This window comes from Zooshikella sp. RANM57 (assembly GCF_050749885.1).
GTDB lineage: Bacteria > Pseudomonadota > Gammaproteobacteria > Pseudomonadales > Zooshikellaceae > Zooshikella.
This window is the reverse complement of record NZ_JBOIUB010000002.1, coordinates 519,042-618,388: the sequence shown is the minus strand read 5'-3', so window position 1 is coordinate 618,388 and position 99,347 is coordinate 519,042. Positions and strand designations below refer to the sequence as shown.

The window sequence follows — 99,347 nt, the reverse complement described above, 5'->3', positions numbered from 1 at the left end:
TATAAACAAAGCTTAGTGATTGATGAGCGCCTATTTCTAATATTTGTTCTTTACATGAAGGGAACATTTCAGCAGCTTGATGTAAAAAGCTTTCTTGCGGTATTGTGAATGATGGTGTTGCAAGCGATTTAACATCTTCATAGCGGGTGATCACCCAGCATTTTAGTTCCTCATCCCAATAAACCGGTGCTACATTCTGCATCTCTTTATAAGTAGGATAAGGATTTGACACAAAAACTTGTGACTTAAGGTCGAACTTCGGCTGCGCAGTTTTCAATTTTAGGTTCATAACTTTCTTTCCTTGTGTAAAATTGCGAAATTTAACATTGATAGGGCGCAACCGCTTGTGGCTAAAAAAATGGAAAATATTATTATTTAAATAAAATAAGTCATGTTATGTATGTTTTAAGTCTGTTGCTGTCATATTATTGCTTCCGTATAGCCGCAAATACCGCCAGGGAGGCGAGTGCTTGAGAAGCGGGTGAACAGCCAAATGTGTTGAGTGTTATCGTCGCTAATCTGTAGGCACGCTTCTTTGCAGATTCTTGTGCTTTTTGACCCATATCACCGTCCAAAACATCGTCCCTAACCTGAAATATGTACGCAATATCACAAGATAACGATGACAGTTGCTGTGCGGCATATTGGTTATCACTACCTGCAAGTACACCAAGCAGAGCGGCAGCTTCAATCAGAGAGCCCGTTTTCATGTGGATAACTGAATTATCTTTGCCGTATCCCTGAAGATCTTTCATTTGCCCAAGGATCATACCGCTATCTGTCAGTGAGCGAGCCAGAATGGACACAGCCTTACTTGCATTTGGGCCACCTTCTGCAACAAGGCGAAACGATGTACAGATGAGCAAAATTGTGGTGAGAAGCGCTCGTGCCTCTCCGAACTTTACATGCAAAGCGGCACGACCACGACGAGTGTCGCTGTCGTCCATGCAGGGTAAATCGTCAAGAATCAGGGAGCTCAGATGAATTAGCTCGATAGCACAAGCGTAATCTAATGCGTCTACGGCTTTACCTCCCGTAATTTCGCAAGCCATCATTGTTAGAAGAGGGCGAATATATTTACCTTCGTTTTCGATAAGATAATTAACGCAATCCAAAAATTCGGCATCAGAGGCAGTGGCAATTTCGACAAGCCGTGATGTAATAACGCCTTTCCACTTATTGCGATAAGCAATGAATGCAGACGCGTCGAAGTCAAAGGTATCAAGGCTACTTTGGGGCTGCAGGCTTGTGTCACGATTTGAGTTAAGTGTAATAAAGTTGGATATCGCCATCATTCGTTCCCTCGCTGTGGCTTCATCCACACGTGTCTTCAACACGTTTATATAAGAATAGATGATTTGTTAAACACAAATAGGTTATACACAAAAAAAATAATAATTAATACGAAAGTTTTTTGATGGTATTATTGATGTGGTTGGTAACTATCTGTATTAATTCACTATCTTTTTGATTAAATTATTCTAGAGCCTGTTAACACTATTTGAATCACCACTGCCGTAGACTATTTTTTCGCCTAGCAAGATAATCACGGCCCGAAGGGTTATGACGGTAAAAGCACTACTCGTTGTTGCTCATTGTTCATTTAGAACAACTAAACTTCACGCTTCGCGCCTAGATTAGTGCTTTTACCATCATAACAGTGATATTCGAATAGTGTTAACAGGCCCTAGATAACTTTTTGAGTTAAGTTTTTAAATTTCTAGCATGTTTTTGAATATTTATTATCGGCAGAGAGCGTGTAAGATTAGAGGTGAGCGTTTTTATTGTTAATTATTTTGGTTGATAAGCTTTAGGGCTCTTCTCATGTATACAGGTATTGTTGAATATTATTTTACAAATAAATTGATGGCTATGTTGCAATGGCTAGAATGAAACTAAAGCAAGATAACACCAAGGTAATACTTGTCGACGAAAAAGATAATGAGGTTGGCACAATCGATAAGCTTGAAGCTCATGTTCTTGGGCTATTACACCGCTGTTTTTCAATATTTATTGTTAACAGTAAAGGGGATATATTAATTCAAAAAAGATCAGCTTCGAAATACCATTCCCCTGGTATATGGTCAAACACATGTTGCTCACACCCGCTACCAGGTGAAAGTACATTACATGCTGCTCACAGGCGCCTTTATGAAGAAATGGGCGTTGATACATCACTCAAAGAAGTGCTGACATTAATATACAAATTCGAATTACGGTGTGGTTTGATAGAGCATGAGTTTAACCATGTTTTACTAGGCGTAACTGATCGTATGCCACGGGTAAATCCCTCTGAAGTCGACGATTGGAAATGGTGTGATCCAAGAAAGTTGTTAAATGATGCAATCGAAAATTCAGAGAAATATTCCGAATGGATGACGTTAATTTTAAATCGTCTAATAAATGAACAATATTTGCCTATAGCTAAAAATAATCCGAGAAAGGGGTAACGGTCATAAGTTACTACAACAAGGTGTGGGTGTCACATAACTGATTTATCTCCATCAACAGAGTTATCCACCGTTTGTGTGGATAGTTCTGTTGATGATTCTTAGAGGCCTATGATTAGTAGGTTATACGAAGGTTGGTTGATATTTAGTCAGTATGGTTGGGTAGATCATTTTGTGGTCTGATTAAATTTTTTTATGAGATAGCCAAATAGATTCCAGTGAGTGCGATCACGCCACCAGTAAAGCGAGTGGCTTTATGTAAATTTGTTTTCTGCATGAAGATCCCAAAACCTATTCCTGTGACATGAAGCATTGCCGTCGCTAATACAAAACCAACCGTATATAAGACAGCGTTGATCGTGGGTGGAATTTCAGCACCATGAGCATAACCATGAAAAATCGCAAATAAACTGATAATAAGGGCACTATAGTGGAGCGAAAATCGAAATGCCCCGGCAATCAAGACGCCAAGTACCAGGACAGATACTAAAATCCCTTCTTCAATAAAAGGAACTGGTATGCTAAAGAAACCGAAAATGCCACCCATGACCATAACACCCACAAACGTACATGGTACTGCCCACAATGCATACCCACCAATTTGTGCCGCCCAAAGGCCAACAGCCAACATCGCAAGCAGATGGTCAATGCCACTCATTGGGTGGCTCAATCCGTGCAAGAACCCTGATGCTTCTCCAACACCGGTATGAGCCAAAGCTAAACTGGGTAGAACAAAAAACAAAAGCAGGATTTTTATTAACAATTGCTTCACTGACTTACTCCTTGTCAAAATAGGTACGTAAATACTGTAACATCACAGTGTTTTATTCTTTCTTGCAATTTAGTGTCCAGTAATTTTTACAGCTCTGTATTATATTCACTTAAACTTACTATGATATTTCAATATTGGGACATTTAATATGAAAAATGTGTATTACTGTTTCCACCACCTGCTTAGTGAACTCATTTAAGCCCTGCAATCTCAAACGTTGTTATATGCAGGGTTTGGGGAAAAATATAAGGATATCTAGTATCAAATAAAGTTAAACTTAATGAACGACTGTTATTCCCTGTAGTGGTAGAAAATTTATTATAGTGACAAATAAGAATGGTAATACTTTGAATGAAGTGGCTGTTGAATTTAAACAGAAAAAACTAATCGCAAATATGAAATAGGATATTACAATATATTTCAGGGTAGGAAACAGCACAATCAGGTTTTATGGTATAATTATAAGTGTTAACTTTCTTTATCCGGTCATTCATTAATATAGGGTTCTTGAGTTTAATCACGTGAGGGCATATAACGTTTGTGCCAAAGGGGTATAAAAAACTTCACGCTATAGTATAGATATACTTTGTATTGTGTGCAGATATGTCTGTTTATAGATAACTGCTTTTGTGGAAGGATAAAAGGAAAATAAAATACTCGAAATTATAAGTGAAAATAATAATTGGACTTAGTATGGGCAATAAAGTTGCTATAAGACGGAATTGTTATTTTAATTTTGAGGTGTTTTTATGTTAATTGATTCTCCAGTCCATCCTCCTTGTTTTGGCCCTGGATATACAACTGAGATAAAAAAAATAAAAAAATCAGGTTGTTCAGTCGTTGCGGTAGGGTTACAGGGCTCTGAACGTTATTCATTGGTAAACATAGAGAGTTACATTCAATACGTTTTAGATATTTATACTAGTGATGGCGAGTTTTTGCATAAAAGTAATTATACTGATGTTAAACAATGGCAACAAGATGTAGAGGATACTGTGTTACATATTCGGGAGGCTTTTCCATATTCAATTTTTTTTGCGTTGATTGACTTTAATGGCAAACTAATCGGGACTGCACGTGTTACCAAAAAAAATCCATCGTTAATATGTGATCTTGAAGCGACCTCGGATGACGGTCTTCCTATATTCTATTTTTTACCAGATAAATATTCCCAGAAAATAGAGAAAGCAATTAAAAATCCGGAATTATCAAACTTTGTTATATATGAAAGTGGTTCTTTTGCAACAAGTGTACGTTCAATATACCATCGAATAGATGCGTATCGTATTCTTGCTTATCATGTAATGTCTTTTGTTGAGCAATTACATAGGGTAGACCCTAGTCTTGCTGTTATTATTGCTTCATCCGACTGTGCCAAAGCAGGACCAGAAGTATGGAGAAAATTATTAGGTGTCGATATTATACCAATTACTGAAATATGCCACTTTATTGGTTCATCAACTGTTGGCACAGCCTTTGATGTAAATGTACGTCAGAAATTTATTTCAAAGTATCAAGAACCAGATATTAAACCACAGTATCATAAGGTTTTTATGTAGGTCTTACTGTTACATGGGAGAATAAGTCATGGCAGAGGGACGGCCAGATAGAATGCTATGGGACTCACTTTGGATGGAACTCTGTGAAATAAAAAATACATGTAATGGCAGAGAAGCATTTTCAATTCTCGAAAGAGGTTTAAATGCGCTAAAAATAGAACGTTGTTATTGTTCTTGTGTTGCAGGTAGTGGAACCTGTTTTTATCCTACCGCGGAGGTTCACAATTTACTGGGTAATCCTAGTGACATAGAAATTGGCAATAATTCCCATATTCGAGGAGAGCTAATCACTGGTAGAACCGGGGGGGAAATAAAAATTGGAAGTCATTGCTATATTGGTGAACATACACGTATTTGGTGTTTAGAGTCTATTACTTTGGGGAGCTATGTCACAATTAGTTATGGGGTTTCCATTATTGATACGGATGGACATGAACTAGATCCTCAACAAAGGCTTAATAGTCAATGGACTGGACCTGTCCTGCGATGTAGAGACTCGCTTACCCATTCTGACAACATTAAAGTTTCTCCTATCTTATTCGGCAATAATATTTTGGTTTTTCCCAATAGCACTATTTTAAAAGGAGTAACGGTCGGTAGTGGTGCTTTAATCGGTACTGGAAGTATCGTTACTCACGATGTGCCTGCAAACTCCTTGGTGATGGGAAACCCAGCTAAAGTCATAAGAACATTTCATTAACTAAGTAAGCCACTATGACAACTGAACATATCATTCATAGAACGCCTATATTCTCCGATGATTGGTGGTCAGCATTAGAGAATTTTGCTGAACCCAAATTATTCAAGGATAGTTTCAACCCAGCAGACTTTATGTTTAATGATGAGAATTTTCTTGATTTTCTTCGATGCAGAGCGAGTGTAGACCAACATCAGCTTCCTGAACATGATAATTTTTTACGGGTTTTTGTCGATGGAGGATTTCGCTATAAAGAAAAGGCAGAGATACTGAAACATCCACCTGAAAATGGAGAAAAACTTAAACATTATTGTGATAGGATATTTGATGGTAAAGAATACATGATTTTGGCCAATTCAGTTGAACAATTCCTTCCTAATTTGCATAAGAAGCTAATTGCTCTGAATATATATGATAGAGTTTTGCCAAAGCTTCAATTAAAAACGGAACAATCCCTGCATATAAACTGCACTATATTTATGGGAAATTATTCAATGACGCCATTAGGTATTCATCGTGATGATGACTTTTTACGGGGAGGCATTCACTTCCATCTTGGACCAGGGCCTAAAGTAATGCACTTATGGCCTACGGAAGTTTACATCAAAAATACGGGATCAGCTTTCCGTTCATTTGAACTTTCACACAGATTGTTAGCTACCCCTGAGCACAAATGCTTCACTTTAGAAGCGGGAGATTCGTTTTATCTTCCTCAAAATATTTACGCTTCCGGCCCTTATCATGTTGGTTGTCCTCAGGGTTTCTCAATGGCGATGACCTTAGGTTTTTTTTATGAGAATGCTCAAGAGACTTTACAACATGCTCTTTTAAATCTAGTGAGTGATCGTCCAGAATTTGACCAATTAAAAAATGAGGCAATGTGTTTATATTTAGAAATGCTTCGAGAGCACCAAGGCTTTTCTTCGGTTATGTAATGATGTAATGGTTGGATTTTGTATCAATACTTAAGGTAAACAGTCATGGACTACACAAGAAATTGGCCTTATATATCTAAATCTACACAAGATCGTTTAACTCATAAGCGAATTGTGCTATGTGGTGCAGGCCTTGGTAGCATTATTGCTGAAATAGCGGTACGTACAGGATTTAGAAATTTTTTGTTAATTGATGGTGATACTGTAGAAGCCCACAATCTCAATAGACAGAATTATGTTGAAGAGGATATTGGAAAGCCGAAAGTGGAAGCACTAAAAAAAAGGTTGATGGCTATAGATCATGGTTTGAATATAGATTGCCAAAATAAATACGTTACTCGTTATGATGGTAAAAATTTACTTCAAGCGAGCGATATCGTTATCAACTGTTTCGATTTTGATCGTCAAGACTTTTTAAGTTTTGATGATATAGCGAAAAAACTCGGCTTATTGATTATTCATCCATTTAACTTGTGCTGGGCTGGAGGGGCTATTGCTTTAACTCCAGAAAGTGATGACTTTAGTAGTTTACCTAAAAATGAAGATGTTATGCAGAGTCTAGTTAAACATATTTCTATGGCGAGTGGTAATTGCATGCCTTGGCTACAAAAAAAACTAGAATACTTAGCGACGCGACGTGTTGATTATATTGCTCAATTATCAGTAGGTGCTATTTACTCAGCAACGCTTACCATCCAAATTATGGTGCGTTATCTGAGTGAATTGGAAATTAGGACGTATCCTTTTGTTTATATTGCTCCTAATCTTGAGCATATGGTCGATAACTTAACAAGTATAGGTTTTGATTAATGTAAATATTACCTTGGTTATTGTAATTGTAATAACCTATTTTAAATAGCTATCATTAAATGTATCAACCTTTATATAACCAGATCAATGACTACAACTTTATCATGTCAAATCAGTCATTATGAGTATTTGTCACTTCTTCTAGCTTGCAAGTGCCAGTTGGTTAATTAATCCTCATGCGAATGAAAGTATCTTATTTGTCGTTAAATGTATCAAAATAATCTTCTATTAATAATATGGAATAAATATAAATTTTTTTAATTTGCTTATTAATTATTGATATTAGTAATTATGTAATAGTATATTTGTATAATATAATTGGTTTTAATATAAAGGGTGTGGTACGAAGGTGCTGGATGGGTGGTTTTTGATCCGGTATTTTGCTATTAAATCCATAGTTAAACGAGTGATTAAAAGAAGTTTTGGTGTAAAAATGAAAGTTAAAGTATTTTATTTGTTTTTGTTGCTTTCAGTAGTGTTAAATGTATATGCGGGTAACCAATATTATAAAATTATATCTTCAAATAATTTATGTCTTGATGTAGAGGGTAACCAGGTAACCAACTATACGCCTGTTAAGCTTTACCCTTGTCATGGTAGGGATAACCAGCTTTGGTACACAGATAGTCGAGGTAGACTTCATCCAAAGTCTGCTAATAATATGTGTTTAGATGCAGGGTTACCAGGTGCAGGAAATAATACCTATATCAAACACTGTAAAAATCAACATCGTCAAGCTTGGTTTATCATAAACGGTTATATTTATAGCGGGGGCAACACAGACTTTGTTTTAGATTATGGAGCATCGAGTAGAACTGTTTTTTTATCTGAATTTAATGCAAATGTAACTCAGCAATGGCGGAAGGTCTTAGTTCATTCAAACAATAAATCAAATAAATCTTACACGTTTAATAGCGATAAAAATAATAAACAATATTTTTGCTTTAATGATATTTGGGTGAAGATAGGACCTGTATCAGATTTTGAAGTGGTAAATACTTTATGTCCGATTGAGTGTGAAGAAAAAGCTGAACCTGGAAGAAGTACTTATGAGTGGAACGGTAAATGGAAAATTATTTCTGGTTCGGATGGAACACAAACAATCTGTAATTGTCGCACTTGTGTGAAAAAGCACTGACTTTATCATTAAATTTGGAAAACACTGCAGAAAAGCAGGGAGCTTTGTATGAGGTCCTCTTGAGCCAGTACTAAAGTGCGGCAAGGTAAAGTTCTCGAATTTATTAATAGAAGGTTAATATTGGTGGTACCTCAAGGTTTTATGGGTTATAGCCATTTTACCTTCTAAAGAAGTGTATTGTACCGCAGAGGAAGGATATAGTGGCTTAGGCCACGTTTTTAGAGAGTTGTAGAGTAATCACTTTTAACTGAAATACTGATCTTTATCCCATTTAACGGACACCTGTTATTAGGAGTTTACACGCATAGTTGCTCAAACCTAGCCGGTGTTTTATAACCAATAGATGAGTGCAACCTTTGCTGATTATAATAAACTTCAATATACTCAAAAATTATCTTTTTTGCCTGTGCTCGATCACTAAAAGCATAATCATAGATACACTCAACTTTAAGACTATGGAAAAAGCTTTCAGCAAGAGCGTTATCGTAACAGCAGCCTTGGCCACTCATACTACAGATAAGTTTATTGTCCTTAAGTAGTTGTTGGTATTTTTTAGAGCAATATTGACTATCCCTGTTGGAAAATTACGGCGCCATAAGGCCTTTAATAACGCCTCATAGACTAATTCTTTATTGATCAGCTTAGACATCGACCAACCGATGAATTGTCGGCTAAATACGTCAATGAAAATAGCGAGATATAACCAGCCTTGCAGTGTCCAAACATACGTGATATCACCGACCCACTTTTCATTTGGTTTTTTTGCACTAAAATCCTGTTGCAAAAGATTTTCAGCTATCGGTAAACTATGCTCGTTATTCGTTGTGGCCTTGAACTTTTTGGCTTGTTTAGCTCGAAGCCCAAGCGCTACCATCCGTTTAGCAACCCGTTTGTGATTAACACATTGCTTGTTGTCTTTTAAGGCTTTGGTGATACGAGGAGAACCGTAACGGCCTTTATGGTATTCAAATAGCTCGATAATATCGTCACCCAATTGCTGATTACTCTTGATTCTCTGTGTTTCATCTGACTTGCACCATTGATAGTACCCTGACCGAGAAGCATTAAAAACACGGCATTGAAAAGCCACAGGCCAGTCCTGCTTGTTTTGCTTGATAAAGGCATACTTCACAGCTGGTCTTTCGCGAAGTATGCTGCCGCCTTTTTTAACAGGGAATTTTCAGATTTTAGTTTCTTGGTCTCTTCTTCAAGCTCCTTGATCCTCTGGGTTTCTGTTTGTTTTGAGTCTACGTTCATCGTGTGCTCAGCTGTCTGTTGGTTAATCATGCGTAAAGCAAACTAACCCCAATACCTAGCTCTTTTGCAATCGCTATCTTAGGCCTACCTGACTCTAAAGCCAGTCTAACCGCTTCTTGTTTGAACTCGGCTGAATATGTTTTATTTTTCTTTGTATTCATGGGATACCCATAGTTTAGGTGAATATTATCCTAAAGTGGGGTGTCCGTTAAATGGGGGGAAGATCAGCGGTAACAAATTCTCCAGGGAGGAATTTACGGTATATTCGAAGAGTAGTGTTATATAGACTTTGGACAAAGGGACTTGACACCTTATCATTGATGACTGAGCCTCAAGTCACCTATTATAGGTTAAGGTGTTAATGCTTGTTTAAGCTCGTTGGAGTTGGTTGAAATGCTGATATGTTCGATAAACCATTCTCCAAGCTGTTTTTCAAGTTTAATTTTAAGCAACATTCTATTGGCTAAAGTGTCTTCAATAATATAGTCTCTTGAAATAATTATGTTGCCTATTTTTCTTTCCTTACCATGATAAATTTCAAAAACTGAATCGTCTCCAAGCCAATCTACAAACATGGTATCCATTTTAGATAATCTTCTTTTTTTGATTTTAAGATTTTCAACAACAGTGCAATCATTCAAAAGATTTGAGAAACATGATTTATTATTCTTATCTTTAAGGCATTCAAAGAGTTTTTGTTCTCGATTAGCTATTGAGGACTTATCGTTTGAAAAAGCCATGGCAGAAAACATCATAAAAATAACTGCAACTATATAAGTGGTAAATTTCACAGTATATCCTCTCTATGGTATAACGCATGAAATAATTAGTGGAAGATTATATAAAAAAGATTTATTGAATCCAGTGATGCGTTATTGTAGAGCAGATAATCTTCTAAATATGTGAACAATAACTTATAGCAGGCAGAAATTCTAATTACTCAGTTTTGGATGATAAGTGTAACTTGTTGTATTATATAAATCAGCTGTTGTAAGAATTAATAGCCATTCCTGACTTACTTGTTTATATTTTAAGTAATTGATGCTTCCGCAACGCAGGATACGTATACAGGGCGTCACTAAATTGAATGTTATTGGTTCAAAGTTATTTGTTCATGAAACTTTAAACGGAATAAATGCTCATTCGGGTGACCATAAATTGAGCAAGTAATTTAACACAAGCTTGATGCCAGTCAATAACTATGTTGATATTGTGATAACCCGATATATTTAAATCAGCTTTCTGTTGTCTGATAATAAATACCCTTCACGAATCATTTTTAGGGTCTGTTAGCAGGCCCTAGTTGAGGTATGAAGTGAAAATGTTTACCTTGCTATACATTGTAAATGCAACTTTACTTTTATTACATGAGATAGAATCAGCATATGAAAAAGAGTGGGAACTACTCAAACTACCAGGTAAGATCAGTGGATTTTTGCTTTTTCACATCCCAATTATAAGCTTACTACTGTATGGGTTAATTGAAATTGAAAAGGTTACTGCTATTGGATTGATATTGGGTGTTATCTTTGGCGTTGGAGGTGTGATTCCTTTGATAGTGCATAAAGTACTATTTAAGTCATACGATCAGTTTAACCTACCCATATCTAATATTATTATCTATTTGAATAGCTTATCTGGAATTAGCTTGTTCTTGTTATCTGTTAGTCATTGTCTGGTTAAGTAAAGGGGTAAGTCTATTGATTGATATTACTTACCCCATTATAGCTGTAACGAAAGTCAGCTATTTTTTTGGCACGTTGTGGAATCAGAAAGTCAATATGGCTGGTTAGATACCAGCGCTTGATTAGTTATAAATTCTTGGTTAATACTCGTATTTTATAATGCTTATAATCTTTATTTAATATCTTTTTAAATAAGTAGATAGATATTGGTAAAGTTATCAAGTAACCTAATACGACACCTATAATACCACCTAGCTCTGGTTTGCCTAAAATACCCACTATCAGTCCACCAATGGCCCCAATGATTGCCCCGCCTAATAACGATATAAGCATAAATCTCCATACATAGCTCCACCAAACCCTGGTGGCAATAGACCATGTTACTTCGACCATATTGTCATCGACTTGATTAACTAGCTCTGATGATGGATTCTTATAAATATTTGTGTTGCTCATTTTTTATACAGCACCTTACTTGTATTAAGCCCATACTTCAAACAATTAGTGAGCAACATTTTAACGCAAAATATTACACGATTGTAGTCTGCACATTAAATATCATCCCCTGGCCTCTACTGCTCACGGTGCTCCCAGCCCCTGTCATTCAGTAAGGTATGGTTATCGACTATTTTGGGGGAGAATATTACTACTCATCTAAGAACGTGTCTTAAAAATCAAAATTTAAACAATTCTCCTAACTAAAATATGCAGTATGGCTATGTGGGTCATTGTTCACTATTTTCTGCTAAAACTTCATAGTCCTTAGAAATGGAGAGAATAACACAACCATAATTTTTAATATTATATGGGTGTTTTTTAAACTGATAATTAGTTTTAACCTTGGTGTGCGTTAGTTTGCTCAAATCATTTAAAGATTTTCTTTCAGTAAATTTACAAGTATTTAGGCTTTTTTGTTACTGGAATGGTGAAACTTCAAATATTTAATTATCTACTCTTCTAATTAGGTATACACACAAAAGTTTATGAATGATAAAATCGGCTTATCTAAGGAGGCTAATGAAGCATACTTGGTGCAGCGGAGGCAGAATGGATACGCTATTTTACTTAAACCTGCTTTCGTGGAGGCAACAAATGGCCGTCTTTTATATTTCTTATAAACCTCATAATAAAGTAACGGATGATTCTGTGAAAGCTTTTTTATTAGGTGTTGGGGCTATAAAAGTCATGGAAGCTTTATGGGCACTGCAATTACCAATTACTATTGATAACATAATCCGTACGATAAAATCAAAATTTCCAAACCAAGAAGACAAGTTTTTAGTGATTAAAGCTGGAGATGTCAGAACTAAATCTTATTTCGGTCATGCGCCAGGTAATCAACTTCACATTCGAAGGTAACTGAGCAATATCCAATAAACTTCTAGTAAAATCAAAGACTGAGTTGATTGTTTTTGTCTATAATTTGCTAAATGAAGGTTGATTTTGTTAAGGTTTAAAATGAAAGTATACTTAAAAATTATTTTTTTTACTTTTCTGGTGGCGTCTTTTTATGAAAAAGTATTTGCTTCTGAGAAAAGTCTACTAGATGACTCTGAGCTAAATCAAATAGTATCTTTAGTCTTAAATCATCAAAGGATTTTAGCATATTTACATCCAGAAGTACCAGGTAGGGTGCCAGTAGTTATCGCTTTAACAAACCCATATAGTTTTAGACCTATCAAACTGAAGATGTTTGGTAAGCCTATCATAATGGCAACGAATCGAAGTCAACTAGGAACGGCTGTAAAACTTAAAATTGAATGCTCTGTTCAAATATGCAACGTAGGTATACGCTACGATCCTGAGGGAATGTTTGGTAATTTATCACTTTCAAAGAGGGACAATAATTGGTCCGTTAAGAACGTGGAAATTTTTGAATGATTTATTGCGATATTTGTGCCACACAATAGCGCAAATAAATAAACAGCTATTGTATTTCGATTTAGCACAATGACAAACAAAGGCTGGATAACGCACATCGAACTGTTTGCCGCAAGGATACGGCAACCAAGCCTCCAGGGAAGGATTTACGGCGTGTTAGAAGGGCGTTATGTAGGCTTTGGGCAAAGGGATTTCAAAAACTATTTTTAAAAAGGTTTAATTATATGCGATTGCCCTAGCAAGCCTACTTACTCTTTCAAGTTTTTCTCAAGTTTTATTAAAAAAGTGACTTGACTCCTTTTTTTTAGCGAATAGCCATAAAAATCGAAGGCAACGACGCCATTCGTGAAAAAAATTGGTTTCATAAAATCTTATTTTAGGTAAAAAACTCAAAGCATAAAAACCTTTGTCTGCGAATTTATCGAGGTAAACGCCGTCTAAAATATGACATGCTCCAAAGCAAAAAAATACGATCAGGTTGGTTTCTACGATACTATGTGTCATCTTTAAAATTATGCATATTTGAAAGAAATAACGGAGAAAGACTATCCGTTTAAATCCGAAGTGTGATTAATCACTAAAGACAGCTGTTCGGAGCTTGAGTATTTAGCTTCAAAATACTCAACTATCATCGCTACATCTGCTTTCTTGCTCTATAAATATCCTTAGTGTTTATCTTCCAGTACACCAAAACCCTACTCAGATGTTAGTAATTACTAGTCATATAGGTCTTTATTTACGATAGGTTGCAGCACAACTAGGAGTTATAAACTACTATTGGGATGTGCTCTTTTCATTTAGGAGAATAAAGATGGCTAGGCAGTACATGGGGGAGTGGATAGAAAAACAAAAGCCATACTTACTCTTGCTGCTTACTTTTATATTGATGAATGTTTTTGCTTCTAAAGCTTATACAGATGTTGGTGCAACCCGTGTTTACATTGCTGAGTTGTTACATTGGTCGTATGATAATAAAGGCGTAGCCATTGAGTTATTTGATAGTTTTGATCCCTCATTTCGACGCAAGTTTATGCCCATCACTTTGCCTTTAAAGCGGATTATAAATGGTTATCATCGGACTATTGAAAATGATATTGAAGCCTGTTATATCGGTGAGTCAAAAGATAATGTAGAAAAGCTGGGTTTTAATATAAATAGAATTTACTCTAACCCAATTACTGTTACAGATGTCGTTGCATTAACACTTAAGCAAGAGAAGATTATCCGTAATTGGGAAGAGTTACAAGATAAAAATATTGGTATTATCAGAGGCTTGAGCTTAGATATATTTAGTCAACAAAAAATCAAAAACATCACAAAAGTAAATACGTTACAATCTCTTTATGGTATGTTAAAAAATCAACGGTTGGATGTAGTGATATCTTTTTTTCCAGATGCTAAAGAGTTACTGGTTAATACTCACCATGATTTTACTTTTGTTATTAATCGTTACTACGATACATTCCATTGTGAAAACACTGAAGCAGGTCGTTACAACGTTGAACAATTCAATACACAGTTATCCTTGGCAATTAATGATCGTCGTTATGAGGCTATATTAAAAAAGCACTGGAGTGTAACCTCTGAATACTTAATATTAATGAAGGGGCTAAGTGGCAAATGAAAGTAGTTGATCGTCACTCCGATTAAATTTGCCAGAAATAGAAATAATTAGCTGTAAAAGATTGCTTCGTATCAAGTTTTGATGCTTGCTACTACCATTAGTGCTCACCCTTAATATCCAAGCCTTTTTTTAAAATAGCCAGTAACCTCAGCTATTGGCTATTTTAAGGATGGCTGTGGAGTAGTTAATCAATATAAGCAGGTAATGCTCCTATCCGTAACTTAATGCTTTCTGATAAGCGTGACGCTGCCTTATTTTGGTAAGATAGGCCAAAGTATTTTCGCGGCCTTCCAGTAAGCCACTTCTATTTGCAATCTCCAACATAATGGTCATCATAATATCTGCTGCGGTAAACTCATTGCCGGCAAAGTATGTGCGCTGGCTCAACGTAGATTCAATATAAGCAAAATCGACATTAATTTCCTTGGCAATGTAGTTATCCATAGGCTGGTCACCATCGCGCTTCTCTCTCTGCATAAACAGGTGAGTAATAACGGGCAAACCCAAGGAACCCTCAGCAAAGTGGGACCACTCAAGATATTGATAATATTCTGGTGAACCTTGGGTTGGCCTAAAGCGCTTTTGCTCATCTTTATCGAGGATGTATTCCATCACTGCACTGGACTCGCATAAAACCATATCCCCATCAACTACAATCGGAGCCTTACCTAAGGGATGAACCTTTTTTAAGCTAGCTGGAGCCAGATGAGTTGTTTTATCGCGTTGGTGGTCAACACGCTGATAAGGCATGGCAAGCTCTTCCAATAACCATAGTACCCGTGTGGAACGGGATTGATTTAAATGATGTACTGTCAACATAGATAATGTATTCCTAGGGGGCTTTTCAATAAGGGGTTTGTAAATGAGGAACCTTCAAATAATGCCTGCACAACGAACAACGACATTTTCGATAGATTCCTCTACGATGGGGGTTCAGGTGTTTTTATAGTTCGTCTGGGCCGACTTGGATGACCAGCTTGCCAAAGTTTTTGCCATCCAATAATCCAATAAATGACTCGACAGCATTTTCCAAGCCTTTTACAAGATCCTCACGGTAAGTGATTTTTCCTTCTAGCAACCACTGCATCATGTTCTGGCTGAATTCGTTGTAACGATGGCCATAGTCATCAAAGACGATAAAACCCTGCATTTTAATACGCTTCACTAGCAAGGTACCCATCAGCATTGGCATACGATCAGGCCCATTAGGTAACTCTGTTGCGTTGTACTGTGAAATCAGGCCACATAACGGCACGCGTGCACTTGGATTGAGGAGTGGCAGTACTGCATCGAAGACTTTACCACCGACATTTTCGAAATACACATCAATACCTTTGTTACACGCTTTGGCAAGTTGTTCAGCTAAATCCGGGGATTTATGATTGATACAGGCATCAAAACCTAAATCCTCAACAGCCGAGCGACATTTTTCTTCACCACCTGCAATACCAATGACTTTACAGCCTTTCAATTTAGCAATTTGTCCTACCAGACTGCCAACAGCCCCAGTAGCGGCAGCAACAACAACGGTTTCACCTGCCTGTGGCTGCCCAATATCCAGCAACCCCATATAAGCGGTTAAGCCGGGCATTCCCATTACTCCCAAAGCATAAGAGGGTCTAGCGGGGGCTTTACCCAGCTTCAATAGGCCACGGCCATCGGAAATCGAGTAGTCTTGCCAACCAGAGAAGGCAACCACCCACTCACCAACTTCATATTCTGGATGATGAGATACTTCCACACGGCACACTGCACCACCCACCATAACCTCATTGATTCCAACAGGTTCGGCGTATGACTTGGCATCGCTCATACGGCCACGCATGTAGGGGTCCAACGATAAATACACTGTACGTAATAGCACTTCTCCTTGCTTAGGCGTTGGCTTTTCGCTCTCTAAAAAGTTGAAGTTACTTAGTGCTGGTACACCTACAGGTCGAGAGGCTAAAATCCATTGACGGTTGATGGTTCCATTCTGTGGATTGAACGTTGTCATTTTCTGTTTCCCTATCATTACAAGGCGGCAGTTAAAATATTGCGGCTAACTTCAGGTGTGATTGCGCCGTGTTCACCCAATTGCGTCATGCCATGCTGGGTTAGCTGCTCGACGAGAGTGTCAATATTCATTTCAGCGATGTCGATTTGCGATAAACGCACAGGCACTTGCATGACTTCAAAAAACTGCTCTGTTAACTCGATGGCTTTGTTGATGCGGATATCATCATCGCCCTCTGTCAGATTCCATATGCGTTCAGCATACTGCAATAGCTTTTCGCGTTTAGCATCTTTACAGATTTTCATTACAGCGGGTAAAACAATCGACAGGGTTCGCGCATGATCAACGCCATAAGCACCAGTGATTTCATGACCAATCATGTGTGTTGACCAGTCTTGAGGTACACCTGCGCCTATCAAACCATTAAGTGCCATGGTGGCAGCCCACATAATGTTGCCACGGACTTCAAGATCATTTTTGGTTTCCGATGCTAGCGCTTTTGGGCCTTCTTCGATAAGGGTAAGCAATAGTCCCTCAGAAAAACGGTCCTGTACTTTTCCATTTACGTTGTAGGTTAAATATTGTTCCATCGTATGCACAAATGCATCGACGACGCCGTTACTAATTTGGCGGTCGGAAAGTGACAAAGTCACTGATGGATCGAGTACTGCAAATAATGGACGTACTAAGGGGCTGTGGAACGACAGCTTGGCACCGTCACGTGTTATTACTGCGCCAGCATTGGTTTCTGAACCCGTAGCAGGCAAAGTAAGTACACAGCCTATAGGTAGTGCATGTTCAATGGGTTGCCTTTGAGCGACAAAATTCCAGGGATCATCACCTGTATACAAAGCAGCCCCAGCAATGAACTTGGTGCCATCAATAACAGATCCCCCACCAACGGCGAGTAAGAAGTCAATGTTATGCTGACGGATTAAATCCAGTGCCTTCATCAGGGTGTCGTAACTTGGGTTTGGCTCAATACCTGAGAACTCAAACCAGGTATGTTCACTCAGTGCTTCAGCCACCTGCTCATAAACACCGTTTGTTTTGATCGAGCCGCCACCATAAGTAACCAACACTCTTGCTGATGCAGGTATTGCTTGCCCAATAGCTTTAATTTGACCTTCACCAAAATGGATTTGAGTCGTATTTTGAAAACTAAAATTCAACATCACAATTTTTCCTATTTATAAAGCAAGTGCAGTCAGTAATTTATCTGCTACGAATTCCGAACTTGCTGGATTCTGACCGGTAATCAGCAAACCGTCTTGTATGGCAAAGGCATTCCAGTCAGCTACTTTTTGAAAATCGGCACCACGATTGTTTAATTCGTCTTCCAGTAAAAAGGGAACAACCGTCGTCAATTGCACAGCTTCTTCTTCACTATTGGTAAAACCTGTCACCGCTTTGCCTTTAAGTACATAGTTACCTTGAGTATCCTTAACGTTCAAAAGTACGGCAGGTGCATGGCATACGGCAGCGACAGGTTTGTTGGAGGCTAAAAAGCTCTCGATTAAGGCAATGGAATGGCTATCTTCAGTCAAATCCCATAGCGGTCCATGTCCTCCTGGATAAAACACAGCGTCATAGTCTGCTGATTTAACATCGGCCAGTCTTATAGTGTTTGCCAGCAAAGCTTGTGTTTTCGTATCGTCGTTAAAGCGTTGTGTTGAAGCTGTTTGGAAATCTGGTTGTTCACTTTTGGGGTCAATGGGAGGTTGTCCTCCTGCAGGAGATGCAAGGGTTACTTGCACGCCTGCATCAACCAAGGCGTAGTAGGGAGTGGCAAACTCTTCTACCCAGAAGCCTGTTTTTTGGCCAGTATTTCCCAATTCAGAATGGGAAGTTAGCACCATTAATACTTTTTTTATGTTTGAGTCAGTCACGCTTCTTTTCCCTCAATCAACAATTGAGGCTAGTGTATGAGTTCTACCTGTTTCTAACAATATGAAAAAAATAGACTTCATTAGTCAAAAAATTGATACAATAAAACGATGACACTATCTTTCGAACAACTCAAAAGCATGGTGGTTTTTGCTCAAGTTGTTGAGCAGGGCAGCCTGACCGCGGCAGCTAAGCACATCGGTCTATCGCGGGCCGTTGTCAGTTACCACATCAAAAAACTGGAATCTCAGTTGGGGGTGAAGTTACTCAATCGCTCTACCCGCTCTATTGCATTGACTGAAGCGGGCAATGAGTATTATCAGTCCTGTCGAATCATTGCTGAACAGGCGGCTACTGCAAATCAGCAGATCGAGAATTTAAAAAATGAACCTGTTGGTTTATTGAAAATAACCTGTCCAGTGAATGTTGGATTACAGATGATTGTGCCAGCATTGAGTGAATTTCGTCGTCTTTACCCCAAAATTGAACTGGATGTCATGCTGACGGATGAAGTCGTTAATATCATGCAAGAAGGGATCGATCTTGCTATTCGTGGGGCTCCATTGCCTGACTCAGGGCTTCAAGCTAGCAAACTTTCTACGTTAGCGACTTGTTTGTGTGGGTCTCCCGATTACTTAAAAAAACGTGGACGCCCAAGTACACCGGCTGAGCTGGAACAACATGATTGGGTCATCTATAAACTTACTTCTGGTGCAATCAAATTAAGTAAAGGCTGCAGGTCATACAGTATCGCTGTGAAAGGTAGTATTACCACCAATAATGCTGCAGCGCGCACTGCTTTTATTGAAGGTGGCCATGGATTAGGGCGCATTCCTGTTTACGATGCCTGGCCAAAAATCAAGGCAGGCTCGCTAGAACTGGTGCTAGAGGACTATCAACTGAGTGATATTAATGTTTATGGCGTTTTTCCACCTGGCAGCGCCAATTCAAAAAAACTACGACTATTGATTGATTATCTGAAGGATTATTTTGTGAAGGTTGATCGACAGGTTTCGTTTTAGCAAACAAAAACACTTTCTGAAAAGGTTAGTTTAGAAAGTGATGTCGAAAAAATTAAATTAGTACAGATAGCACTATAGAACTTTCCTTTATTGTAACCTTATAAGTATTTTATTTTTGGTTACATGATTTATGGACTGTACGTAGCGCTAAATTTTTCATTTGTTGGGACAAAGTCTCTCATTCGTCATCAGTTAATTCTGTTATGCTAAGTGCATTAATGTACATTGAAAAATTATGGTGTTGTAAGTTATGAAAAAAGTACTGGCTACGGCCTTATTATTGTTTTCAATTCAGGGATTCGCTGGGGGGATAAGCTATGAAGTTAAGTTGCTATCTTTAACTGAAACCAAAAATGCTGAATATACTTTAAAATACAAAAGTATTAAGTCAGGTGAAATTTATACCATATATTTATCTTACAACAAATGGGGCTATATATTTGACTCTATGTTTTCGCAAGATAAATATAATTCAGCAATAAATTTACTCAAAAAACAAATGAAACAAAAAACTCCTGTGAGATTTGGTTGGTGGGGGCCTTGTGTAATAGACAAGAACAAAAATATATACCGCAGTGATGCGCTTGTTATATTCAACGAAGGGGAACCTGATAAAAAATTAGAGGTTGTTTATCCTTTTTGTGAGTACGGCTAACAACCGTGCCCATTATCTTGGAAAGCGCAGTGTGTAGCTACTAATATTCCGCTAATTACATACACTTCCCAAAGATACATGTGGTTGGAACAGACCTATGGGCTTTGAGTTTAAGCAGAGGTGCACAAAAAACAGCAGTATGCAGGGTTATCGGCTATTTTGGTGGAGTCGATATTCCAGAATATAGCTGATTAGATATCTGTTCTTACCTGATTAGCTCTTGATAGGAACAGGTTTACAAGGAGCAATAGTCTTAATATCTGCAGAAAGATTCAGCCATTTATACCTGCCATCCCCCCTTTATCATAGCGATCACCCATAACGCGATCTGCCAGTGCATCCAGGGCTGCCCACTCATCATTTGACAGTTTCACATTGTAGGCACCGAGGTTTGATTGAAGATTTTTCAGTTTAGTCGTACTGGTCAGTGCAAGTACGTGTTCGCCACGGCCAATAACCCACGCTAGTGCAATCTGAGCAGCGGTACATGATTTTTTTACGGCCATGGCTTCGATCTCGTCAACCAGTGCCACATTGGCATTATAGGCCTCACCTTGGTAACGAGGTGTAGTTAAACGCCAATCATCATTACCAAGCGTTTCGGTTTTAAATTTGCCTGTGAGCATTCCTCTACCAAGTGGGGAATATGCGACCAGTGACGCGCCTACTTCTAGACAGGCTGGGATTACATCTGTTTCGATATCACGACTAAAGATAGAATACTCAGATTGCACTGCGGAAATTGGATGAACGTTATTCGCCCGGCGGACAGTGTTACCAGATGCTTCTGACAGGCCTATCGCTCGTACCTTACCTTCTGCTACTAGCTCAGCCATAGCGCCTACCGTTTCTTCTATAGGTACCTTCGGATCTACACGATGAAGGTAGTAAAGATCGATAACTTCGGTCTGGAGTCGTTGCAGGGAGCCTTCAACAGCACGGCGACAGTTTTCAGGTGAACCATCAAGACCTGTGAATTCTCCGGTCTCAAAATTTCTGGTAGGTCCAAATTTTGTTGCAATAAACACTTTATCTCGCCGGTCTGCTATCGCTTTGCCAAGTAAAGACTCGTTGGCGCTGCCTACGCCATACATTTCTGCCGTATCAAAATGTTGAACACCAAGCTCAATTACTTGATGTATTAGCTGTATAGCTGCTTTTTTTTCCATCGGTGCGCCATAAAACTCCGATAGACCCATACAGCCAAAGCCTATAGCAGGTAATTCTCGTTCAGTATTACCTAGTTTTCTTTTTTGCATTAGTGTTACCTCCAACATCATACATTGCAGTGTTTGTGTAAACTTATTTTTAACAATTGACGCGATGTTTATCAGGCTAACTATCAATGAACGTCACTTTAACGTAAAACACATTGATTAATTTTAACTGGCTATCACTATTTGAGCCATTTAATATAAAGAAAATAAATGTATCTCTTTAGAGAAGTAAAGGTTTTTATTGAAGGGATGTTATACGTCATTTTAGGAAAAGTAATGGTTGGCAGTTATTGATGCTACTCGGTCATTTAGCCTTAAAGGCGTCTTTTGAGCAAACCTTGGATGGCTCTTTATCTATTTCTTTATTATTTTTTGATAGTAATTCATAATTTTTTTTATGTTATCACTATTGCATTCTTAGATGGCTTTGTTAAGCGGTATGGATAAGCAAATAACTATAGAAAATCGTGCATATATTATTCGATCAAATGACTCAATAACTCCACTGTATTTTTCATTTTGAAGCATTTTTACCAAAATAATGGTTTTTAGTCGATGGATGACCTGGTTACACAAAGATAAACTGGTTAAAATGCATTCAACTTTACGACGAGATGATTATTAATTAATAGGTAGCCATAAAAAAGGAGTAATGCTATGAGTAAACAGTATGTTTATTCTCCAAATAAGTTGATATTATTATTTTGTGTTATAGCCTGCTCTTTGTTTTTTTGCTTTTTTTTGTATATCAAACGCTAACTAATGAAAATAGTATTCGTATTATGAGCGTTGTTACTTTAGATGTAACGGAAGCCAGATACTTTTTTTTGGCGGCTTTAGCGATTTTATTATGCTTTATTAGTATTTTGACTATTGCGATAATTCGTAGTTTTGGTGAAACTAGATATATAGTTCTATCTGATCAGTATATTAGTTCTCCAAAAAATACTTTTTCATCAAAAAATGAGCATATTTTAGTTAGAAATATATTATCAATTAACTCAAAATTTATAGCTAAAAAAGAAGTACTCTATATCACACATAATAAGGGGGTTATTGTAATTTCAGAGTTGGTTTTTGAAAATGAATTTGAATTTAATGTATTTAAAGCAGATTTATATAAATATGTTTCAAATGCGAAAAATAGTTAACTCAGAAGGCTAGTGTTTGGAGCCTTCCTTAAAGGGGATTACCCTACCACTTTAATAGTTAGTGCCCTTAATGCTCTTCCCTCATCCCAGAATATCAAAATCACCTTCTCAAAAATTTCCAGTAATCATAAGTTATCGGAGGTTTAATTGATTTAAGAATAACATAATATTTAGTTAGAGTAATATGTAATACGACATAACTCGTCAGTATGCTCTTACTCTAAATCTTTAGGTTATTGAATACAGGTGAAGGTGATTGACGGATATAAGCCTGTTGGCGAATCATATGCTGGCAGCATGATTAGCGTCAGAGGTTAAGGATGAGCTTTCGACAAGGGGGAAGTAAATAGTCTTTGCCTTATATGGAAGACATGGTCAATATTCGTCGCCCTACCTACAACATCAGTTTCAAAAGTGGGCAGTGAAAACAATGTTGCTTAAAGAGGATTTACCCAAAGGTAAACTTTCTAAAATACGTTATAAGTAGCATGCTGCTTGACTTGCCAACCTGCTTCCCTGTTGCTTGACTTATACATGATTAATACGTATGTTCAAATCGTTTGAATTTTGGCTATTTCTTGTCTAACAAGTCACGTATAGCGGTGTGCTTAAGAAGGCTGATAGGTCATTTTAGTGTAATAATTTGTAGGTATTTCTCAATTAGGTGAAATACGTGGGGAACGATTTGATTCACTACTGGCCGAAGAGCATAAGGTGTTTGGGACCATCGCTTGTGGTTAAACATCTGTTGTTGGCTACTTTGCTAGGTCATTATTCCCCTGAATTTAATAGTGAGCCCGAAGCACGATTCGTGAAGGGTATAGATGGTATTTAAATCGAATTTATTATGGCGCAATCAGATACGGTAGAGCGAATTCTTGATGCAGCAGAAGCCTTATTTGCTGAAAAAGGTTTTGCAGAAACATCATTACGCACCATCACCAGTAGAGCGGGGGTTAACCTGGCAGCGGTTAACTACCACTTTGGCTCTAAGAAAGTGTTGATTCAGGCGGTTTTTTCTCGTTTTCTGGACCCTTTTAGCAAGCAATTATCTCAAGCGCTGGATAATGTTGAGGCCCAGTGGCATGAAAAAACGCTGAGCTTAGAAGAGTTACTCAAGTTGTTATTTCAACAGATTTTATCGGTCGAGTCTCGTGGTAAAAACGACTTATCGATTTTTATGCGTTTGTTAGGGTTGGCATTCAGCCAGACCCAAGGCCATTTACGTAAGTATCTTGAATCCGTTTATGGGGATACCTTTAGACGTTACATTGAACTTGTCGTACGAGCAGCTCCCGGTTTGCCTAAGGAAGAGTTGTTTTGGCGAATTAATTTTATGCTAGGCTCCGTGGCATTTACTATGTCTGGTTTGGATGCGTTACGTGCCATTGCTGAAGCAGAGTATGGTGAGCATCCTAACATTCCCGTGATATTAGAGAGAATGGTTCCCTTTCTTGCCAGTGGTATGCGGGCAGAAGTACCCACGTTGACATCATCCCATGCAACGGGCGAGCAAACGACATTTGATTCATGATGCCTGCGATGCCACGAATAGAAGTTTGTGTTGGTCATCAGCAGTTGATGTTTTTCAACGCAAGCAATGACATGCCGACGTGTTACTCGATCTCCACCGCTGAAAAAGGGGTAGGTCAACAGCAAAACAGTGGGCAAACGCCGCTGGGCAAACACTATATTAGGGCAAAAATTGGTGACGAATGCCCGATAAATGCCGTGTTTGTCGGGCGTCGTTTTACGGGGGAAATATACTCTCCACAACTGGCTAAACAATATCCCAATCGTGACTGGATTTTATCCCGTATTCTTTGGCTATGTGGTTGTGAGAAAGGGGTTAACCGGTTGGGCAATGTAGATACCATGCGTCGTTATATTTATATCCATGGCACACCAGATACTGAACCCATGGGAGTACCATACTCTCATGGTTGTATTCGGATGCGGAACCAGGATTTAATTGAACTTTTTAATGCGACCCCTGTGGGTACGCCTGTGCTTATTAAGCGTTAGTTGATCAAGGATTCAGTATGCGTTCTGGACCATTAGTGATTGACATTGCCGGTACCCAATTGACCGAAGAAGATGTCCAGTTACTACACGACCCCAGAGTTGGGGGGCTGATTTTATTTAGTCGTAACTATCAGCATCGACAACAGCTTGTTGATTTAATACAGCAGGTGAGGGCATTGCGTCCTGATTTACTGATTATGACAGATCAGGAAGGTGGCCGTGTGCAACGTTTTAAGGCCGAATTTACGCGTATTCCCGCTATGGGACGACTCGTTAAAACGGCACAAAGCGAAAATATTGAAGTGACTACATTGCTCCGTGATGTTGGGTGGTTATTAGCCAGTGAGTTATTAGCCTGTGGTATTGATTTAACGTTAGCACCTGTCGTGGATTTGGATCGCGGTATTAGTGATGTGGTCGGTGACCGAGCCTTTGCTGAAGATCCACAACATGTGATTGAGTATGCGGGTGCTTTTATTCAGGGCTTAACGGCTGCTGGTATGTCTGCTTGTATCAAACACTTTCCTGGTCATGGTGGTGTTGCAGAAGATAGTCATCATCATCAGGTTGTTGATGAGCGTTCCTTTGAAGACATCATGGCAACCGATGGTTTTACTTTTAAAGCTTTTATTGATCAGGGTATTCCTGCAGTAATGGCTTCTCATGTGGTTTTTCCAAAGGTGTCTGCTGAGCCAACAGGTTTTTCACGTTATTGGTTAACCACGGTTTTGCGCGAGAAGCTAGGCTTTAAAGGGGTGATTTTAAGTGATGACTTATCAATGCATGGGGCAAACTGGGTGAATGGCAGTGCTGTTGCCCAAGCTCAAGCCGCACTGGATGCAGGCTGTGATCTGCTGTTAGTGTGCAATCAGCGCGCTAAAGTCTTGCAGTTATTACAGCAGCCAACATTTGCACAGCGAGATTGTGCTAACCAAATAAATGTACTGCGAGCTAATTCGTCTGTTGATTTTGGTCAGTTACAACAAGATGCTCGTTGGGAGGAAACACGGACACGTTTGATGCGGTGGAGTTATGACTGAGGATGTTGATAAGGCGGTAACCAGCTTTTGGCAATACTTTGATTTTATTAAAAGTCAGGATATTTGGGTTTATCAGGTATTTACGGTTGTTTTTTTAACACTGTTGGCCAACTTTATTGCCCGACACATGTTAAATAAACTTGCTGTTCAGTTAGAGAAAACCGTGAATGTTTGGGATGATGCGTTAATTGCGGCTGCTCGTAAGCCTCTAGAAATTTTGATCTGGGTCGTTGGTTTAAGCTGGGCGGCAGAAATTACCCGTAAAGTGTCGCATGCAGTGGTGTTTGATATTATTGAACCAGCACGCCAAGTTATTGTGATTGGCTTAATTACTTGGTTTCTGGTGCGCTTAATTCATAATATTGAGCAAACATTGATTTCTCCACCATCGCATCGCCAGCCAATGGATGCGACAACCGTGTCAGCCATTGGTAAGTTGCTTAGGGCGGCGGTGATTATTACTGCAACACTTGTGGTGCTTCAATCGTTGGGTTACAGCATTTCAGGCGTGTTGGCGTTTGGTGGGATTGGGGGTATTGCTGTTGGTTTTGCGGCAAAAGATTTATTAGCCAACTTTTTTGGTGGGTTAATGATTTATTTAGATCGCCCCTTCAAAGTGGGTGATTGGGTGCGTTCTCCTGATAAAAATATAGAGGGCACGGTAGAGCATATTGGCTGGCGCTTAACCTGTATTCGCACGTTTGATAAGCGGCCTTTATATGTACCGAATTCAACGTTTACCAATATTTCCGTTGAGAACCCTTCACGAATGCTCAATCGGCGGATCTATGAAACCATTGGTCTTCGCTACGATGATGCAAGTAAAGTCCAGCCGATTATTGGTGCTGTAAAACATATGCTGGAAAACCATCCAGATATTGATACCCGGCAAACCTTGATCGTTAATTTTAATGCGTTTGGGCCATCCTCTTTGGACTTCTTTATTTATACCTTTACCAAAACCACAAACTGGGTTGAATACCACAAGATCAAACAGGATATTCTGCTAAAAATTCTGCAAATTATTGCTGATCATGGTGCAGAAGTAGCGTACCCGACACAAACTGTCCATTTACCCGATGCGCTGAATGTTGTATCAGCAAATGGATTACATCATCCAGAAAGTAAAGTTGCATTTGAACACGGAGACTAACGCATGCCGTCGTTGGCTGTTATTGGTGGCACAGGCTTGGCACAGTGGCCAGAGCTGGAACTACGGGATTCGGTGGATCAAGAAACGGTTTATGGTAATCCTTCTGCACCTATCATTATTGCCAAGCTAGGTAATGTAGAGGTTGCTTTCCTAGCCCGGCATGGTTGTCCACATCAGTTTGCACCTCATCGGATTAATTACCGCGCTAATATTGCTGCGTTAAAGCAGCTTGGAGTTAACCAGATTTTTGTCGTGAATGCAGTGGGTAGTATTTGCTCAGAAATACCACCAGAGAGTATTGTGATACCTGATCAGGTAATTGATTACACTTATGGGCGTGAGCATACTTTTTTTCCTGGTGATGATCAGCCCGTGCATCATATTGACTTTACTGAGCCTTTTAGTGCGAGCTTGAGAGATCAGTTACTACAAACAGCTCAGGATATTCAATTACCCATTAAAGACAAAGCAGTGTATGGATGTACTCAGGGTCCCCGCCTAGAAACAGTTGCTGAAATCAATCGCTTAGAGCGTGATGGTGTTGATATTGTGGGTATGACAGCAATGCCTGAAGCGGCTTTAGCGCGAGAGATGGAAATTGACTATGCCAGTATTGCTTTAGTGGTGAACATGGCGGCAGGGCGGAGTTCAGGCATTATCACCATGGATGAAATCGAACTGGCGCTAGCTAAAGGTATGCAAAATGTTAAACGCTTATTGCTGGCGGCGCTCAACCGTTAGTGATGGCTTTAAATAGTGTGTTTTTCCACCAGAGAAGTGGGCTTTGGGGTTTGATGAGAGGCTATTTGAACTGCTTTTAGAAATCAAACTTTTTAAGGAACTGGCTTTTCTGGTATGGGAGAGGGAGAAACAGGGATTAGTTTGATTAATACGCCAATAACAGGACTATCAATGTAGTGTATGGTTTTTGGCGTAAGCACTTCTGTTTGCTGCAAACTGTAATTTGCTTTTAGCTCATAGCGCAGGTCATCAGGACTTGCTGCCGCTAGCCAGCGCTCTTCAGCTGTCATGTCAGCTTCATCCTCAAATTCCACGACATCCCAACGCTGTTTGGTTGCCGTTTGTTTTACTGTGGGTGAGCGGACTTCAAACGTACGAAACCATAAATCAATCTTGAGTTGGTAAACATGCTCTAAAGGTTGAATACGTAAGGTGCCAAGTAGTTCAGGTTGCTCACCGTAATACTGCCCGCCCTCTATTCGAATAGGTTCAGCTTGTTGATAAGGTTGAATCCAGCCCGTATAGGCCAGCACATAAAATGTATGATTACGTTGCAGTTTTTGAACTGTTGCAGACAAGGTATGTTGCTCTTTCTGCAGCACTGGATAGGTGGTATAGGGGGCTAGGGCGTTATCTGCTTCACTTGGCTGTTGGTCAGAAAGGCGGGCATAATGAGAGGGGAGTGGTTGTTTATTCAGTGCTGGCCAGGTTTCCAGTGTGTCTTCATTAAACTCTTGCTGAACGATAATGACTTCTACTTGCAACCATTGTGGTAATGGTTCTGCTGGCGTTTCTGGTGAAGATTTTGCTGGTTGTCCCGTTGTTGCCAGACAGACAACAACGGGAAAGAGCGACCCGATGAGCAGGTGTAATAACGAGCATCCAATGCTTGGCCTTTTCAACTTGATGACTTATCCCTTTTGATCATTACTCCCTAAGCTTAGTCAGGCGCTCACTCTTTTTGCTATCAAGACAGACAAAACTCATGGTTTTTGGATAAAGTCACAAGCTTAACTCGCTAACAGGGTCATGACTTGCTGGGTGGTTTTTAACCGCGCATCAGGTGAAGGCATTTCTTCAAAATATTTAAAGATAGTGGCACCTTCCAGTCGGTAGCGATAAGGATGCGCCTGCACTAACTGTACAATCTTGAGGGGGTCAACTTGTGGTTCGTTGCCAAACTCCAGTCGGCCTGTTTCTGAGCCAGTATCTATTTTATGAATACCCAGTTTTTGGGCTAACAGCTTAAGCTCTGTTTGTCTGAACAAGTATTTCGTAGGCTCAGGTAATAAGCCAAAGCGGTCAATGAGTTCAACCTGAAGTTCTTCTAATGCTTCTGTGTTTGCTGCATTAGCAATGCGTTTGTACATCATTAAGCGGGTATGGACATCAGCAATGTAGTCTTCAGGGAGTAGGGCGGGTACGCGTAAATTAACCTCTGGGCCTTGCTGTAGTGGTTTATCCAAGTCTGGTGTTTCCCCTTTTTTGATAGCAGCAACAGCCCGCTCTAGCATTTCCATATACAAGCTGAAACCCACAGATTGAATCTGTCCACTTTGTTCGTCACCTAACAATTCACCTGCACCCCGTATCTCTAAGTCATGGGTGGCTAAGGTAAAGCCTGCCCCAAGCTCATCCGCAACAGAAATCGCATCCAAGCGTTTTACGGCGTCATCAGTGACTTTCTTCGATTCGGGGGTGAGCAAATAAGCGTAAGCCTGGTGGTGGGAGCGGCCAACCCGACCCCTTAGCTGGTGTAGTTGTGCCAAGCCAAATTTATCTGCACGGTCAATGATAATGGTGTTGGCGCTAGGAATATCGATACCGGTTTCAATGATCGTAGTACAGACCAAAAGATTGCTACGCTTGTGGTAAAAGTCAGACATAACCTGTTCTAGCTCCCGCTCTCGCATTTGCCCATGACCAATGGCAATACGTGCTTCAGGTACCAGTTCCGTGAGTTCTTCAGCGACTTTTTCAATGGTTTTGACTTCATTATGCAAGTAGTAAACCTGTCCACCACGTAACAACTCACGCAAAATAGCTTCTTTGATCAGATGCTTGTCTGAAGGACGGACAAAGGTTTTTACCGATAACCGACGGGCGGGTGGGGTAGCAATGATGGATAAGTCGCGCAGGCTGGCCATTGCCATATTCAACGTTCGGGGAATGGGGGTGGCCGTGAGGGTCAGAATATCAACCTCAGCACGTAATGCTTTTAACTGTTCTTTTTGGCGAACCCCAAATCGGTGCTCTTCATCAATAATAATTAAACCTAAATTGCGGAAAGTCACAGACCCCTGCAACAGCTTATGGGTTCCTATGACAATATCCACTTTACCTTCTGCTAATGCAGAAACGGTTTGATTGACTTCTTTACTGCTGCGAAAGCGGGAAAGGACTTGAATGTTTACAGGTAAATCGGCAAAACGATCTTTAAAACTTTCATAGTGTTGTTGGGCGAGCAGGGTAGTAGGCACAAGTACAGCGACTTGCTTGCCTCCTTGCGCCGCAAGAAACGCAGCACGCATCGCCACTTCGGTTTTACCAAAACCTACATCACCACATACCAGGCGGTCCATGGGCTGAGGTGAGGTCATGTCTTGAATGACGGCTTGAATAGCCGACTGCTGATCAGGGGTCTCCTCAAAAGGAAAACTACTGGCAAATTGTTCGTAGCTAAACTCGGGTGGAGGAAAGGGGAAGCCTTTACGAGCTGCACGACGCGCATATATATCCAGCAGTTCGGCGGCGACATCACGGGCTTTTTCGGCTGCCTTACGTCGCGCTTTACTCCACTGCTCACTGCCTAATTTATGTAAAGGCGCTAACTCATCATCTGCGCCCGTATAGCGAGATATTAAGTGGAGGCTGGAAACGGGTACATAAAGCTTTGCTTCATCACTGTATTCTAACGTTAAAAACTCAGCCGGTTGATCATCTATGGTCAGCGTTTGTAAGCCACGATAACGACCTACGCCATGATCAATATGGACGACAGGTGCCCCTATTTTTAACTCGGTTAAATTTTTGATGATTTGATCACTTTGATCCTGCTGTTTTCGACGGCGTCGGCGTTGTGCAACCCGCTGGCCAAACAGCTCTGACTCTGTAATCAAACACAGGTTGTGATCGGTGAACCATAAGCCTTGATCAATAGGCGCGACGGTAATTCCGAAAGGGGTGTTGGTGTCTTCAACAAAGGCTTGCCAGTGATTAAAAAGCGAAGGGTTAATATTGATCTTTTTAAGGTGTTCTAACAGCGTTTCCCGTCGACCTGCTGATTCGGCACAAAATAAGATACGAGGCTTATGTTCATTAATAAATGCCTGGAGGAGGTGTAGGGGGTGTTCATGGTGGGCATCAGTTGCCAAAGAGGGTAAAGGCAAACTGGGAAGATTTGTTCGTCCAGCCTTTTCTTCAACTGACTCTTTTTCAAGTTGTAACCGGGGTAGCTGACGACAAGCAGAAAAGAATTCGTTACTGGGAACAAAAACCTGATGAGGTGGCAAAATGGGCCGTTGAATGTCATGTCGACGGCTCTCATAACGATTATTCGCTTCTTGCCAAAAGCGCTCAATGGCAGGCTCTACATTACCAAGAAGGATGGCTTGAACCTGATTCGGCAGATAATCAAAAAGTGTGGCACACTCTTCAAAAAAGAGTGGTAAATAATATTCAATACCTGCCGGTGCAATAGCATGAGTGACATCCTGATAGACAGGACATTGTCGAAAGTCTACATCAAATGTTGTACGCCATGTGTGTTTGAAATGATCAATCGCTTTGCTATTGAGTGGAAACTCTTTTGCAGGCAACAGGTGCAGTTCATTAAGCTTTTCTATTGAGCGTTGTGACTCAGGATCAAATAAACGCAGGGTCTCAATGGTGTCATCAAATAGGTCTATACGGACGGGGGTCTCCAAACCCATTGGAAAAATATCCATGATACTGCCTCTTACTGCAAACTCGCCATGTTCAAAGACAGTATCAACGCAGCGATAACCTGCACTTTCCAGCCGTTTACGTTCAGCCTCCAGCTCAAACTGATCACCCACCGTTAATATCAGGCTGTTTGCTTGTAAGTAGTTGCTGGGTGTAATGCGGTGCATCAAGGTAGTGACTGGCACAATAAGAATACCTTGGCGCACTTGGGGAAGTCGGTAAAGGGTCAGTAAACGTTGTGAAATAATATCCTGATGTGGAGAAAAACTATCATAAGGTAGTGTTTCCCAGTCGGGAAAAGATAACACAGGAAGCGTATCTTCTTCTGGTAAAAATAAGCTTAGCTCTCGTTCAATTTGATTGGCACTGGCTGTGTCAGGCGTAATGATCAGACTTAATCCATTAAATTGGTGAGCAGCCGTGGCAACAGTCCAGCTAGTCGCAGCGCCTTGTAAGTTACCAAAAAAACGTCGATCACCACGATGGGTGGGTAATTCCAGAGCAGTATGTTGAACGGTCATTGACTTACCAGTTTGTCCTACAAAATTTCAAATTATCTTTCCAGCTATGCATCATACGCGAGATATGGGATATAGCGCACGCCAAGTATTAAGAATGACCCGTCACTGAGTTGCGTTGCGGGTGACGAGCCTCGATAATATACGCGCTTATAACCTAGAGTGTGTATCGACAAAAAACAATACCGTAGTGTATTGGCTAACTAAAAAGGTAAAAAACGTGAACCAGAAAATACAGCGTGACTATTTCCAGGACTGGAAAAGACGTGAAGCGATGGCTGAGGCCATGATCCCGCTGATTGGCAAGCTGTATCGTGAGCACAACGTAGTGACATCCATTTACAGCCGGCAAATCATCAATCGCTCTGTCATCGATATTATTAAAGCCCACCGCTTTGTCCGTCAAATAGAAGCAGAAGAGCTGGCTATTGAGGACAGTTACCCCATTCTTCAACTGCTTACCGAATTGAACTTAGGACCCGCACACATTGATGTGGGTAAGTTAGCCATTAAGTTTAAAAAGCAACAACAAGAACAGGACCTGGCTACGTTTGTTCGTCAAGAAGTTGCTGATGTCATTGATAAGCATCCAGAGGGGAGTGGCAAGGGACAAGATGTCGTGTTATACGGCTTTGGTCGCATTGGCCGATTAGTCGCACGAATATTAATTGAGCGGGCCGGTAGTGGTGATGGCTTAAACCTTAGAGCCATAGTGGTGCGTAAAGGTGGTGCAACAAATGATTTACTAAAACGGGCCAGCCTGCTGCGTCGTGACTCAATACATGGTTCATTTGGTGGCACTATAACCATTGATGAAACTAACAATGCCATCATTGTTAATGGTAATTTCATCCAGGTGATTTATGCCAACTCACCCGCTGAAGTAGACTACGCTCAGTATGGCATTAACAATGCTATTGTGGTGGACAACACGGGTATTTGGCGTGATCAAGAAAGCTTGTCACAACACTTCAAATGTCCTGGTGTCAGCCGTGTATTGTTAACTGCGCCAGGCAAAGGTGAGTTAAAAAATATCGTACAAGGTGTCAACCATCAGCTCATTACCGCAGATGATAAAATTGTGACAGCCGCATCGTGTACGACCAATGCCATTGTTCCGGTACTGAAAACGGTAAATGATCAGTTTGGTATTGAGCATGGTCATGTAGAAACGGTCCACTCCTATACCAATGATCAGAATCTCATTGATAACTACCATAAGGCTGACCGTCGTGGTCGTAGTGCACCACTAAATATGGTGATTACAGAAACGGGGGCGGCAAAAGCCGTAGCCAAGGCTCTGCCTGAGCTGAAAGGTAAACTGACAGGAAATGCGATACGCGTGCCTACGCCTAATGTTTCTTTAGCTATTCTTAATTTAACGTTAAATAAAGAGACAACAGTAGATGAGCTAAATAACTACTTGCGGGAGATTTCTCTGTACTCTGATCTGCAGAAGCAGATTGATTATGTCAATTCTCCTGAAGTGGTTTCGTCTGATTTCGTTGGTTCTCGTTATGCTGGTATTATTGATGGAGAAGCAACGATTGTAGACAACAATCGTTGTGTACTTTATGTGTGGTATGATAACGAATATGGCTATAGTTTCCAGGTGAATCGTATACTACAAACCCTGGCTAATATTCGTTATCCCATGTTTCCAAAGCCATAAATTTGGATAAAAACCCTGTGGCTATGCCATAGGGTTGTATTAGCTGTTGCTCCGCAGTACCGCAAAATCAGAATAAATACGGCGTTAAATGTGGCATAATTGCGACTGCATCATTATAATGCTGGCGATTTTTCTGTGGGGTAGTCACTCTAATTAGCCTGATGATGCTCATGTGAACCGCATTGCAAGATGTCCCTAGAAATGGGTTTTGACCTGCAAAGCTATGTGATTTTGGTGTGAGCTTTTGAGCTTATAATTAAATCACGCTTCTCAGCGCAACCACTTGACTGAACAATACAACAACAAGCGTCAGTCGCCCGTGATGGGTTAATTAGGGTAACCTTGAACGTTCAACCAGTGATAGGCATTACGTATGATCAACATCAAACGGGGCCTTGATTTACCGATCACAGGATCGCCACAGCAGACCATCGACGCTGCACGTCCAGTTCGCTCAGTAGCGATACTCGGCCGTGATTACGTTGGTATGAAGCCAACTATGGCAGTTGCTGAAGGTGATCGGGTAAAGACAGGACAGGTTATCTTTTCTGATAAAAAAACACCCGGCGTACTTTATACTGCTCCTGCAAGTGGAGTAGTGACCGCGGTCAATCGAGGTGAAAAACGTGTCTTCCAATCGCTTGTGATTGCGATTGATGGAGATGATGCGGAAACATTTGCGAGTTATGCTCCCAAAACCTTTGATCAACTGACTCAAGCACAAGTACAAGAAAACTTGATTCAGTCAGGGTTATGGACTGCTTTTCGTACGAGACCGTTTAGCAAAGTACCCGCGCCGGATACCACACCGCATTCCATTTTTGTAACGGCAATGGATACCCATCCATTAGCTGCTGACCCTGCTATCGTCATTAAAGAATATCAAGATGACTTTATTCAGGGGTTGTCGCTCATTGCTAAGCTCACTTCAGGCAAAGTATATGTTTGCCAAAGTGACAATGCGTCAATCGATGTAGGACAGGCTCCTGTCTCTGTACATCGCTTCTCAGGTCCTCATCCTGCAGGCTTACCAGGCACACATATTCACTTTCTTGATCCTGTGGGCACGAATAAGACCGTTTGGCACATTGGCTATCAGGATGTTATTGCCATTAGCCGACTGTTTACTACCGGTAAGCTTTGGCTGGAACGCGTAGTATCTCTGGCAGGTCCACAAGTCGATAAACCAAGGTTGGTTAAAACACAATTGGGTGCCAACTTGACTGACCTTACTGAAGGTGAAGTGTCAAATAAAGCCAACCGCGTCATTTCTGGTTCCGTGTTTGGTGGTTCAACCGCTAAAAATGAACTGGCGTTTCTGGGGCGTTACCATAATCAGGTGGTGGTGCTTGAGGAAGGCTATAAGCGTGAATTCATGGGGTGGTTAGCGGCAGGACAAGAGAAACACTCCGTCATGAATGTGTTCTTATCCAAACTTTCAGGTAGTAAACGCTTTCCTTTTACTACAACAACCAATGGCAGCGTCAGAGCCATGGTGCCAGTGGGTAATTACGAAAAAATTATGCCACTGGATATTTTGCCAACACAGTTACTTCGGTCGTTGATTGTGGGTGATACCGAAATGGCTCAAAAGTTAGGCTGTTTGGAGCTTGATGAGGAAGATTTGGCACTGTGCAGCTATGTATGTGCAGGCAAATATGAGTACGGGCCAATCCTTCGTGACAACCTGAACCGTATTGAGCAGGAGGGTTGAAGATGAGCTTGCGACAGTTTCTCGACAAAATAGAGCCTAATTTCCATAAAGGGGGGAAGTACGAGAAATGGTATGCGCTGTATGAAGCGGCTGACACCATTTTTTATACCCCAGGCAAAGTGACTGGCTGCACCTCGCATGTCCGTGATGGTATTGACCTGAAGCGGATCATGATTACGGTTTGGTTCTGTACATTTCCTGCCATGTTTTTTGGTATGTACAACGTTGGCTGGCAAGCATTACAAGCGATGCCTGCAGCGGGTGTCACTGAAGTGGATGGCTTGCGTGGTGTATTTATCGGTCTGCTGAGTAGCTATGATGCCAGTAGCTGGTGGGATTGCTTGATATATGGGGCTGCCTACTTTTTACCTGTTTATATTGTAACCTTCATTGTGGGTGGTTTTTGGGAAGTATTATTTGCTTCTACTCGCGGTCATGAAGTTAATGAAGGCTTCTTTGTGACTTCAATCTTATTTGCGTTGATCTTACCGCCTACGGTTCCCTTATGGCAGGTTGCTCTGGGTATTTCGTTTGGGGTGGTCATTGGGAAAGAGGTCTTTGGTGGTACGGGGAAAAACTTCCTTAACCCAGCGCTAACTGGCCGTGCTTTCTTATTCTTCGCATACCCAGCACAAATGTCAGGTGATGCTGTTTGGACAGCCGTTGATAACTTTACTGGTGCAACCGCTTTAGGGGTAGCTGCCTCCCATGGAATGGAAACACTTCAAAATACCTATACTTGGGCTGAGGCCTTTGTAGGAACCATTCCTGGATCTATTGGTGAAACCTCTACTTTGGCTATTATGCTGGGTGGTTTGGTCTTGCTGATCACGGGTATTGCTTCCTGGCGTATCGTTGCTGGTGTGATGGTTGGCATGATTGCCACTGCGTTGTTATTCAATGTCATTGCCTCTGACACAAACCATATGTTTGCTATGCCTTGGTACTGGCACCTGGTATTGGGTGGCTTTGCCTTTGGTATGTTCTTTATGGCCACAGACCCAGTTTCAGCATCAATGACTGATACGGGTAAATGGTATTTCGGTGGCTTGATTGGTGTGATGGCTGTATTGATTCGGGTAATCAACCCGGCATTCCCAGAAGGAATGATGTTAGCCATTCTATTTGCCAATCTGTTTGCACCATTGATTGACCATTTTGTGGTGCAAGCAAATATCAAGCGGCGGGAGGCAAGACTCAATGTCAGCTAGTAATGACTCAATTAAGAAAACGATTACCGTTTCTGTCCTGCTGTGTTTGGTCTGCTCAGTTCTCGTCTCTGGAGCAGCAGTATTGTTGCGGGATACCCAGAAACAAAACAAACAGCTGGATAAACAGCGTAGCATTTTGGAAATTGCAGGGCTAATGCAGCCTGGTAAGCCTATTGCTGAACAGTTTAAGTCGGTTACGCCTAAAATTGTTGATCTACAAACAGGTCAATTTGCTGATAAGGTTAAGGTCAGTAGCTATGACCAGCGCAAAGCCGCAAAAGATCCTAAGCGGTCTGAGATCGTTCCTGCTGATCAGGATGTTGCCAGCATTAAGCGTAAAGCGCATTACGCGACAGTTTATGTGGTAGAAAAAAACAATGCCATTGATACCATTATTTTACCAGTACATGGTTATGGACTTTGGTCCACGATGTATGGTTTTCTGGCGTTGAAGGGTGATACCAAGACAGTTGTAGGATTTGGCTTCTATGATCAGGGGGAAACACCTGGCTTAGGAGGTGAAGTAGACAATCCTAAGTGGAAATCACTGTGGCCTGGCAAAGAAGTTTATGATGACCAGTTTCAAGTGAAGATCAACTTGGTCAAAGGGGGAGCAAACCCAAGTAATCCAAACTTTGATCACCAGGTTGATGGCTTGGCTGGTGCGACCTTAACTACGCGTGGAGTTGAAAACCTACTGCACTTTTGGTTAGGCGAAAATGGCTTTGGACCCTTCTTGGCTAACTTAAGAGCGGGGAAAGCATAATGAGTAATACCAAAGAAATCATCTTATCCCCAATTTTGGATAATAATCCCATTGCGTTGCAAATTTTGGGGATATGTTCTGCTCTGGCGGTAACCAGTAATTTGCAGACGACTGTTGTTATGTGTATTGCACTGACATTGGTGACTGCATTTTCAAATATGTCTGTCTCCTTAATTCGTCACCATATACCCAGCAGTATTCGTATTATTGTGCAAATGACGATTATTGCTTCATTGGTTATTGTGGTGGATCAGGTGCTGAAAGCCTATGCCTATAGCATTAGTAAGCAGCTGTCTGTGTTTGTGGGGCTGATTATTACTAACTGTATTGTCATGGGTCGTGCTGAAGCCTTTGCCATGAAAAACCCTCCTATCCCAAGCTTTATTGATGGTATTGGGAATGGTTTAGGTTATAGCGTTATCCTGCTTACACTCGGTGTTATTCGAGAATTATTGGGTGCAGGAAAACTATTTGGTGTAGAAATTTTGCCACTGGTTAGTGAAGGTGGCTGGTATCAACCCAACGGTTTATTACTGTTACCTCCCTCTGCATTTTTCCTGATTGGTTTGATCATTTGGGGACTTCGTACCTGGAAGAAAAATCAAGTGGAAAAACCTGATTATAAACTGGCAGCCCACAGCAAATATAAGGAGGCTATGTAATCATGATCGAACATTACATCAGCTTATTTATCCGGGCGGTGTTCATTGAGAACATGGCTTTGGCCTTCTTCCTGGGGATGTGTACCTTCCTGGCTATTTCTAAAAAAGTTGAAGCCGCTATTGGTTTGGGGATTGCCGTAGTCGTTGTCCAAGCGGTTACGGTTCCTGTCAATAATCTGCTTTATCAGCACGTTTTGAAAGAAGGTGCTTTGGCCTGGGCAGGCTTGCCAGATGTGGACTTGTCATTCCTTGGTTATTTAAGTTACATCGGTGTTATCGCTGCAATCGTACAGATTTTGGAGATGGTGTTGGATAAGTATGTGCCTGCGCTATATAACGCACTTGGCGTATTCTTACCATTGATTACCGTAAACTGTGCAATTATGGGAGCCTCACTCTTTATGGTGGAGCGTGATTACACCTTTGCAGAAAGTACCGTATACGGTATTGGTGCAGGTATTGGCTGGGCATTAGCCATTGTTGCGCTGGCGGGTATCCGCGAAAAGCTGAAATACAGTGATGTGCCTGAAGGGCTACAAGGTCTGGGTGTAACATTTATCACCGTTGGCTTGATGTCACTTGGTTTTATGTCTTTTTCTGGCGTACAACTTTAAGCCGTTTTATGTACCAACAGCGTGTGAATAATAAGGAAACGATATGTCAGGTATCAGTGTAATCCTGCTCGGGGTTGCCATGTTTACGGTCATCGTCCTTGCATTGGTGGCAGTAATCCTGGTAGCTCGCTCCAAGCTGGTGAGTACTGGCGATGTCACAATCAATATTAATGATGACCCCGAGAAGTCAGTAACAACGGCGGCTGGAGGCAAGCTCCTCCAAACCCTAGCAGATAACAATATTTTCTTGTCATCCGCCTGTGGTGGTGGTGGCTCTTGTGCTCAGTGTAAGTGTAAGGTTTTGGATGGAGGTGGCTCTATCCTTCCTACCGAAGAGTCTCACTTTAACCGCCGTGAAGCGAATGAGGGCTGGCGCTTAGCGTGTCAGGTTCCTGTTAAGCAGAACATGAACATTGAAGTCCCTGAAGAATTTTTTGGGGTGAAAAAGTGGGAATGTACGGTTAAGTCAAACCATAATGTTGCGACCTTCATCAAAGAGCTTGTTTTGGAGCTTCCTGAAGGTGAGGTGGTAAATTTCCGTGCAGGTGGTTATGTTCAGTTGGAAGCACCTCCACATGAAGTTCATTATAAGGACTTTGTGGTTGAAGATGAGTACCGACCAGATTGGGATAAGTTTAACCTGTGGCAGTATGTTTCAAAGGTTGATGAACCTGTGATTCGTGCCTATTCCATGGCCAACTATCCTGAAGAAAAAGGTATTCTGAAGTTTAATATTCGGATTGCTTCACCACCTCCAGGCTCTGATGTGCCTCCTGGCAAGATGTCTTCCTGGGTATTTAACCTTAAACCTGGCGATAAAGTGACGGTATACGGTCCCTTTGGTGAGTTTTTTGCGAAAAAAACGGATGCAGAAATGGTATTCATTGGTGGTGGTGCGGGTATGGCACCAATGCGGGCACATATTTTTGATCAGCTTAAGCGCTTGCAGTCTACACGTAAGATGTCTTTTTGGTATGGTGCGCGTAGTAAACGTGAGATGTTTTATATTGAGGACTATGATCAGCTTGCGGCTGAGAATGAAAACTTTAAGTGGCATGTTGCGCTTTCAGATCCTCAGCCAGAAGATAATTGGAATGGGTACACAGGTTTTATCCATCAGGTGTTGCTTGAAAATTACTTGAAAGATCATCCAGCACCTGAAGACTGTGAATACTACATGTGTGGACCTCCCATGATGAACGCTGCCGTCATCAAAATGCTTGAAGACTTGGGTGTTGAGCCTGAAAATATCCTGCTTGATGATTTTGGTGGTTAATACGGAATTGGTTAAAAGTGAATATTGTGTGTCAGCGAGTGCTGACATGACACAACGCTTTAGATAACTGTAAAAAGGGTTCGGTCAGCATGATTGAACCCTTTTTTGCTTATAGCAAGTGCTAAAGCTGTCGTTGTTTAGTATCAGTGAGTACCGTAGTGAACATACTTGAACAATATGTGTATGCGAAGAGAAATGCTTTTGGGTATGCCATTCAATTGCTGTTTGTTTGTTTGTTAGCAGGTTGTAACCAGCAGACTATTGAACAGGTGAGTGGACCAACGATGGGAACCTCTTATCAGGTTAAGTATATTGCGGTTGATGGTGTCAGTCAGCCAGAGGTAGCTCAGCGTGTTGATGCTGTATTGGCTGATATCAACCAGCGTATGTCAACGTATATTTCCACTTCAGAGTTAATGCAATTTAATCAGGCGCCAACTGAAGAGGTATTTAAGCTTTCGAATGATATTGTAACGCTTGTTGCGCTTAGTCAGGAAATTTCTGAAATGAGTGGTGGACGTTATGATGTTACTGTGGGTCCTTTAGTTAACTTGTGGGGATTTGGCCCTGATAAGCGGCCCACAACAGTTCCCTCTGACCAAGCACTGGCCGAAGCTTTTGCTAAAGTGGGTTACCACTATGTTAAAGCGGATAAGCAAGCCTCTACTTTACTGAAAGAAAAACCTGTTTTTGTTGATTTATCCTCTATAGCCAAAGGCTATGCTGTTGATAAAGTCGCGGATGCACTCGACACAATGGGTATTAGCAGCTATCTGGTAGAAGTGGGAGGAGAGTTAAAAATTAAAGGTGAAAAAGCAGCGGGTGTTCCTTGGCGTATTGGTATTGAAGAACCTGTTTTGGGGCAGCGTAAAGCCAGTGCTGCCATTGAAGCTCCAGGTAAGGGAATAGCCACCTCAGGGGATTATCGCAACTATTATGAAATAGATGGGCAGCGATTCTCACACACTATTAACCCGCTCACTGGTCATCCTATTACGCATAAGCTTGCTTCTGTGACGGTGGTGCATCCTTCAGTTGCTATGGCTGATGGACTGGCAACGATGTTAATGGTTGTTGGCTATCCTGAAGGTATGACACTGGCAAAAGAGCATGACCTGGCAGCATACTTTATTGTCAAAGAGGAAGAAGGGTTTGCCAGTTACGCATCACCAGCATTTCAACCGTATCTTGCAACTGATGCGAGAGAGGAGTAAGGCATGACTATCGTCTTTTTAGTTTTTTTTATGATGTTACTGGTCATTGTAGGTATGGCTGTGGGGGTAATATTTGCACGAAAACCACTCAAAGGTTCGTGTGGAGGATTAAACGCATTAGGTATGAAAACGGCGTGTGAAGTCTGCGGTGGAAATCAGGATAAATGTAAAAAAAATACTCAGTCCACAGTTACCTCAAACAGCGATGTGGATGAGAATGCCACTGAATTCTACGATGCGGCTAAGTAATCACATCCTGAACAATACTGCTTTAGTGGCTTTTTAACATTAAGCTAAGTATTTCTGAGGGAGGATGTCTTTAGAAACAACCCCCTCAAAAAAAGTATATTAAAGTCGTTATTTTTAGCCTAGCAAGAACGTATGAGACTAATGGAGTACCATGGTGGTCGGTGTCACAAATTATGATGTAGTCGTATTGGGATCTGGACCTGCAGGTGAAGGCGCTGCAATCAATGCACGAAAACTGGGAAAACGGGTTGCGTTAATAGAACAACAGCATCAACTCGGTGGTAACTGTACCCATTGGGGAACAATCCCCTCTAAAGCGTTACGCCATGCAGTAAAAGAAATTATCAGTTTTAATACAAAACCGATGTTTCGTGAGATCGGTGAGCCTCGCTGGTTTAGTTTTCACAATGTCCTAAAAAATGCGGAAAAAGTGATTGCAAAGCAGGTTAAATCAAGAACGCAATATTTAGCGCGTAATCGGATTGATATTTTTTTTGGGCGCGCAAGCTTTGTTAATGAACATACTATTGAAGTGCTGGATCGTAATGGAACAATACAGCACTTGGAGACCCAGCAGGTAATCATTGCTACAGGATCTCGTCCTTACCGCCCGGCCGATATTGATTTTAGCCATCCTCGTATTTATGACAGCGATACCATTCTTAGTTTAAAACATACGCCACGTCGTATTGTCATTTATGGGGCTGGGGTTATTGGCTGTGAATATGCCTCAATTTTCAGTGGGCTGGGGGTGAAGGTCGATTTAATCAATACCCGCGATAAACTGCTGTCTTTTCTGGATGAAGAAATTTCTGATGCCTTGAGTTATCACCTGCGTCATATTGGTGTGGTGACTTGGAATAATGAAGAGTACGAGAAGGTGGAAGGTGTTGATGATGGTGTCATCATTTATCTTCGTTCTGGCAAGCGATTTAAGGCAGATGCCTTACTTTGGGCTAATGGCCGTACGGGTAATACCCAAGGGATGGGTCTGGAAAATATTGGTTTAATGCCCAATAGCCGGGGGCAATTGGATGTTAACGAGCAATATCAGACTGTGCTGGAACATATTTATGCGGCCGGTGATGTGATTGGTTGGCCGAGTCTAGCCAGTGCTGCATTTGATCAAGGGCGTTCTGCGGCAGGCAATGCAGCAAGTAATGAGCAGTGGCGGTTTGTAAATGATGTGCCCACAGGTATTTATACTATTCCTGAAATAAGCTCTATTGGTATGACGGAGCAAGAGTTGACTTCTGCCAAAATACCTTATGAGATTGGGCAGGCATATTTTGAATCGATGGCTAGGGCACAAATCAGTAATGAAACCGTGGGTATGCTGAAAATTCTGTTTCACCGTGAAACGCTAGAAATTTTGGGTATTCACTGCTTTGGTGATCAGGCATCAGAGATTGTGCATATAGGTCAGGCTATTATGAGCCAAAAAGGTGAAGCTAATAGCTTGCGTTATTTTGTCAACACGACATTCAACTATCCGACCATGGCAGAGGCCTATCGTGTCGCTGCACTTGATGGTTTAAACCGTTTATTTTAATCACATTGATGACAGCATTAACCTGCTTGTTGCTGTGTTGACGTGTCTAAGTGGAGATAGCGAGTAGGCCAGTCGGTAATAATGCTATCCACTTGGCAGTCACACATCTGCTGTATATCCTTGGCTTCATTTACCGTCCAGGTTGAGACCTCAAGTTGCTTGGCCTTGGCAGCCGCGACCAGTGAAGGATTACAGCGCTTATAATAAAGTACTAATAACTGGCAGTTTAATGCTTGGGCTATACGAATGGGCTGTGGATGGTGCTCTACAACAACGCCAAGACGATAGGGTCGTTTAGAATTCTGTAAATAATCTAAGCAGTGCCAAACGCCTGAGGTGATGACAACATCGCTTCGAAGTACACGGTGCATTAGCCACTGATGGGCTGCTTCAGCAACGGCATAAGCCTCCGCTCGATTATCGGCTTTCAGTTCAAGCTGCAAATGTTCAATTTCGGGACAGGCATCAATCAATGTATTTAATGAGGGAATACGTGCCGGTTGATTCCATCCATTGAGTGCATAGCGTGCATCAAGCATTCTCAATTGATCATAAGTCTGGTTTGCTACTTTTCCTTGTCCGTTTGTCGTTCGGTTTACGGTGCTGTCGTGGATCACCATTAACTGATGATCCTGACTTAACCTCAAATCAAGTTCAAAATGGCGAACGCCATGGGCAATCGCATGCCGAAAACCGACAAGGGTATTTTCAGGTGCTTCATTCCGCGCACCACGATGTCCTATGACCAGCATTACAATGAGCGATTATGGTTTTTGATGAACAACACTATGCAGTACCTGTCGACGATCAAAATACACCGTAAAGCGGTCATAATCCCAACGCGTTATGACAGGCTGGCCCACTGAGTGAGTCGCTTTAGGTTCACCGTACTGATTACGAACCTGCTGCTCAGTTAAGCCATGACGGGGCAAGTCGCCTGCTTCAGTCTGTTGCTTCTGGTCCGCAATATTAACGGTTTCACCCCAGCAGCTAAGGCTCAAAAAGAGTGTAAGACTGGTAATAACTAACGACTTCATGATGAGTACTCCTAGTCAGATTGATCAAGCCTCGCCCGGCGTTGCTGGGCCTGAAATTGAATAACATGTTTCGCTAACAGTTGTCTATCACTGTCACTGATGCATTCAAATGTGATGTGGTTTGTATAGGCTTTATTTTCTTCTTCACAAGATACAACGCGTCCAGATAATAGCATTCCTGCATAAGAAGGAAATAAAACAAGTTTTATGGCAATATACCCTCCCTTTGGTAAAGGTGCTGATGAGCTGAAGGCAATACCACCTTCACTTAAGTTGACTGATTGACGTGGTAGTGACGCAATATCTTCACTGCAGGCAGCAAGGATACGACTGAGCAATTGAATTCGGCGGTCAATATTTTTTAAGTAATTGGCTACTTGACGATCCTGCTCATGAATGGAGCGTAAGATATGTTGTGACTCTGCTTCAATAGTCTGCATTTCAGTAATGAGCTGAAACTGCTCAGAGGTATTACTGAAGGGATAGGCTGTTGCATCTGGCGCAATGAGCTCAGACATGAGCTGGTATTCGATGGCGACCATGTCATCGATGCGGAAATAATTGCGGTGGTCTTGTACATCGTCAGCCATAACTAACCAAACCGTTATTTTTCGTTTTTTGCATTCAAGAATATCTGTTTTAGAGTGTAGCAGCCATTTATTGAGGGCTAAGGCAAAACTGCATGTTTAAACCATTACCACTGTTTATTGGGCTGCGATATACCGCAGCGAAGCGGCGCAATCACTTCATTTCATTTACCTCGTTAATTTCACTTGTTGGCCTGGTATTAGGAGTGATGGTCCTGATCATTGTGTTATCTGTTATGAATGGCTTTGATCGGGAATTAAAGCAGCGCATTTTAGGGATGGTTCCTCACGCCAAAATCACCAAGGTGTATGGCACGATTACGGACTGGGAAAGTTTAATTAAGCAAATGGAACGTTCTCCTAGAGTGATTAGTGCAGCGCCTTTCAATAATACGCAGGGTATGCTGACCTCTAATGGACGGGTGCAACCCGTTGCTATCTATGGCGTGGCTCCAGAATTTGAACGTCGGGTATCAATCGTTAATGAGCATATGCGAGCAGGTAAACTGGCAGATTTAAAGCCTGGTCACTTTGATATTGTGCTGGGGGATATTGTGGCCCGCAGGTTGGGAGCGCAAGTCGGGGATAAGGTTACACTGGTATTACCTGATGCCTCTGTTAATCCTGCAGGCGTTTTTCCTCGAATGAAACGATTTAATGTGGTGGGTATTTTTGAGGTTGGGGCAGAACTGGATAGTTCTTTGTCGATTATTCATTATCAGGATGCCGCAAAACTATTACGTATCAAGGACGGTGTGCAGGGTATTCGCTTAAAAATGGTGGACTTGTTTACTGCCCGAGAGGATATCGGCAAGCTCGCAAACACGTTGCATGAGCGTTATTATTATAGTGATTGGACCCGTACCCATGGCAGTCTATTTCAAGCAATTCAAATGGAAAAAACCATGATTGGCTTGTTGCTTACCCTTATTGTGGCGGTAGCAGCATTTAATATTGTCTCAACATTGGTCATGGTGGTGACAGATAAGCAGTCTGACATTGCTATTTTGCGTACATTTGGTGCCAGCACTAAAACCATCATGGGCATTTTTATTGTACAGGGCTCTGTTATAGGGGTTTCAGGCACGCTACTTGGGGTTATCCTGGGAGTACTTGTGGGTGCTAATGTGCCAGAAATAGTGGATTGGATTGAGAAAACCTTTGAAATACAATTTTTAAGCGGTGATGTGTATTTTATAGATTACCTCCCATCACAGTTGCAGTGGGGCGATGTTGGCATTATTACAGCTGCTGCCTTGTCATTAAGCTTTTTAGCTACGCTCTATCCTGCCTATCGAGCATCCCGTACTCAACCTGCAGAGGCACTGCGTTATGAATAATCAGCATGTATTAGTGTGTCAAAAGTTGGTTAAACGTTATCAGGAAGGTCCTACTGAAGTTGAAGTACTAAAGCGTGTGGACATGCAGCTGAGTGCGGGTGAACGAATCGCAATTGTAGGGAGCTCTGGTTCAGGTAAAACCACGTTATTGAACCTGTTAGGTGGATTAGATACACCAACAGAAGGTGAGGTGCTGCTAGATGGGCAGCAGATCAGTAAAATGGGTGAAAATGAGCGCGGACAGTTACGCAACAGTAAGCTGGGTTTTGTTTATCAGTTTCACCATTTATTACCAGAGTTCACGGCGCTTGAAAATGTTGCTATGCCCTTGTTAATGCGCTCTCAGGTTAAGCTTAATACCGTTAAAGAACAGGCGATAGAGCTGCTGACCCGAGTGGGGTTAAGTCATCGACTTGATCATAAACCAGGAGAGCTATCTGGAGGTGAGCGGCAGCGGGTGGCTATTGCCAGAGCGTTAGTGACAACACCCTGCTGTGTTTTGCTGGATGAACCTACAGGAAATTTAGATCAGCATACGGCGCATACTATTCATGAGCTAATGCAGGAGCTAAGTCAAACCACAAAGACGGCCTTTTTGGTGGTCACGCATGATTTGGCTTTAGCGAATCAAATGGATAGAGTTTTGAAACTGGTTGAGGGTGAGCTGATCGCTGCATAATACTAGCGTTTGAGCAGCAATTGGCTTTGCATCAATAAAAGAAGCAAGCCTCTTATTGAGGTTGCTTCTTACATGAGCTGCTGCTAGTCGTTTTCAGAAGGTGCCTGATATTGGCTAGGATCAATGGTTTTTCCTAGGGATCGTTTGTCAATACGGCGGTTTCCTCCTACCACTTCATAGCGAAATACCACCATATCGCCCACTACAACTTCAAGGGATTGTTCAGCCGATAAATAGTTGTAGTTTTCCCCGTCAACGGTCAGGGTGTGGATATAATATTCAGGCATACCCAACCATTCTTTATGAGGACCGTCAGTGTTAATGGCTTCCAAAATGCCTTTACCCTGACTTTTCTTTTTACCTTTACGGAAACCTTGGTAACCTTTTCTCATAACACTCAACTACATCAAATTGTTGGTTTAAAGAAGCTAATGATTTTGCTGTCGCGTTTTGCGTAGCTTTCGACTGTGCCAACTACGGGTAACATGCCAACGCCAGTAGAGGCGAATAGTTAAGTAGCTCACAGCACCTAAAAATAGTCCTGTAATAATAGAGCCAAAATAAAGTGGCTGCCAAATACGCCCAAGTTCATGTTCAAACCATTCTACCGTCATAGTGAACTCTATATCACTTACGGGTGTGCCTAAAAGGTAGCAGCCGACCTTATAGGTGAAGTAAAAAATGGCAGGCATAGTGATAGGGTTAGTAATCCAGACCAATGCGATAGATATCGGTAGGTTACAGCGTACTAGCATTGCTAAGACGCCCGCTACCAGCATTTGCATTGGAATGGGTAAGAATGCACAGAAAATACCCACAAAAAAAGCGCCAGCAACAGATCGTCGATTTAAATGCCATAGGTTTGGGTCATGAATGCGATCTCCAAGATAACGAAGAGAGCGGTTGTTTTTAATTTTTTCGGGGCTAGGTAAAAATCGACGGATAAGTTTCTTTGGCATGAAAGGGCTCAACTAACCAAATACTGTCAAAAGCTGGAGTATTATGCCTGTAAAGTTTGCGCTATACCAATATGTTACATAAAGTTCTACTGGCTTTTATCGCTGGTTGTGTTGGCATTGGGTGTATCCCAGTACTGCCAAGTACTCTAAGCATAGGCATTTTTGCAGTTGTGGTCTGCCTATTGTGTGTATGTTTACGCCACCAGTTAATACTATGTCTGATCATTTTGGCTGGTTTGTTGGGCGTGTTACGTGGCTATAGTTTTGGTTATTCTGGTTTGGCACAGCAATTACCAAAAAGCGCTGAACAACAAGCGTTGCAACTTGAAGGTGAAATTACTGAAGTCCGACAGCGTGATCATCACCAGCAATTATTAGTTAAAGTCCGCTCATTAATCACACCTCAACAAGAAATTACATCTGCTCCAGAGTTTATTTTACTGAGTGATTATCAAGGCTCCGCTGACTACCAGCCTACGGAAATATGGCATTGGATAGTAAAACTAAAGCGTCCCCATGGTTTTGCGAGTCCTGGTGCGTGGGACTACGAGGGGTATCTATTTAAAAATAAGGTGGGTGCAGTAGGGTATATCCGGCAAACACAACAGCAAATAGCGCCTGCCTGGCATAGTGTAAATTGGTTACGTTGGTTCTGGCCCCAATCATGGCGTGATTATATGCCACCAGTCGTTCATGATGTGCTATGTGCTTTACTCTTGGGTGATAAACAGTACTTACAAGCGAGTACCTGGCAAGCATTTCGTGCTACAGGAACGGCTCATCTATTAGTCGTGTCTGGATTACATATTGGCCTGATGGCTACATTAGGTTGGCTGTTTGTCCATGCTGTTGGACGGTTAGTCAGTTGGCCATGGGCATTTATCTCTCGTCCACGTTGTGCTGCGATAGTTGCTCTGAGTTTGGCTTGTAGCTATGCATTATTAGCGGGATTCTCTCTACCAACACAGCGCGCGTTAATCATGGTCACTGTTGTGTTATTGGGAGTGTTAGTTGGAGTAAGGTTTAAGCCGATTACACTTTGGTTATCAGCACTAGCGGGCGTGGTTGCCTGGGATCCATTGGCGTGGATAAGCAGTGGTTTTTGGTTCTCGTTTATCGCTACAGGCGTCTTGCTTTGGCGTTTTGCTAATCGGCCTGGTAAACCTTCGTGGACGTTTAATCATATTTGGCCGCAATGTGTTGTGATATTGGCTGTATGGCCTTTACTGTATAGCCAAGGGCAGAGTGTGAGTTGGTTAAGTCCTATCATTAATATGCTCGCAATTCCCTATCTTGGTTTTATTTTATTGCCCATGGCTTTGCTGAGCAGTTTGCTAGCCGTTTTATCGTTTCCGCCAGAATGGGCTGTTATGCCTGTATCAATCGCTACGCAAGGCCTGTTGACGGGAATTCACTGGAGTGCTTCGCTGGTAACGCCAACGCTGACAATGCATCTGCAAGGACTGCCTTTGATTATGGCTTGTGTGAGTGCGTTATGGTTGCTATTACCCTCGGGATTTCCTGGACGCTGGTTAGGATGGTGTTGGTGGTTGCCAATTTTTTGTGCCCAACCTGCTTATATCCCAAATGGTGGACTTCATATTGCCATTTTGGATGTAGGACAAGGGTTAGCTGTTGTTATAAAAACTGAGCATCATTTACTGATTTATGATACTGGTAAGGCATTCTCACCTAGTTTTTCTGCGGCAAAAGCCGTTTTAATTCCTTATTTACAACATAAAGGCTGGTTGGCAATAGATACCTTGCTAATTAGTCATGGTGATCAGGACCACAGTGGTGGTGTGCAGGATATTATTTCACAGTTGCCCGTAACACATGTTCTATCAGGTACTCCAGAACAGCTTAAAATTAGTACGTCTGAAGTATCTACTTGCTTGCCTGGACAACTTTGGCAATGGGATCAGGTAACGTTTCGTATGTTAGCGGGTGGCGGGCCACATAAGAACAATAATAATAAGGCTTCATGTGTACTGCATGTGTCAGCTGCAGGGCTAAGCGTACTCCTTCCTGGAGATATTAGTCATACAGAAGAACAGCGTTTGGTTGAACAGTTTGCTGGTCAACTACAGTCTGATGTGTTGATTGCTGCACACCATGGCAGTAAATATTCATCTTCTATGCTATTTCTTAAACATATACAACCGACTTTTGTCGTATTTTCTGCGGGGTATCTTAATCCATTTAAACACCCTGCACCTGCAGTATTGAAAAGAGTTAACCTGTTATCCAGCAAGGAGCTTCAAACCAGCCGAGATGGCACAATAGAGATAAGTTATGACCCTGATTCGGATTTAATTTCTACTTCACTTTATCGACGTGATGTACGGCATTATTGGTCTGAAAAAGTGAACTGGTAGGTATTCGGTCAAGGGATAGTTTGTGTTAGAGTGTGCGCAACGTAAATGAAGGGGAGAAGTCGTGTTCGAGATCATCAAAGCCGGTGGATGGCTAATGTGGCCAATCCTGATTTGTTCGGTGATGGCATTGGCAATTAGCATTGAGCGTATTTGGACGTTGCGTGCTACTAAAATTGCCCCCAAGCATACTCTAGCCTTAGTCTGGAAGTGGATCAAAAACAAGCAGTTAGATTCTAAGAAGCTTAAAGAGTTAAAAAGTAACTCTCCTCTTGGAGAAATTTTGGCCGCAGGTTTAGCCAATTCCAAGCATGGTCGTGAGATCATGAAAGAAAGTATTTCTGAAGCGGCTGCTCGAGTCATTCATGAACTGGAACGTTATCTTAATACGCTGGGAACGATTGCAGCAATTGCACCGTTGTTAGGGTTGTTAGGTACTGTGCTAGGTATGATTGAAGTTTTTAATCAAATTGGGGCCGCCAGTGCGATAGGTAATGTTGATAGTTTAGCAGGTGGTATTTCTAAAGCGCTGATTACTACTGCAGCAGGCTTAACGGTTGCAATTCCCTCGTTAATGTTCCATCGCTTTTTTGTTCGCCGGGTAGATGAGCTGGTGGTAACAATGGAACAAGAGGCAACGAAGTTAGTTGAAGTGGTTCATGGTGATCGTGAAGTGGACTATAGCGAGGTAGGTAAGCAGTGAAATTCCAGCGTCAGTCCAGGGAAGATGTTACCGTCAACTTGACGCCTTTGATAGACGTGGTTTTTTTATTGCTGATTTTCTTTATGGTCACGACTACGTTTACTAAAGAGTCTCACCTGGAAATCGATCTACCTGAAGCCTCAGGCAATCAAGTGGCTGAGCAACCTAAGCAGATTGAAATATTGATCAGCAAGCAAGGGAATTATGCTGTTAACTCCCAGGCGCTCGTCAATAATTCTATAGCCACAATTAAAAATGCTTTGCAAAAGGTCTCTAATGGTGACACCAGTTTACCACTAGTCATTACTGCTGATGCTAATACCCCTTATCAAGCTGTAGTAACCGCAATGGATGCAGCAGGGCAAATGGGGTTTGTTCATTTACGCGTAACCACCAAGCAAAAAGCAGAAGAGTCATCTCCATAATTAAAAGGGCTTTTATAAAGCCCTTTTAATTTTATGCCGAGTTTTTTAATGTCAATAAAACAGCATATAACTCAAGCCTGGTATCAGGGAAGTAAGTGGCTCTGTCTTTTATACCCATTGAGTTATCTATTTAAGTGCATTGCCCGTCAACGTCGAAAGAGCTTCCTATCTAAACCTCCACCTGCCTTGTCTAAACCCGTGATTGTTGTTGGTAATATTGCTGTAGGTGGTACAGGAAAAACCCCTGTGGTTGCGGCTATTGTTCAGAAATTGCAGCAACAGGGGTTACAGGTAGGTATTATTAGTCGGGGATATGGTGGCAGTGGTACTCAGTATCCCTTAGACGTTAATGAGCAAAGCAGTGCTTTAATATGTGGTGATGAGCCACTTATGTTAAGGCAAATGACAAAGGTGCCTGTGATTGTTGATCCCCATCGGTATCAGGCGGCACAGTATCTGATACAACAGTATGCAGTTGATATTATTGTTGCTGATGATGGTTTGCAGCACTATCGTTTGCCACGAGATATTGAGGTAGTGGTTATTGATGGACAGCGTGGTATGGGTAATGGGTATTGTTTACCAATGGGGCCACTTAGAGAACCTGTTGAAAGATTACACTCTGTTGATTTTGTGATTTGTAATGGTGCTTATTTACCTGAAAAAAAACTACCTGTTGTTGCTTGTGAAATGCAATTGCATCCTGTCAGGATTTATAATTTGAAGACAGGTGAGGTCAGTAATATCAGTCAGTGGCAAGGGAAAACTGTTGAAGCTGTTGCTGGAATTGGTAATCCGCATCGTTTTTTTAATACTTTAGCTGGCCTTGGCATTAAGCCTAAAGCGCATGTGTTTGCTGATCATTATCAGTATCAAGTAGAGGATTTAATATTTGATAGTGACCATCCTATTATAATGACTACAAAAGATGCCGTAAAATGTCATGCATTTGCCAGTGAGCGTTTTTGGTGTCTTGCAGTTGAAGCAGAATTACCTGAGGTATTTTGGACATCATTGTTAGCAAAGACTGCAACTATTGTTTAACTAGTTGTCTTGCTCTTGTTATGGGTTACAGCAAGAACGTATAAACAAATGTAACTTGTTGGGTTAGCAAGTAAATGGCGAACTGATAGGGGGTGAGCAGAATGGATAAAAAACTATTTGAAATATTAGCCTGTCCACTTTGTAAAGGTGCATTATATTATGCCCGTGAGCAGCAAGAATTGGTATGTCGCCAGGATGGACTTGCATTTCCCATTCGTGACGATATTCCTGTAATGCTTGAGTCTGAAGCCAGAACACTCTCAACTGAAGAGCGGCTTCAAAAAAAATAATAGAAAAATTAGTTTAATTAACTCCATTAGATTTGATTACACATATGAACTCAACGGACTACACCGTTATTATTCCTGCACGTTATGCATCAAGCCGGTTACCTGCAAAGCCATTGGCCGATATTGCAGGAAAACCAATGATTCAGCGTGTTTATGAGCAAGCTTGTGCAAGCAATGCACAGCGTGTGGTAATTGCAACAGATCATCCTGATATCGTTACGGCTGCCCAAAAGTTTGGTGCTGAAGTCTGTTTGACGGATGCCGATCATCCTTCAGGTACTGATCGACTGCAACAGGCTGCAAGTGCACTTGGGCTGGATGATGATGCTGTTGTGGTGAATGTTCAAGGTGATGAGCCACTTATTCCTCCTGCACTGATTGATCAGGTAGCACATAACTTACGCAATGATCGGGATGCTGTCATGGCGACGCTTTGCCAGCCAATTACTGAGCTGGAAATGATGCAAAACCCGAATGTGGTAAAAGTAGTGACAGATGCCAAACATCATGCGTTGTATTTTTCAAGAGCACCCATACCTTGGCCCAGAGATGAGTTTTCAGCTCAGCAACAAACACTACCTGCAGGTTTACCAGTATCACACCATATTGGTATATATGCTTATCGAGTCAGTTTGTTAAATGACTTTGTTTCCTGGGGAGGCTGCCTGCTCGAACGTACTGAGGCATTGGAGCAATTACGTGTGCTGTGGCATGGTAAGAAAATTCATGTAGCACAAGCGTTGGTAACTCCTCCTCGAGGTGTTGATACGCATGATGATTTGCAGCGAGTTTGTCTGCTGTTAGGGGGATAGAATTGATTAAGGTAATGTTTGTATGCCTGGGCAATATCTGCCGATCACCAACAGCACATGGTGTTTTTCAGCATATGGTAGATAGTAAGGGCTTGGTAGATAGCATAGAAGTCGCATCTGCTGGAACCTCGGCTTACCATATTGGAGAGCAGCCAGATGCCCGGAGTCAGCAGGTTGCTGCTGCTAGAGGCTATGACTTATCAATGATTCGGGCTCAGCAGTTTAATCTGGAAGACTTTTTTTCAACAGACTTTGTTCTCGCCATGGATAAGAGTAATTTAGCTTGTTTACGTGAGTTGTGTCCTCAAGGTCATGAAGAAAAATTACAGTTATTTTTAAACTATGCGGGGGTGAGTCAGCTCGAGGTGCCTGATCCATACTATGGTGGGCCGGATGGGTTTAGTGATGTGCTTGACCTCGTCGAACAAGGGGCAAGAGGATTACTTCAGCATATTTGTCAGCAGTACAGGATTCCATCGTGACAGGTCAGCTAACGTTACAGTCTGCAACCCTTAAGCCATGGCATACCCTGGGTTTTGATGTTAAAGCCAAGGGGGTTGTTGAGGTTTTTAGTGAGGTAGATATTCATCAAATTCTTGCTTTTGCCAAGCAGTATGATTTACCTGTTCTCCCTTTGGGAGAGGGCAGTAACACCATATTTTCAAGTGACTTTGCGGGTATTGTTATGCGTGTCTGCTTAAAAGGGCGACGTGTTGAGCAAGGGAATGATGGACAGTTAGTCGTTTATGGCGCAGCAGGAGAGAACTGGCATAGTTTTGTACGTTGGACAATAGACCAAGGTGCCTCTGGTTTAGAAAATCTATCTTTAATTCCAGGTACAGTTGGTGCCAGCCCTATTCAAAATATTGGGGCTTATGGGGTAGAAGTTAAAGATGTGATTGACTGGGTGCGTTACATTGATATTGCCTCAGGTGAAGTCATCCAGTTGAAGGCGAGTGATTGTGCATTTGCTTATCGTGATAGTATTTTTAAACAGCAACTAAGAGATCAAATAGTGATCACTGAAGTTGCTTTTCGTTTGTCGTCGAATTTTACGCCGAATTTGTCTTATATTGGATTGCAAGACAGTCACGCAAAGACTGCGTTGCAGTTAAGCGACTATATTGTCAAAGTTCGAGAAGCTAAACTGCCAGATCCACAGCATTTGGGTAATGTAGGCAGTTTTTTTAAAAATCCAATTATTTCTGAAGATCACTATCAGGTGTTAAAGGAAAATTTCCCCAACCTGGTTGCTTATTTCGTAGGGGGAGGGTGCTGGAAGCTCGCGGCTGGTTGGCTAATTGATCAGTGTGGCTTTAAAGGAATACGCAAAGGTAAGGTGGGTGTGTATAAACATCAAGCCTTGGTTTTAGTTCACTATGGGGAAGGCCATGTTGAAGATTTGCTGTCTTTAGCATGGGATATTCAGCAACAAGTATGGTTACGTTTTTCGGTAAGAATGGAAATAGAACCTAGGATTTACCCTCAATAACGGGCCAAATAGAAGGCTTTTTTATTTTGTTGGCTTTAGAGTATCAACAACAGAGGACTAACCTCTGTTGTTGATATTTTGTTTAAGGCGCGTTATGCGTCTCGTGATGCTTCCTCAACAGGCTCTGTAGTTGAAGCTTCAGAGGTTTTCTTGGTTTGCGGTTTAACTGTTTGATAATCAGCTACTGGCTCCAAGTTCATAACCGCAGAAGCACTTTTTGGTGGTTCTGTCGGTGTATGTAAAACTTCTGCTAAGTCTGCAGCTAAGTGTGTAGGTTTGGCACTTGGTGCAGATGGCTCACTTTGTAACTGTGTAGGTGTTACCTCTGCTGCTTGTGAGCTTGTAGTGGCTTCACTTGCCGCCTTCTGAGCTTGCTGCTTACGCTTATGACGAGGATCATTCTGCGCTCTACCTCGACGACGTTTTGGTTTGCTACTGGTTTGAGCCGCAGGTTCTTCTGCCTGAGTTGTAACAGGTTTTTGACTAGGCTCTTCAACTGTATCTGTTTTTGCTTCTGCCGCTTTTGTATCAAAAACAGATATAACGTGCTCCTCTGCTGCGGGTTTCGCAGTTTGTGGTGCTGCAGCCTCTTTGCGGCTTTCTACTGCTGGTGTGCTAGTAGTTTCTTGATGTGTTTCTTCTTTTTTGCTTGCTGTAACCTCAGGTTTGCCCTCAACTGTTTGTGAAGACTCATTCAAAGAAGAGGGTTGCTGAGCCGATAATGCCGTTGGTTTGTTATAGGAAGACGGCTCCTGATCAGTTTTTACTTGATTCTCAGAAGGTTTTGAATCCTGTCCTGTATCCTGACAGGTTGTTGACTCGTAAACAGAGGCTGATGACTGTTCGTGAGTAGTATCTCGCTGTGTTGTTTCAGTCTTTAGTGGTTGAGCAAAAAACTCCTGCTCTTTCTGATCCTCATCTTTTTGGCGTTGAGAGGGGCGGTTACTTTTACGTCTTTGTGGTTGGCTACTGCCATTACCTCTGGGTCTACGCTTAGGGTTTGTATTCTCTGTGTAAGAATCTGCAACAGCCTCTCTCTGCTCAGTGTGTGTTGTCGTTTCAACACTTGCCTGGGTTTCTGAACGATCCCGACGTTTAGGTGGGCGCTGTTGAGACTTGCCACGGGTTCTCTCTCCACGAGAGTCTCCAGAAAAGTCTTTACTGCTTGGTTTGGATGAGCGGTCTTGGCTGTCTTGTTGACGCGAAGGACGGCGATTACTCGTACGAGCTTCTCCACGCTTTCCTTGAGTGCTGCGAGTTCGGCCATCTTCTTTTGGCCGGCTTGCCAAAGGCTTTTCAGTAGTAGGAGTTGATTCACTGGTAAACAACCCACTGATAGAGCTCATAAGAGATTTGAAGAGACCTGGCTTGCTAGGAACAGGTGCAGGTTGAACGGGGGCAATGTTTTTGACTGCGGCCTCTTGACGAATGCCTCTTCCCGCACTGAGTTCAATACTTTCTGTCTCTATTTGAGTTTCTTGCTCGTAGTTGAACTCATTTTCACCTTGACTGACTTGGTCTTCACGCAAACGTTGAACTTCAAAGTGAGGCGTTTCAAGGTTTGGATTAGGGATAATGATAACCTGAATAGAATTACGAGATTCAATATCCGCAATGGCAGCACGTTTTTCATTCAGCAAAAAGGTCGCAACCACTACAGGTACTTGGGCGCGTATTTCTGCTGTTCGTTCTTTTAGCGCTTCCTCCTCTAAAACACGAAGGATTGCCAATGATAAAGAACCTACATCACGAATAATTCCTTGACCATTACAGCGAGGGCAGACAACACCACTGGTTTCTCCCAGGGAAGGGCGTAGTCGCTGACGGGACATTTCCATTAAGCCAAAGCGTGAAATACGACCTACTTGAACGCGAGCTCGGTCCATTTGTAAGGAGTCGCGCATCCGAGATTCAACTTCACGTTGATTGCGAAGTGGCCCCATATCAATGAAGTCAATAACGACTAAGCCACCAATATCACGTAGTCGAAGCTGGCGGGCAATTTCGTCTGCCGCTTCAAGGTTTGTTTGCAAGGCTGTTTCTTCAATATCGCCACCGCGCGTTGCACGTGCAGAGTTAATATCGATGGATACCAGTGCTTCAGTAGGGTCTATTACAATAGAACCTCCAGAAGGCAGCTTAACTTCACGTTGGAAGGCTGTTTCTATTTGGCTTTCGATCTGAAAACGATTAAACAATGGAATAGAGTCTTGATAAAGTTTGATGCGATTGCGGTATTGAGGAATGACTTGCTCAACAAAGCGTAAAGCATCGCTATAAACGGCTTCATCATCGACTAATACCTCACCAATATCATGGCGTAAGTAGTCGCGAATGGCTCTGATAATGACATTACTTTCTTGATAGATAAGAAATGGTGCTGGTTTTTTCTGTGCGGCGTCTTTAATAGAGTTCCAGAGGTGGAGAAGGTAGTCTAAGTCCCACTGTAATTCATCACGAGTTCGACCTAAACCTGCCGTACGAACAATAACACCCATTTCAGAAGGAATATTAAGCTGGCTCATTGCTTCGCGTAACTCAGCTCGCTCTTCACCTTCAATGCGACGAGATATCCCTCCTGCACGAGGGTTATTTGGCATTAAAACGAGGTAACGACCTGCTAAGCTTACAAGTGTTGTAAGGGCTGCACCTTTATTCCCACGCTCTTCTTTGTCGACTTGGATGATGACTTCCTGGCCTTCAGATACCACATCACGAATATTGATGCGCCCCTGAATTTCATGTGGCTGTTTCGCAAAGTATTCTCGAGAGATCTCTTTTAAAGGCAAGAAGCCATGACGCTCAGCCCCAAAATCTACAAATGCAGCTTCCAGGCTAGGTTCTATGCGGGTTATACGTCCTTTGTAAATGTTGGCTTTTTTCTGCTCCCTTGCTCCTGACTCAATATCTAAATCATACAAGCGCTGTCCATCAACCAGCGCAACACGCAACTCTTCTCGTTGAGTTGCATTAATTAACATTCTCTTCATATGGTTTGTAGTACCAATAGTTGCAACGCCATGAGCATTACATTGGCACCACCTATCATTATTTTATTGTGAAGGTGCTATTTTAGGCCACGCTCAGAAAATTAATCGTTCTCAATGCTGAAGCGTGGTTAGCAAATTTATTCGGTCTAACGTCCCATTTTGCAGATGCTCTGTGCGGCTTTATTGTATGTTAAAAGCCGCTGCAATTACCTGGCAAAAGGCCAATCTCCCACGTTGGTATGTGATTTATACGATTACATATGTGTTTGCGTCAGGATGATTGGACGTCGCCACCTTTCACATATAAAGGCTGATATGTGGGCACATGTAAACTCAAGGCCCAGTGTTAAACTTAACGTATCAACTGTATTAAAGATACGCCATTAATTGTATGTCTTGATGACTAGTTCAAATGGCATGAACAAACTCTGTGTATTGCCATAAATACGGTCAAGACAAAAAAAATTGCTGCTTTGCACCGTTAAATGTTTGACTTTTGGTGCATTATTCCGATTATAGCAGGTCGCGAACTATATCAGTAATTCGTAAGTGCTTCAATCTGCTTAAAAACTATTACACTATTATTATGAGTAATGATTCAACTCTCCATGCAGTAACTGCTGCAGACTTTAGTCAAGTTCAGCACCTGGTCGTCACGGATGAGTATGCCGGTCAGCGTATTGATAATATGTTAAAAGTCCTCTTGAAAGGGGTTCCGTTAACTCACATCTACCGACTATTACGTAAAGGTGAAATTCGTGTAAACAAATCACGCATTAAAGCGCACTATCGATTAGCCTCTGGCGATAAGCTTCGACTTCCCCCCATTCGTGTTTCTGATGCAAGGGATAAGCAACCAAAGGCTAGGCCGCAGCAATTACAGCAAGTGGAAGATGCCATTATTTATGAGGATGGAGGTTTGCTTGTTATCAATAAACCATCTGGTCTTGCAGTGCATGGAGGAAGTGGTATTAAACTGGGTGTTATTGAAGTGTTAAGACAATTGCGGCCACAGAGTAAAGTGCTTGAGCTTGTGCATCGGTTAGACCGAGATACCTCAGGTTGTTTATTGGTTGCCAAAAAGAAGAGTGTACTACGGCATTTGCACCAACAGCTTAGAGAGGATCAGGTACATAAGGTGTACCATGCTTTGGTTGCGGGTCGTTGGCCTTCACGTAAGAAAATTATCAATGTGCCCTTACAAAAAAATACCCTGCAATCTGGGGAGCGAATGGTAAAAGTGGATAGTTCTGGGAAACCATCTACTACAGAATTTAGGGTGTTAACGAGGTATAAAAATACAACGTTGGTGGAAGCAAAACCTATTACTGGGCGTACCCACCAAATTCGGGTTCACTCACAGTATGCCGGACATCCAATCATCGGCGATGAAAAGTATGGTTTAGCTGAAACTAATGTTGATATGCGTTCTTTGGGGATAAAGCGTCTTTTCCTTCATGCGGCAGCTATCAGCTTTATCTTGCCCGAAACCGGTAAGCCCTTTACCATATCGGCCCCATTACCTGATGATTTACAGAAAGGTTTAAGTCAGTTGCAATGAAGTCCTCGTATCAAGCCATTATTTTTGATTGGGATGGCACGTTGTTGGATTCAACGTTGGCCATTGCTGAAAGTCTGAAAGAGGCTGCCACCGATTTGCAGCTGCCAATACTCTCCAGAAACGAGTATCAAAATATCATTGGATTAGGTTTATCTGAGGCGTTACAGACTTTATATCCTAGTCTGTCTGGTGGGCAGTGGCAGATTGAAATGCGTGAGCGTTATACCTATCACTTTCGTCAGTGGGAGCAGAAACAGCTTGCGTGTTTTGATGGTGTGACTCAGGGGCTGTCACAATTAAGAGAAGCAGGCTTCACCTTGGCCGTTGCTACTGGAAAAAGTCGTCAGGGGTTGAACCGTGCGCTAGCTGCAAAAAGTTGGGATGACCTATTTGAGGTGACACGGTGTGCTGATGAAACTCATTCAAAGCCGCATCCTCAAATGCTGTGGGAAATACTTGAAGTACTTCAGCTTCAGACTCATCAGGCACTTATGGTTGGCGACACTGAGTTTGACATGGCGATGGCTTCAGATATAGGTATGGATTGTGTGGCGGTTAGTTATGGTGCTCATCACCTGGATCGTTTGCAGAAATACCAACCCGTTTTATGTGTCGACCATTTTAGTGAGCTGGTTAAGTGGTTACAAAAAAGCCTAGTGGTTTAATGTTGCAATATAGGGTTTTGACATGACAGACAGTACCGACAGACCTGAGTCCGAAAATAAGCCGTGGCGAGAGGATGATGACGCTTCTGCTGTAATTGAGCCTGGACATAACACATCCACTATGAAAGAAACAACATTAGGACAAAGTCGCAATAATGCTAGTAAGCCTGAGGCTAGCAATAAAGAGTGGCAGCTTATCGAAGGTTTAGTTGGTGGTATTTTGGTCGAAAAGCGTCGTACTCGACGCTGGGGTATCTTCTTTAAGTTGCTGACGTTTATCTATCTTTTTGTATTACTTTATTTGTTTACCTTGGGGGGTATCAGTAAAGATGCAATGGTCAAGTCAGGTGATCATACTGCTCTAGTTGAAATTAGTGGGGTTATTGCCGCTGATGAAGCGGCAAATGCAGATGCGATTGTGACAGGGCTTCGAGCTGCATTTAAAGATAAAAACACGAAAGCGGTTATCTTGCGTATTAATAGTCCTGGTGGTTCCCCTGTGCAGGCGGGTTATGTTTATGATGAAATCAAACGCCAGCGTAGCTTACACCCTGATATTAAAGTCTATGCCGTCATTATGGACTTAGGCGCTTCGGGCGCTTATTACATCGCTGCTGCAGCAGATGAAATATATGCAGATAAAGCCAGTTTGGTTGGCTCAATTGGTGTTGTTGCTTCTGGTTTTGGTTTTGTTGAAGTGATGGATAAAGTCGGCGTCAGTCGCCGGGTATATACAGCAGGCGAGCATAAAGGTTTCTTGGATCCTTTCTTACCGCAGAATGATTCAGAAACAAAGTTCTGGCAGACTGTACTCAATACAACACATAAGCAGTTTATTAGTAGTGTTAAGAAAGGGCGGGGTGATAGGCTTAAGGATGACCCTAAACTCTTTAGTGGACTGGTTTGGTCTGGGGAGCAAGCGCTTTCTTTAGGTCTGATTGATGGGCTTGGTAGTACTAGCTATGTCGCTAGAGAAATAGTCAAAGAAGAAAATATTGTTGACTTTACGCCACAAGAAAATCCCTTGGAACGATTTGTTGAAGGTTTAGGGACAAGCATGGGAAATGCTATTAGTAACAAGCTTGGCTTATCTCAAGAAATGAAATTACGCTAAGACTTACTGCTTGCTTGCAATACCCTTTGATAGATATTGGTATTGCAAGTATCTCCTGTGGTATATGACACTATCAGTGTTGTAATAATGGGTTAATACCAAATTCCTTAAGAAGACTAACTAGTTGAATCAATGGCAGCCCAATTAAGGTATTTGGGTCTTGACTGTTGATGTACTCAAATAGTGCAATACCAAGCCCTTCACATTTAAAACTACCTGCACAGTCTAATGGCTGCTCCTGCTCAATATAGTCGTGTATTTCTTGATCTGTTAGCTCACGGAACTTTACTACTACGGGTTCTACAATGGTTTTATGTTGTTGATGGTTGCTATCAAGAACACATAAGCCCGTAAAAAAAGTCACTTGACGACTTTGGCACTGTTTAAGCTGACTGAAAGCGGTTGCTTTGTTGAGAGGCTTGGTAAGAATCAGCTCATCAAGTGCTGCGACTTGATCGGAACCAATAATCAAGGCCTCAGGGTGCTGCGGAGAGAGTGCATAGGCTTTAGCAGTTGCTAATCGGTAGGCGAGTTGACTAGCACTTTCCCCTTCTTCTGGATGCTCATCAACCTCAGGGGAGCAGGCAGAGAAGGGAATATTCAAGCGTTGTAGGAGCTGCTGCCGATAGCGGGAGGAGGATGCAAGAATTATGGGGGGGAAGGTTGAAGTAGCATTCATAGGTAAAGGAGAGTTATTAATAGAAAAGTAGTCATGAGCAATTTAACTAAAAAAGTTACTCTGTGCATGTTGGTTTCGTTTATGCTGCATAATAACAGTATTTTTAAAGATAGATTAAAGGAGAGTAGTTTATTTCAGTATATAGGTTAAAGCATATAAGACGTTATCCCATTAAAATCTTTTGACAGATACCATCCATATCCCTATCATTGCGCGCTTATGTTAACTGGGCAATTACCATTAAGTATTAATCCTCGCAAACTGGCACATGCTGAAACCCGCATTGCAGGCAGTATTTTAGTCACTGACCTGTCCAGGTTTGCCGAGGCGATATTAGATCCGAGCGGTGAAGTAGCACTTGATCTGCAGTTTTTAGTAGATGAAGAGGGCTTCTATGTCGTTCAGGGCACATTGTCTATAGAGGTAAAGTTGACGTGTCAACGTTGCTTGCAAGTTATGCGCTTACCTTTATCAGTGACGTGTAATTTAGCTATTGTTTGGCATGAGGAAGCGGCAAAAGCGGTTCCTGCACATTATGACCCTGTTATTGTTGCAGAAACTAATGTAGCGCTAACAGACTTGGTAGAAGACGAACTCATATTGGCACTACCAATAGTTGCAAGACATGAGCTAACAGAATGTCACTTTGAGGGCAACGTTGAAGCATCTGATCCAGATGGTGGTAACGCTGAAGCAAATACACCATCTAGAGAAAACCCTTTTCAGGTGTTGGCATCGTTAAAAACTGATACCTAACTTAATTAATCAGGAGCTAAAGCATGGCTGTTCAACAGAACCGTAAAACTCGTTCTAAGCGTGGTATGCGTCGTGCGCATGATGGACTTTCTACTGCTGCATTAAGTCTTGATGCGGCTACTGGTGAGACTCATCGCCGCCACCACGTTTCTCCAGATGGTTTCTACCGTGGTCGTAAAGTTGTATCTAACAACGACGACGAGTAATTCTTGGCTACAATTGCCTTTGATGTGATGGGTGGGGATTATGGTCCCCATGCCTCACTGACAGCAGCTCTCCAATGTCTTTCAATTCATCCTCATCTTAAACTACTGCTAGTGGGTGATGCTGCAGTTATTGGTGAGCTGTTGAGTGGTCAGTCTACTCAGGTGCAACATCGGTTGCAGGTGGTTCATGCACCTGAAGTGATCACAATGACAGATAAACCTGTCCAAGCAATACGCATGAAAAAAAAAGCATCTATGCGTGTTGCGTTAGAGTTAGTGGCAGAGGGGCAGGCTCAGGCCTGTGTCAGTGCTGGTAATACTGGTGCTTTAATGGCACTGGGTAAAGTCATCGTGCGTACGTTGCCAGGTATTGATCGGCCAGCGATTATTACCCGTTTGCCCAGAGAGCAGAGCGTGACGTATTTGCTGGATATTGGTGCCAATGTTGGATGTAGTGCGGATCAGCTCTACCAATTTGCTGTTATGGGCAGTTGTTTAGTCCGTTTGCTACATGATATATCTGAGCCAACAGTAAGCTTATTAAATGTTGGTGTTGAAGAAACAAAAGGTAATGAACCTGTTAGGTTAGCATCACAGTTACTACAGGATAATGATGACATTAATTACTGTGGTTTTGTGGAAGGCGATGATATTTATAAAAATAAAGTAAATGTTGTTGTGTGTGATGGCTTTGTTGGCAATGTTGCATTGAAAGTAAGTGAAGGTTTAGCGGCTTATATAAAAAATACAGTAATCAATGCCTTTCAGCAGGTTTGGTGGGGCAGGTTGCTGGCTTTGCTAGCACAGCCAGTACTGAAAACAATACAACAGCAGTTAGACCCTCGTTATTATAATGGTGCTAGTTTGCTGGGACTGCAGGAGGTGGTCGTGAAAAGCCATGGTGCTGCAGACGCTCTGGCATTACAACAGGCTATTGGTCTAGCGGTTAATGAAGTAGAAAAAAATATTCCTGACCTGTTGTCTAAAGAGCTGGAAAAACTATTAGTCTCATAAAATATGCAGTCCAGTTTTTTAATCGCAATGTGGATAATATTGTGTTTTAGTGCAGAAAGATTGAATTAAAAAGGCTATCAGTTTACATTTTTTTGGTAATTATTCGGTGTATTATTTAAGGCTAAATATTGCAAGATAATAGCTTTGTAATTTACCAGCAACATATTTTTACTATGAGTCTCATTTACCATCGCCTATAATTGGCGCGCATTTATAAACTGAGAAGAATTTCATTGTTATGAGTAAAATTGCGTTTGTTTTTCCAGGGCAAGGTTCACAACAAGTTGGTATGCTTCAACTGTTGGCCGATCAATACCCTGAGATCAATGAAACCCTGACAGAAGCTTCTGATGCGATTAGTTTAGATTTGCGCAGACTCATTTTTGAAGGACCTGCTGATGTGTTGAACCAAACTGAAAACACACAGCCGGCCTTATTAGCTTCCAGTGTAGCTATCTGGCGTGCATGGCAAGCGCTAGGTGGTGCCAAGCCCATATTTATGGCTGGTCATAGTCTGGGAGAATATTCAGCACTGGTATGTGCTAAAAGTATAAGCTTAGTGGATGCTGTTCGCTTAGTTAAGCGTCGTGGGCAGTTGATGCAAGCTGCTGTCCCTGAAGGGCAGGGCGCTATGGCTGCAGTTCTAGGCCTTGATGATAACATGGTGCAACAGGCATGTGATCAGGCTGCAGATGCAGGTCTTGTTTCTCCTGTTAACTTCAATTCACCTGGTCAGGTTGTTATTGCGGGACAAGCGGCGGCAGTGGATAAGGCCATTAGTGAAGCTGAAGCTCTGGGCGCCAAAAAGGTAGTTAAATTACCTGTGAGTGTTCCCTCTCATTGCGCATTAATGAAGCCTGCAGCAGAGCAGTTGGCCGAAATATTATCAGCTATAGAGATTGCTTTACCTGAAACGCCAGTTGTACAGAATGTTTCAGGACAAGTTACAGAAACACCAGAAGTGATTAGAGCACAGTTGATTGAGCAACTCTACAGCCCGGTTCAATGGGTGGCTACAATCAATACGATGCTTGCAGCTGAGGTTGAAACTATTATCGAATGTGGACCTGGCAAAGTATTATCAGGCTTAAATAAACGAATTCAACGTAAATTACAGGTGTCATCTTTAGAAACACCTGATTTGATGAGTAAAGTTCTCTCGTCAACAAGCGTCGCTGTATAAGTGTTTAGAAAAAGGTGAAAAACACATGCAAGGTAAAGTCGCCCTAGTTACTGGAGCAACGCGGGGTATAGGTAAGGCCATTGCGGAGCAGTTGGGGCTTGCAGGTGCAACTGTAATTGGTACTGGTACAACAAGCGGTAGTGCTGATCGTATTTCTGCTGCATTAGCTGAAAAAAATATTGCTGGCCGTGGCTATGCAATGGATGTGACTGATGCAGAACAAGTTGATGCTGTTATTAAGCAAATAACAGATGAATTTGGTGCACCGCTGATTATTGTCAATAATGCAGGGATTACTCGTGATAATTTAATGCTTCGTCTGAAGCTTGAAGATTGGCAGCAAGTTTTGGATACCAATTTAACTGCTGCGTTTCGAATTTCTAAGGCGTGTTTAAAGGCAATGACCAAAGCACGTTGGGGACGAATTATTAATGTGAGTTCTGTCGTAGGTTCAATGGGTAATGCAGGACAAAGCAACTATGCTGCATCTAAAGCAGGTATTGAAGGCTTTACTCGTGCATTAGCTCGTGAAATTGGCGCTCGAGGAATTACAGTTAATGCTGTCGCCCCAGGTTTCATTGATACCGACATGACGCGAGAATTACCAGAAGCTCACCGTGCAAAATTGCTTGAGCAAATTCCTTTAAATCGCTTGGGTGATCCTAATGAGATTGCCTCTGTGGTCGCTTTTCTAGCTGGGGATGCTGCGGCATACATTACGGGTGAGACTGTGCATGTCAATGGTGGTATGTACATGGGTTAACCCTGTGTTGGCTTTAGTTGTTAATACCAATTAAAGCTAACTCATTTGGATTTTTGCGGTTATTTAAGGTCGCAGGTTGCTTATTAAACTTGCACTTTTTTACAGTCGGTTTTATAAACTTACACAGCAGCAAGGCTGCATCTGTTTACATAGGAGCAAAACTAGGTATGAGTACCATTGAAGAGCGCGTCAAAAAAATTGTTTGTGAACAGCTTAGTGTTAAAGAAGAAGAAGTAACTAACAATGCTTCATTCGTTGAAGATCTTGGCGCAGACTCACTGGACACTGTTGAGTTGGTAATGGCCCTTGAGGAAGAATTTGAAACTGAAATTCCTGATGAGGAAGCAGAAAAAATTACTACTGTTCAAGAAGCGATTGATTACATTATCGCTAATCAGTAATTCTTTCTAGTTTTCGATCAAATAAAAGCCGCTTCTGCATTATGTAGAGCGGCTTTTATATTATTTAGTAATGCCTACGCGTATATATATTGAGCTGTTTTATTCTACTTAAGAATACGACATTTGCTATATACATACGATACTAGAAGTATACAGCGGTTCTAAAGGCATTGTTATATTGTAGAGAGGAGAGCGTAGGTGTCTCGTAGAAGAGTGGTGGTCACCGGTCTTGGTTTAATCAGTCCACTCGGCAATGATGTCGAAAGTTGCTGGCAAAATATATTAGCAGGTAAAAGCGGCATTTCTCCAATTGAACATCTTGATGTTCCATCTTTGAATACCCGCTTTGCTGGCGTGGTTAAAAACTTGGATATTGAAGTTTACATGTCAGCAAAAGAGGCTCGAAAAGTCGATGTTTTTATTCAGTATGGTATCGCAGCAGCCTCACAAGCGATTTATGACGCTAAGTTTTCTGTTTCACCTGAAAATGCCCACCGTATAGGGGTGGCAATAGGTTCAGGTATTGGTGGTTTGTCCACCATTGAGCGAAATGCACAAGTTCTAGTTGAGTCGGGGGCTCGACGAATATCCCCTTTCTTTGTACCTGGCTCAATTGTCAATATGGTGAGTGGTCAGGTTTCAATGCGGTTTGGTTTAAAAGGACCAAACTATGCCTTGGCAACGGCCTGTACCACTGGAACCCACTGCTTGGGGATGGCTGCCCGGAATATCATGTATGGTGAAGCCGATATTATGGTTGCGGGTGGTGCAGAGAAGGCATCTTGTGGATTAGGTATGGCTGCTTTTGCTGCTGCTCGTGCACTTTCGACCCAAAATGATAGCCCTCAACAGGCTAGTCGCCCTTGGGATAAAGACCGTGATGGTTTTGTCTTAAGTGACGGTGCGGGTGTTTTAATACTGGAAGAACTGGAGCATGCAAAACGCAGAGGTGCAAAAATTTATGCGGAGTTGACGGGCTTTGGCATGAGTGGTGATGCATTTCATGTTACAGCACCTCCTGAGGAAGGTGAAGGTGCCGCCTATTCTATGAAGAATGCGCTTCAGGATGCGAAACTTAATCACACTGACATTGATTACATTAATGCTCACGGAACATCAACACTTGTGGGGGATGTAGCAGAGACCCGTGCTGTTAAAAGTGTTTTTGCTGATCATGCCTATAAACTTGCCATCAGCTCAACTAAATCAATGACAGGCCATTTACTGGGGGCTGCGGGTGCTGTTGAGGCGTTGTTTACCGCACTGTCCCTAAAACAGCAAATAGCACCACCAACAATTAACCTGGATAATCCCGATGATGAGTGTGATTTAGACTATGTGCCTCATCAAGCAAAGTCCTTGCTAATTCGTCATGCGATGTCAAACTCTTTTGGGTTTGGTGGTACCAATGGTACGTTGATTTTTTCTCGCTATGAACAGGATTAGTTGGTAAAGCTTGTGTAAGGGGTTGTCATGGCAAAGCGGCTGGGATGTTGGTTGAATGGTGAGCCTTGTCAATATATTGCTGTTGGTGATCGAGGCCTGAGTTACGGTGATGGGCTTTTTGAAACGATTAAGGTTGTTAATCAACAGCCTTCACTTTGGCACTTGCATAAAGCCCGTTTGGCCAATGGTATAGCACGGCTGAAAATTCCTTGTGATTTGACGGACATTGAGCGTTGGGTTTTTGAAGTCTGCCAACAGCACCCTTCTGCGAAGGGTGTGGCTAAGCTGATTATCACTCGTGGAGGCGGTGGACGAGGCTATAATCCTCTGGGGAGTGGCCCAGTTACAGTACTTGTTGAGCTTTATCCCTATCCTGACTATCCTGCCGAAAACTGGTCAACAGGCATACAACTTTTTCCTTGTGCAACTCAGCTTGCTCATCAGCCATTGTTAGCGGGTATTAAGCACTTAAACCGGCTGGAGCAGGTGCTTGCTCGACAAGAGTGGCAATCTGCTGAGTATGGAGAAGGGCTGGTACTGGATCAGTCTGGTTATGTGGTTGAAGCAACCATGAGCAATGTATTTTTGGTTTGTGATAACCAACTGATAACTCCAGATCTTAGTCTTTGTGGGGTTGAAGGGACCTGTCGAGCCTTTATTCTTGAACATGCTGAAAAACAAGGAACATCTGTTGAAGTGCTAAACGTCACATTAGCGATGTTATTCACGGCAACTGAAGTGTTTGTGTGTAATAGTGTGCTGGGGATCTGGCCTGTTCGAACTTATCAAGCTCATTGTTGGCCGGAACAAAAATGCTGGCCTATCGGGCACATGACTCAATATTGGCAACAGACCTTAATAGAAGTACTGGGATGAAAAGATTTTTTTTGTGGTCAACTTTATTAATCACATTGGTATTAATGTGTGTAGCTGTTGGCGGTTATTTGTATTTGCAAGGCTTCGGCCAAAAAAAACTACTTAATAATGAGCAGTCTCTTAACATTACTATTAATTCTGGGACTTCTGTCAGGCAGTTGGGGCAGCAGCTTGTTAGCCAAGGACTTGTGAAAGAGCCTTGGTCTTTTGAAGTTTATGTTCGGTATCGTGGTAAAGCCTTACAACTTAAGGCGGGTGAATACGAAGTACCAGCTCATAGTACCGTAGATGAACTGATAGCTTTATTGGTAAGTGGTAAAACACGCCAGTATGCGATTACCTTTGTTGAAGGATGGACGGTTCGCCAAGTATTAGAGGTGCTTGCTCAAGCACCAAAAGTTGAACACACCATGACTCCAGACCAATGGCAAGATTTACCTGAGCTGTTGGGGTTTAAAAGTACCTACAGTCATCCAGAGGGGCTAATTTTTCCTGATACTTATGCTTATACCGCTGGAACAAAAGACATTGCATTGCTAAAACGTGCTTATGAAAAGATGGAGCATACATTGGCAGAGGAGTGGCCAAAGCGTGCTCAAAACTTGCCCTACCAAAATGTCTATGAAGCGTTAATTATGGCTTCCATTGTGGAGAAGGAAACAGGTGTACCAGAAGAGCGGCCAGCCATTGCGGGTGTTTTTGTTCGACGGTTACAAAAAAATATGCGCTTACAGACAGACCCAACGGTTATTTATGGTCTAGGTGAGCAATATGCAGGTAATTTAACGCGTAAGCATTTACAGCAAGATACATTGTATAACACGTATCGTATCATGGGGCTCCCCCCAACACCTATTGCCCTTCCTGGAAAATTAGCCATCCACGCAGCACTGCATCCAGCACCAGGAAATAGCTTGTACTTTGTGGCAAAAGGGGATGGTAGTCATCACTTTTCATCCTCGTTAAGAGAGCATAATCGTGCTGTGCGTAAGTATCAGCTTCGTCGCCGACAGAATTATCGCTCAAACCCTCAAGCTAATTAGCAATACCACTGATGTTGAAAGTAACTCAAATTAGAAAAATTTTATGACTGAGCAGCACAAGCACATAGGTTCGTTTATCACCCTTGAGGGTGGTGAAGGTGTAGGAAAGTCGACTAATTTAGCCTTTATTATTAACGATATAAAAAAGCGTGGCCTTTCTGTGGTTAAAACCCGTGAGCCTGGAGGGACTCCAATAGCAGAGCAAGTTAGAGAGTTATTGCTTCACCATGCTGATGAAGCATTAGATCCAACTGCAGAGTTATTGTTAGTGTTTGCGGCTAGAGCACAACACCTGGCTCAGGTAATTAAACCTTCATTAAATGCAGGAAAGATTGTCGTTAGTGATCGCTTTACGGATGCCAGCTTTGCATATCAGGGAGCCGGTAGAGGCTTGTCAATAATGGTACTTGAGACTTTAGAAGCACTTGTACAGCAGACACTTCAGCCTGATCTGACGCTGCTTTTAGATTTGCCAGTTGCGGTAGGTATGGCCCGAGTGGCTAAAAGAGGGCAAAGTGACCGCTTTGAGCAGCAGCAGCATGATTTTTTTGAACGTGTGCGAGTGGGCTATTTGGCTCGTGCAAAAGCATATCCTGAGCGGTTTCGCATTATTGATGCGGCACAGCCTTTAGCTGATGTTCAGCAACAAATCAGACAGGTGCTTGATGAGTTTTTCAGTAAGTAATGAATTATCTCTACCTTGGCAGGGGCCTTTATGGAATCACTGGTTCCAGCAGCACCAACAAGGGCGAATGGCACATGCTTATTTACTGGAAGGTCATAAAGGGCTAGGTAAGTTTCAGTTTGCACTGCGTGTTGCCTCTGTATTGCTCTGCTCAAATGCTGTCAATGGCTCAGCTTGTGGACTTTGCAAAAGTTGTCAATTATTAAAAGCGAAGACTCACCCCGATCTGTTGGTGGTTTCGCCAGAACAGGAAGGTAAGCCCATTAGGGTCGATCAAGTTAGGGAGTTGCTTGGCTTTGCCAGTAAAACGGCACAGCAAGGTGGCTATCGGATTATTATTATTCGTCCTGCAGATGCAATGAATATCAATGCATCAAATGCATTACTGAAGTGTTTGGAAGAGCCAGGTGATAATACGATAATATTACTTATTACTGATATTAGTAGCGGATTACTCCCAACGATAAAAAGTCGGTGTCAACGGTTACAATTTACGCTGCCTGATCCGCAAATGGGTAGGGAATGGTTGATGAGGCAAGACACTTCTCTTACCGAGGAATCAGCAACACTACTATTAAACCTTGCTAGCCAGGCCCCTTTGCTTGCACATGATTACTATCATAAGGATGCCTTAGCCATTCGCCAGCAGGTGTTGGAGGGGGTAAAAGCGATTACCAAGCGGCAGGTTTCTCCTGTAAGTCTAGCTAAGCAGTGGCAACCTATTGAATTATCACTCGTTTTAACTTGGCTATTAGACTGGTTAAGCGATATGATAAAAATCTCGCAACTAGGTTGTGATAGTTGTTGCAAAAATAAAGACGTAACGCCAATGTTGACCTATATTGCTAATAAGGCAGGTATTCAAGCACTCTATCAATATTATGACTGGTTGCTGATACAGCGCCAGCACCTGTTAAGCCAAGGCAATTTAAATCTTCCGTTATTGATAGAAGGGGTTCTCATACGTTGGCGCGGTCTGACTCAACGCTGAAAAGCAAGGCAGTAACATGAATAAACCTCCTCGACTTGGCCCTCGTAACGGTATTTTGTCACTTACCATTAAGGATAAGGCTGTTCTATACGCAGCTTACATGCCTTTTGTTGCTAATGGTGGGCTTTTTATTCCTACTAATAAGCAATATAAATTGGGCGATGAAGTCTTTATGCTGCTCAATCTGATGGATGAACCCGAAAAAATCCCGGTAGCTGGCAAAGTAATCTGGATTACACCACGACGTGCTCAAGGTAATCGTGCTGCAGGTATCGGTGTGCAGTTTAATGGTCAAGATGATATGGCGCGCAGTAAAATCGAAACCTATCTGGCAGGTGCGCTGCAGTCTGATCGACCTACTCATACCCTCTAGTTCATATCAACACCTCGCAGTTTCACTTTTTTCTTCAGATTATGCTGGCTGAGTATTTATTACGCTCAGCCTTGGGAGCGATGTTTTTATAATGTTAGTGGATTCTCATTGTCACCTTGATCGTTTAAAACTGGATGCTTATGACAACAACCTGGCTACGGCAATGCAAGCAGCAGAGCAGGAAGGGGTTAGTCACTTTCTGGCAATTGCCGTTAGTATGGAGAACAGCCCACAGGTAGTTTCAATTGCCGAGCAGTATCCCAATGTGTTTGCCACTGTAGGAGTACATCCTTTAGAGCAAGAGGGCAAAGAGCCTGATGTAGATGCGCTAGTTGCACTGGCGGATCATCCTAAGGTGGTGGCTATTGGGGAGATGGGGCTAGATTATTACTATGCGAAGGAGACTATTCAGCAACAGCAGCAGCGCTTTGCAAGCCAATTACAGGTAGCACAGCAAGTGAATAAACCGGTGGTTATTCATACTCGGGAAGCAAAAGCGGATACATTGGCATTACTTCGCAGCCATACTATTGAAAAGTTTGGAGGGGTTTTACACTGCTTTACGGAAGATTGGGATATGGCACGCCAAGCGCTGGACTTAGGTATGTATATTTCGATTTCAGGGATTGTTACTTTCCGCCAGGCTGATAATGTGCGAGAGGTTGCTAAGAAAATTCCTCTGGATCGTTTGCTGGTAGAAACAGATGCGCCTTATTTAGCCCCAGTACCATTTCGTGGCAAATCTAACGAGCCAAAGTATGTTAAGGCGGTTGCTTCCTTTTTAGCTGAGCTAAGAGGTGAATCCTTAACGACACTGGCAACACAAACCAGTGCCAATTTCTTTAATCTATTTAAAGATGCAAAAGCCTAAGTAACCAGGCCAATTCTAGTCACAAAGTAGCTCTTCCCGTTGTTTGAAATACTGAAGTGCTTCAGGATTCGCCAGTGAATCAGTGTTTTTCACTGGCCGGTTGTGAATAGTCTCTCGAACGGCTATTTCCACGATTTTGCCACTACGGGTTCGGGGAATATCACTGACTTGCAATACTTTCGCAGGAACATGACGTGGTGTTGTGTTCTGGCGAATCGTTTGCTTAATAATATTTACCAAATCGTCATTGAGTGTTAGTTCAGGTTTCAGTTTAACGAACAGCACGATACGGTTATCTCCTTGCCAGTCCTGGCAAACAGCAATACTTTCCAGTACCTCAGGAATTATCTCAACTTGTCGGTAAATTTCCGCTGTGCCGATGCGTACACCACCTGGGTTTAGAACGGCATCGGCCCGACCATGGATAATGACACCACCGTTTTCAGTGATTTCACCAAAATCCCCATGGCTCCAGTACCCAGGGTGCTGACTAAAGTAAGCTGCTTGGTACTTTTGTTGGTTAGGGTCATTCCAAAAGCCTATAGGCATAGAGGGAAAGTTCTTGCGGCAGACCAGCTCACCTTTTTCACAGACATTGGCTTGATCTCCATTGCTGCGCATGAAGACTACATCCATCCCTAGCCCAAGACACTGTAACTCACCTCGATAGATGGGAAGAATAGGGCAGCCAAGCGCAAAACACGAAATGATATCAGTACCTCCAGAGATCGATGATAGGCAAATGTCTCGTTTGATATCACGATAGACATAATCAAAGCTGTCATCGGCCAGCGGTGAACCCGTTGATAAAATAGTACGCAAGGCTTTGAGCTGAAAGTGCTGAGCAGGTATTACCTGTTGTTTTTGTAGTGCTGATAAATACTTGGCACTGGTGCCAAATACACTGACATCTTCGGTTTCCACGATATCAAAAAGGATAGAGGGGGTTGGATGAAACGGGGAGCCATCATAAAGAACCAGCGTTAAGCCTAAAGCCAGTGCGCTGACTTGCCAGTTCCACATCATCCAACCACAAGTGGTGAAATACAAAAAGACATCATCATCTTTTAAGTCAGTATGCAAACCTAACTCTTTTAAGTGTTGGAGTAATGTGCCACCTACGCTATGCACAATGCATTTAGGTTTACCCGTAGTGCCAGAAGAATAAAGAATGTAAAGCGGAGCATTAAAGGGAACAGGGGTAAAGGTAAGCCTTGGTGGAGGCAAGGAGGTATCCAGCCAGTCTTGCCAGCAGCTGATATTAGGCAATGTAGGTGGTTTGGCTCCAGGGTTGGCAAAGTTGATAACAACTGTTTGCGTTAAGCAATCCAGGTTTTGGACAAGGTGAGAGACTTTGTTATGAAGATCAATATGTTTGCCATTATAGAAATAGCCATCTGCAGTAAACAATACTTTGGGTGTAATCTGACCGAATCGGTCTAAAGCCCCTTGCCAGCCAAAGTCGGGTGAACAACTGCTCCAGACTGCTCCTAAACTGGTTGTTGCGAGCATGGCAATTACGGCTTCAGGGCAGTTCGGTAAGTAGCCTGCAACTCTGTCGCCTTGACGGATACCATAGTGCTTGAGTTTAGCGGCTACCTGAGCAACTTGCTGATGGAGTTCGTGATAACTAATGGTATAACGTTGGCCCTGTTCTCCACGAAAAATAATGGCAGGCTTATGATCACACCGAGAGAGCAAATGTTCTGCATAGTTTAATGTGGCACCCTGGAACCACTCTGCACCAGGCATGCTTTGGTCGTTTGTCAATATGGCTTGAGGGGGGTGATGCCAGCGTATCCCATAAAACTCACTAAGCAATGACCAAAATTCCGGACGATGTTTTATTGACCACTCATGGAGATGAGGATAGTCCACTAATGTCGTTGTATAGTGATGGTTTACCCTGGTCATAAAGGCCGTCATGTTGCTGGCAGCGACGCGGGCCTGGCTTGGTTTCCACAGCAGTTTACTCATAATCATCCCAATGTCGTACATTTAGTTTTTATTGTTACGCGAGCGGGCCATATCATGATTTTTTAGCTGAGCATAGAGTGCACATGCGACCTTGCTTTGGTTGGGGCGATTAAGTTGTTGGCAAATCCAGTGACTGACCGCTGTAAGCTGTGAAAGGTCAATATTGGATTGAATCCCTAATCCATTTAGCAGATACACTACATCCTCAGTAGCGACATTGCCGCTGGCTCCCTGAGCGTAGGGACATCCTCCCAGCCCCGCGATAGCACTATCTACAATGGCAACCCCTTCCTCCAGCATGGCATAAATGTTTGCCAGTGCTTGTCCGTAGGTATCATGAAAATGAACCGCGAGCTGAGAAAGAGGCACATAGTGTGCGACAGCGGCTAACATCCGTTTACAGGACAATGGGTTGCCCACGCCAATCGTATCACCCAGTGAGATTTCATCACAGCCCATTTCATTTAACTGCTGGGCAACCCAGGCGACTTGTTGGGGGGCAATATCGCCCGTGTAAGGACATCCCACTGTACAAGATATATAACCTCTGACCCGTAACTTTTGGGCTTTTGCTTTATCAATCAGAGGGATAAAACGTTCCAGGCTTTCCGCAATAGAGCAGTTAATATTTCGCTCGCTAAACACTTCACTGGCGGCTGCAAATACAGCAACCTCATTGGGCTGGCAGCTCAATGCTCGCTCAAAACCACGAAGGTTAGGGGTTAACACACTGTAAATCACTTCTGCTGAGCGTTGAAGCTGATGCATAACCTGCTCGGTATCAGCCATTTGAGGAACCCATTTTGGTGATACAAAACTGCCTGTCTCTATATGCCTGATACCTGTAGCGACCAGCTGCTCAATGAGCTGGCATTTTAGCAATACAGGTAATGAGTTTGGCTCGTTTTGTAAACCATCCCGAGGGCCAACTTCCACAATACGAACATGACTGGGCAAGCTCATGCTGTTACCTCACTGGCTGAAGACTCAACATCAGCCCACTCAAAATCCAGCAGTTCAAAGCCTGCTGTCACTAATGCACCAGGTTGGCAGTTAAAGCGTGTGACTTTCCCTGCGGCGGGCGCTCTGATGGTGTGCTCCATTTTCATGGCTTCTAAGATCAGTAAGGGGGTGTTTTTAGCCACGCTATCCCCTGGTTTGACCAAGAGTGCAACAACACTGCCAGGCATGGGTGCTGTTAGTTCTGAGCCTGTCTCATTTTCTAGGGTTTGGTGTTGACGCTGTTGATGAAAATGAAACCACTCGCCAGCATATTGCACATCAATTGAAGCATCACCTAATGCTCCCAGTTGATAGTGCGTAATGAGAGTATGTCGGTGTTGGTCCGTGGTCTGTAACGTAATAAGGTTCCCTTTTCGCCAGAAATGGCATGTTTGAGATGCTTCTGCCAAGGCAATTTCCAACGTTTGAGTATCCATTTCACGCATGGCGAGTGTAAAGGCCTGTCGCCCGTGATGCAGCGTTAACGTCAGTAAGTTTGGCTGATTTAAGCGCCAGGCATGGTGACTGCGCCATGGAGAATAAGGGTCTGTTGTTTGGTGGTGAATCGGTGAGCGTGGTGTATCAAGCCACGCTATAGCCGCGCCCATAAGCGCGATATTTCTGTGCTGATCAGGGGGCTGTTGAATGCTTGAAACTACACGCTCAACATACTGGGTATCTGTTTGACCATGACGTACTTCTGGCTGCTGTAATAGTCGATATAGAAATCCTTGGTTGGTGGTAATACCTTGTAGTTGTAGTTTACTGAGCGCCTGTTGAAGGCGCTGGATAGCGGCAGGTCGTGAGGGGGCCCAGCTAATTATTTTGGCTAACAGGGGATCATAGTGAATAGAGACTTCATCACCCTGCTGTACGCCGGTATCTATACGCAGATGATTTATCTCGGGCCATGTTAAGTGGGTAATGGTACCAGTTGAAGGTAAAAAGCCTTGTTGAGGATTTTCAGCATATAAGCGTAATTCTATGGCATGGCCATTGATAGCCAGTTGCTGTTGGCGGCAGGGGAGGTGTTGCCCCTGAGCTATAAGTAATTGCCATTCCACCAGATCTTGCTGTGTAATCATTTCTGTCACAGGGTGTTCAACCTGCAGGCGAGTATTCATCTCCATAAAGTAAAATTGTTCATCTGCACAGACCAGAAACTCAACAGTACCTGCGCCGACGTAGCCAATGGCTTTGGCAGCACGAAGCGCAGCCTCCCCCATTCGTTCACGCAATTTTGCCGATAAACCTGGAGCGGGTGCTTCTTCAACGATTTTTTGGTGACGACGCTGTAGGGAACAGTCTCGTTCGAACAGAGACACGCCATGTCCCTGTTCATCCATAAAAATCTGGACTTCAATATGCCGTGGTTGGCTAAGGTATTTTTCCAGCAGTAACGTATCATCACCAAAGCTCTTTTGGGCTTCGCGCTGTGCAGCGGCCATTTCCGTAGCGAGTTCACTGGGCTGATGAACGATACGCATGCCTTTACCACCACCGCCTGCCGCCGCTTTAAGCAGTATTGGGAATCCTATTTCTTGAGCTGCGTGTTGAAACGCTGCGAGTGATTGATCTTGCCCGTGATAACCGGGTAGTAAAGGCACATCGGCTTGTTGTAGGTGTTGCTTGGCAGCCTGCTTACTACCCATGAGGGTGATGGCCTGAGCGGGAGGGCCGACAAAGGTAAGGCCTGCTTGTTGGCAAGCTGCAGCAAAATCAGCATTTTCGGATAAAAAACCATAGCCTGGGTGAATAGCATTGGCGTTGGCTTGTTTGGCAATTGCTAGAATTTTGTGTGTGTTCAGATAACTTTCTGTGGCTGGCGCTGGGCCAAGGGCATAAGCTTCATCGGCTAGTTGAACATGCAGCGCATGTTGGTCTGCTGATGAGTAAACAGCAACACAATGTATCCCCATTGCCTGTGCAGTGCGGATAATACGACAGGCTATTTCCCCACGGTTGGCTATCAAGAGTGTACGCATTATTCAGACCTCGCCGTGTTCGAGTGATTTTCAGGTTGGCCTTGCGCTGTTTTAGCATGCTCGTTGAGTTGCCATTCAGGAGGTCGTTTGGCGAGAAAGGCTTGCATACCTTCCTGTCCTTCAGCAGAAGTGCGAAGGTCTGCGATCAATTGTTGGGTATATCGTACAAGTTCTGGTGAGATGGGGTGAAAAGCGACATTGGCAATTAACTGTTTAGCAGCCTGTAAAGCATGAGGACCATTATTCAGTAAGCGTTGAATAAAACGTTCAGTGGTGGTGGCAAGCTCATCAGCTTCACAGACTAAGTGAACAAGTCCTAGTTGTTCAGCAGTAACTGCATCAAAGCTTTCGGCGGTGAGAAAATAACGTCGTGCTGCGCGAGGACCAATCGCCTGAATAACATAAGGACTGATGACGGCAGGTACTAGTCCCAGCTTAACTTCACTCAGGCAAAAAGAGGCTTTGGGGGTTGCTACCGCAATATCACAGCAGGACACTAAGCCCACAGCACCACCATAGGCAGCACCATGAACCTGACCAATAACGGGATGTGGAAAGTCATTAACAGTTTGTAGCAGGGTGGCAAGCTGGCCTGCATCGGTCATATTGTCTTGGTGCGTGGCTGACGCCATACGTTGCATCCAGGAAAGGTCTGCACCTGCACTAAAGTGTTTTCCTTCACCATTGATAATTAACAATCTGACCTGGGGGTGTGCAGCCAGTGCCTGCAGTTGTGTAATCAGTTCTGCAATCATTGCATCATCAAAGGCATTGTGTACCTGAGGCCGGTTTAAAGTCAGGGTGGCAACGCCATCTTTACGGCAGGTGATCTGTAAATAGGCAGATGAATAGAGCGCGTCCATGACAACTCCTTACATACGAAAGATGCCAAACTGGCTGGTTGGAATAGGGGCATTCAGACAGGTAGATAAACTCAGCCCGAGTACTGTTCTGGTTTGTGCGGGGTCGATGATGCCATCATCCCATAGCCGGGCACTGGCATAATAGGCACTGGCCTGGTGTTCATACTCTGCGACCAGTTCAGCTCGGTAACTATCACGCTCAGCGTGAGGCCAGGTTTGCTGACGTTTATTAAGGGCGGCCTCTTTAATTTGGACTAAGACATCCGCAGCTTGCTCTCCCCCCATGACTGAGATACGGGCATTGGGCCATAACCAAAGAAAACGAGGATCATAAGCACGACCACACATGCCATAATTGCCCGCACCATAGCTGCCACCAATAATCACTGTGAGTTTAGGTACGTTGGCACAGGCTACGGCATTAACCAGTTTGGCTCCATGTTTAGCAATACCTTCACTTTCATACTGACGACCAACCATAAACCCCGTAATGTTCTGTAAAAACAGCAGTGGAATACCACGTTGACAGCAAAGCTGAATGAAGTGGGCTCCTTTCTGAGCTGACTCAGAAAACAGCACGCCATTGTTGGCCAGAATGCCAATGGGATATCCCCATAGTCGGGCAAAGCCACAGACTAATGTGCTTCCAAATAACCGCTTAAATTCATCAAATACTGAGCCATCGACCAGACGGGCAATAACCTCACGGACATCAAAGGGTTTACGGCTATCATCTGGAATGATGCCGTACAGTTCTTCAGCAGAGTAACGAGGCGGTTCAACCGGCATAACGTCCAGTGCTGTCTTGGCGGGCCTATTGAGTTGAGCAATACATTGCCGAGCTTGTTGTAGAGCATGCTCGTCATTTTCAGCGTAATAGTCCGTGACCCCAGATAGCTTACAGTGGGTATCTGCACCACCTAGTTCTTCTGCGGTAACAGTTTCACCAGTAGCTGCTTTAACCAAAGGCGGGCCTGCTAGAAAAATAGTACCTTGTTGTTTCACAATAATGCTTTCATCGGCCATTGCCGGGACATATGCCCCACCGGCTGTACAGGAGCCCATTACCACAGCAATTTGAGGAATGCCCTGCGCTGACATTCGAGCCTGGTTAAAGAAAATACGACCAAAGTGGTCTCGGTCAGGAAAGACTTCTGCTTGGCGAGGCAGGTTGGCACCACCAGAGTCCACTAAGTAAATGCAAGGTAGATGGTTTTGTGCGGCAATCTCCTGGGCTCGAAGATGCTTTTTCACTGTTAACGGGTAGTAACTTCCTCCTTTAACGGTGGCATCGTTGGCAATAATCATGCATTCAATGCCTGCTACCTGGCCGATACCTACGATGATTCCCGCTGCAGGCACGGCCTCATCATAGACTTCCCAAGCGGCAAACTGGCCAATTTCTAAAAAGGGACTGCGACTATCCAGTAAGTGGTTAATACGTTCTCGTGCTGGGAGTTTGCCTCGAGCCTGGTGGCGTGCCATTGCACTGGGTCCACCACCTTCAGTAATGGAAGCCAGACGGGTTTTTAAGGTCAGTGTGAGTTGCTGATGGTAGTCACTATAGCGTCGGTACGTATCACTTTGAGTATCAAGTTGACTGGTGATAACAGACATAACCTTGGATATCCTTACTGTGGAATTCCATACCACCTGACTCAATGCGTCCTCAAGCCCACTAGTCAGGTATGCACTTCTTTTCTTATTTTTCTTTCGTTGAAGTAGTGACTGGCACTACAGATTAACTCAAGTATTTACTTAGAGTGCTCAAACAGCTCACGACCAATTAACATACGACGAATTTCAGAGGTACCCGCACCAATCTCGTAAAGTTTGGCATCTCTTAGTAGACGTCCAGTAGGGTAGTCATTGATATAACCATTGCCCCCCAGGATTTGTATGGCATCAAGTGCCATCTGGGTTGCTTTCTCTGCACAATAAAGAATGACACCTGCGGCATCGGTTCGGGTTGTCTCACCGCGGTCGCAGGCTTGAGCTACAGTGTAAAGATAAGCACGGCAGGCATTTAGCGTGGTATACATATCCGCTACTTTGCCCTGAATGAGCTGAAACTCACCAATAGCTTGACCAAACTGATGGCGCTGGTGAATGTAAGGTATCACCACATCCAGGCAAGCTTGCATGATGCCCACTGGGCCTGCAGCCAAAACTACCCGTTCATAGTCCAGGCCACTCATCAGCACTTTGACGCCTTCATTTTCGTTGCCAAGAATATTGGCGGCAGGCACCATGCAGTCCTGAAACACCAGTTCACAGGTGTTAGAACCACGCATGCCTAACTTATCCAGTTTCTGCGCCTGGCTGAAGCCTGCAAAACCCCGCTCAACAATAAACGCGGTAATGCCTCGAGGGCCTTTATCCTTATCAGTTTTGGCATAGACCACATAGGTCTGGGCATCTGGGCCATTGGTAATCCACATTTTGTTGCCATTGAGTCGAAAATAATCACCTTCTCGCGCAGCGTTCAGCTTCATACTGACGACGTCAGAACCTGCATTGGGTTCGCTCATGGCTAGCGCCCCCACATGTTCGCCACTAATCAATTTGGGGAGATAGCGCTGTTGCTGTTCTGGTGTGCCATTACGGCGAATCTGGTTAACACAAAGATTGGAGTGTGCACCATAACTCAAGCCTACGGATGCTGAGCCACGACTGATTTCTTCCATCGCAATGGCATGGGCAAGATAGCCCATACCGCTTCCCCCCAGGTTTTCCTCAACGGTAATACCCAGTAAACCGAGATCTCCCAGCTTGGTCCATAACGCTTTTGGGAATGCATTGTCACGGTCAATACTATCCGCTAAGGGGGTGATTTCTTTTTGGGTGAACTGATACACCTGAGAGCGAAGTAAATCCATCGTTTCGCCAAGTGCAAAGTTAAGGCTGGGGTAACGGGTATGCATGGTAAGGTCCTTTATCTTATTTATTATGATGCGTAGATGAAGGGGCGATGATGCCTTGCTGTTTAGCTAATGCCGCCAGACAGCGTGCTTTAGCGGCAGTGAGTTCTTCCTGCATGACTTTGATATCGTCAAGCTGGTGGATGAGTTGTGTCTGACGTCGGTCGATTGCCACTAGAAAATGCTGAAGTTGTTTACGGTTGTCCGTTGTCGGGTCATACATATTGATGAGTTCTAAGCATTCATCCAGGGAGAATCCTAACCGTTTGCCTCGAAGGATAAGCTTTAACGTAACTCTATCCTTATTACTGTAAATGCGCCGATTTCCCTCTCGCTTTGGGTTAAGTAACCCTTTGTCTTCATAAAACCTAATGGTCCGTGGGGTAACACGGTATGCCTTGGCTAACTCAGAAATACTGTAAGTCTCTGACTCTGAATGATTCATTGTTTTTATTGTGGTGGTTTATAGGCGTTTGCAACACGTTGTTCCATATCCATAGGTGTCGTTCCATAGATGCTGATTAAACGAGAACAGAAAGTGTTTCGGTAATTACGTATAACCTTTACGTAAACGTAAACCTTGAGTGTGGATATTGGCAAGCGCATCAAGGTTTATGACAATCGTGCAAAGTGTCAACTATCTGTAACAGCTAAGTAGGTGAGGGCTAGTCAGGGAGGTTAAATAATGCGCTCTACAGCATGGTGTGATTAGCACTAAGCTCCTCACAAATTTTGATAATGCAATCGCGCATCCAACGGCTTGCCGCATCGAGTTCAGTGCTTTCATGCCAGTAGAGGTGAGCTTCCATGATGGGAATATCATTAAAGGGTAAGTTGACACAATGTAAATCAGGATAAGCTCGGGCAAATCGTTCTGGTACCGTCATGGCTAAATTACTTCGCCTGACGACCAAAGGTGCCATTAAATAATGCTGGGCGCTTAAGGCAATGTTACGGTTAATCCCCTGGCGACCCAGCGCTATATCTATCTCATCTATACGGCTATCAAAACGACTGGATATTTGTACATGTTTTAAAGAAAGATACTCTTCATTGTTGATAGACGCTTTAGCCAGGGGGTGATCACGGCGCATCACACAGACATAGTTATCTTCAAATAAAGGCACATGTTTAACTTGAGGGTCTGTATTAAGAGGGGCATCAATCACAAAATCGAGGCGCCCAGAGGCAAGCTCTTTGGTGGTTTCGCGTCGTTGCACGGGCATACTGGTGATATTAATACGAGGTGCTACGTTATCTAGCTTGCCAAATAAACGGGGGAGAATAACTGCTTCAACTAAATCACCCATACTGACACGGTATTGACGCTCAGAGTCAGCAGCCACAAATTGATCAGTTTGCTGGACACTGCGGCGGATAAGCTGGAGTGCCTGGCGTACCGAGCCGATGACATTTTGGGCAACAGGTGTGGGAACCATGCCATGCGCTGTTCTAATGAAAAGCTGGTCATTGAAAATTTCCCGTAACCGTGACAATGCATTACTGACAGCAGGTTGGGTAATTCCAATAATATGACCCGCGCGGGTTAAGTTGGCTTCTGTGTATATCGCATCAAAGACGACAAATAAGTTGAGATCGATTTTACTTAAATTCATGACCGGCCTCTTGCAAAACAACTGCTTTACTTCTGTGCAAGCCCGATGCTGTAAGACAAACGATGTCATCTAACCGCAACACTCCTTATACAAAAAGTAGATGGTTGCGGTATTTTTGCCAACTTTCGTAGGATATTCCTTGTATAAAGGGACACTATATGTTGTTTATTAAGTGTACATACTACAACTGTCATATCATAAGTAAAAACGAAAACAGCTGATGTTTAAACTGCAAAAGCTTAAATGTTAAAGTCGGCAACAACAGGGCAGTGGTCTGAAGGCTTTGACATAGCGCGTGTATCATAGTCAATGTGACATTGAGTGAGTTGTGTGAGTAAAGGTGGGGTTGCCAGTATTAAGTCAATGCGTAATCCTCGTTTAGGTTCTCGTTCAAAGCCTTTACTCCGGTAATCAAACCAACTAAATCGATCATCTGTTTTGGGGTGAAGATGACGATAGCAATCAATGAGTCCCCAGCTTGTTATTTGTTGTAACCATTCGCGTTCTTCAGGAAGAAAGCAGCACTTGCCAGTGCGGAGCCATCGCTTAGCATTATCTGCACCAATTCCAATGTCCAGATCCAGTGGTGCTACGTTCATATCTCCCACGACCACAAGAAACTCTTGAGGTTGGTGTTGCTGCTGGAGCATATGCTGTAAAGCTTGGTAAAAAGCACGTTTATTAGGGAATTTGCAGGGGTGCTCTCGGCTTTCACCCTGCGGAAAGTAACCGTTAATTAAACGTAATGAGTGGTCCGTGGGGGTGTTGAAGCTTGCAGAAATCAGTCGTCGCTCATCATTCGGTGTTTCACTTGTCATGCCTGTAAGCACGGACTCATTAAAGCCATACTGTACATTTTGAGCAGTCAACTTGCTGATGAGTGCAACACCGTAGTGACCTTTTTGACCAAAATAAACAACTTGATAACCTTGTTGCTCAATTTCAGCAATAGGAAATAACTCATCAGCCACTTTAATTTCTTGTAATGCAAGCACATCTGGCTGATAAGTAGTGAGCAATGAGTTTATCTGATGCAGTCGGGCACGTATGCCATTACAGTTAAATGAGATAATTCGCACTTTTAGACCATCCCAACATTAGGTGGATAATTTAATAGGTCAACAACTGTTTTATTAAAAGGCAGGATTTGTAGGGAATAAGGCATATATCCTACAAACTGATCATGCAGTTGTAGCTGTATGACGAAATGATAATAAGTTAGTGTCTAACCCTCAACCTATACTAAATAGATCAATAACAACAAATACCACCAGCACTTATACCTCATGGATGTAGTGGAAGGCTCAGAATTAGGGTGCTGGTAAACAATAATAATCAGGGAAGTAGGGTTTGGTGAGGTGAGTATGTTAACAGCAAGTCAACACGCTGATGAGTTAGCCATTATAGAAGTTGGAGCAGAGACCGAACGAGAGGCTCGTTCTTTGTTATTCCATTCCTATAGTCAAGAACCTGCTTATCAGTATTTACTTAATGCAGAAAAAACGGGCTATGAACAGCGGGTGAGGGCAGTTATCCGTGAAACAGTCAATCTTCACTTTGCGGAGCAACAGCCAGTATTAGCAATGTATAAGGCAAGTAGAGTGATAGGTTTTGCCTTTATCCTAACGCCATCAATGACCGCCGATCTATACAACCATTTTCGTTGGCGTTGGCGAATGATTTTAACTGCAGGGTTTTCTGCCACAGAGCGGTTTTTAGACTATCGTCGACAAGTTGAAGCAATATTACCTAAACAGCGATTACATCGATTGGCCTTTATTGCGATACACCCCCAACATCAGCATCAAGGCTATGGCTTACAGTTTATGAATAGTATTCATGAGTATTGTGCTAAGGACAAAAACTCTGTGGGTGTTGTGCTCGATACTGGAAACCCTAGATATATAGCATTTTTTGAAAGGATAGGTTATCAGAGTCTTGGCTCTGTTCATGTTGGCGATATTATTGAAAATGTATTTTTTCGGCCAATGTCCTAATGAAAACAGCCTGACAGTGAGTTAACGTCAACTGCAGGCTGTTTGGTTGGGGGATTAAGTTAGTGTTGGGCGAGACCGGAAAGTAATCCGTCCAACTGCAAATTAAGCAGTTGATCTACCGGCGACCAGGGGATTTGCTTGATCGTCAGTACATTATTGACGATACCTTGCACACTACACATTAACATATGTCCAACCAGCTCATGGTTATCTTCAGTAAACATGTTTTGCTGACAGCAAGTTTCTACTGCCGTAAACAGTCGCTGAAAGAACCGTGATTCCAAGACAATCCTACTGGCATCTTGGTCCTGGTCAGGCGTGGAGTTCAAGTCTTCAATTGAAAAGATCACCCGAAAACGGTCTGGGTGCTCCAGCCAATAACTGACATACGCTTGAAGGGAGGCCTTTATGATCTCCTTTGGAGACAGGTTGGATGGGATATGTTCGTCAGCATAATCTGCAAGCTGTGCGAAAATATCTACCCAAATAAAGTGAAGAAGAGAGCGCTTATTTTCAAAGTAGTAATAAAGCGTTCTTGGTGTGCATCCCACTTTAGCTGCAATTTTTCTGACAGAGACCTGTTCGAATCCGTCATTCAAAAACAATTCCTTTGCTACATCAATAATCCGATTACGTATAGCAGCCTGCTCTTCAGGGGACTTTGGGGGCCGACCCTGTTTTCGCTTCGCGATATTATTTGCATTATCCACTGCTAAAAACACCTCTTATTGATAGCAGTTAAGCCAGAAAGCCGATCGTTATTATCGTTTTGGATTAAGTTGGGGAAGCGAGTAGGAATATAACAGAAAACCGTGTGAGTATGAGCTATTTCTTAGTAACAATAAGAACAATAAATTTACGGAATCGTAAAGATTGGTTACTTTTTATAATATGTGATGTATTTATTTGGAAAATAATCGGTACTAGTGTAAGTGAAGGGCAACATAAGGCAGAGTTATTATTAAAAGCACTTTAGAAAAGAATAGATAGTGTAGATTATACTTAAAAAAAAACACCCAAGTGCTTGAAACTAAATAGTAAAAGTCAAGCACTTGTTATTTTTGTGATCCAAGAGTTATTTCAGTAATTCCTCCAAGTCAGCCTGGTGGCTCTTACCCGTGCTAACGAGATATTCTTCCATAGAGGGAAAATGCTTGATAATACGGTTAAGGCGTAACATCGCCATGAGTCCCATAGGTTGTCCATCAGCACCAATTAAAATGAGCTTTTTACCTTTTTCCTTTGACTTTTTATAGAAGTGGACCAGGGTTCCGATACCAGTTGAATCTAAGAAGAGCACCGCACTCAGGTCGACCAACATATCCCCTTCGGCACGATCAATTAACTTATCAAAGATAGGGCGGATTTTAGCAGCGGTTTTAGCGTCGAAGTCACGATTGAGTGCAATGACAATACTGTCATGGCATTTATAAAGCTTAAATTCCATACCGATTAATCCCTTTCTCGCGGCACTTTACTTTGAGTTTAGTATAGCTGGTGACATCATCCCTGTGTGGGGAACAATAAAAAAATACGGCAGATAATCTATGTTTATAAGCTGCAGCTGCAAGGGTGCGATCATAGCGGCAATAATAATGATGCACAACATTTCAATTTGGTGAAAATCCTAGTATTTTGCAGTAGCGTATTATAGTGCGTACAACACATATTACATGTTGAGTGTGATTACATAACAGCTGGTGATGCTGGAAAATAGTCATATGCATTTAATAAAAAGGCTTAGTAAATAAGTAGAAGAGAGTGCTATGAAAATAAAAAGTCCATCTGCTTGGTCTACCATCTTTTGTTTAGGCGTATTAAGCATACTGCTTTCAGGTTGTGCCTCTTGGGACGGTAATGGTCAGTACACACCTGATAAAACCTATAAAATAACTTTATTACATACGAATGATCACCATGGTCGTTTTTGGCCAAATAACCATGGTGAATATGGTATGGCTGCACGAAAAACATTGATTGATCAGATTCGCCAGGAAGTAACAGCCGAAGGAGGGCATGTCTTACTGTTATCCGGGGGGGACATTAATACTGGGGTGCCTGAGTCGGACTTGCAGGATGCTGAGCCTGATTTTAAAGGCATGAATCATATTGGTTATGATGCCATGGCGTTAGGTAACCATGAGTTTGATAATCCGCTCACTGTACTTCGCAAGCAAGAAGAATGGGCTAACTTCCCATTGCTGTCAGCCAATATCTATGACAAACAGGGTAATCGCCTGTTTGATGCTTACCATATGTTTAATTTCAATGGCGTTAAAGTAGCGGTAATGGGGTTGACAACAGAAGATACGGCTAAGTTGGGTAACCCAGAATATATTTCTGCTTTTGACTTTAGAAACCCGGTAGAGGAAGCCGGTAAACTAGTCCCCACACTAAGAAAGCAAGCGGATATTGTGATTGCCGCAACGCACATGGGTCATTATCCCAATGCTAAGCATGGTATTAATGCACCAGGGGACGTCACGTTAGCAAGAAAAGTTAATGGCATTGATATCATCGTTGGTGGTCACTCTCAAGATCCTTTATTTGAGCCTGATGTGCAAAATGGCACAGCGATCTTACAGGCTTATGAGTGGGGTAAATATGTGGGACGTGCTGACCTTGAATTTAAAAATGGTCAGTTAAAGCTTATCAAATACCGTCTAATTCCCATTAATTTGAAACAAAAAGATGAGCAAGGCAACCGTGTTTTCATCGAACAAGAAATTAAGCCAAATGAACAATTAAAAGCGTTCCTAACACCTTTCCAGGAAAAAGGCCAAGCTCAGTTAGGCCAAACGATTGCGCAAACCAATGGCAAATTGGAAGGTGATCGTCATGTGGTTCGCTTTAAACCAACCAATCTTGGGGTGTTGATTGCCCGTTCTCAAAAAGAAAAAACACATGCTGATTTAGCAATAATGAACTCTGGGGGGGTGCGTGACAGCATTGAGGCAGGAACCGTCACTTATAAAGATGTGTTGATTGTACAGCCTTTTGGCAACATGGTGGCCTACGTAGACTTAACAGGCAAAGAGTTAATGGATTACCTGCGTGTTATTGCCAGCAAACCAGTAGACTCTGGTGCTTTTGCACAGTTTGATGGCGTTAAGCTACTTATTAAGAAGGGTAAATTGGTTTCTGCAACGATTAAAGGGAAAACCATTGATGCCAGCAAAACCTATCGTTTAGCCATTAACAGCTACATAGCCGCTGGTGGTGATGGTTATCCAAAAATGGATGGACATCCAAACTATGTAAACACAGGCTTTGCGGATGCAGAAGTGTTGAAAGCTTATTTGGAAAGCCGTTCACCTATCAATGTGGCAGATTTTGCACCAGGTGATGCGGTTGTTCGTCAGTAATTGCATTGCAAGAATGTAAAGTAAAGACAAAAAGCGCTCATTTTGAGCGCTTTTTTCTTCATAAACAGGTTAGACCATCCCAGCATTGATTGAATTGCAAGTACCATAAACCGCGTAATAAGACAGTTTTCAATGAAAATCTAATTAAAACAATGGATTAAAAAAGAAGAAAGGACATCTCCTCAAAATAATATCTAATTTAACATAATATACATTATGCGAAGTTGGGTAAATAGCTAAGGAGGGGGTTAATGTCACCAACCTACAAGCACCTGCATTAGTTTAAATTAGCCAAATATCGAGCACCTTTTGGATGAACTGTATCTAACTCAAATAAATGACGAGTGACGCCGAACTTTTCTAACGTGTTATCAACCAGCTTAATAAGGAAATCATGGCAACCATGTGCAGCTTCGGCACAACCATAAATTCGAGCGAAATCTGAAAGCACTTTAATAGGCTTAAAGGAAAGCATTAATAGCTCACTCTCCAGTGCTTCCCAGGAAAAATGTGCTAAGTCCTGATTCTTCAATGATACGATCACAGCATAGTTTGGTTCTTGCATGATGTTTGTCTCCCTACTAAAAATCCTTTGGAATAAATGCTAAGCATAGAACACTTGAAGAACTATTCGTCTCTTAAGCCTAGAAACTTTATGCGATGTATTCTGGTTGTAATAGTTCACCAATGGCTTCGGCGAGCGCACTATCTTTAGCCATCAACTGTTTTAGTCTTTCACCAGGTAGCCACAGCATATTCACTAAGCTCATCGCTTGATAATCCCCTGGGCTGACGCCACTGAGTAAGGATAATGAGCCAACCAGTTCGCCAGGACCAAGGGTTTTTCTAAATTTTTTACCCAAGTGGTATTCGTAAGCTTCAATTGAACCTTTAGCGATGATTCCCAAACCATAAAAGGGTTTACCTTGATGGATGACCCATTCCCCACTGCTGAAAAGTGTGTTTTCGATGATTTTGACGAGCTGCTGTTGTGTTTCTTCAGATAAATTTTTACACCAGCTTAGTTGGCTTAGTAGCTCTTCAGGTGATGTTGGTTTGGCGAATGTGGCTACGCGTTGGAGTCGAGCCATACGTTGTTCAATATATTGTACTAAGCGTTTGGCTTCAGGCTTATCTAATACGGCTTGGTTAAGTAACTGTTTGACCACTGTTCGTTCACGATTAAGTAATGTACGAATAGCTGAGTGGGTTTCAAGGGTGTGTACGAGATCAGGGAAGGTGTTACGTAATTGCTCAAGGTACTCTTGGGTCTTCTGTTTATTTTGGGCGATGAGCTGTTTAACTGCGACAGCTTCTTCTTCATTGGGTGCTAATGAGGGAATGTAGCTTTCTAAGTGATCTTGAGCTTGAATAAAACCCCGTGCTATTTCGTAGCCAAGGGTTATCCTTGAAAAGCTTAATGATACAGCGATTTTTTTGATGCCTCTTATGTTGCGCAATAGATGTAATAAGGGTGGGGTTTGCCAGTACCGATATAAGGTTTCCCGTGGTGCAATCTTAGGCTCACCATCCAGGGCATGCTCAACCGCTTCCACCAGCTTATTCGTGGACTGTTTACCAAGTGTCCCTTGCTCAAACTGTAACCAGTAATGTTGGCGTTCAGTCTCCAGTAAGCGACGACGAAAGGCAATGGTGAGTTCTTGTGAGGATATTTGGGTCGGTTCACTGTCTTTAACTTCTATGGGTCTGAGCAGCCCCGTATTATGTTTGACTTCATCCCAATCTGCGCCCTTTAAAAAACTATTGCCCATCAGTTTTGGGAGTAACTTTAGTAAGTCTTCAGTGATTAACCGTTTGGCTTTGTCAACCGTGGCTTGTTTAGCGGCGGGAAGCTGGTTGAGGTGCAAGCGAGCGAGTACCCAGCTCATGGTAGAGCCATTAATCACAATGCTTAAGACCACAATACCTGCACATAAAAACAGTACCTGGTCCCCTACTTCTTTTGGTAATAAATTTTCCTGAGCGACGATCAGAGCTAAAGCTAATGAAACGGCTCCACGTAAACCTCCCCAGGTTAGGACGATTGCTTTTTCACGGGTTATTCCACCACTGAACTTTTTTAGTAAAGGGATAAGGGTAAAAATAGAGAAGGTACGAATAATTTGAATACCAATATAGAGAATACCTAACGTAACCCATGACTCTGGGTTGTCCCAGTGCACTCGGCTAGCGATAAGGACACCTACAAGTAAAAATATCAGGGTATTGGCCATATGAGCCATCATGCCCCAGAAGTTATGTAAAAACTCCCCTACTTCTGGTGAAATACGTGTGCGCCCTATTCCAGCAAACATAAGTGCCAGGGCAACGACCGCCACGATGCCAGAAACATGAAGGCTTTCCGCTATGTAATAGGTTAGATAAGCCGTAGCAATGGATAAGGTAATCTCAATAAGTGGGTCATTAAAGACTTTGCCAATCCAGAGCATAATTAAACCACCAGCCACCACGCCTACCAGTAACCCTGCGACAACAACCCAGGTAAAATTCGTGGTGAGGTTTAATAAACTGATTTGCTGACTGGCTTGTGTACTGATGACCCAACCGTAAAACAGGGTAAACAATACGATTGCAGTGCCATCATTTAACAGTGACTCACCTTCAAGTAGTGTTTCCAATCGTTTACGGGAGCTGACTTCTTTTAATAGCGCGACTACTGCTACGGGGTCTGTAGCGCTGATCAATGCCCCAAACATTAAACAAAGTGCCCAGCTCCAATCCCAGGGAAATATCCACTTTGCCAAACTGGCTGTCAGAGTGGTGGCAATAATCAATCCAGGTACTGCTAATAGCGCAATTTGGGCAAATATACGGCGAAATAAGTGGACTTCTAATGAAAATGCACTTTCAAATACCAGCGTGGGTAAAAATAAAAATAAGACAAGATGGGGATCAACACCTGCAACGAGGGCCAGCGTATCATCGAGGAGTGGTGTATATTGCTCAATAATGCCAGTACGCTGTAAATACCCAAGGCATAAACCAATGGTCAATAAACAAACGGTATAAGGCAGTTGGATACTTTTTACAAGGCTTCTAACACTTGCTCCAATGATTAGCGCAAGACTGACAAATATTAAAATCAGAACACCAGCTTCACTATGCATGTTTCTGGTTCCTGGGGGTAAAGCGTAAGTGCTAGAGCAATGAGATGTATATAATCAGGCTGTCTCGTCTACAGGTATCAGGTGGCTTGAGGCACTTTTTCCAGACGTCGCCAACCATCTGCTGTCAGGCGAATATGGGTAATGATGCGATCATCTGTCATGTCAAGCTCAACCAAGTTGTCATCTTCGAGTAGAAATAAGTATTTGGTTAACTGCTCACCTTCTTCCAGGCTGTAATGATCAGAGTTGGCAATTTCATTACGTAGAAAGTCGTACTCAACAAAGGGTGCGGGTTGGTCATGAATCAGCTTGAGTAAGCGGTTAATATAATGAAGATCCATTATGCACCTCGTGATGTTTACCTGCTTCATGCCAGGTCAATTTGCTCGACCTGGCATAGGCGATTATTGCATTATTTTTTCAAGTATAAATTATCATAGCAGTAATTTGTCGCTTCGATGTAACCTTCTATGCTGCCGCAGTCAAATCTTTTTCCCTTAAATTTATAGCCTAATACACACCCATTCTTGGCTTGAGATAACAGCGCATCCGTAATTTGTACCTCACCATTTTTACCTGGAGGCGTGTTACGGATAATCTCAAAAATATCGGGTGTTAATATATAGCGGCCAATGATGGCTAAATTGCTCGGAGCACTCTCAGGTTTTGGTTTTTCAACCATGTCAGTGATACGAAACAAATCTTCGCGAATAATATCACCCGCAATGACGCCATATTTATGGGTCTGGTCCTTCGGTACTTCTTGTATTGCCACTATGCTGCAACGGAATTGGTTATACAGCCTAACCATTTGGGCCAGAACACCATCATCAGGGTGAATACACAGGTCATCTGCGAGAACCACCGCAAAAGCCTCGTCACCAATTAATGTTCTCCCTGTTAAAATAGCATGCCCTAGCCCTTTCATTTCGCGTTGGCGGGTGTATGAAAAGGTACAGCTTTCAATGAGGTGACGAATGTCTTTGAGGGTTTCTTCTTTACTTGTGCCCTTTATCTGATGCTCAAGTTCATAGTTGGTATCAAAGTGGTCGGCCAGTGCGCGTTTTCCCCGCCCTGTCACAATACATATTTCATTGAGTCCAGCCTCAAGTGCTTCTTCAACACCGTATTCAATAAGGGGCTTATTGACGATTGGCATCATTTCCTTAGGCATTGACTTGGTTGCAGGCAAAAACCGAGTTCCATACCCAGCCGCGGGAAATAAACATTTTTTAATCATTCGTAAAAAATACCTTAACTTTGTCAGTTGCTTAATAAATAAGCACTTTGCTTTGTGTGTATGAATGACTTATTGCTAATTACTTCGGCCATAAACATCATCAAACCTGACAATATCATCCTCTCCTAAATAACTGCCTGACTGTACTTCGATTAGCTCTAGCGGTATTTTGCCTGGGTTTTCAAGACGATGTTTTTCGCCAAGCGGAATATAAGTCGACTCATTTTCTGTAACAAGAAACGTGTTTTCACCACAGGTTACCTTGGCGGTGCCTTTGACAACGATCCAGTGCTCGGCACGATGAAAGTGCTTTTGTAAAGATAGACTAGCACCTGGCTTAACAGTTATCCGCTTCACTTGAAAACGGTCTTCTTCATCAATGCCTTCATAGCATCCCCAAGGACGATAAACCTGTTTATGAAGTTGATATTCAGTGCGCTCTTGTGCCGCGAGCTGATTAACCAGCTGTTTTACGGATTGCACCTGATCTTTATCAGCAACAAGCACGGCATCTTTGGTTTCCACAATGACCAGGTTGGATACGCCAACGGTGGTGACGAGTCGATGTTCGGCGCGAATGTAACAGTCACGAGTACTTTCCACAAGCACATCACCTCGTTGAACATTACCATGAGCGTCTGGGGGGGTGAGATCGGCGAGTGCTGTCCAGGAACCTACATCACTCCAACCTAAGTCTGCGGGAATAACGACACTTGACTGGGTATGCTCCATTACCGCGTAGTCAATAGAATCTTCAGGGCTGGTAGCAAAGGCTGCGTTGTCTAAACGGACAAAGTCTAGATCTACAACAGCCTGCTCAAAAGCTTGTTGGGTAGCTTGATGAATCAGGGGGGCAAATTGTTTTAGTTCCTGTAAATAACGATCAGCTCTAAACATGAACATACCACTGTTCCAGAAGTGGTGTCCTGACTGGGTGTATTGCTTGGCAGTCTCTGCATTTGGTTTTTCGACGAACTGAGAAATATGACGAACTCCGGCACTGAGTTCTTCACCAGCATCGATATAACCGTAACCTGTTTCAGGGTAGTCAGGGACAATGCCAAATGTGACCAGTTTACCCGCTTGAGCCTGTTTTTGGCCCCGATCGATTATTTGGTGGAAGTTGGTCAAATTGGCAATGGTATGGTCTGCAGGAAGCACCAGCAGGACGGCTTCGGCATCTATGGCCATAGCCTGCCAAGCCGCAATGGCGATAGCGGGTGCAGTATTACGGCCAACGGGTTCCAGCAGAATACGGGTTGCAGGTTTATTGATAGCATGCAGTTGTTCCGCAACCATAAAACGATGAGCTTCATTACATACGACAATAGGCGCCTGTAAATCAGGTGTTGTGGGTAGTCTTAGGACAGTATCCTGCAGGAGACTGGTATCCTGATTGACGAGGTTTAAAAGTTGCTTAGGGTAAAGCTCCCGAGATAACGGCCAAAGTCTTGATCCTGTTCCGCCAGATAAAATTACGGGAATCAGCATGAATATTCCTTACTCAGTAGTTACTTGCAGGTCTGCCTGATGAATAAAAATTGATCATCATGGTTTCATTAAATTTGAGGCTAGTATACAGGGTGATTTGTGCGTTCTTTTTTAAATATCACTGATTTTGGCATTTTTCTTTAGTTTGAAAGCAACACTTTATAGATAATTAATAGAGTTGTGCATGAATCTGATAATTTTTAATAGGGATCAAAAATAACAAAAACTGACGTCTATTTTAAGAAATCATGCTGATATTTTAAGTGAATACATAAAAATTTACCTAAGCTTATGACCCAGCTCAACAGGCTTAAGAACTGGGTATAAGCATTTTAACGCTTTAACATTAAGACTATGGTTTGTTTGAGTGACTTGGTGTGGAAGGTTGCGCTTGAGGTTTGGGAACAGCCTCTACTGGGCGCTGTTTAGGCTTTGCCAGCCACTCATGACCTTTTAATAGCATTTTCCAGTACATAAAGGGCAGACCATGGGTTTTCAACTGCCAATAGCTACGTCTTGGAATCGTTGGGTTGAGTGGTAGCGTGGGCAGTAGTTTTCCATCATAACCGAACTCCGCAAGAATCACTTTTCCGCGCTCAACAGTGAGTGGACAAGCACCATAGCCATCGTAGCAGGCTGTAAGTGAGTGACCTTTTAAAAATGCTAATAGGTTTTCTGCAACCACAGGCGCTTGTTTACGGATTGCGGCGGCTGTTTTGGCATTACTGGTTGAAGCGGCATCTCCTAGACTGAAGATATCATCAAACTGGTTATGTCTTAGTGTATAAGGATCAACATCGACCCAACCTGCCGCATTACTGAGTGGGCTGTTACGAATAAATGCAGGTGCCTGTTGGGGAGGAACAACATGGAGTAAATCAAATGGTTTGCCAATGGTTTCTGTTTGATCATCTGCTGTAGTTTGGGAGAAATAAGCTGTTTGAGTATTTACGTCAACTTCTATCAGGTTTGAATTGTAGTGTAGATTAACCCCGTAGCGCTCAATATAGCTTTGTAGAGCGGGTACAAATGTTGACACACCAAATAAGGCGGCTCCTGCTAAATGAAAATCAACGTCGATTTGGGCTAATTGCTGTTGTTGTCGCCAGTAATCACATGATAAATAAACTGCCTTTTGTGGTGCACCTGCACATTTTATGGGCATGGCTGGTTGCGTAAAAATGGCTCTACCTTTCGTCAATCGCTTTACTTGCTGCCAGGTATAAGGTGCAAAATCCAAGTGATAATTGGAGGTAACTCCCTGTTGTCCAAGTGCTTCTGGTAAGCCTTTGATAGCCTGCCAATTCAGGCTGAGTCCAGGACAGACGACGAGTGTTTGATAACTTAACCGCTCTTCATTGTTGAGGCTAACAAGATGCTGGTAAGGATCAATGGTTGTGGCTTCTGCTTTAATCCAGGTTACCTGTTTAGGTAAAGAGTCCGCAGTTTTATGGATGGTTTGCGCTTGAGTAAATACCCCTGCCCCAACTAATGTCCACCCAGGTTGGTAATAATGATGCTCGCTGGGTTCAACAATAACAATGCGTAGCTGTTTTGTTCTTTTTAGTAAGCTGCTGGCACAGGCTGTACCTGCGGCACCACCACCAATAATGACGACATCATAACGTGATGGCGGAGACATTTTTTTGTAGTTAGTGTTGTCAGCTGAAAGTTGGGTGGGACTATGTTTCGTTTCTGGCATAATTTACTGTCCTTAGTGATGTTGGTGTGTAGTTGTACGCCATAGCAATGACTCCTTTATTGCCTGGCCCTATTAATCCGTTATAGGTATGTGCTTCACTCTATATACCGGTTTTGTTGTATCTTTTGCTGATATATGTTGAGTACACCGGTATTGTCTTGATACTGCTTTCAGTTTGTTTTGATGCTTATCGTTTGTCCAGCGGGATGTGCTGCTCTTGCAGTCTATTTCTTTCAACTGCCACAACATTATTAAGCATTTTTATAAGTGTATGACATAAGTCTTGCCAATATAATACTTATATGTATAATACGCCTCGTCGCTGAGGGGAAACGGCCCAGCAAAGCAGCAAGCATCACGGCTAAGCAAGCTTAAACAGATAAATCGTTTAAGTTAAATTGGTTGGTAATGATGGTTTGGTTTGACTGATTTGCTAAAGCCGATTAACAGGATTGACAAAATCATCCTTTCAGTAGATCATTTCAGAATATGATGCCCGGGTGGCGAAATTGGTAGACGCAAGGGACTTAAAATCCCTCGGAGGTTAACTCCGTGCCGGTTCAAGTCCGGCCCCGGGCACCACTTCTTTTTTGATGAAGCTCATCATTTTCTGCTGTATATTGCTTTTTAATATTTTCTTGTTTTTGTAGTTAAATTTACCCTTTCTGTTGTATTCATAAATGACTAATCGGATGTTTTGTCATTAGTCTTTTCTCACTTTTTTAAAGTGAGTCATTGAGCAGCAAATAAATCATATAAAGGCTTATTTGATAAAGCGGCTATCCTATTCGGATTTTTATATGATTTATTAACTCCCCCACGCTCACTTTTAATTTACTACAATGACTGATGCCAAAGGAAAATACCAACACCTACAGCAATAACCGCTAACACCGCTAATGTGATTTTAACCCAGCTGTAAGGGCGTTCACCTTGTACTTCACCCGTGCGGGCATTGACTAAAAAGCGGTAGACTTTTTCATGATAGCGATACGCACTGATCCATACGGGCAATAAAATGTGCTTAAAGGATATATCCTTGTAGTGTGTGTTGACGGAATGAATACGTTGATCATCTCCACCAATATCTCTTCTTATTGTTTCACGAATTTCATCATCCATAATGTCTTTAGCCAATGTAAATCCCTGTTTTAAATTGACCTGATAACTTTCGGTTTTGAAACCACTTAGATAATCATCCTTATAGGGCACTAAATTGTTTAAATCCCAGGGTTCAAGTGCCTCAGTGTATTTTCTAGGTAAAGTACGACTGGCTAAAACTAATACATCATTAAATAAATTATAAACTCTACCTGTTGTTGAATACCAACGAGTACGTCGCTCTCGTTCGGTATAGGTTTCTTGCTTTCCTTCAGCATTAGTGCGAGTTTTGGTTACTGTAACATAATAATATTTACCTCGTTCGCCAGTGTAATCACTGGTTGCTTTTGTATCAAACGTCCAATGTGGTACAAAAACACCATTTAATGCTACATTGAGTCGTGCTTTCTTTTTTAACGCATTGGGTGCAAACCATAAGCTATTCAACCACTCTTTATAGCTTTTCTTAGCCGTATTTCGTGTGACGTTAAAAGGCAATAAAGAGCGAGGCTTGATGAGTTTTTTTGAGTGTGCGGTTGATACTATTTCACTTCCACAAAATGCACATTCTTGTGATGTGATATTGGCAGCAGAGGTCGACTCAGCACCACAGGCATTACATTTAATGTAAAGCTTTTCTTCTGTTACATCCCCTGCTTCTGCTTTATTTAAATATTCATGATAATCAAGCTCTTCAATTGTCTCCTTGCTGGTTTTTATATCATTTTTAAAATTACAGTACTGACACACTAATGCTTGAGTACCAGGTTTAAATGTTAATTTGGCTCCACACTGTTGGCACTTAAAGTTGCTACTGATTTGAGGTTTAGATCGGTTTGTGTCTGTATTTTCTTGTTTTTGAGGAATGGGTGGAGGACTGCTGGTCATAGGTACGACTCACTGTGACTTGTGTTGATAATGGAAACCAGCGTCCGTGCTGGATGAAAAGTATTAAAGTGGTGGTAAGGGTGGTGGTGTAGCAGCAAATAGTTGACTTAATGTTTCAACGTCAGATGCTTTTTCCCAGTTACTCATCCCTTCACACCAGACTAAGCTTTCCCTGGTGACTGAGCCATTATTAACTAATAGTTGTAGCTGACTTATTGGCATAGGCCCCTGCTGTTGACCATTAATGGCGACATAAAAGGGTTTCTCTTGTGGTAATGGTGGTGGCACTGCAGCAGAAGGTTGGCTGTGCTGTTGATTCTGTTGCATGTTTTGCCCCATTTGATTTGCCATAGCAAAACCCATGCCCATACCCATGCCGCCACCGGCCAAGCCTCCTTCATTTTCAGCGGCTTTTTCAATTGCGGTTGCTGTTTGGTACTGGGTGTACTGTTGCAAGTTACCCATAATGCCCATACTTGTACGTTTATCCAGTATTTCTTCAACTGCTGTGGGTAATGATATGTTTTCTACCAACATTTTGGTGATTTCAATACCATAGGCCAAAAAGTCATCATGAATCTTTTGGCAGATAAACTCGCCAAGTTCATCATAATTAGCGGCCATATCCAATATGGGGATTTTGGTTTCGCCAAGAATGTCTGCAAAACGGGAAACAATAAGGTTTCTTAGTTGGCTGGTAATTTCATCTGTGGTGAAGTGTCCATCAGTGCCTACAATTTCTTTAATAAAATTTGTGACGTTAGTTATGCGTATGGCATAGGTACCAAAGGCACGAATACGCATGGGACCAAATTCAGGATCGCGGAGGGTAATTGGGTTTTTGGTTCCCCATTTTAAATCCGTAAAACGACGGGTATTGATAAAATAAATTTCAGCTTTAAACGGACTGTGAAAGCCATGCTTCCAGCCTTGTAAGGTTGATAAAATAGGTAAATTATCTGTTTCGAGGGTGTAATCACCCGGTTCAAATATATCAGCAATTTTGCCCTTGTTGATAAATATCGCTATCTGAGACTCTCGGACAATGAGCCTGGCGCCCATTTTGATCTCGTTATTATATCGTTCAAAGCGGTAAACCATGGTGTCGCGGCTATCATCAGTCCATTCAATGATGTCGATAAATTCACCGCGGATTTTATTAAAAAGATCCATTGCTACATCCTTCTCTGCTAATCCTACTTACAAGCAAATAGAGGCACATTATTAATAATAGCATTACATAAGATGTAGCCAATATAGCAAAAAATTGTCACATTTTGATAGGCTCAACCTGGTATTGCCCTTCTATCATCTCAACGGTATCACTGGTAGTACTCTGAAATAGCAGGCACAGTTGATGTTTAAAACGAGTGAGCTTGAGTGTGCCATTTTCACCTAGCTGAGCATTAGTGATTAAAGATGAATTGCTCCAGCCTACTTCCAATTGGGTGCCATAGCCATTTGATGTGGTTTGTTGCTGAGCTGGGTTATAGGACACTCTATACTGTGCCGTTAAGATACCCGCTAACGAAAAAGTTTCAGTCATTAACTGCTGCTGTGAAACGCCAGGATGAACAAGATGCAGTACGCCATCAAGCTCGGCACAGGCTAAAGGTGTTGTGC

At 42.5% G+C, this 99,347-nt stretch carries 96 protein-coding genes, 1 tRNA gene and 2 pseudogenes (1 of these 99 only partly in view); 57 read left to right on the top strand and 42 right to left on the bottom strand.

The genetic code is table 11. The features are described 5' to 3' along the window. Together ACQ96U_RS07425 and ACQ96U_RS07420 are read right to left on the bottom strand one after the other, a co-directional pair. Positions 1-289: pseudogene (locus ACQ96U_RS07425) on the bottom strand (hypothetical protein); the annotation flags it as partial. A 136-nt stretch (positions 290-425) separates the two neighbouring features. Continuing rightward, entirely contained in the window at positions 426-1,295 is an 870-nt protein-coding gene (locus ACQ96U_RS07420; protein ID WP_431720598.1) for a polyprenyl synthetase family protein, read from the bottom strand. Between the two features lie 585 nt (positions 1,296-1,880). On the opposite strand from ACQ96U_RS07420, the gene idi reads away from it, so the two are divergent. Continuing rightward, complete coding sequence (gene idi / locus ACQ96U_RS07415; protein WP_431720597.1) at positions 1,881-2,450, top strand: isopentenyl-diphosphate Delta-isomerase; 570 nt, start codon at positions 1,881-1,883, stop codon at positions 2,448-2,450. Between the two features lie 193 nt (positions 2,451-2,643). Here idi and ACQ96U_RS07410 read toward each other — a convergent pair whose 3' ends face one another. Then, positions 2,644-3,222 carry a HupE/UreJ family protein gene (locus ACQ96U_RS07410; protein ID WP_431720596.1) on the bottom strand — a complete coding sequence of 193 codons (579 nt, stop codon included), beginning with the start codon at positions 3,220-3,222 and terminating at the stop codon, positions 2,644-2,646. 749 nt (positions 3,223-3,971) lie between these two features. Between ACQ96U_RS07410 and ACQ96U_RS07405 the strand changes: the two genes are divergently transcribed. The 5 genes from ACQ96U_RS07405 to ACQ96U_RS07385 all read left to right on the top strand — a co-directional run bounded on the left by ACQ96U_RS07405 (position 3,972) and on the right by ACQ96U_RS07385 (position 8,361). Next, on the top strand, positions 3,972-4,781 hold the full coding sequence (locus tag ACQ96U_RS07405; protein WP_431720595.1) for a hypothetical protein: 810 nt from the start codon (positions 3,972-3,974) through the stop codon (positions 4,779-4,781). A gap of 28 nt (positions 4,782-4,809) precedes the next feature. Beyond that, positions 4,810-5,481 carry an acyltransferase gene (locus ACQ96U_RS07400; RefSeq protein ID WP_431720594.1) on the top strand — a complete coding sequence of 224 codons (672 nt, stop codon included), beginning with the start codon at positions 4,810-4,812 and terminating at the stop codon, positions 5,479-5,481. Positions 5,482-5,495: 14 nt separating this feature from the next. Further along, positions 5,496-6,413 (top strand): hypothetical protein, encoded by a 918-nt coding sequence (locus tag ACQ96U_RS07395; protein ID WP_431720593.1) that lies wholly within the window; start codon positions 5,496-5,498, stop codon positions 6,411-6,413. 45 nt (positions 6,414-6,458) lie between these two features. Next, positions 6,459-7,223: a ThiF family adenylyltransferase gene (locus ACQ96U_RS07390; RefSeq protein WP_431720592.1), complete on the top strand. Its 765-nt coding sequence runs from the start codon at positions 6,459-6,461 to the stop codon at positions 7,221-7,223. Positions 7,224-7,656: 433 nt separating this feature from the next. Continuing rightward, the gene (locus ACQ96U_RS07385; RefSeq protein ID WP_431720591.1) at positions 7,657-8,361 is read left to right on the top strand and encodes a ricin-type beta-trefoil lectin domain protein; all 705 of its coding nucleotides are present in this window, start codon (positions 7,657-7,659) and stop codon (positions 8,359-8,361) included. A 296-nt stretch (positions 8,362-8,657) separates the two neighbouring features. Here the strand turns inward: ACQ96U_RS07385 and ACQ96U_RS07380 are convergent, their stop codons facing one another. The 4 genes and pseudogenes from ACQ96U_RS07380 to ACQ96U_RS07365 form a co-directional block, all read right to left on the bottom strand. Next, entirely contained in the window at positions 8,658-8,870 is a 213-nt protein-coding gene (locus tag ACQ96U_RS07380) for an IS3 family transposase (RefSeq protein ID WP_431720590.1), read from the bottom strand. Beyond that, positions 8,867-9,517: pseudogene (locus tag ACQ96U_RS07375) on the bottom strand (IS3 family transposase); the annotation flags it as partial. The gene ACQ96U_RS07380 and the pseudogene ACQ96U_RS07375, both read right to left, overlap by 4 nt. Before the next feature lie 127 nt (positions 9,518-9,644). After that, the gene (locus ACQ96U_RS07370) at positions 9,645-9,779 is read right to left on the bottom strand and encodes a transposase (protein ID WP_431720589.1); all 135 of its coding nucleotides are present in this window, start codon (positions 9,777-9,779) and stop codon (positions 9,645-9,647) included. A gap of 189 nt (positions 9,780-9,968) precedes the next feature. Beyond that, on the bottom strand, positions 9,969-10,409 hold the full coding sequence (locus ACQ96U_RS07365) for a hypothetical protein (protein WP_431720588.1): 441 nt from the start codon (positions 10,407-10,409) through the stop codon (positions 9,969-9,971). A 530-nt stretch (positions 10,410-10,939) separates the two neighbouring features. Between ACQ96U_RS07365 and ACQ96U_RS07360 the strand changes: the two genes are divergently transcribed. Continuing rightward, a complete protein-coding gene (locus ACQ96U_RS07360; protein WP_431720610.1) occupies positions 10,940-11,305 on the top strand; it encodes a DUF6713 family protein in 366 nt (121 codons plus the stop codon). 124 nt (positions 11,306-11,429) lie between these two features. Here ACQ96U_RS07360 and ACQ96U_RS07355 read toward each other — a convergent pair whose 3' ends face one another. Further along, positions 11,430-11,759, bottom strand: a complete 330-nt coding sequence (locus tag ACQ96U_RS07355; protein ID WP_431720587.1) for a hypothetical protein — start codon at positions 11,757-11,759, stop codon at positions 11,430-11,432. A gap of 561 nt (positions 11,760-12,320) precedes the next feature. On the opposite strand from ACQ96U_RS07355, the gene ACQ96U_RS07350 reads away from it, so the two are divergent. The 3 genes from ACQ96U_RS07350 to ACQ96U_RS07340 all read left to right on the top strand — a co-directional run bounded on the left by ACQ96U_RS07350 (position 12,321) and on the right by ACQ96U_RS07340 (position 14,808). Beyond that, complete coding sequence (locus ACQ96U_RS07350; RefSeq protein ID WP_431720586.1) at positions 12,321-12,662, top strand: hypothetical protein; 342 nt, start codon at positions 12,321-12,323, stop codon at positions 12,660-12,662. 99 nt (positions 12,663-12,761) lie between these two features. Further along, positions 12,762-13,184, top strand: a complete 423-nt coding sequence (locus ACQ96U_RS07345; protein ID WP_431720585.1) for a hypothetical protein — start codon at positions 12,762-12,764, stop codon at positions 13,182-13,184. An 811-nt stretch (positions 13,185-13,995) separates the two neighbouring features. Next, entirely contained in the window at positions 13,996-14,808 is an 813-nt protein-coding gene (locus ACQ96U_RS07340) for a hypothetical protein (protein ID WP_431720584.1), read from the top strand. A 210-nt stretch (positions 14,809-15,018) separates the two neighbouring features. Here the strand turns inward: ACQ96U_RS07340 and ACQ96U_RS07335 are convergent, their stop codons facing one another. From ACQ96U_RS07335 to ACQ96U_RS07320, 4 genes are all read right to left on the bottom strand, one after another. Continuing rightward, positions 15,019-15,627 (bottom strand): glutathione S-transferase family protein, encoded by a 609-nt coding sequence (locus tag ACQ96U_RS07335; RefSeq protein WP_431720583.1) that lies wholly within the window; start codon positions 15,625-15,627, stop codon positions 15,019-15,021. A 124-nt stretch (positions 15,628-15,751) separates the two neighbouring features. Continuing rightward, the gene (locus ACQ96U_RS07330) at positions 15,752-16,804 is read right to left on the bottom strand and encodes an NADP-dependent oxidoreductase (RefSeq protein ID WP_431720582.1); all 1,053 of its coding nucleotides are present in this window, start codon (positions 16,802-16,804) and stop codon (positions 15,752-15,754) included. A 17-nt stretch (positions 16,805-16,821) separates the two neighbouring features. After that, on the bottom strand, positions 16,822-17,979 hold the full coding sequence (locus tag ACQ96U_RS07325; protein ID WP_431720581.1) for an iron-containing alcohol dehydrogenase: 1,158 nt from the start codon (positions 17,977-17,979) through the stop codon (positions 16,822-16,824). Between the two features lie 15 nt (positions 17,980-17,994). Continuing rightward, positions 17,995-18,663 (bottom strand): type 1 glutamine amidotransferase domain-containing protein, encoded by a 669-nt coding sequence (locus ACQ96U_RS07320; protein WP_431720609.1) that lies wholly within the window; start codon positions 18,661-18,663, stop codon positions 17,995-17,997. 138 nt (positions 18,664-18,801) lie between these two features. On the opposite strand from ACQ96U_RS07320, the gene ACQ96U_RS07315 reads away from it, so the two are divergent. Together ACQ96U_RS07315 and ACQ96U_RS07310 are read left to right on the top strand one after the other, a co-directional pair. Further along, positions 18,802-19,713: a LysR family transcriptional regulator gene (locus ACQ96U_RS07315; RefSeq protein ID WP_431720580.1), complete on the top strand. Its 912-nt coding sequence runs from the start codon at positions 18,802-18,804 to the stop codon at positions 19,711-19,713. A 250-nt stretch (positions 19,714-19,963) separates the two neighbouring features. Next, positions 19,964-20,368, top strand: a complete 405-nt coding sequence (locus ACQ96U_RS07310; RefSeq protein WP_431720579.1) for a hypothetical protein — start codon at positions 19,964-19,966, stop codon at positions 20,366-20,368. 272 nt (positions 20,369-20,640) lie between these two features. Here the strand turns inward: ACQ96U_RS07310 and ACQ96U_RS07305 are convergent, their stop codons facing one another. Continuing rightward, positions 20,641-21,627 (bottom strand): aldo/keto reductase, encoded by a 987-nt coding sequence (locus tag ACQ96U_RS07305; RefSeq protein ID WP_431720578.1) that lies wholly within the window; start codon positions 21,625-21,627, stop codon positions 20,641-20,643. Positions 21,628-22,367: 740 nt separating this feature from the next. Between ACQ96U_RS07305 and ACQ96U_RS07300 the strand changes: the two genes are divergently transcribed. The 6 genes from ACQ96U_RS07300 (at position 22,368) to ACQ96U_RS07275 (ending at position 27,695) form a co-directional block, all read left to right on the top strand. Then, positions 22,368-22,736 (top strand): hypothetical protein, encoded by a 369-nt coding sequence (locus tag ACQ96U_RS07300; protein WP_431720577.1) that lies wholly within the window; start codon positions 22,368-22,370, stop codon positions 22,734-22,736. An 847-nt stretch (positions 22,737-23,583) separates the two neighbouring features. Further along, positions 23,584-24,270: a TetR/AcrR family transcriptional regulator gene (locus ACQ96U_RS07295; protein ID WP_431720576.1), complete on the top strand. Its 687-nt coding sequence runs from the start codon at positions 23,584-23,586 to the stop codon at positions 24,268-24,270. Continuing rightward, on the top strand, positions 24,270-24,761 hold the full coding sequence (locus ACQ96U_RS07290; protein WP_431720608.1) for a L,D-transpeptidase family protein: 492 nt from the start codon (positions 24,270-24,272) through the stop codon (positions 24,759-24,761). Before ACQ96U_RS07295 ends, ACQ96U_RS07290 begins: the two co-directional genes overlap by 1 nt. 17 nt (positions 24,762-24,778) lie before the next feature. Further along, positions 24,779-25,801, top strand: a complete 1,023-nt coding sequence (nagZ, locus tag ACQ96U_RS07285; RefSeq protein WP_431720575.1) for a beta-N-acetylhexosaminidase — start codon at positions 24,779-24,781, stop codon at positions 25,799-25,801. Continuing rightward, entirely contained in the window at positions 25,794-26,954 is a 1,161-nt protein-coding gene (locus tag ACQ96U_RS07280) for a mechanosensitive ion channel family protein (protein WP_431720574.1), read from the top strand. The genes nagZ and ACQ96U_RS07280 overlap by 8 nt, the downstream gene beginning before the upstream one ends. Positions 26,955-26,957: 3 nt before the next feature. After that, entirely contained in the window at positions 26,958-27,695 is a 738-nt protein-coding gene (locus ACQ96U_RS07275) for an S-methyl-5'-thioinosine phosphorylase (protein ID WP_431720573.1), read from the top strand. 92 nt (positions 27,696-27,787) lie between these two features. Here the strand turns inward: ACQ96U_RS07275 and ACQ96U_RS07270 are convergent, their stop codons facing one another. Both ACQ96U_RS07270 and mfd read right to left on the bottom strand, forming a co-directional pair. Then, a complete protein-coding gene (locus ACQ96U_RS07270; RefSeq protein WP_431720572.1) occupies positions 27,788-28,597 on the bottom strand; it encodes a CsiV family protein in 810 nt (269 codons plus the stop codon). A gap of 108 nt (positions 28,598-28,705) precedes the next feature. Further along, entirely contained in the window at positions 28,706-32,161 is a 3,456-nt protein-coding gene (gene mfd / locus ACQ96U_RS07265) for a transcription-repair coupling factor (protein WP_431720571.1), read from the bottom strand. 217 nt (positions 32,162-32,378) lie between these two features. Here mfd and ACQ96U_RS07260 point away from each other — a divergent pair, with 217 nt between their 5' ends. The 10 genes from ACQ96U_RS07260 to sthA all read left to right on the top strand — a co-directional run bounded on the left by ACQ96U_RS07260 (position 32,379) and on the right by sthA (position 43,088). After that, entirely contained in the window at positions 32,379-33,830 is a 1,452-nt protein-coding gene (locus ACQ96U_RS07260; protein ID WP_431720570.1) for a glyceraldehyde-3-phosphate dehydrogenase, read from the top strand. A 373-nt stretch (positions 33,831-34,203) separates the two neighbouring features. Then, positions 34,204-35,544 (top strand): Na(+)-translocating NADH-quinone reductase subunit A, encoded by a 1,341-nt coding sequence (locus ACQ96U_RS07255; protein WP_431720569.1) that lies wholly within the window; start codon positions 34,204-34,206, stop codon positions 35,542-35,544. Between the two features lie 2 nt (positions 35,545-35,546). Beyond that, positions 35,547-36,755, top strand: coding sequence for an NADH:ubiquinone reductase (Na(+)-transporting) subunit B (locus tag ACQ96U_RS07250; RefSeq protein ID WP_431720568.1), 1,209 nt, complete (start codon positions 35,547-35,549; stop codon positions 36,753-36,755). Then, positions 36,745-37,521, top strand: a complete 777-nt coding sequence (locus tag ACQ96U_RS07245; RefSeq protein WP_431720567.1) for a Na(+)-translocating NADH-quinone reductase subunit C — start codon at positions 36,745-36,747, stop codon at positions 37,519-37,521. The genes ACQ96U_RS07250 and ACQ96U_RS07245 overlap by 11 nt, the downstream gene beginning before the upstream one ends. Beyond that, complete coding sequence (locus ACQ96U_RS07240; protein WP_431720566.1) at positions 37,521-38,183, top strand: NADH:ubiquinone reductase (Na(+)-transporting) subunit D; 663 nt, start codon at positions 37,521-37,523, stop codon at positions 38,181-38,183. Before ACQ96U_RS07245 ends, ACQ96U_RS07240 begins: the two co-directional genes overlap by 1 nt. A 2-nt stretch (positions 38,184-38,185) precedes the next feature. Then, on the top strand, positions 38,186-38,797 hold the full coding sequence (nqrE, locus tag ACQ96U_RS07235; RefSeq protein ID WP_431720565.1) for an NADH:ubiquinone reductase (Na(+)-transporting) subunit E: 612 nt from the start codon (positions 38,186-38,188) through the stop codon (positions 38,795-38,797). 43 nt (positions 38,798-38,840) lie between these two features. Then, a complete protein-coding gene (gene nqrF, locus ACQ96U_RS07230) occupies positions 38,841-40,073 on the top strand; it encodes an NADH:ubiquinone reductase (Na(+)-transporting) subunit F (protein WP_431720564.1) in 1,233 nt (410 codons plus the stop codon). A gap of 158 nt (positions 40,074-40,231) precedes the next feature. Next, the gene (locus ACQ96U_RS07225) at positions 40,232-41,287 is read left to right on the top strand and encodes an FAD:protein FMN transferase (RefSeq protein WP_431720563.1); all 1,056 of its coding nucleotides are present in this window, start codon (positions 40,232-40,234) and stop codon (positions 41,285-41,287) included. A gap of 3 nt (positions 41,288-41,290) precedes the next feature. Further along, positions 41,291-41,536: a (Na+)-NQR maturation NqrM gene (nqrM, locus tag ACQ96U_RS07220; RefSeq protein ID WP_431720562.1), complete on the top strand. Its 246-nt coding sequence runs from the start codon at positions 41,291-41,293 to the stop codon at positions 41,534-41,536. Positions 41,537-41,687: 151 nt separating this feature from the next. Then, complete coding sequence (gene sthA / locus ACQ96U_RS07215; protein ID WP_431720561.1) at positions 41,688-43,088, top strand: Si-specific NAD(P)(+) transhydrogenase; 1,401 nt, start codon at positions 41,688-41,690, stop codon at positions 43,086-43,088. A 17-nt stretch (positions 43,089-43,105) separates the two neighbouring features. Here sthA and ACQ96U_RS07210 read toward each other — a convergent pair whose 3' ends face one another. From ACQ96U_RS07210 to ACQ96U_RS07200, 3 genes are read right to left on the bottom strand one after another with little or no spacing between them, the layout of a single operon-like run. Continuing rightward, a complete protein-coding gene (locus tag ACQ96U_RS07210) occupies positions 43,106-43,840 on the bottom strand; it encodes a glycerophosphodiester phosphodiesterase (RefSeq protein ID WP_431720560.1) in 735 nt (244 codons plus the stop codon). Between the two features lie 12 nt (positions 43,841-43,852). Then, entirely contained in the window at positions 43,853-44,125 is a 273-nt protein-coding gene (locus tag ACQ96U_RS07205) for a hypothetical protein (RefSeq protein WP_431720559.1), read from the bottom strand. Between the two features lie 11 nt (positions 44,126-44,136). Beyond that, positions 44,137-44,715 (bottom strand): PilZ domain-containing protein, encoded by a 579-nt coding sequence (locus tag ACQ96U_RS07200; protein WP_431720558.1) that lies wholly within the window; start codon positions 44,713-44,715, stop codon positions 44,137-44,139. Between the two features lie 92 nt (positions 44,716-44,807). On the opposite strand from ACQ96U_RS07200, the gene ACQ96U_RS07195 reads away from it, so the two are divergent. Both ACQ96U_RS07195 and lolD read left to right on the top strand, forming a co-directional pair. After that, the gene (locus ACQ96U_RS07195) at positions 44,808-46,052 is read left to right on the top strand and encodes a lipoprotein-releasing ABC transporter permease subunit (RefSeq protein WP_431720557.1); all 1,245 of its coding nucleotides are present in this window, start codon (positions 44,808-44,810) and stop codon (positions 46,050-46,052) included. Then, positions 46,045-46,731: a lipoprotein-releasing ABC transporter ATP-binding protein LolD gene (lolD, locus tag ACQ96U_RS07190; RefSeq protein WP_431720556.1), complete on the top strand. Its 687-nt coding sequence runs from the start codon at positions 46,045-46,047 to the stop codon at positions 46,729-46,731. Before ACQ96U_RS07195 ends, lolD begins: the two co-directional genes overlap by 8 nt. An 83-nt stretch (positions 46,732-46,814) precedes the next feature. On the opposite strand, the gene ACQ96U_RS07185 is transcribed toward lolD, so the two are convergent. Next, positions 46,815-47,123 carry a hypothetical protein gene (locus ACQ96U_RS07185; RefSeq protein ID WP_431720555.1) on the bottom strand — a complete coding sequence of 103 codons (309 nt, stop codon included), beginning with the start codon at positions 47,121-47,123 and terminating at the stop codon, positions 46,815-46,817. A 36-nt stretch (positions 47,124-47,159) separates the two neighbouring features. Continuing rightward, positions 47,160-47,690: a DUF2062 domain-containing protein gene (locus ACQ96U_RS07180; protein WP_431720554.1), complete on the bottom strand. Its 531-nt coding sequence runs from the start codon at positions 47,688-47,690 to the stop codon at positions 47,160-47,162. 71 nt (positions 47,691-47,761) lie between these two features. Between ACQ96U_RS07180 and ACQ96U_RS07175 the strand changes: the two genes are divergently transcribed. The 8 genes from ACQ96U_RS07175 to murB all read left to right on the top strand — a co-directional run bounded on the left by ACQ96U_RS07175 (position 47,762) and on the right by murB (position 54,831). After that, the gene (locus ACQ96U_RS07175) at positions 47,762-50,068 is read left to right on the top strand and encodes a DNA internalization-related competence protein ComEC/Rec2 (protein ID WP_431720553.1); all 2,307 of its coding nucleotides are present in this window, start codon (positions 47,762-47,764) and stop codon (positions 50,066-50,068) included. Positions 50,069-50,129: 61 nt separating this feature from the next. Further along, entirely contained in the window at positions 50,130-50,768 is a 639-nt protein-coding gene (locus ACQ96U_RS07170; RefSeq protein WP_215819710.1) for a MotA/TolQ/ExbB proton channel family protein, read from the top strand. Then, complete coding sequence (locus ACQ96U_RS07165; RefSeq protein WP_431720552.1) at positions 50,765-51,193, top strand: ExbD/TolR family protein; 429 nt, start codon at positions 50,765-50,767, stop codon at positions 51,191-51,193. The genes ACQ96U_RS07170 and ACQ96U_RS07165 overlap by 4 nt, the downstream gene beginning before the upstream one ends. A gap of 48 nt (positions 51,194-51,241) precedes the next feature. Next, positions 51,242-52,237: a tetraacyldisaccharide 4'-kinase gene (gene lpxK, locus ACQ96U_RS07160; RefSeq protein WP_431720551.1), complete on the top strand. Its 996-nt coding sequence runs from the start codon at positions 51,242-51,244 to the stop codon at positions 52,235-52,237. 101 nt (positions 52,238-52,338) lie between these two features. Further along, on the top strand, positions 52,339-52,527 hold the full coding sequence (locus ACQ96U_RS07155; protein WP_215819707.1) for a Trm112 family protein: 189 nt from the start codon (positions 52,339-52,341) through the stop codon (positions 52,525-52,527). A gap of 44 nt (positions 52,528-52,571) precedes the next feature. After that, positions 52,572-53,339 (top strand): 3-deoxy-manno-octulosonate cytidylyltransferase, encoded by a 768-nt coding sequence (kdsB, locus tag ACQ96U_RS07150; protein ID WP_431720550.1) that lies wholly within the window; start codon positions 52,572-52,574, stop codon positions 53,337-53,339. Between the two features lie 14 nt (positions 53,340-53,353). Continuing rightward, positions 53,354-53,821, top strand: a complete 468-nt coding sequence (locus ACQ96U_RS07145) for a low molecular weight protein-tyrosine-phosphatase (protein ID WP_431720607.1) — start codon at positions 53,354-53,356, stop codon at positions 53,819-53,821. Next, positions 53,818-54,831 carry a UDP-N-acetylmuramate dehydrogenase gene (murB, locus tag ACQ96U_RS07140; protein ID WP_431720549.1) on the top strand — a complete coding sequence of 338 codons (1,014 nt, stop codon included), beginning with the start codon at positions 53,818-53,820 and terminating at the stop codon, positions 54,829-54,831. Before ACQ96U_RS07145 ends, murB begins: the two co-directional genes overlap by 4 nt. Positions 54,832-54,923: 92 nt before the next feature. Here murB and rne read toward each other — a convergent pair whose 3' ends face one another. Beyond that, entirely contained in the window at positions 54,924-57,821 is a 2,898-nt protein-coding gene (gene rne / locus ACQ96U_RS07135; RefSeq protein ID WP_431720548.1) for a ribonuclease E, read from the bottom strand. A 586-nt stretch (positions 57,822-58,407) separates the two neighbouring features. Between rne and rluC the strand changes: the two genes are divergently transcribed. From rluC to ACQ96U_RS07120, 3 genes are all read left to right on the top strand, one after another. Further along, positions 58,408-59,382 (top strand): 23S rRNA pseudouridine(955/2504/2580) synthase RluC, encoded by a 975-nt coding sequence (rluC, locus tag ACQ96U_RS07130; RefSeq protein WP_431720547.1) that lies wholly within the window; start codon positions 58,408-58,410, stop codon positions 59,380-59,382. Next, entirely contained in the window at positions 59,379-60,047 is a 669-nt protein-coding gene (locus ACQ96U_RS07125) for an HAD family hydrolase (RefSeq protein WP_431720546.1), read from the top strand. The genes rluC and ACQ96U_RS07125 overlap by 4 nt, the downstream gene beginning before the upstream one ends. Before the next feature lie 121 nt (positions 60,048-60,168). Then, positions 60,169-61,161 (top strand): S49 family peptidase, encoded by a 993-nt coding sequence (locus tag ACQ96U_RS07120; protein ID WP_431720606.1) that lies wholly within the window; start codon positions 60,169-60,171, stop codon positions 61,159-61,161. A gap of 73 nt (positions 61,162-61,234) precedes the next feature. Here ACQ96U_RS07120 and ACQ96U_RS07115 read toward each other — a convergent pair whose 3' ends face one another. Next, complete coding sequence (locus tag ACQ96U_RS07115) at positions 61,235-61,840, bottom strand: Maf family protein (RefSeq protein ID WP_431720545.1); 606 nt, start codon at positions 61,838-61,840, stop codon at positions 61,235-61,237. A 219-nt stretch (positions 61,841-62,059) separates the two neighbouring features. Between ACQ96U_RS07115 and ACQ96U_RS07110 the strand changes: the two genes are divergently transcribed. The 13 genes from ACQ96U_RS07110 (at position 62,060) to ACQ96U_RS07050 (ending at position 72,448) form a co-directional block, all read left to right on the top strand. Continuing rightward, positions 62,060-62,596, top strand: a complete 537-nt coding sequence (locus tag ACQ96U_RS07110; RefSeq protein WP_431720544.1) for a YceD family protein — start codon at positions 62,060-62,062, stop codon at positions 62,594-62,596. 23 nt (positions 62,597-62,619) lie between these two features. Continuing rightward, positions 62,620-62,802, top strand: a complete 183-nt coding sequence (rpmF, locus tag ACQ96U_RS07105) for a 50S ribosomal protein L32 (protein ID WP_215819701.1) — start codon at positions 62,620-62,622, stop codon at positions 62,800-62,802. A gap of 3 nt (positions 62,803-62,805) precedes the next feature. After that, positions 62,806-63,816: a phosphate acyltransferase PlsX gene (plsX, locus tag ACQ96U_RS07100; protein ID WP_431720543.1), complete on the top strand. Its 1,011-nt coding sequence runs from the start codon at positions 62,806-62,808 to the stop codon at positions 63,814-63,816. A 238-nt stretch (positions 63,817-64,054) separates the two neighbouring features. Beyond that, the gene (gene fabD / locus ACQ96U_RS07095; protein WP_431720542.1) at positions 64,055-64,999 is read left to right on the top strand and encodes an ACP S-malonyltransferase; all 945 of its coding nucleotides are present in this window, start codon (positions 64,055-64,057) and stop codon (positions 64,997-64,999) included. A 25-nt stretch (positions 65,000-65,024) separates the two neighbouring features. Continuing rightward, complete coding sequence (fabG, locus tag ACQ96U_RS07090; protein ID WP_431720541.1) at positions 65,025-65,762, top strand: 3-oxoacyl-ACP reductase FabG; 738 nt, start codon at positions 65,025-65,027, stop codon at positions 65,760-65,762. A gap of 167 nt (positions 65,763-65,929) precedes the next feature. After that, complete coding sequence (gene acpP, locus ACQ96U_RS07085; RefSeq protein ID WP_027708677.1) at positions 65,930-66,163, top strand: acyl carrier protein; 234 nt, start codon at positions 65,930-65,932, stop codon at positions 66,161-66,163. A 198-nt stretch (positions 66,164-66,361) separates the two neighbouring features. After that, positions 66,362-67,609, top strand: a complete 1,248-nt coding sequence (gene fabF / locus ACQ96U_RS07080) for a beta-ketoacyl-ACP synthase II (protein WP_431720540.1) — start codon at positions 66,362-66,364, stop codon at positions 67,607-67,609. 27 nt (positions 67,610-67,636) lie between these two features. After that, complete coding sequence (pabC, locus tag ACQ96U_RS07075; protein ID WP_431720539.1) at positions 67,637-68,485, top strand: aminodeoxychorismate lyase; 849 nt, start codon at positions 67,637-67,639, stop codon at positions 68,483-68,485. Then, complete coding sequence (gene mltG / locus ACQ96U_RS07070) at positions 68,482-69,528, top strand: endolytic transglycosylase MltG (protein WP_431720538.1); 1,047 nt, start codon at positions 68,482-68,484, stop codon at positions 69,526-69,528. The genes pabC and mltG overlap by 4 nt, the downstream gene beginning before the upstream one ends. A 43-nt stretch (positions 69,529-69,571) precedes the next feature. Continuing rightward, a complete protein-coding gene (tmk, locus tag ACQ96U_RS07065) occupies positions 69,572-70,213 on the top strand; it encodes a dTMP kinase (RefSeq protein WP_431720537.1) in 642 nt (213 codons plus the stop codon). Beyond that, complete coding sequence (locus ACQ96U_RS07060; RefSeq protein ID WP_431720536.1) at positions 70,194-71,204, top strand: DNA polymerase III subunit delta'; 1,011 nt, start codon at positions 70,194-70,196, stop codon at positions 71,202-71,204. The genes tmk and ACQ96U_RS07060 overlap by 20 nt, the downstream gene beginning before the upstream one ends. Before the next feature lie 16 nt (positions 71,205-71,220). Then, positions 71,221-71,577: a PilZ domain-containing protein gene (locus ACQ96U_RS07055; RefSeq protein ID WP_215819693.1), complete on the top strand. Its 357-nt coding sequence runs from the start codon at positions 71,221-71,223 to the stop codon at positions 71,575-71,577. 91 nt (positions 71,578-71,668) lie between these two features. Then, the gene (locus ACQ96U_RS07050) at positions 71,669-72,448 is read left to right on the top strand and encodes a TatD family hydrolase (RefSeq protein WP_431720535.1); all 780 of its coding nucleotides are present in this window, start codon (positions 71,669-71,671) and stop codon (positions 72,446-72,448) included. A gap of 15 nt (positions 72,449-72,463) precedes the next feature. Here the strand turns inward: ACQ96U_RS07050 and ACQ96U_RS07045 are convergent, their stop codons facing one another. The 9 genes from ACQ96U_RS07045 to xthA form a co-directional block, all read right to left on the bottom strand. Next, positions 72,464-74,425: an acetoacetate--CoA ligase gene (locus ACQ96U_RS07045; protein WP_431720534.1), complete on the bottom strand. Its 1,962-nt coding sequence runs from the start codon at positions 74,423-74,425 to the stop codon at positions 72,464-72,466. A 21-nt stretch (positions 74,426-74,446) separates the two neighbouring features. Then, a complete protein-coding gene (locus ACQ96U_RS07040) occupies positions 74,447-75,388 on the bottom strand; it encodes a hydroxymethylglutaryl-CoA lyase (RefSeq protein ID WP_431720533.1) in 942 nt (313 codons plus the stop codon). Next, positions 75,385-77,412, bottom strand: a complete 2,028-nt coding sequence (locus tag ACQ96U_RS07035) for an acetyl/propionyl/methylcrotonyl-CoA carboxylase subunit alpha (RefSeq protein WP_431720532.1) — start codon at positions 77,410-77,412, stop codon at positions 75,385-75,387. Before ACQ96U_RS07035 ends, ACQ96U_RS07040 begins: the two co-directional genes overlap by 4 nt. Next, positions 77,412-78,275, bottom strand: coding sequence for an enoyl-CoA hydratase/isomerase family protein (locus tag ACQ96U_RS07030; RefSeq protein ID WP_431720531.1), 864 nt, complete (start codon positions 78,273-78,275; stop codon positions 77,412-77,414). The genes ACQ96U_RS07035 and ACQ96U_RS07030 overlap by 1 nt, the downstream gene beginning before the upstream one ends. 9 nt (positions 78,276-78,284) lie before the next feature. After that, positions 78,285-79,892, bottom strand: coding sequence for a carboxyl transferase domain-containing protein (locus ACQ96U_RS07025; RefSeq protein WP_431720530.1), 1,608 nt, complete (start codon positions 79,890-79,892; stop codon positions 78,285-78,287). A 137-nt stretch (positions 79,893-80,029) separates the two neighbouring features. Beyond that, the gene (locus ACQ96U_RS07020; RefSeq protein WP_431720529.1) at positions 80,030-81,199 is read right to left on the bottom strand and encodes an isovaleryl-CoA dehydrogenase; all 1,170 of its coding nucleotides are present in this window, start codon (positions 81,197-81,199) and stop codon (positions 80,030-80,032) included. Positions 81,200-81,215: 16 nt separating this feature from the next. Next, the gene (locus tag ACQ96U_RS07015; protein WP_431720528.1) at positions 81,216-81,641 is read right to left on the bottom strand and encodes a MerR family transcriptional regulator; all 426 of its coding nucleotides are present in this window, start codon (positions 81,639-81,641) and stop codon (positions 81,216-81,218) included. A 247-nt stretch (positions 81,642-81,888) separates the two neighbouring features. After that, on the bottom strand, positions 81,889-82,812 hold the full coding sequence (locus tag ACQ96U_RS07010; RefSeq protein WP_431720527.1) for a LysR family transcriptional regulator: 924 nt from the start codon (positions 82,810-82,812) through the stop codon (positions 81,889-81,891). Between the two features lie 239 nt (positions 82,813-83,051). Further along, entirely contained in the window at positions 83,052-83,891 is an 840-nt protein-coding gene (gene xthA, locus ACQ96U_RS07005; protein ID WP_431720526.1) for an exodeoxyribonuclease III, read from the bottom strand. A gap of 285 nt (positions 83,892-84,176) precedes the next feature. On the opposite strand from xthA, the gene ACQ96U_RS07000 reads away from it, so the two are divergent. Continuing rightward, positions 84,177-84,809, top strand: coding sequence for a GNAT family N-acetyltransferase (locus ACQ96U_RS07000; RefSeq protein ID WP_431720525.1), 633 nt, complete (start codon positions 84,177-84,179; stop codon positions 84,807-84,809). Between the two features lie 59 nt (positions 84,810-84,868). Here ACQ96U_RS07000 and ACQ96U_RS06995 read toward each other — a convergent pair whose 3' ends face one another. Beyond that, positions 84,869-85,519, bottom strand: coding sequence for a TetR/AcrR family transcriptional regulator (locus ACQ96U_RS06995; protein ID WP_431720524.1), 651 nt, complete (start codon positions 85,517-85,519; stop codon positions 84,869-84,871). Between the two features lie 365 nt (positions 85,520-85,884). Next, positions 85,885-86,256 (bottom strand): STAS domain-containing protein, encoded by a 372-nt coding sequence (locus ACQ96U_RS06990; RefSeq protein WP_431720523.1) that lies wholly within the window; start codon positions 86,254-86,256, stop codon positions 85,885-85,887. Between the two features lie 319 nt (positions 86,257-86,575). On the opposite strand from ACQ96U_RS06990, the gene ushA reads away from it, so the two are divergent. Next, positions 86,576-88,174 (top strand): bifunctional UDP-sugar hydrolase/5'-nucleotidase UshA, encoded by a 1,599-nt coding sequence (gene ushA / locus ACQ96U_RS06985; protein WP_431720522.1) that lies wholly within the window; start codon positions 86,576-86,578, stop codon positions 88,172-88,174. Positions 88,175-88,451: 277 nt separating this feature from the next. On the opposite strand, the gene ACQ96U_RS06980 is transcribed toward ushA, so the two are convergent. The 6 genes from ACQ96U_RS06980 to ACQ96U_RS06955 all read right to left on the bottom strand — a co-directional run bounded on the left by ACQ96U_RS06980 (position 88,452) and on the right by ACQ96U_RS06955 (position 95,735). Continuing rightward, the gene (locus tag ACQ96U_RS06980) at positions 88,452-88,739 is read right to left on the bottom strand and encodes a hypothetical protein (protein ID WP_431720521.1); all 288 of its coding nucleotides are present in this window, start codon (positions 88,737-88,739) and stop codon (positions 88,452-88,454) included. Positions 88,740-88,827: 88 nt separating this feature from the next. After that, positions 88,828-91,302, bottom strand: coding sequence for a cation:proton antiporter (locus ACQ96U_RS06975; protein ID WP_431720520.1), 2,475 nt, complete (start codon positions 91,300-91,302; stop codon positions 88,828-88,830). A gap of 77 nt (positions 91,303-91,379) precedes the next feature. Then, on the bottom strand, positions 91,380-91,643 hold the full coding sequence (locus ACQ96U_RS06970; protein ID WP_431720519.1) for a hypothetical protein: 264 nt from the start codon (positions 91,641-91,643) through the stop codon (positions 91,380-91,382). A gap of 71 nt (positions 91,644-91,714) precedes the next feature. Next, a complete protein-coding gene (gene galU, locus ACQ96U_RS06965) occupies positions 91,715-92,542 on the bottom strand; it encodes a UTP--glucose-1-phosphate uridylyltransferase GalU (RefSeq protein WP_431720518.1) in 828 nt (275 codons plus the stop codon). A 75-nt stretch (positions 92,543-92,617) separates the two neighbouring features. Continuing rightward, entirely contained in the window at positions 92,618-94,033 is a 1,416-nt protein-coding gene (locus tag ACQ96U_RS06960) for a mannose-1-phosphate guanylyltransferase/mannose-6-phosphate isomerase (protein ID WP_431720517.1), read from the bottom strand. A gap of 352 nt (positions 94,034-94,385) precedes the next feature. Further along, positions 94,386-95,735: an NAD(P)/FAD-dependent oxidoreductase gene (locus ACQ96U_RS06955; RefSeq protein WP_431720516.1), complete on the bottom strand. Its 1,350-nt coding sequence runs from the start codon at positions 95,733-95,735 to the stop codon at positions 94,386-94,388. A 494-nt stretch (positions 95,736-96,229) separates the two neighbouring features. Between ACQ96U_RS06955 and ACQ96U_RS06950 the strand changes: the two genes are divergently transcribed. Then, a tRNA-Leu gene (locus ACQ96U_RS06950) sits at positions 96,230-96,317 on the top strand. Between the two features lie 255 nt (positions 96,318-96,572). On the opposite strand, the gene ACQ96U_RS06945 is transcribed toward ACQ96U_RS06950, so the two are convergent. The 3 genes from ACQ96U_RS06945 to ACQ96U_RS06935 form a co-directional block, all read right to left on the bottom strand. After that, positions 96,573-97,724 carry a hypothetical protein gene (locus ACQ96U_RS06945; protein WP_431720515.1) on the bottom strand — a complete coding sequence of 384 codons (1,152 nt, stop codon included), beginning with the start codon at positions 97,722-97,724 and terminating at the stop codon, positions 96,573-96,575. A 63-nt stretch (positions 97,725-97,787) separates the two neighbouring features. Next, positions 97,788-98,897: an SPFH domain-containing protein gene (locus ACQ96U_RS06940; RefSeq protein ID WP_431720514.1), complete on the bottom strand. Its 1,110-nt coding sequence runs from the start codon at positions 98,895-98,897 to the stop codon at positions 97,788-97,790. Between the two features lie 97 nt (positions 98,898-98,994). Further along, on the bottom strand, positions 98,995-99,347 hold the 3' portion of the coding sequence (locus tag ACQ96U_RS06935) for an alkaline phosphatase family protein (protein WP_431720513.1). The gene runs 1,609 nt beyond the window's last position; 353 of the gene's 1,962 nt are visible here — the last part of the coding sequence; its start codon lies off the right edge, out of view; the stop codon is at positions 98,995-98,997.

Excerpts from the sequence above, each read along its gene's own strand:
- ACQ96U_RS07015 (WP_431720528.1), bottom strand. The coding sequence starts at position 81,641 with ATGAATCATTCAGAGTCAGAGACTTACAGTATTTCTGAGTTAGCCAAG.
- ACQ96U_RS07345 (WP_431720585.1), top strand. The coding sequence starts at position 12,762 with ATGAAAGTATACTTAAAAATTATTTTTTTTACTTTTCTGGTGGCGTCT.
- rne (WP_431720548.1), bottom strand. The coding sequence starts at position 57,821 with ATGAAGAGAATGTTAATTAATGCAACTCAACGAGAAGAGTTGCGTGTT.
- ACQ96U_RS07045 (WP_431720534.1), bottom strand. The coding sequence starts at position 74,425 with ATGAGTAAACTGCTGTGGAAACCAAGCCAGGCCCGCGTCGCTGCCAGC.
- ACQ96U_RS07200 (WP_431720558.1), bottom strand. The coding sequence starts at position 44,715 with ATGGCTGACGATGTACAAGACCACCGCAATTATTTCCGCATCGATGAC.
- rluC (WP_431720547.1), top strand. The coding sequence starts at position 58,408 with ATGAGTAATGATTCAACTCTCCATGCAGTAACTGCTGCAGACTTTAGT.
- ACQ96U_RS07385 (WP_431720591.1), top strand. The coding sequence starts at position 7,657 with ATGAAAGTTAAAGTATTTTATTTGTTTTTGTTGCTTTCAGTAGTGTTA.
- ACQ96U_RS06970 (WP_431720519.1), bottom strand. The coding sequence starts at position 91,643 with ATGGATCTTCATTATATTAACCGCTTACTCAAGCTGATTCATGACCAA.
- ACQ96U_RS07115 (WP_431720545.1), bottom strand. The coding sequence starts at position 61,840 with ATGAATGCTACTTCAACCTTCCCCCCCATAATTCTTGCATCCTCCTCC.
- ACQ96U_RS07145 (WP_431720607.1), top strand. The coding sequence starts at position 53,354 with ATGTTTGTATGCCTGGGCAATATCTGCCGATCACCAACAGCACATGGT.
- sthA (WP_431720561.1), top strand. The coding sequence starts at position 41,688 with ATGGTGGTCGGTGTCACAAATTATGATGTAGTCGTATTGGGATCTGGA.
- ACQ96U_RS07060 (WP_431720536.1), top strand. The coding sequence starts at position 70,194 with ATGAGTTTTTCAGTAAGTAATGAATTATCTCTACCTTGGCAGGGGCCT.
- nqrE (WP_431720565.1), top strand. The coding sequence starts at position 38,186 with ATGATCGAACATTACATCAGCTTATTTATCCGGGCGGTGTTCATTGAG.
- ACQ96U_RS07320 (WP_431720609.1), bottom strand. The coding sequence starts at position 18,663 with ATGGTGCTAACTTCCCATTCTGAATTGGGAAATACTGGCCAAAAAACA.
- ACQ96U_RS07000 (WP_431720525.1), top strand. The coding sequence starts at position 84,177 with ATGTTAACAGCAAGTCAACACGCTGATGAGTTAGCCATTATAGAAGTT.
- tmk (WP_431720537.1), top strand. The coding sequence starts at position 69,572 with ATGACTGAGCAGCACAAGCACATAGGTTCGTTTATCACCCTTGAGGGT.
- ACQ96U_RS07025 (WP_431720530.1), bottom strand. The coding sequence starts at position 79,892 with ATGTCTGTTATCACCAGTCAACTTGATACTCAAAGTGATACGTACCGA.
- ACQ96U_RS07175 (WP_431720553.1), top strand. The coding sequence starts at position 47,762 with ATGTTACATAAAGTTCTACTGGCTTTTATCGCTGGTTGTGTTGGCATT.
- ACQ96U_RS07405 (WP_431720595.1), top strand. The coding sequence starts at position 3,972 with ATGTTAATTGATTCTCCAGTCCATCCTCCTTGTTTTGGCCCTGGATAT.
- ushA (WP_431720522.1), top strand. The coding sequence starts at position 86,576 with ATGAAAATAAAAAGTCCATCTGCTTGGTCTACCATCTTTTGTTTAGGC.
- lolD (WP_431720556.1), top strand. The coding sequence starts at position 46,045 with ATGAATAATCAGCATGTATTAGTGTGTCAAAAGTTGGTTAAACGTTAT.
- ACQ96U_RS07240 (WP_431720566.1), top strand. The coding sequence starts at position 37,521 with ATGAGTAATACCAAAGAAATCATCTTATCCCCAATTTTGGATAATAAT.
- ACQ96U_RS06960 (WP_431720517.1), bottom strand. The coding sequence starts at position 94,033 with ATGCTGATTCCCGTAATTTTATCTGGCGGAACAGGATCAAGACTTTGG.
- ACQ96U_RS07210 (WP_431720560.1), bottom strand. The coding sequence starts at position 43,840 with ATGCTGGTCATAGGACATCGTGGTGCGCGGAATGAAGCACCTGAAAAT.
- ACQ96U_RS07110 (WP_431720544.1), top strand. The coding sequence starts at position 62,060 with ATGTTAACTGGGCAATTACCATTAAGTATTAATCCTCGCAAACTGGCA.
- ACQ96U_RS06940 (WP_431720514.1), bottom strand. The coding sequence starts at position 98,897 with ATGGATCTTTTTAATAAAATCCGCGGTGAATTTATCGACATCATTGAA.
- ACQ96U_RS07420 (WP_431720598.1), bottom strand. The coding sequence starts at position 1,295 with ATGATGGCGATATCCAACTTTATTACACTTAACTCAAATCGTGACACA.
- ACQ96U_RS07040 (WP_431720533.1), bottom strand. The coding sequence starts at position 75,388 with ATGAGCTTGCCCAGTCATGTTCGTATTGTGGAAGTTGGCCCTCGGGAT.
- ACQ96U_RS07205 (WP_431720559.1), bottom strand. The coding sequence starts at position 44,125 with ATGAAGTCGTTAGTTATTACCAGTCTTACACTCTTTTTGAGCCTTAGC.
- ACQ96U_RS07120 (WP_431720606.1), top strand. The coding sequence starts at position 60,169 with ATGAAAGAAACAACATTAGGACAAAGTCGCAATAATGCTAGTAAGCCT.
- kdsB (WP_431720550.1), top strand. The coding sequence starts at position 52,572 with ATGAACTCAACGGACTACACCGTTATTATTCCTGCACGTTATGCATCA.
- ACQ96U_RS07310 (WP_431720579.1), top strand. The coding sequence starts at position 19,964 with ATGAAAAAAGTACTGGCTACGGCCTTATTATTGTTTTCAATTCAGGGA.
- fabD (WP_431720542.1), top strand. The coding sequence starts at position 64,055 with ATGAGTAAAATTGCGTTTGTTTTTCCAGGGCAAGGTTCACAACAAGTT.
- mfd (WP_431720571.1), bottom strand. The coding sequence starts at position 32,161 with ATGACCGTTCAACATACTGCTCTGGAATTACCCACCCATCGTGGTGAT.
- ACQ96U_RS06980 (WP_431720521.1), bottom strand. The coding sequence starts at position 88,739 with ATGCAAGAACCAAACTATGCTGTGATCGTATCATTGAAGAATCAGGAC.
- nagZ (WP_431720575.1), top strand. The coding sequence starts at position 24,779 with ATGCGTTCTGGACCATTAGTGATTGACATTGCCGGTACCCAATTGACC.
- ACQ96U_RS07330 (WP_431720582.1), bottom strand. The coding sequence starts at position 16,804 with ATGACAACGTTCAATCCACAGAATGGAACCATCAACCGTCAATGGATT.
- ACQ96U_RS07020 (WP_431720529.1), bottom strand. The coding sequence starts at position 81,199 with ATGCATACCCGTTACCCCAGCCTTAACTTTGCACTTGGCGAAACGATG.
- ACQ96U_RS07030 (WP_431720531.1), bottom strand. The coding sequence starts at position 78,275 with ATGGACGCGCTCTATTCATCTGCCTATTTACAGATCACCTGCCGTAAA.
- ACQ96U_RS07195 (WP_431720557.1), top strand. The coding sequence starts at position 44,808 with ATGTTTAAACCATTACCACTGTTTATTGGGCTGCGATATACCGCAGCG.
- ACQ96U_RS06990 (WP_431720523.1), bottom strand. The coding sequence starts at position 86,256 with ATGGAATTTAAGCTTTATAAATGCCATGACAGTATTGTCATTGCACTC.
- ACQ96U_RS07050 (WP_431720535.1), top strand. The coding sequence starts at position 71,669 with ATGTTAGTGGATTCTCATTGTCACCTTGATCGTTTAAAACTGGATGCT.
- ACQ96U_RS07355 (WP_431720587.1), bottom strand. The coding sequence starts at position 11,759 with ATGAGCAACACAAATATTTATAAGAATCCATCATCAGAGCTAGTTAAT.
- ACQ96U_RS07380 (WP_431720590.1), bottom strand. The coding sequence starts at position 8,870 with ATGAGTGGCCAAGGCTGCTGTTACGATAACGCTCTTGCTGAAAGCTTT.
- ACQ96U_RS07305 (WP_431720578.1), bottom strand. The coding sequence starts at position 21,627 with ATGCAAAAAAGAAAACTAGGTAATACTGAACGAGAATTACCTGCTATA.
- ACQ96U_RS07325 (WP_431720581.1), bottom strand. The coding sequence starts at position 17,979 with ATGTTGAATTTTAGTTTTCAAAATACGACTCAAATCCATTTTGGTGAA.
- ACQ96U_RS07125 (WP_431720546.1), top strand. The coding sequence starts at position 59,379 with ATGAAGTCCTCGTATCAAGCCATTATTTTTGATTGGGATGGCACGTTG.
- ACQ96U_RS07370 (WP_431720589.1), bottom strand. The coding sequence starts at position 9,779 with ATGAATACAAAGAAAAATAAAACATATTCAGCCGAGTTCAAACAAGAA.
- ACQ96U_RS06945 (WP_431720515.1), bottom strand. The coding sequence starts at position 97,724 with ATGACCAGCAGTCCTCCACCCATTCCTCAAAAACAAGAAAATACAGAC.
- ACQ96U_RS07250 (WP_431720568.1), top strand. The coding sequence starts at position 35,547 with ATGAGCTTGCGACAGTTTCTCGACAAAATAGAGCCTAATTTCCATAAA.
- pabC (WP_431720539.1), top strand. The coding sequence starts at position 67,637 with ATGGCAAAGCGGCTGGGATGTTGGTTGAATGGTGAGCCTTGTCAATAT.
- ACQ96U_RS07255 (WP_431720569.1), top strand. The coding sequence starts at position 34,204 with ATGATCAACATCAAACGGGGCCTTGATTTACCGATCACAGGATCGCCA.
- mltG (WP_431720538.1), top strand. The coding sequence starts at position 68,482 with ATGAAAAGATTTTTTTTGTGGTCAACTTTATTAATCACATTGGTATTA.
- ACQ96U_RS07360 (WP_431720610.1), top strand. The coding sequence starts at position 10,940 with ATGTTTACCTTGCTATACATTGTAAATGCAACTTTACTTTTATTACAT.
- ACQ96U_RS06955 (WP_431720516.1), bottom strand. The coding sequence starts at position 95,735 with ATGCCAGAAACGAAACATAGTCCCACCCAACTTTCAGCTGACAACACT.
- lpxK (WP_431720551.1), top strand. The coding sequence starts at position 51,242 with ATGTCAATAAAACAGCATATAACTCAAGCCTGGTATCAGGGAAGTAAG.
- ACQ96U_RS07180 (WP_431720554.1), bottom strand. The coding sequence starts at position 47,690 with ATGCCAAAGAAACTTATCCGTCGATTTTTACCTAGCCCCGAAAAAATT.
- ACQ96U_RS07010 (WP_431720527.1), bottom strand. The coding sequence starts at position 82,812 with ATGAATTTAAGTAAAATCGATCTCAACTTATTTGTCGTCTTTGATGCG.
- ACQ96U_RS07390 (WP_431720592.1), top strand. The coding sequence starts at position 6,459 with ATGGACTACACAAGAAATTGGCCTTATATATCTAAATCTACACAAGAT.
- acpP (WP_027708677.1), top strand. The coding sequence starts at position 65,930 with ATGAGTACCATTGAAGAGCGCGTCAAAAAAATTGTTTGTGAACAGCTT.
- ACQ96U_RS07185 (WP_431720555.1), bottom strand. The coding sequence starts at position 47,123 with ATGAGAAAAGGTTACCAAGGTTTCCGTAAAGGTAAAAAGAAAAGTCAG.
- ACQ96U_RS07275 (WP_431720573.1), top strand. The coding sequence starts at position 26,958 with ATGCCGTCGTTGGCTGTTATTGGTGGCACAGGCTTGGCACAGTGGCCA.
- ACQ96U_RS07155 (WP_215819707.1), top strand. The coding sequence starts at position 52,339 with ATGGATAAAAAACTATTTGAAATATTAGCCTGTCCACTTTGTAAAGGT.
- ACQ96U_RS07245 (WP_431720567.1), top strand. The coding sequence starts at position 36,745 with ATGTCAGCTAGTAATGACTCAATTAAGAAAACGATTACCGTTTCTGTC.
- fabG (WP_431720541.1), top strand. The coding sequence starts at position 65,025 with ATGCAAGGTAAAGTCGCCCTAGTTACTGGAGCAACGCGGGGTATAGGT.
- ACQ96U_RS07280 (WP_431720574.1), top strand. The coding sequence starts at position 25,794 with ATGACTGAGGATGTTGATAAGGCGGTAACCAGCTTTTGGCAATACTTT.
- ACQ96U_RS07350 (WP_431720586.1), top strand. The coding sequence starts at position 12,321 with ATGAAGCATACTTGGTGCAGCGGAGGCAGAATGGATACGCTATTTTAC.
- ACQ96U_RS07300 (WP_431720577.1), top strand. The coding sequence starts at position 22,368 with ATGAGCGTTGTTACTTTAGATGTAACGGAAGCCAGATACTTTTTTTTG.
- ACQ96U_RS07395 (WP_431720593.1), top strand. The coding sequence starts at position 5,496 with ATGACAACTGAACATATCATTCATAGAACGCCTATATTCTCCGATGAT.
- ACQ96U_RS07290 (WP_431720608.1), top strand. The coding sequence starts at position 24,270 with ATGCCTGCGATGCCACGAATAGAAGTTTGTGTTGGTCATCAGCAGTTG.
- idi (WP_431720597.1), top strand. The coding sequence starts at position 1,881 with ATGGCTAGAATGAAACTAAAGCAAGATAACACCAAGGTAATACTTGTC.
- ACQ96U_RS07335 (WP_431720583.1), bottom strand. The coding sequence starts at position 15,627 with ATGTTGACAGTACATCATTTAAATCAATCCCGTTCCACACGGGTACTA.
- ACQ96U_RS06975 (WP_431720520.1), bottom strand. The coding sequence starts at position 91,302 with ATGCATAGTGAAGCTGGTGTTCTGATTTTAATATTTGTCAGTCTTGCG.
- ACQ96U_RS07400 (WP_431720594.1), top strand. The coding sequence starts at position 4,810 with ATGGCAGAGGGACGGCCAGATAGAATGCTATGGGACTCACTTTGGATG.
- ACQ96U_RS07315 (WP_431720580.1), top strand. The coding sequence starts at position 18,802 with ATGACACTATCTTTCGAACAACTCAAAAGCATGGTGGTTTTTGCTCAA.
- nqrF (WP_431720564.1), top strand. The coding sequence starts at position 38,841 with ATGTCAGGTATCAGTGTAATCCTGCTCGGGGTTGCCATGTTTACGGTC.
- ACQ96U_RS07035 (WP_431720532.1), bottom strand. The coding sequence starts at position 77,412 with ATGCGTACACTCTTGATAGCCAACCGTGGGGAAATAGCCTGTCGTATT.
- ACQ96U_RS07340 (WP_431720584.1), top strand. The coding sequence starts at position 13,996 with ATGGCTAGGCAGTACATGGGGGAGTGGATAGAAAAACAAAAGCCATAC.
- ACQ96U_RS07295 (WP_431720576.1), top strand. The coding sequence starts at position 23,584 with ATGGCGCAATCAGATACGGTAGAGCGAATTCTTGATGCAGCAGAAGCC.
- rpmF (WP_215819701.1), top strand. The coding sequence starts at position 62,620 with ATGGCTGTTCAACAGAACCGTAAAACTCGTTCTAAGCGTGGTATGCGT.
- galU (WP_431720518.1), bottom strand. The coding sequence starts at position 92,542 with ATGATTAAAAAATGTTTATTTCCCGCGGCTGGGTATGGAACTCGGTTT.
- ACQ96U_RS07055 (WP_215819693.1), top strand. The coding sequence starts at position 71,221 with ATGAATAAACCTCCTCGACTTGGCCCTCGTAACGGTATTTTGTCACTT.
- nqrM (WP_431720562.1), top strand. The coding sequence starts at position 41,291 with ATGACTATCGTCTTTTTAGTTTTTTTTATGATGTTACTGGTCATTGTA.